The following is a 98,264-nucleotide window of genomic DNA, read 5'->3' on the forward strand; positions in this document are numbered from 1 at the left end:
GGGGGGGGGGGGGGGGCGGGGGGGGGCGCCCCGCCGGGGGGGGGCGGGGGGGGGCGGGGGGGGGGGCGCCCGGGCGGGGGGGGGGTGGGGGGGGGGGGGGGGGGGGGGGGGGGGGGGCGACCCGCCTCCCGGACGTCCGGTACAGTCTTCACCGGCGCCGCGAGGTGCCACCCATGGGGTATGGGGTAATTGGCAGCCCGACGGTTTCTGGTTCCGTTAGTCTAGGTTCGAGTCCTGGTACCCCAGCGAGGAAGCCTGGTTCCTCTCGCAGTACAGCAGCACCCAGCACGGCCCCGTCGTCTAGCGGCCCAGGACGCCGCCCTCTCACGGCGGTAGCGAGGGTTCGAATCCCTTCGGGGCTACGCGACCGAGAGCCCCCGACCACCAGGTCGGGGGCTCTCGCCGTTCCCGGGACCCCCTGCGACGCCCCGGCGGCGGCATGGCAAAATGGCTCCCGCACACGGCCCCGTCGTCTAGCGGCCTAGGACGCCGCCCTCTCACGGCGGTAGCGAGGGTTCGAATCCCTTCGGGGCTACGCGACCGAGAGCCCCCGACCACCAGGTCGGGGGCTCTCGTCGTCAGCGGGACGGCACGGGGAGGTGGGCGCGCGGTGATCCGCACCAGCCGTCGTCTGGCCGACGGTCGGGAGATCCTCTACTTCGACGACGACCGGCACCCCGTCGTGCGGAACGCCGTCGATCGCCGCGACCTGCCGGCCGTGGTGCCCGGCTCGGAGCTCCGGTTCGACCCGCTGCTGGCCGAGTGGGTCGTCGTCGCCGCCCACCGGCAGACCCGCACCCACCTCCCCCCGTCCGACCAGTGCCCGCTGTGCCCCTCCCGGCCGGGGCGGCCGACCGAGGTCCCCGAGGGCGACTACCAGGTGGTCGTCCTCGAGAACCGGTTCGCGTCGCTGGCGACCGACGTCGCGCGGGACGTCGCCCCCGCGGTGGAGGGCCAGCCGCTCGCGGAGCTGCGGCCGGGGTCCGGCCGCTGCGAGGTCGTCTGCTTCACCAGCGAGCACGACCGCGACTTCGCCGGGCTGGGCGCCGAGCGCGCGCGGCTGGTGGTCGACGTGTGGGCCGAGCGCACCGCGGAGCTCGCGGCGCTGCCGGGCGTGGCGCAGGTGTTCTGCTTCGAGAACCACGGCGAGGAGATCGGGGTGACCCTCGCCCACCCGCACGGCCAGATCTACGCCTATCCGTTCGTCCCGCCGCGCGTGGCGAAGGTCCTGACCACCGTGCGCCGCCACCGGGAGGCGACCGGGGGCGACCTCTTCGCCGAGGTGGTCACCGCCGAGCGGGCCGGGCCGCGGGTCGTCACGGCCAACGAGGACTGGACGGCGTTCGTGCCGGCGGCGGCACGGTGGCCGTACGAGGTCCAGCTGTTCCCCACCCGCAAGGTGCCCGGCCTGCCCGCGCTCACCGGCGCCGAGCGGAACGCCTTCGTCGAGGTGTACCTGGACGTGCTGGGCCGGTTCGCGCACCGTTTCGACACCCCGATGCCCTACATCGCCTCCTGGAACCAGGCGCCGGTCGCCGACGGCCGCGACGACTGGTGGCTGCACCTGCAGCTGTTCTCGCTGCGCCGCGCCCCCGGCAAGCTGAAGTACCTGGCCGGCTCGGAGTCGGGGATGGGCGCCTTCGTCACCGACACCACCCCCGAGGACGTCGCCGAGCAGCTGCGCGCGGTGCGGTGGTGACGCCGGACGATGCCGCCGCCGAACGGGCGGCCACCGGCTTCGCCGAGCGCTTCGGCCGGGCGCCCGAGGGCGTCTGGGCGGCGCCGGGCCGGGTCAACGTCATCGGTGAGCACACCGACTACAACGGCGGCTTCGTGCTGCCCGTGGCGCTGCCGCACACCACCCGCGCGGCGATGGCGCGGCGGGACGACGGGCTGCTGGTGCTCGCCTCCGCGCAGCACCCCGGGGCGGACGCCGAGGTCGCCGTCGCCGCGCTCCGGCCCGGCCGGCCCGGTGGCTGGGCGGCCTACCCCGGCCGGCCCGGTGGCTGGGCGGCCTACCCCGCCGGGGTCGTGCACGCGCTGGCCGGCCGGGTGCCGGGCGGGCTGAGCGTCCTCGTGGACGGCGACGTGCCCTCCGGCGCGGGGCTGTCCTCGTCGGCGGCGCTGTGCTGCTCGGTGGCGCTGGGCGTCCGCGACCTGCTCGGCCTCGACCTGGACGCCGACGCGCTGATCGACGTCGCCCGCCGGGCCGAGAACGACTTCGCCGGCGCGCCGACCGGGGTGCTCGACCAGTCGGCGTCGGTGCTCTGCACGGCCGGGCACGCGCTCTTCCTCGATACCCGCGACGGCACGCGGGAGCAGGTGCCGCTCGACCTCGCCGCCGCGGGCCTCGCCTTGCTGGTGGTCGGCACCGGCACCACGCACGACCACGCCGAGAGCGGCTACGCCGACCGGCGCCGCGAGTGCGAGGAGACCGCCCGGCGGCTCGGGATCGCGCTGCTGCGCGAGGTCGACGACGTCGCCGCGCTCGCCCCGCTGGCCGACGGGACCGCCGAGGGCGACCGGCTGCTCCGGCGGGCCCGGCACGTGGTCACCGAGGACGCCCGCGTGCTCGAGGTGGTGACCGCGCTGCGCGCCGACGCCGACCCGCGGGTGATCGGGCCGCTGCTCACCGCGGGCCACGCGTCGCTGCGCGACGACTTCGAGGTCTCCGTGCCGCTGGTCGACGCCTGCGTCGACGCCGCGCTGGCCGGCGGCGCCCACGGGGCCCGCATGGTCGGCGGTGGCTTCGGCGGCAGCGTCGTCGCCCTGGTCGACAGCGGCGGCGTCGACGCCGTCACCGCCGCCGTGACCGAGCGCTTCGCCCGCGAGCGGCACCCCGCGCCGCGCACCTTCGTCGTCGTCCCCTCCGCCGGCGCCCGCCGGCTGGCCTGAGACGCCGCGGCACCCCGAGCAGAGGACACCCGTGGATCCACGGAAGCAGCAGGGCGCGTTCGACGTCGGCACCGTCGTCGCCGAGCTGGTCGGCCTCCTCGGCGTCGTCCTGGTGGTCGTGGGCGTGCTCGACGCCGCCGCCGAGGCCCCGGCGGGGACCGACGGGCCGGACCTCGACCTCTGGGCGGGCCTGGCCCTGGTCGCCGTCGCGCTGGCCGTCGCGGGGTGGACGCGGCGGCGCCGGCGGTGACGTGGCCCCGCCGGCCGGCGACGACGGCGCGCGACGGAGGCTCAGCGGGCGGCGCGGGAGATCGCCGCTGAGGCGTCGAGCACCGCGCCGATGACCTCCGCGCTGGGGCGGCGCCCGAGGCGCTCCACCGGGCCGGAGATCGAGACGGCGCCGAGGACCGTGCCGCTCCCGTCGCGGACCGGTGCGGAGAGCGACGCCACCCCGGGCTCCCGCTCGGCGACGCTGTGCGCCCAGCCGCGCCGGCGGACGTCGAGCAGCGTGCGCGCGGTGAAGCTGGCCTGCGGCAGCAGGCGGGTGACCTCCTCGGCCGGGGTGAACGCCAGGAGGGCGTGCGCGGCCGACCCCGCGGTCATGGGCAGCCGGGCGCCGACCGGCACGGTGTCGCGCAGGCCGCTGGTGCGCTCGGCCGCCGCCACGCAGACGCGGGTGGCGCCGTCGCGCACGTAGAACTGCGCGCTCTCGCCGGTGACGTCGCGCAGGGTGACCAGGTGGCGGGACGCGATCTCGCCGACGTCGGCGGTGCCGCGGCCGAGCTCGGCGAGCGCCGGCCCGGGCGCCCAGCTGCCCGAGTCGGTGCGGCGGACGAGCCGGTGCCCCTCCAGGGCGACCGCGAGCCGGTGGGCCGTGGCCCGGGGCAGGCCGGTGCGCGCGACGAGCTCGGCGAGCGTCGCCGGCTCCTGCGCCACGGCGTGCAGGATCGACACCGCTTTGTCCAGAACCGCGACGGGGTTAGGCTGTCCCACACAGCAATACTCGCATCCCGCAGAGTGAGACAGCTACTCCGGGAGCGACCAGTCACCCGAAGGGGACGAGACCGTGCCGAAGACCCTGGCCGAGAAGGTCTACGACGCCCATGTCGTGCGCAGCACCGCGGGCGAGCCCGACCTGCTCTACATCGATCTGCACCTGGTCCACGAGGTGACCAGCCCGCAGGCCTTCGACGGTCTCCGCGCCGCGGGGCGCACGGTCCGCCGTCCGGATCTCACCATGGCGACCGAGGACCACAACGTCCCGACGCTGGACATCCTCAGCCCCATCGCCGACCCGGTGAGCCGGGCGCAGGTCGACGCGCTGCGCCGGAACGCCGCCGAGTTCGGCATCCGGCTGGCCCCGATGGGCGACCGCGACCAGGGCATCGTGCACGTGATCGGCCCGCAGCTGGGCCTGACGCAGCCGGGCACGACCATCGTGTGCGGTGACAGCCACACCTCCACCCACGGGGCCTTCGGGGCGCTGGCGTTCGGCATCGGCACCAGCGAGGTCGAGCACGTGCTCGCGACGCAGACCCTGCCGCAGTACCGCCCGAAGCAGATGTCGGTCACCGTCGAGGGGGAGCTCGCTCCGGGGGTGTCGGCCAAGGACGTCATCCTGGCCGTCATCGCCCAGATCGGCACCAACGGTGCCGCCGGGCACGTCATCGAGTACCGCGGCAGCGCCATCGAGGCGCTGTCGATGGAGGCCCGGATGACCATCTGCAACATGTCGATCGAGGCCGGTGCCAAGGCGGGGTTGATCGCGCCCGACCAGACCACCTTCGACTTCCTGAAGGGCCGCCCGCACGCCCCGCAGGGCGCGGACTGGGACGCCGCCGTCGAGCACTGGCGCACGCTGCGCACCGACGACGGCGCGGTGTTCGACCGCGAGGTGACGCTGGACGCCTCGACGCTGACGCCGTTCGTCACCTGGGGCACCAACCCCGGCCAGGGCCTGCCGATCGACGGCGTGGTGCCCGACCCGGCCCAGTTCGACGACGACGGCGAGCGGCGGGCCGCCGAGCAGGCGCTGGCCTACATGGGGCTGACCCCGGGCACCCCGCTGCGCGAGATCAAGGTCGACACCGTCTTCCTCGGCTCCTGCACCAACGGCCGGATCGAGGACCTGCGCACCGCCGCGACCTTCCTCGAGGGCAAGAAGATCGACGCGGACACCCGCATGCTGGTCGTCCCCGGCTCGGTCGGTGTGAAGCTGCAGGCGGAGGCCGAGGGCCTGGACAAGGTCTTCGTGGAGGCCGGCGCCGAGTGGCGGGGCGCCGGGTGCTCGATGTGCCTGGGCATGAACCCCGACCAGCTCAAGCCCGGCGAGCGGTCGGCCTCGACGAGCAACCGCAACTTCCAGGGCCGTCAGGGCAAGGGCGGGCGCACTCACCTGGTCTCGCCGTCGGTCGCTGCCGCCACGGCGCTCACCGGCCGCCTCACCGCCCCCGCCGACCTGATCGGAGCCTGAGCCATGGACGCCTTCACCACTCACACCGGTACCGCCGCGCCGCTGCGCCGCAGCGCCGTCGACACCGACCAGATCATCCCGGCCGAGTACCTCAAGCGGATCACCCGCACCGGTTTCGAGGACGGGCTGTTCATCGCCTGGCGGACCAACGAGCCGGACTTCGTGCTCAACAAGCCCGAGTACGCCGACGCCTCGATCCTGGTGGCCGGCCCCGACTTCGGCACCGGCTCCTCCCGTGAGCACGCCAACTGGGCGCTGCTCGACGGCGGTTTCCGCGTCGTCATCAGCTCCCGGTTCGCCGACATCTTCCGCAACAACTCGACCAAGTCCGGGCTGCTGACCGTCGTGCTGCCGCAGGCCGATGTCGAGGCGCTGTGGACCGCGATCGAGGCCGACCCGGCGACGCCGGTGACGGTCGACCTGCAGGCCAAGCAGGTGACCTACGGCGACGTGGCGGTGCCGTTCGAGATCGACGACTACACCCGGTGGCGGCTGCTCGAGGGGCTCGACGACGTCGGCCTCACCGAGCGGCACCTCGACGACGTCGAGGCCTACGAGGCGGCGCGCCCGGCCTGGCTCCCGGCGGCGCTGCCCGCGCGCTGAGGCAGCGGGGCGTCCGGGTCGGGCCCGAAGTCGCGGTAGTAGTCGGCGACCAGCGCGCCCGGCCGGCCGCCGAGGGCCCAGACGCTGCCCTTGGCGGCCGGCGGGAGCAGGCCGCGGACGCCGTGGCCGTGCACCCCGAGGGCCTGCAGCACCGAGGGGATCACCCCGCCCTGGCTGCACAGCACCGTCGCCCCCGGGCGCTCCAGGAGCTCCGCCACGAGCGCCATCCCCGCCTGCGGGTCGTCGGCGAAGTTCTCCTCGCCCATCCGGGGTGACGGGCGCACGTCCACGGCCAGCCGCTCGGCCAGCGGCTCCACCGTCTGCGTGCAGCGCACCTTCGGGGTGCTGAGCACGTCGTCCGGGGCGAACCACGCCAGCGCGTCGGCCAACTGCTCGGCCTGCCGCCGGCCCTTGTCGTCCAGCGGCCGCAGCTCATCCGGGCCGTCGAACTCCTGCTTGCTGCCGGCCCTGCCGTGGCGGACCAGCAGCAGGCCGACCTCGCGCGGCACGTCGGTGCGGGCGGCGTCGGTGATCACCAGCCGGTCGTGCTCGTGGGTGACCAGTGCGCTCGCGTCGTCGGGGGAGAGCCAGCGGAGCTCGTCCACCTCGTCGTTGGCGGCGAAGGCCCCCCCCACGCAGCGCATGAGCCAGTAGTCCACGTGCTTGGGGACGCCGTCGACCGCGTACTGCGTCGTCGGCCCGCGGCGTCCGGCGACTATGCGGAGCCCGGTCTCCTCGACCACCTCGCGGCACGCGGCGGCCAGGGCGTGCTCCCCGGCGTCGAGCTTCCCCTTCGGCAGCGACCAGTCGTCGTAGCGGGGCCGGTGGACCACGGCGATCTCGATGCCGTCGTCCCCGGCCGGCCGCCACACCACGCCGCCGGCGGCCGCGATCGGCCGCGGCTCAGCCGGCGAGCTCATGGATCCGGTGCATCAGCTCAGCCTGGTAGTCCCGGCCCTCCAGCCGGTCCCACTGCCCGTCGCTGCGCAGCTCCCAGGAGCGCACACCGGGGGCCATGGCCGGGCTGAGGGACTCCTCCAGCTGGGCGCGGGCCGATTCGTCGCAGACCCGCAGCAGCACCTCCACCCGGCGGTCGAGGTTGCGGTGCATGAGGTCCGCGCTGCCGATCCACCACTCCGGCTCCCCACCGTTGAGGAAGGAGATCACCCGGGAGTGCTCGAGGAACCGGCCGACGATCGAGCGCACCCGGATCGTCTCCGACAGACCGGGGACGCCGGGCCGCAGGGCGCAGATGCCACGCACGAACAGCTCCACCGGCACCCCGGCCTGCGACGCCTCGTAGAGCGCGTCGATGATGCGCTCGTCCACGATCGAGTTCGCCTTGATCCGGATGCCGGAGGCGCGCCCCTCGCCGGCGTGCCGGGCCTCGCGGCGGATCTTCTCGACCAGGCCGTTGCGGATGCTGTGCGGCGCCACCATGAGCGTGCGGTAGTTGGTCTGCCGCGAGTACCCGGTGAGCACGTTGAACAGGTCGGTGAGGTCCGCGCCGACCCGGGGATCGGCGGTGAGGATGCCCAGGTCCTCGTAGATCCGCGCCGTCTTCGGGTTGTAGTTGCCGGTGCCGATGTGGCAGTACCGCCGGATCACGCCCTGCTCGCGGCGGACCACCAGCGCCGTCTTGCAGTGGGTCTTCAGGCCCACCAGCCCGTAGACGACGTGGCAGCCGGCCCGCTCCAGCGAGCGGGCCCAGCTGATGTTGGCCTCCTCGTCGAACCGGGCCTTGATCTCGACGAGGACCACGACCTGCTTGCCGGCCTCGGCGGCGTCGATCAGCGCGTTGACGATCGGGGAGTCGCCGGAGGTGCGGTACAGCGTCTGCTTGATGGCCAGCACGTCCGGGTCGGCGGCGGCCTGCTCGATGAACCGCTGCACGCTCGTGGCGAACGAGTGGTACGGGTGGTGGACCAGCACGTCGCCCTCGCGGAGGGTGGCGAAGACGCTCTTGGGCGTCTCCCCCTCGGACAGCCGCGGATGGGTGGCCGGCACGAACGGCTCGTCCTTGAGCTCCGGCCGGTCCAGGTCGTAGAGCGCCATGAGCGAGGCGAGGTCGAGCAGCCCGGGCACGTGGACGACGTCGGCGGGGGAGACCTCGAGCTCGGAGATGAGCACGTCGAGGATCCGCGGATCCATCGGCTCGGCGACCTCCAGGCGCACCGCGGGCCCGAACCGGCGCCGGGCGAGCTCCCGCTCCAGCGCCTGCAGCAGGTCCTCGTCGCGGTCCTCCTCGACCTCCACGTCGGCGTTGCGGGTGACGCGGAAGAAGTGGTGGTCGAGCACGTCGAGGCCCGGGAAGAGCTGGGGCAGGTGCGCGGCGATGAGGTCCTCGAGCGGCAGGAAGACCACCGTGTCGTCCCGCGTGGCGACCGGCACGAACCGCGGCACGTTGTTGGGCACCTTGAGCCGGGCGAAGCGGGGCGCGTTGGTGTCCGGGTCGTGCACCGAGACCGCGAGGTTCAGCGACAGGCCGCTGATGTAGGGGAACGGGTGCGCCGGGTCGACGGCGAGCGGGGTGAGCACCGGGAACACCTGGTCGCGGAAGTAGTCCCGGAGCCGGCGCATCGCCTCGTCCTCCAGGTCCTCCCAGTGGACGATCCGGATGCCGGTCTCCTCCAGCCGCGGCAGCACGTCCTTGTTGAAGACGTCGGAGTGCCGCTGCACCAGCTCCCGCGTGCGGGCGGTCACCCGCTCCAGCTGCTCGCGGATGGTCAGCCCGTCGGGGGAGCGGACGGTGAGCCCGGTGCTCTGCCGGCGCTTCAGCCCGGCGATGCGCACCATGTAGAACTCGTCGAGGTTGCTGGCGAAGATGGCGAGGAACTTGACGCGCTCCAGCAGCGGGAGCGAGTCGTCCTCCGCGAGCTCGAGCACGCGGGAGTTGAAGTCGAGCCAGGACAGCTCTCTGTTCAGGTACCGGTCGGCGGGCAGGGCAGTGGTCCGGGGCGCGCTCTCGGAAGGCACGGGCTCATCGTGCCGTACCCAGCCGGTCGGTGAGACCCGGTGACCTCCGGAGCAGCTCCGTCGTGCGCGGGCCGGCCCCGAGGGCGAGGGCCGCGCGGAGGTCGTCCGCGGTGTCGACGTCGCGCAGCAGACCGGGCCAGGAGCCACGCAGGAGCACCGCGCCGTCCACCCGGTGGGCGTCGGCCGAGCCGCGGCCGAACCGGGGGCGCAGCGGCACCCCGACGGCGGTCAGCAGGGTGGTGCCGGTGCCCTGCGCGTCGGCGACGAAGCAGCGCGGCGCCGCCTCCGCCGCGGTCAGCGCGGCGGCCAGCTCGGCGGGCCGCAGGGCGGGCAGGTCGGAGGAGAGCGCGGCCACCCGCTCGCCGCCGGCGCGCCGGGCCCCGTGCTCGAGCGCCGGGTTCAGCCCCCGGTCCGGTTCGTCGGGCACGGTGCCGGCCCCCAGGCCGCGCACCAACTCGGCGGCCTCCGGCTCGTCGGTGACGACGACGACCGACCCCACCCGGGGGCAGTCCAGGGCCGCCGCCACCGTGTCGGCCAGGAGCGCCAGGACCAGCGCTCCGTGGTCGCCGCCGGGCTCGTCGGTGAGCGGCCGCAGCCGGGTCTTGGCCACGGCGAGCCGCTTTGCCGGGACCACGACCGACCAGCTGGACACGGCCACAATGTGAGCACACGGCACCCGCGCGGGCCGGAGGCCGGGACCCGGTGGGCCGCGGGCGAGGGCGCGGGTCGATCATGGGCTGGCTCACACGGAGGGAGGCGCGGCGGTGACGGACGAGACGTCCTCGCGCGGAGCGGGCGCCGGCGGGTCGACCGCGGTCGGGGCCCACCGGGGCGGCTGGCCGGGCAGGTGGGCGACCCGGGGCCGCATCCCGCCGGCCCTGTGGCTGTGCATCGTGGTGATCTACCCGGTCGTGTCCGTGCTGTTCCGGCTGCGCTACCGGCACGCTGACCGCATCCCGGCGCGCGGGCCGGTGCTGCTGGTCGTCAACCACGTGTCCGTGCTGGATCCGCTCGCCTGCGCGCGCCTGGTCTTCGACGTCGGCCGGATCCCGCACTTCCTGGCCAAGGAGGCGGTGTTCAAGGGGCCGGCCGGCATGATCCTGCGGGCGGCCGGTCAGATCCCGGTGACCCGGTACTCCAGCGCCGCGCGCGGATCGCTGGACGCCGCCCATGCCGACCTGCAGGCGGGCAACCTCGTCGTGGTCTACCCCGAGGGGTCGGTCACCCGCGATCCGGACTGGTGGCCCATGCAGGCCCGCACGGGGGCGGCGCACCTGGCGCTGACCAGTGACGCCGTCGTCGTCCCGGTGGCGCAGTGGGGGCCGCAGCGGGTGCACGACTACCACTCGAAGAAGCTGCACCTGCGGCTCCGCACGCCCGCCGACTACCTCGTCGGCGAGCCGATCGACCTCGCCGCCCTCCGGGCCGAGGTGCGCGCGGGCCGTCCGTTGACCGCCGACCTGCTCCGGGAGACGACCGATCTGATGATGTCGAGGGTGCGCGACCAGCTGGCCGAGCTGCGGGGCGAGCGCCCCCCGCTCACCGTCCACCCGGGCCCGGGGGGCCGGCGTCCCGAGGGCCGCACGGGGAGCGCGGCATGACCCGCGCGGCGGTGCTCGGCGCCGGCTCCTGGGGCACGACGTTTGCCAAGGTGCTCGCCGACGCCGGTTGCGAGGTCGTGCTGCACGCGCGGCGCCCGGAGCTGGCCAAGGCCATCACCGACGACCGGGAGAACGCCGACTACCTCCCGGGGGTGCGGCTGCCGGAGCTGCTGCGGGCCACCGCCGACCCGGCCGAGGCGTTGCTCGACGCCGACGTCGTGGTGCTGGCCGTGCCCTCGCAGTCGCTGCGGGGCAACCTCGGGGCCTGGCGGGAGCTGCTGCCGCCGGACGCGACCCTGCTGTCGCTGATGAAGGGCATCGAGCTCGGCAGCACCAAGCGCATGAGCGAGGTCATCTGCGAGATCACCGGGGCCGGCCAGGGGCGGGTGGCCGCGCTCTCCGGCCCCAACCTGGCCCGGGAGATCGCCGAGGAGCAGCCCGCCGCCACGGTGATCGCCTGCTCCGACCCCGACCGGGCGGCGGTGCTCCAGGCGGCGTGCCACACCCCCTACTTCCGGCCGTACACCAACCCCGACGTGGTCGGCTGCGAGCTCGGCGGGGCCGTGAAGAACGTCATCGCCCTGGCCTGCGGCATCGCCGAGGGGCTGGGCTTCGGGGACAACACCCGCGCCTCGCTGATCACCCGCGGCCTCGCCGAGACCGCCCGCCTGGGGCTGTCGCTGGGCGCCGAGCTGACCACGTTCGCCGGCCTGGCCGGGCTGGGCGACCTGGTGGCCACCTGCAGCTCGCCGCTGTCGCGCAACCGCACCTTCGGCGAGAAGCTCGGCCGCGGCATGAGCGTCGAGGAGGTGCAGCAGAGCACCCGGCAGACCGCCGAGGGCGTGAAGAGCTGCCGCTCGGTGCTCGACCTCGCCCGGGCGCACGGGATCGACGTGCCGATCACCGAGGCGGTCGTGCGGGTGTGCCACGAGGGGGCGTCGCCCGGCCGGATCGTGCGGGAGATCATGTCGCGGGAGGCGAAGCCGGAGTGAGCGGACGGGGTGCAGTGAGCGGGGAGGGCGGCTACGGGGACGGCACCCGGTCGGTGCGCGCGGGGGAGGACCCGGCCGTGCCGGGCGCACCGCTGCGCCCCTCGCCGGTGTTCGCCGCGCCCTTCCACCTCGGGGACCTCCCGCCCCGGGCGGGCGGGGTCGACGCCTACGCGCGCACCGAGCACCCCACGTTCCGGCACTTCGAGGACGCCGTCGGCGAGCTCGACGGCGGGCGCTGCCTGTCCTTCGCCACCGGCATGGCGGCGCTGACCGCCGCCGTCCTGGCGTGCGCCCGCAGCGGCGACCGGATCGTCCTGCCCTCGGACGGCTACTACACGACCCGGCTGCTCGCGGCCGAGGAACTGGCACGCTTCGGCATCGAGGTGCAGTACGTGCCGACGCCGGAGATCGGCCGGGTCGCCGCCGACGGCGGCCTCGCCGGCGCCCGGATGGTGCTGCTGGAGACCCCGAGCAACCCGCAGCTCGACGTCTGCGACATCGCCGCCGTCGCCGGGGCCGCGCACGCGGCCGGTACGCTGGTCGCGGTCGACAACACCACCGCCACGCCGCTGGGCCAGCGGCCCCTGGCGCTCGGCGCCGACCTCACCGTCGGCAGCGACACCAAGGCGCTCACCGGGCACAGCGACGTGCTGCTCGGGCACGTGACCGTCACCGACGACGACCTGTACGCGGCGGTCAAGGGCTTCCGCGACCGGACCGGCAGCACGCCGGGGCCGTTCGAGGCGTGGCTGGGCCACCGCTCGATGAGCACGCTGGACCTGCGGCTGGCCCGCCAGGCGGTGAACGCGGCGGCCGTCGCCGACCTGCTGGCCGGGCACCCCGCCGTCACGAACCTCCGCTGGCCCTGGCGCGCCGGTGATCCGTCGTTCGCCCTGGCCGCGCGCCAGATGCTGCGGCCCAACGGCGTGGTGTCCGCGGAGCTGCCCGACGAGGCCGCCGTCTCCCGGTTGCTCGGGGCCAGCCGGCTCTGGGCGGCGGCGACCAGCTTCGGCGGCGTGCACAGCACAATCGACCGGCGGGCGCAGTGGGGCGGGGACGCCGTGCCCGGGGGCTTCGTCCGGCTGTCCTGCGGCATCGAGGACACCGCGGACCTGGTCGCGGACCTATCCCGCGCGCTCGACGCCCTCGGCTGACGCCGGCCGGCGGCGGGAGCCGGCCACCGTGAGCCAGATGCTCACGCCGAAGTAGTAGGCGAGGTACACCACGCTCAGCGCGACGAGCAGCGGGTTCGGGTCGGGGTACTGGACGATCAGCACCGCGCACGCGGCCAGCCAGAACGTCGCGAGCCCCAGGTTCACGCCGCGCAGCAGCTTGGTGCGCGACGGGTAGACGTACTTCACCGGCACGAAGACCAGCACGGTGAGGACGGCGAGCGCGACGCCGACCCCGGTGGGGCCGACGTCGAGGATGATCGCGTAGAAGGCCACCACGTTCCAGTAGCTGGGGAAGCCGAGGAAGTAGTGGTCCTCGGTCTTCGCGTCCACCCGGCAGAACTGGTAGCACGAGGCGAGCAGCGGCAACGCGGCCAGGACCCAGCCGAGGGCGCCGCCGGGCAACCGGTCGGTCGTCCAGAGCAGCACGATCGGGGCGAAGACGTAGGTCAGGTAGTCGACGATGTCGTCCATCCGGGCGCCGTCGAACCAGGGGATCGTCTGCTTGACCCGGGCCTTGCGGGCGAGCATCCCGTCGGTGCCGTCGATGAACAGCGTCGCGAGGATCAGCCACAGGGCGGTCTCGACGGCGCCGTCGAAGGCCGCGAGGACGATGAGCAGGCCGAGCACCGAGCCGCTGGCGGTGTACAGGTGCACCGCCGCGCCGGCCAGCCGCAGCCGGCGGGAGTGCCCGGGCCCGTCGGTGGTGCGCGCCGTCCCGGGTGCGGTCTGGTGGGCTGGGTCGTCGTGCACGGCGACGAGGCTGCCACACCGCGGTGCGACCGGCGGCACGGCGCGTGGGCCACGTCGCGGCGGGGCCGGGAAACGGGCCTCGGTTAGGGTCCCCGCAATGAGCGGACAGCCGGGCAAGGTGCGTGTGGCGGTCGTCTTCGGAGGGCGCAGCGAGGAGCACGCGATCTCCTGCGTCTCGGCCGGCAGCGTGATGGCCGCGCTCGACCCCGACCGGTACGAGGTGGTGCCGGTCGGCATCGCGCGGGACGGCCGCTGGGTGCTGCCCGGCCCCGACCAGCGGCTCACGATCACCGACGGCGCGCTGCCCGAGGTCACCGGCGGCACGGCGGTCTCGCTGGTCGGCGACCCGGAGGCCCGCGGGCTGGCCGTCCTCGGGGCCGGCGACGGCATCGGGCGCGCGCTCACCGAGGTCGACGTGGTCTTCCCGGTGCTGCACGGGACCTTCGGCGAGGACGGCACGGTGCAGGGCCTGCTGGAGATGACCGGGCTGCCCTACGTCGGTTCCGGGGTCTTCGCCAGCGCCGCGTCCATGGACAAGGAGTTCACCAAGAAGCTCCTCGCCGCCGCGGGGCTGCCGCAGGGCGACCACGTCGTCCTGCGCGACGAGCACGGCGCCGTGTGCGCCGACCCCGCCGTCCTGGACGACGCGGCGCGCGAGCGGCTCGGTCTGCCGGTCTTCGTGAAGCCGGCCCGGGCCGGGTCCAGCATCGGCATCACCAAGGTCACCGACTGGGCGCAGTTCCCGGCCGCCGTCGCCGCGGCCGCCGCGGTCGACCCGAAGGTGATCGTGGAGGCCGCCGTCCCCGGCCGGGAGATCGAGTGCGGGGTGCTCGCCGCCCGCGGCACCGGGCTGCCCGAGGCCAGCCTGCCGGCCGAGATCCGGCTGCGGCCCGGCGTCGACTGGTACGACTTCGCGGCCAAGTACCTCGACGACGCCGCCGAGTTCGACATCCCGGCCGACCTCGACCCGGAGCGGGTCGCCGCCGTGCAGGACGCCGCCCGCCGGGCCTACCTGGCGCTGGACTGCCGGGGGCTGGCCCGCGTGGACTTCTTCCTCGGCACCGGTCCCGACGGCGCGGACCGGCTGGTCATCAACGAGGTCAACACGATGCCCGGGTTCACGCCGATCTCGATGTTCGCCCGCATGTGGGCGGCCACCGGGGTGGACTTCGCCGAGCTGGTGGACCGCCTGGTCAGCGGGGCGCTGGCCGGCGGCGCGCGGCCGGGCCGGTGACCCCGGGGCGGTCGGCCCCCGGCGGCGGGGCCGGCGCCCTCTCCCGGCTCGCCCTCCTGGTGGCCGTGGCGCTGCTTGCCGGGTGCGGGCGGGCGGTCGACGGCGTCGCGACGGCCGTACCGCCCACCGACCGTCCCGCCTCGGCGGCGGAGCTCGAGCAGCTGGTCGTCCGGGAGGTCCCCTCCGGGCTGCCGCGGCTGCCCGACCACGAGGTCGAGCCGCCGGCCGGGGCGAAGCGGCTGGAGGACGTCGCCGCCTACGCGCCCGATCCGGAGCGCGAGCTGGCGGTGCTGGAGGACTACGGCTACCGGTTCGGTTGGGAGCGCTTCTGGGGGCGGGAGTCCGGGCCGATCACCGGGGTGTTCGTCGACCAGTTCCGGCAACGCGCCGGCGCCGGCGCCTACGCCGAGGACCTGGCCCGCAACGACGCCGAGCTGTACGGCGGGATGCTGAGCGTGGATCCGCCCGAGCTGCCCGCCAACTGCCGGCTGCTCACCGTGGACACGCCCGTGCCGGAGGCCGGGCTGGTCGACCCCGCCGCCTTCGCGTGGTGCTGGCACGGCGTCTTCAGCGTGTCGGTGACGGCGGTGGCCGCGACGCCGGACGACGCGGTGCGGGAGGTCGGCGCCGTCCTCGCGGAGCAGCTGGCGCTCCTGCCGCCCGCGTGAGCGCTCCTGCGGGCTCAGGGGCCCGGCGTGGGCTCCCGGTACGGGAGCGCCTCGGCGAGCGGGACGGTGAGGGCGGTGACGGGGGCGCTGTCGACGTCGGCGGGCAGGCGTACCTCGACGTAGACCGGCCGGTCGACCGCCGTCCACACGGTGGTGCCGGGCCGGCTGGTGTCGACGTGCCACTGCACGCCGTTGATCTGGATGGCCGAGGCGCCGACGGTCCAGCCGGCGGGCCGGTCGACACCGCAGGTGAGCACCACGGGCGGCTCGCCCCAGGCGTAGACGAACGGGCTCTCGGACTGCACGCGGCGGGACGGCTGCCCGGCCAGCTCGAGCGGGAGGTTGCCCATGAGATCGGTGCAGGAGGCCTCGGCCTCCGGGGTGACCGGTGGGGTGGCCAGTTCCAGGACGGGGAGGTCCTCCGGGCGGACGGGGGCCGCGCCCTCGATGTCGGCGGGGGGCTCCGAGCCGGCCGAGGGGGTGCCGGCGCCCCGGTCGCCGAGCACGTTGACCAGGACGACGAGGACGATGACCACCGGGAGCGTGATCGCCGTGACCAGGATCGCGGCCCGGCGCAGCGGATCCACGGGGCGACCGCTCAGATGTTGACGACCGGGCAGGTCAGCGTCCGGGTGATGCCGTCGACCGACTGCACGCGGGCGACCACGAGGCGGCCCAGCTCGTCGACGGTGTCGGCCTCGGCGCGGACGATGACGTCGTACGGACCGGTGACGTCCTCGGCCTTGGTGACGCCGCTGATCTCGCTGATGGTCGAGGCGACCTGGGCGGCCTTTCCGACTTCGGTCTGGATGAGGATGTAGGCGTGGACCACGGGAGATCCTTCCTCCGGCAACAGTGCCGAGACGTCGTCCCCGCCGGGTGGCGGACTGGTCGGCAACCTACCGCAGTGACAGGAGTGCACCGATGAGTCGACCCCGCCCGCTGGTCCCGCGCGGCGATCCGGCCGACACCGTGCGGGTGGTCGGGGAGTTCGGCGTGATCGCCCGCGTGCTGGCCCGGTCCGGCACCGCGGTGGCCGCCGACGTCGGGCCCGGGGACGACGCGGCCCTGGTGCGCACGCCCGACCAGCGGGTCGTCGTCACCACCGACGTCCTGGTGGAGGGACGTCACTTCCGGCGGAACTGGTCGTCGGCCGAGGACGTGGGGCACAAGGCGGCCGCCGCCAACCTGGCCGACGTCGCGGCGATGGGCGCCCGGACGACCGCGCTGGTCGTCGGGCTCGCCTGCCCGGCGGACACGCCCACCAGCTGGCTGGAGGGGGTCGCGACGGGGCTCGCCGACGAGTGCGCCCCCCAGGGCGCCGCCGTCGTCGGCGGCGACACCGTGGCCGCCGCGCCGGACAGCGCCGCCGTCGTCCTGTCGGTCACCGCCCTCGGTGACCTGGGGGGGCGGGCCCCGGTGCTGCGCTCCGGCGCCCGGCCCGGCCACGTGGTGGCGCTCGCCGGCCGCCTCGGCTGGTCGGCGGCCGGCCTGGCGGTGCTGCGCCGCGGCTTCACCAGCCCGCTGGCCGTCGTGAACGCGCACCGCCGGCCTACCCCGCCCTACGCGGCCGGACCGGCGGCGGCGGAGGCTGGCGCCACCGCGATGTGCGACGTGAGCGATGGCCTGGTGGCCGACGCCGGGCACCTCGCGGAGGCCAGCGGCGTGGTGGTCGACCTGGACCGCGCCGCGCTGGTGCGGGCCTGCCTGGAGCCGGTCGGCCCGCTGCAGCAGGTGGGGTCGGCGCTGGGGGTGGACCCGCTGGCGTGGGTGCTCGGCGGCGGGGAGGACCACGCGCTGCTGGCGACGTTCCCGCGCAAGGTGCCGCTGCCGGAGGGGTGGACGGCGATCGGGGTGGTGCGGCAGGGGAAGCCGGGCCCGGGGGTCCGGGTGGACGGCGAGGCCGCGGCGGACGTGCTGCTGTCGGTGGGAGCGGAGAGCGCGGGGCATGTCCACTTCGGCTGAGCGGGTGCTGCGGGACGGGTCGGTCGCCCGCCTGCGTCCGGTGCCCTACGACGACCCGCTGGCGCAGGAGCTCGTCGAGGCGGTCCAGCAGGAGTACGTGGTGCGCTACGGCGGCCGGGACGCGGCCGCCGTCGACCCGGCGGAGTTCCTGCCGCCGGCCGGGCTCTTCCTCGTCGCGGAGGTGGCCGGGGCGGCCGCGGGCTGCGGTGCCTGGCGGGTCTACCCGCCGGGGGGCGTGGAGATCAAGCGGGTGTACGTGGCGCCGGCGTTCCGCCGGCGCGGGCTCGCGCAGGTGCTCATGGCGGAGCTGGAGTCCACCGCGGCGCTGGCCGGCCACCGGTCGGTGGTGCTGAACACCGGGCAGAAGCAGCCGGAGGCGGTCGCGCTCTACCGGGAGCTCGGGTACGTCCCCGTTCCCGGGTACGGGGTCTACGCCTGCGCGCCCGACGCGGTGTTCCTCGGCAAGGACCTGTCCGCCCTGGTCGACGAGGAGGAGACGACGTGGGCGTCGTGACGATCTCGGCCCCGTACGGTGCCGCGGGCGCGGAGGTGGCCCCGGCGGTCGCCGAGCGGCTGGGCCTCCCGTTCCACGACCGGGCCATCCCGGCGCAGGTGGCCGGCCGGCTCGGCGTCCCGGTGGAGGAGGCCGAGGCCAACGACGAGACCGTGGTCCGCGGGCTGTGGCGGCTGGTGGCCTCGCTGGGGACCATGCCCGACCCGGTGGGCGCGGTGGTGCCGGGATCACCGCTGCCCGACGCCCGGGCCTACCGGGAGCAGACCGAGCGCGTCCTGGCCGAGATCGCGGCGGGCGGCGGTGGGGTGGTGCTCGGCCGGGCCGGGGCGATGGTGCTGCGGGACCGGACGGACGCCCTGCACGTCCGCTTGGACGGTCCGCCGGACCGGCGGCTGGCCGCCGCGGTGGCGCGGTCGGGCCGGCCCCGCGACGAGGTGGCGCGCGAGATGGCGGCGAACGACCGGGCCCGGGAGGCGTACGTGCGGCACTTCTACCGCTGCGACCCCGCCGCGGCCGGCAACTACCACGTGGTCGTGGACACCACCGCCCTGCCGCTGGACACGGTCGTGGACATCGTGGTGACCGCGGCGAGGGGACGCGGGCTCGGCCGGTGACGCCCGCGCCGCGGCCTGCGCCGGCGTCCGGGCACACGAAGAACCCCGGAGGTCGCTGTGACCTCCGGGGTTCTTCCGGTGCTCGGGTGAGGGCTGTGCCCTCGGTTCAGCCGCGGGCGACCTTGCCGGCGCGAATGCACGAGGTGCACGCGTTGATCCGGCGACGGTTACCGGGGGCGATCAGCGCCCGCACGGACTGGATGTTCGGGTTCCAACGGCGCGGCGTGCGGCGGTGCGAGTGCGACACCGACATACCGAAACCGGGCCCCTTGCCACACACATCGCACACGGCAGCCACGGTGGATCACTCCCAGAAAGAATCGTTCACAGACGGCGGGGCAAGGCAGCACCCGCATCAAGACCGTCCAACACTCTAACCGCTCCTCGGCCCGGACGTCGCGGCGCCCTCCGGGCGGCGTCCCCGGGAGGTGGCGGCGCGCGCGACGGGCGGCCCTGTCGGTACGGGTGGGTAGCCTCCACCCGTGCTGCCGGCGCTGGATGACGCCGCGGTCGGTCAGTGGTGCCGGGCCGCGGTCGAGGCGCTGTCCGACTTCCGGGGCCGGCTCGACGACCTGAACGTCTTCCCCGTGCCGGACGGCGACACCGGCACCAACCTCCTGCACACCGCCGAGGGCGCCCGCGCCGCGCTCGACTCGGCCGGGAACGGCGAGTCCGCGTGGGCCGTCGTGGCCCGGGGCGCCGTCCTCGCCGCCCGCGGCAACTCCGGCACGATCCTGGCCCAGCTCCTGCGCGGGCTGGCCGACCAGCTGGCCGACCAGCCCGCCGCCGACGGGCCCGCCTTCGCCGGTGCGCTGCGGAAGGCCGCCGAGAGCGCCTACACCGCCGTCGCCGACCCGGAGGAGGGCACCTTCCTCACCGTCGCCCGGGCGAGCGGGGAGGCCGCGGTCGCGGCGGTCGACGCGGGCCGCACCGAGCTGGCCGCCGTCGTGCAGGCCGCCGCCGACGGCGCCCACGTCGCCCTGGAGCGCACCCCCGGTCAGCTGGCCGTCCTCCGCGAGGCCGGCGTCGTCGACGCCGGTGGCGCCGGGCTGTCCCTGGTCCTCGACGCCCTCGTGCGCACCGTCACCGGCGTCCAGCCGGTCCGCCCGGCCCTGGACGCGCCCGACCGGCACCGCCGCCGGCACGGTTCCGAGCACGCCCCGCACCAGCCGCCGCCCGGCCCCGGCAGCGAGGTCCAGTACCTGCTGGCCGACGCCGACGAGACCTCCGTCGCCCGGCTGCACGAGCGGCTGGCGGAGCTGGGCGACAGCCTCGTCGTCGTCGGCGTCGACACCCCGACCGGCCGCGAGTGGAACGTGCACGTCCACGTCTCCGACGTCGGCGCCGCCATCGAGGCCGGCATCGAGGCCGGCCGCCCGCACCGCATCTCGGTCACCCCGCTCGCGCCGGTGCCCCCGGCCGCGCCGGTGCCCGGCCGCCGCTCGGTGGTCGCGGCCGTGCACAGCGAGGGCCTCGCCGAGCTCTTCCGGGCGGAGGGGGTCGGCGTCGTCGTCTGCGACGCCGACGGCGTGACCGAGGACGACCTGTTCGACGAGATCGTCGCCTCCGGCGGGGAGGAGGTCGTCGTCCTCCCGAACGACGCCGGGCTGCTGCCGGTCGCCTCCCGTGCGGCCACCCGGGCGCGCGAGGCCGGCGGCCGCGAGATCGGCGTGGTCCCCACCCGCTCGCCGGTGCAGGGGCTGGCCGCCGTGGCCGTCGCCGACCGCGAGCGGCGCTTCGGCGACGACGTCATCGCCATGGCCGAGGCCGCCGCGGCCACCCGCTGGGCCGAGCTGACCGTCGCCGACCAGGAGGCGCTCACCTCCGCCGGCCGCTGCCGCCCCGGCGACGTGCTCGGCTCCGCGGAGGGCGACGTCGTCGTCATCGGGGCGGAGCTCGACGCCGTCGCCTGCGACCTGCTGGACCGGCTGCTCTCCGCCGGCGGGGAGATGGCCACCCTGGTCGTCGGCCCCGACGAGGCGCTCGGCGACGTCGTGTGCCGCCACCTGTCGACGGCCCACCCCACCATCGAGGTGGTCCGCTACGGCGGCGGCCCGAGCTCGATCCCGCTGCAGATCGGGGTGGAGTGACCGTGGCGGTGACGCTGGAGACGCCGCTGGCGAAGGTGCTCGGCCCGAAGACCGCCACCGGCATGGCCGAGCAGCTGGGCCTGCACACGGTCCGCCACCTGCTGCGCCACTACCCCCGCCGCTACGCCAGGCGCGGGGAGATGGCCCGGCTGGACGACCTGCAGCCGGGCGACCGGGTCACGGTGCTGGCCCAGGTGAGGACCGTGAGCACCCGGCCGATGCGGCAGCGCCGCGGCATGATCACCGAGGTAACCGTCGGCGACGGCGCCAGCACGATGAAGCTCGTCTTCTTCAGCCACAAGCACGCCCGCCTGGCCCCGGGGGTCTGGGGCATGTTCGCCGGGACCGTCGGCACCTACCAGGGCAAGCTGCAGTTCACCCACCCCGACATGCAGTTGCTCAGCGGCGACGATGACGATGACGACTGGGCGCGCGAGCTGGTGCCCATCTACCCGGCCAGCAAGGACGTCTCGAGCTGGGTCATCCAGAAGTCGGTGAAGCTGCTGCTGGGCGGCGCCGGCAACCTCGCCGACCTCGTCACCGATCCGCTGCCCGAGGAGATCCGCACCCGGCACGGCCTGCTCTCCCTGCCCGCCGCCCTGCTCGACATCCACCGGCCCACCAGCAGCCAGGACGTCGAGCGGGCCGAGCGCCGGCTGAAGTGGGACGAGGCGCTCACCCTCCAGCTCACGCTGGCCGCCCGCCGCCGGGCCGCCGCGCTCGAGCCCGGCACCGCCCGCCCCCGGCGGGCCGGCGGCCTGCTCGACGCCGTCGACGCCGCCCTGCCCTTCGACCTCACCGACGGCCAGCGCGCCGTGGGGGAGGAGCTGGCCGCCGAGCTGAACCGGGACCAGCCGATGCACCGGCTGCTGCAGGGCGAGGTCGGCTCGGGGAAGACCGTCGTCGCGCTGCGGGCCATGGCACAGGTCGTCGACGCCGGGGGGCAGGCCGCGCTGCTGGCCCCCACCGAGGTGCTCGCCGCCCAGCACGCCCGCGGCATCCGTGCGCTGCTCGGTCCGCTGGGCCGCGCCGGCGAGCTCGACGGCGACCCCGCCGGCACCCGGGTCACCCTCCTCACCGGCTCGCTCAAGGCCGGCCCCCGCCGCCAGGCCCGCGCCGAGGTGGCCGAGGGCCGGGCGGGCATCGTCATCGGCACGCACGCCCTGCTGCAGGAGGGCGTGGACTTCGCCGACCTGGGCCTGGTCGTCGTCGACGAGCAGCACCGCTTCGGCGTGGAGCAGCGCGACGCGCTGCGGGCCAAGGGCAGCCGGCCCCCGCACGTGCTGGTCATGACCGCCACCCCGATCCCGCGCACCGTGGCGATGACCGTCTACGGCGACCTGGAGATCTCCACCCTCCGGCAGCTGCCCAGCGGCCGCGGGGGCGTCGCCAGCTCCGTCGTCCCGGTCGTCGAGAAGCCCGGCTGGATCGACCGGGCCTGGGAGCGGCTGCGCGAGGAGGTCGCCGCCGGCCGGCAGGCCTACGTGGTCTGCCCGCGCATCGGCGACGTCACCGGCCCCGACGACGAGCCCGAGGACGCCGACGGCGCACCCGCCGACGAGGGGGGCCGCAGCGACCGCCGGCCCCCGCTGGCCGTGCTGGACGTCGCCGAGGCGCTGCGCAGCGGGCCGCTGGCCGGGCTGCGGCTCGACGTCCTGCACGGCCGGATGACGCCCGAGGAGAAGGACGGCGTCATGCGGGCCTTCGCCGCCGGCGAGACCGACGTGCTGGTCGCCACCACCGTCGTCGAGGTGGGGGTCGACGTCCCCAACGCCACGGTGATGGTGGTCATGGACGCCGACCGGTTCGGCGTCAGCCAGCTGCACCAGCTGCGCGGCCGTGTGGCCCGGGGCAGCCACGCCGGCCTCTGCCTGCTGGTCACCGACGCCCCGTCGTCGTCGCCGACCGGGCAGCGGCTGGCGGCCGTCGCCTCCACGTCCGACGGCTTCGAGCTGGCCCGGTTGGACCTGGAGACCCGCCGCGAGGGCGACGTCCTCGGCGCGGCGCAGTCCGGCCGGCGGTCGGGCATCAAGCTGCTCTCCCTGCTGGAGGACGAGGAGCTGATCGCCGAGGCGCGGACCGAGGCCACCGCGCTGCTGGCCACCGAGCGCGGGCTCGCCGACCACCCCGGCCTCGCCGCCGAGGTCGCCGCCCTGGCCAGCGACGAGCGGGCCGAGTGGCTGGAGAAGGCGTGACCGGGCCGGCGGTGCGGGTGTGACACGGCTCATCGCCGGACTGGCCGGCGGACGCCGGCTCCAGGTCCCCCCGGCCGGGGTCCGGCCGACCGGCGACAAGGCCCGCGGCGCGCTGTTCAACTCGCTCGGCTCGCTGGTCGACCTCGACGGCGCCGCGGTGCTCGACCTGTACGCCGGGTCGGGCGCGCTCGGCCTGGAGGCGCTCTCCCGCGGGGCCGCGACCGCGGTGTTCGTGGAGTCCGGCGCGAAGGTGCTGCCCGTGCTGCGCGCGAACCTCGCCGCCGTGGGCCTCCCGGGCGGCCGGGTCGTCGCCGGCTCGGTGCCCGCCGTGGTGGCCGGCCGGGCCCCGCAGGCGTTCGACGTCGTGCTCGCCGATCCGCCCTACGCCGTCCCCGCCGAGGAGGTGCACGGCGTGCTGCGGGCCCTCGTCGCGGGGGAGTGGCTGGCCCCCGGCGGCGTCGTCGTGGTCGAGCGGTCCAGCCGCGAACGGGGGTGGGAATGGCCGACACCCCTGGAAGGTCTGCGCGAACGGCGGTACGGCGAGGCCGTGCTCCGGTACGGTCGGCATCCGTGAGACGCGCCGTCTGCCCAGGTTCCTTCGACCCGGTCACCAACGGGCACGTCGACGTCATCTCCCGGGCCGCCGGGCTGTACGACGAGCTGGTCGTCGCCGTGCTGGTCAACCCGGGCAAGGCCGGGCTCTTTCCCGTCGAGGAGCGCATGGAGCTCCTGCGGGAGTCCGTGGCCGATCTCCCCAACGTGACCGTCGACAGCTTCCAGGGGCTGCTGGTCGACTACTGCCGGGACCACGACATCCCGGTGATCGTCAAGGGCCTGCGCGCGGTCAGCGACTTCGAGTACGAGCTGCAGATGGCGCAGATGAACCGCGAGCTGGCCGCCGTCGAGACCCTGTTCGTGCCCACCGCCCCGCAGGTCGGCCATCTGTCCTCCAGCCTGGTCAAGCAGATCGCCGGCTTCGGGGGGGACGTCTCCCGGCTGGTGCCCAAGGCGGTCCACGACCGGCTGGCCGAGCACGCGCGGCGGGGCGACAGGTGACCCGGCCGCCGCGCAGCGGGCCACCCCGCGGCGCCACGACCGAGGTCGTGTACCGGCTGTACGAGACCGTCGACGAGCTGACGACGGTCATCGAGAACGCCCGCAGCGTGCCGATGTCCAGCTCCTGCATGGTGCCGCGCGACCACGTGCTGGACCTGCTCGACGACCTGCGGGAGTCGCTGCCCGAGGACGTGCAGGCCGCCGGCGCCATCGTCGAGCAGCGCACCGAGATCCTGCAGCAGGCCCAGGCCGAGGCCGAGCGGCTCACCGGCCGCACCCGCGCCGACAGCGAGCAGCTGCTCACCCAGGCCCGCCGCCAGCGCGACGAGATCGTCGGCACCGCCCGGCGGCAGCGCGACGAGCTGCTCGCCGCGGCCCAGGCCGACGCCGAGCAGATCCTGCTGGAGGCCGAGGCCGAGGCCGAGGCGTTGATCGACGAGGGCCGGCAGCACCGCGCGGCGCTGATCGCCGAGGGGCAGGCCGAGCACGAGCGGCTGATCACCGAGACCGAGGTCTACCGCACCGCCGTCGCCCGCGCCGACGAGCTCGGTGAGCAGTCGCACGCCGAGGCCGCCCAGATGCGGGCCGAGGTCGACGAGTACGTCGACACCCGGCTGGCCGAGTTCGGCGGGACGCTGGAGCGGATGCTGCGCTCGGTGGACAAGGCGCGCACGACCCTGCGGGAGCCCTGAGACCTTCCGCACGGTCGGTGCCCCCGGGGATCGGGTAGTCTCGATCCCTGGTCCGACTCCCGTGGTCTCCGCCCGGGCCGGCCACCCTCCCCGCTCCCGACCGCGAGTACTGACATGCCTGCTGCTTCGCCGAACCGCTCCGGCGCCGCTCCTCACGAGGACCGGCGTCCCTCCGCCAACCCATGGAAGGTCGACCTCCGGGAGCTGGGCCGGCGGGCGGGGTCCATGCAGGAGCTGGACCGCACCGCGCCGGCCCCCGGCGACTGGCGGGTCGAGCTGCTCGGCGTGCCCGAGGCCGCCGACGTCCACCTGCACCTGCGGCTGGAGTCGGTCATGGAGGGCGTGCTGGTCACCGGCGAGTTCTCGGTCCCGGTCGCCGGCTCCTGCGCGCGCTGCCTCGAGCCGATCGAGGACGTGCTCCGCCTCGACGTCCAGGAGCTGTACGCCTACTCGGGCAGCACCACCGAGGCGACGAGCGAGGAGGACGAGGTCCGCCGGATCGAGGGCGACTTCCTCGACCTGGAGCCGCTCGCCCGCGACGTCGTCGTCCTGAGCCTCCCGCTGGCGCCGGTCTGCACCGAGGACTGCGCCGGCCTGTGCGTCGACTGCGGTCAGCGCCTGGACGACCTCCCCGCCGATCACTCGCACGAGGTCGTCGACGCCCGCTGGGCGGGCCTCGCGGCGAAGTTCGGCACCACTGCTTCCTCGCCGGGCACCCCCGGCGGATCCACCACCCCAGAGGAGAACTGATCGTGGCCGTTCCGAAGCGGAAGATGTCGCGCGCCAACACCCGCATGCGCCGGTCGCAGTGGAAGGCCACCGCGCCGACCCTGTCGCCGTGCCCGAACCGTGCCTGCGGCGAGCTCAAGCCCCCGCACCAGGCGTGCCCGACCTGCGGCCAGTACGACGGTCGCCAGGTCCTCTCGGTCTGATCCACCGGACGTGACCGCCGTGGGGACGACGGCCGCCGAGCACCCCTCCGAGGGTGCCGCCGACGGCCGTTCCCCGGTGGCCGCCCCCGGTGGCGAGGAGCACGCGGAGCGGGCCGCCGCCTGGCTGACCGACGCCCTGGGCGTCGAGCTGCCCGACGGGCTGCTGTCCCTGGTGCTCACCCACCGGTCGTTCGCGTACGAGAACGGCGGCCTGCCGACCAACGAGCGCCTGGAGTTCCTGGGCGACTCGGTGCTCGGCCTGGTCGTCACCGACGAGCTCTACCGCAGCCAGCCGGACCTCCCCGAGGGGCAGCTGGCCAAGCTGCGTGCCTCGGTGGTCAACATGACCTCGCTGGCCAAGGTCGCCCGCCGGCTCGGCGACGGCGGGCTCGGCCCGCACCTGCTGCTCGGCCGCGGCGAGGAGACCACCGGCGGCCGGGAGAAGGACTCGATCCTCGCCGACGCCCTCGAGGCGCTCATCGGTGCGATCCACCTCGGCTGCGGGCTGGAGACGGCCTCGGCGGTCGTGCACCGGTTGTTCGACCCGCTGCTGGTCGAGTCGGCCACCCGGGGCGCCGGCCTGGACTGGAAGACCAGCCTCCAGGAGCTCGGCGCCGCCCAGGGCCTCGGGGCACCCCTCTACCGGGTGGACGACGAGGGCCCCGACCACGCCAAGACGTTCAGCGCCGCCGTCCTGCTCGCCGGCATCGTCCGGGGCACCGGCACCGGCCGGACCAAGAAGGCCGCCGAGCAGGAGGCCGCCGAGGCCGCCTGGCGCGCCCTCTCGGAGGAGTAGGCCCCGTGCCGGAGCTGCCCGAGGTCGAGGTGGTGCGCCGGGGCCTGGAGCAGTGGGTCGCCGGCCGGACCGTGGCGACCGTCGAGGTGCACCACCCCCGGGCCGTCCGGCGGCACCTCGAGGGCGCCGACCACTTCGTGCAGGCGGTCACCGGGCGCACCTTCACCGCCGCCCACCGGCGCGGCAAGTACCTCTGGCTGCCGCTCGAGGAGCCGGACGGCACCCCCTCGGGCCGGGCGATGGTCGGTCACCTGGGCATGAGCGGGCAGCTGCTGGTCGAGAAGCGCTCGGCGCCCGACGAGGCCCACCTGCGTGCGCGGTTCACCTTCACCGACGGCGGGCGCGAGCTGCGCTTCGTCGACCAGCGCACCTTCGGCGGGCTGGCCGTCGAGGAGGCGGACGGCGACGGGGTGCCCGGCCGGTTGGCGCACATCGCCATCGACCCGCTCGACCCGTCCTTCGACGTCGACGGGTTCACCGCCGCGCTGCGCCGGCGCCGCACCGAGGTGAAGCGGGCCCTGCTGGACCAGACGCTGATCGGCGGGGTCGGCAACATCTACGCCGACGAGGCGCTGTGGCGGGCCCGGCTGCACGGCGCCCGGCCCACCGACAAGCTCACCCGCCCGCAGGTCGCCGCGCTGCTGGAAGGCGTCCGCGACGTGCTCGGGGAGTCGCTGGCCCAGGGCGGCACGTCGTTCGACTCGCTCTACGTCGACGTCAACGGGCAGAGCGGTTACTTCTCCCGCCACCTGGCCGTCTACGGGCAGCAGGACCGGCCCTGCCCGCGGTGCGGCACGGCCGTCGTCCGGGAGTCCTTCATGAACCGCTCCAGCTACAGCTGCCCGGCCTGCCAGCCCCGTCCGCGGTCCCGGCGGAAGGCCTGAACCCGTCACCCGGACGTGACGAAGACGACATCACCCGGACACGGTCGCACCGTGCGGCCGCCGTTGACCTGCGGATCGGCTGGTGTCACCCTGGGGGAACCCAGCCCGCGCCGACCGTTCACCGGGGCGCCGGTCACCCCCTCTCGCTTCGAAAGGCCGTCACAGCCATGGCCAAGGCCCTGTTCGGTTCGGTCGTCACCCCCGCGGAACTCCGAGTAGCCGACGAGAACGCCGTCCTGCGCGCCAAGGTCCGCCGGCTGGAGCTCGAGCTCGCCGAGCTGCGCGCCCAGCGGGACGCCGCCATCGCCCACGAGCTGCTCTCCCTGGCCGGCGACAGCGCCGAGCCCGCGCTCGCCTGAGGCACGGCGCCCGGCCGCGTCCCACCCGCACCACCGGCCCCGCCGCTCCCCTGACCACGCGGTTCCGGGGCTAGAGTCCTCTTCCCGTGCACCTGTCGAGCCTCACGCTGAAGGGCTTCAAGTCCTTCGCGTCCGCCACCACGCTGCGGCTCGAGCCCGGGATCACCGCCGTCGTCGGCCCCAACGGGTCGGGCAAGTCCAACGTCGTCGACGCCATCTCGTGGGTCCTCGGCGAGCAGGGCGCGAAGAGCCTGCGCGGCGGCAAGATGGAGGACGTCATCTTCGCCGGCACCGCCGGCCGCCCCGCCCTCGGCCGCGCCGAGGTCACCCTCACCATCGACAACTCCGACGGCGCGCTGCCGATCGAGTACACCGAGGTGTCGATCACCCGCCGCATGTACCGCTCCGGCGAGAGCGAGTACGAGATCAACGGCGACAAGGTCCGGCTGCTCGACGTCCAGGAGCTGCTGAGCGACTCCGGCATCGGCCGCGAGATGCACGTCATCGTCGGTCAGGGCCAGCTCGACGCCGTCCTCTCCGGGCGCCCGGAGGACCGGCGTGCCTTCGTCGAGGAGGCCGCCGGCGTCCTCAAGCACCGCAAGCGCAAGGAGAAGGCGCTCCGCAAGCTCGACGGGATGCAGGCCAACCTCGACCGGCTGGCCGACCTCACCGCGGAGCTGCGCCGCCAGCTCAAGCCGCTGGGCCGGCAGGCCGAGGTGGCCCGCCGCGCGGCCGGCGTGCAGGCCGACCTCCGCGACGCGCGCCTCCGGCTGCTCGCCGACGACCTCGTGCAGCTGCGCGACGCCCTCGACCGGGACATCGCCGACGAGACGGCGGCCCGCGAGCGCCGGGCCGTGGTCGAGCGCGACCTCGCCGTCGTCGCCCGGCGCGAGTCGCAGCTGGAGAGCGAGCTCGCCGCCGGGGCGCCACGGCTGCAGGCGGCCTCGGACACCTGGTACCGGCTCTCCGCCCTCGGGGAGCGCTTCCGCAGCGTCTCCCAGCTGGCCGCCGAGCGGCACCGGCACCTCTCCGCCGCCGCTCCGGCGGCGGCGACCGGCCGCGATCCCGAGCACCTCGAGGCGGAGGCCGACCGGGTCGCCACGACCGAGGCCGAGCTCGCCGCCGGGCTCGCCGCCGAGCGGGAACGGCTGGCCCGGGTGGTGGCCGGCCGCGCCGACCTCGAGCGGTCGCTGGCCGAGGCGGAGAAGGCCTGGGTCGCGGCGGCCCGCGCCCTCGCCGACCGCCGGGAGAGCCTCGCCCGGCTGTCCGGCGAGGTCGCCGCCGCGCGCTCGCGGGTGGGTGCCGGCCAGGCCGAGATCGACCGGCTGACCCTCGCCGCCGCCGAGGCGGCCGACCGCGCGGAGGTCGCTGCCGAGCGGCTGGCCGACCGCCGGGGCCAGGTCGCCGACCAGGAGGACAGCGACGTCGCGCTGGTCGCGGCGCACGAGGACGCGGTCGCCGCGCACACCGCGGCCGCCCGCCGGGTGACCGAGCTCGCCGAGGCCGAGCGGGCCGCCGAGCGCGACCGCGCCTCGTGGCAGGCCCGCCGGGACGCCCTCGCCCTCGGGCTCACCCCGCCCGACGGCGCCGCCGCGGTGCTCGGCGCCGGGTTGGCCGGCGTGGTGGGACCGCTGCCCGAGCAGCTGACGGTGGCCCCCGGCGACGAGGTCGCCGTCGCCGCCGCGCTCGGGGGCATGGCCGACGCCGTCGTCGTCTCCGGCGTGGCCGAGGCCGCCGCCGCGCTGGCCCACCTGACCGGCACCGGTGGCGGGCGCGCCGGGCTGCTCGTCACCGGGGGGCTGCCCCCGGTTCCGCGCGACGGCTGGCCGGAGCTCCCGGACGGCGCCCGCTGGGCCCTGGACGCGGTGCAGGCCCCCGGACCGCTGCAGCCCGCCCTCGCCCGCGCCCTGGAGCGGGTCGCCCTGGTGCCCGACCTGGACGCCGCCGTCCGGCTGGTGCGCACCCATCCCCGGGTCCGCGCCGTCACCGCGACCGGCGACCTCCTCGGCGCCGACTGGGCCCTGGGCGGGCAGACCGACGCGCCGTCGAACCTGGAGCTGCGCGCGCGGGTCGACGAGGCCGGCGCCGAGCTGACCGCCGCCACCGCGCACGCCGCCGAGCTCGCCGACCAGCTGGCCGGGGCGCGGCGCACCGCGCAGGACCGGTCCGCCGACGTCGAGACCGCGCTCGCCGCGCGGCAGGCCGCCGACCGCAGCCGCTCCGCCGAGGCAGCCGCCCTGGCCGAGCTGGGCGCGGCCGCCCGGTCCGCCGCCGCCGAGGCCGAGCGGCACGCGGCCGCCCGGGTGCGCGCGGAGGAGTCGCTGGAGCGGGCGACGACGGCGCTGTCCACGCTGGAGGCCCGGCTCGCCGAGGCCCAGGCCGCTCCGGTGGCGGACGAGCCGCCGACCGAGGACCGGGACCGGTTGCGGGCCGAGGTGGCCGCGGCCCGGCAGGCCGAGACCGAGGCGCGGCTGGCCGTGCGCACCGCCGAGGAGCGGGCGCGCGCGCTGCAGGGCCGCGCCGAGTCGCTGCGCCGCCAGGCCCGGCAGGAGCGGGCGGCACGGGAGCGGGCCGCCGCGGCGCGGGTCGCCCGGGAGCGCGGGGCGGCGGTGGCGGCCGCGGTGCGCGCCGACGCCGAGGCCGCGCTGGTGGCGCTGGGCTCCTCGTTGACCAGGGCCGCGGCCGAGCGGGACGCGCTGGCGTCCTCCCGGAGCTCCTCCGAGGCCGAGCTGCTGGAGGTGCGCGGCCGGGTGCGGACGGCCACCGCGGAGCTGGACCGGCTCACCGACGAGGTGCACCGCGACGAGGTGGCCCGCACCGAGCAGCGGTACCGCATCGAGTCGCTGGAGACCCGCGCCGCCGAGGAGTTCGGCGTCGACCTGCCGACGCTGGTGGGGGAGTACGGCCCGGCGACGCCGGTGCCCCCGGCGCCCCAGCTCGTCGCCGAGGCCGAGGCCGCCGGGCAGCCGGTGCCCGAGCCGCGGCCCTACGACCGGGCGGTGCAGGAGCGGCGGGTCGCCCGCGCCGAGCGCGACCTCGCCACCCTCGGCAAGGTGAACCCGCTGGCCCTGGAGGAGTTCGCCGCGCTCGAGGAGCGGCACACCTTCCTCGCCACCCAGCTGGAGGACCTCAAGAACACCCGACGGGACCTGCTCACCGTCGTCCGCGAGGTCGACGGGCGCATCCACGACGTCTTCGCCGCGGCGTTCGCCGACGTCGCCCGGGAGTTCGAGCAGGTCTTCGCCACGCTGTTCCCCGGGGGCTCCGGCCGGCTGCTGCTCACCGACCCGGAGAACATGCTCACCACCGGCGTGGAGGTGGAGGCGCGCCCGCCCGGCAAGAAGGTCAAGCGGCTGTCGCTGCTGTCCGGCGGTGAGCGCTCGCTGACCGCGGTCGCGCTGCTCGTGGCGATCTTCCGCGCCCGCCCGTCGCCGTTCTACGTCCTCGACGAGGTGGAGGCGGCGCTCGACGACGTCAACCTCGGCCGGTTGCTGGTGCTCGTGGAGCAGCTGCGGTCCACCTCGCAGCTGATCATCATCACCCACCAGAAGCGGACGATGGAGATCGCCGACGCCCTCTACGGCGTGAGCATGCGCGGCGACGGCATCACCGGCGTCATCAGCCAGCGGCTCCGCGAGGCCGAATCCGCCTGACCCGCCTAGACGCCGCTGCGGACCTCCAGGTCGACGACGACCGGGAGGTGGTCCGAGGCGCCCTCGGCGTCGAGCACGTAGGCGCCGGCAACCGCGACCCCGGAGGAGACCCACACCTGGTCGATCCGCCGGTGCGGGGACCGCGCGGGATGGGTCTTGCCGGCGTCGGCCTGCCAGAACCGCCAGCCCGCCTGGTCGTCGCGGGCCCGCGCCAGCCGCCAGGCGTCGGTGAACCGCTGCCGCAGCACGTCGAGCTCCGGGGCGTCGGGCTCGGTGTTGAAGTCGCCGACCAGGACGCCGGTCTCCATCGACTCGGTGTGCAGCCCGGCCAGGGTGGCGACCTGCGCGGCCCGCTCGTCGGCCGACCGGGTGGTCAGGTGGGTCGCGGTGATCCACAGCGCGCCGCCGTCGAGCTCCACCATCGTCCGCAGCGCGCTGCGGGGCTCGCCGCGGCCGGGCAGCGGGTGCACGTCGCTGATCAGGATCGGCAGCCGGGACAGCAGCGCGTTGCCGTACTGCCGGGGCGGCTGGTCGCCGGGCCGCTCCTCGTCGATCGCCGGCCCCCACGCCAGCTGCATGTCCAGCGCCCGGGAGAGCAGCAGCGCCTGGTCGACGTCCTCGCTCCGGGCGCCGTAGTGGCGGTCCACCTCCTGCAGGCAGATGACGTCGGCGTCCACCGAGGCCAGCAGCGTGGCCAGCCGGGGCAGGTCGTGCCGGGCGTCCGCGCCCACACCGTGGTGGGTGTTGAAGGTGACCAGCCGCACCGGGATCGGGGGCTGGTCGGGACCGGGGGCCGGCTTCCCCCCGTGCGCACCAGTCATGCGTCCCAGCCTGTCACCCGTCGGACAGCGGCTCGTCGAGCACCTGCCGCAGGTGCTCGTCGCCCCGCTCCGACACCGACAGCAGGAACCGGGCCTCCCGGCCGCTGAGCACCAGCTCACCGATCTGGTTGCCGAAGTAGGGCCCGGCCTTCTTGTCCCACTCCAGGCCGGTGGGCTCGGCCTTGACCAGCCGCGCCAGGCGTTCGGTCCACCGGCGCGCCGCCCGGCTCCAGCCGATCTTGAAGCCGACGCGGATGGGATGCGGCGCCTGGTTGTGCAGCGGGGAGACGGTGAGCTGGTGCACCCGCGACCGGAGTCCCCCGGGACGCACCAGTTCGGCGGCGTAGGCGTGGTGGACGTCGCCGGAGAGCACCAGCGCCGTGGCGGGAGCCCGGCCGTGCTCGCCCCGGGCGACCGCGGTCAGCGCCGCGCCCAGCCGCTCGAAGGAGTGCCCGAAGGCCGACCAGTGCTCCAGGTCGGCGGCCTGCCGGATCGCCTCGGCGATCCGGCCGCGCCAGCGGCCGTGGTGCCGCACGTTGAGCGTCTCGTTCCACCGCTCCAGGTAGTGGATCGCGTGCGGCAGCAGCCAGGGCAGCGAGGTGCCGACGACCAGGTGCTCCACGCCCTCGTCCACGGCGCGGCGCATCGCCGCCTCCACCCAGGCGAACTCGTCCTCGTCGAGCATCCGGCGGTGCTGCTCCTCCAGCACCCGGCCGGCCCGGCTGTCGACCATGATCAGCCGGACGTCGCCCCAGTGCCGCACGAAGCTCCACCGGATCGTCGCCGGTTCCGCGTCGGCCAGCTCGGCCATCTCGCGCAGCAGGGGCTCGGCGTCCCGGGTCGGGTCGTCGGCGCTGATGCCCTGGACCGCCTGCCAGGTCTTGTTCTCCGCCAGCTCCTGCGGGCTGAGGTTGCCCAGGTGCTGGTAGATCCAGTAGCTGATCAGGCCGCCGGTGATCCGCCCGCGCCACCAGGGCTCCTGCGAGGCCGTGGCCCGCCAGGCCGCCGAGGTGTTCCAGTCGTCGATCATCTCGTGGTCGTCGAAGATCATCGACGACGGGATCGTCGACAGCAGCCACCGCACCTGGGGGTCCTGCCAGGACTCGTAGTAGAGCCGGGTGTACTCCTCGAAGTCCGCGACCTGGTCGTCCATGGCCCGGCGCTCGGCGCTGCGGTCGCGCCGGCGGTGCAGCAGCGACTTCGTGTGCGTGCTCAGTTCGTCGGCGTACACCTGATCGCCGAGGAGGACCAGCGCGTCGGGCCACCGGTCCTCCGGCAGGGCCGCCACCTGCTTGGCGTAGAGGTCCAGGGCGTCCGGGGGGATGCCCTCGGACGCCTCGACGGTGTGCGGGCTGGCGTAGCGGCAGGAGCCGAAGGCCAGCCGGAACGCACCGGGGCCACCCGGCGTCCGGATCCGGCTCGCCGGGAACGCCGACTCCTCGGGCGGCCACACCCGGACGTCGTCGAGCCGGACCTCGTACGGCGTGGTGCTACCGGGCTCGAGGTCCTCCACGACGACCAGCGCGTAGTGGTGGCCGCTGACGCAGAACGTGCGTGCGCTGCGGCCGAGCACGTCGACGGTGCACGGCCGGTCGGTCTCGACCCACACCGTGGCGGAGACCGGGTCGACGTGCCGCAGCAGGGGGCCGAGCAGGAGCTCGGGGGACGACCGGTCGGGGACGGACATGCCCACAGCCTGGCCCATGAACCTGTATCCCGCCGCAGTGTCCGCTGGAAGGCCGTCTGCGCGGGCTGGGAGACTCGGCCCATGGAATTCGTGCTGATCGCGATCGCGATCCTGGTCGTCGCACTGATCCTCGGCGTCAGCCTCCTCGTCGGCCGCGGCCGGCGGACCACGCGCCTCGACGACGACGCCGTCAGCGGCACGACCCTCACCCGGCCGCGACCGCCGGCGCCACCGGTCGACCAGCCGCGGCCGACCGGCGCCACGGCCTCCGGGTTGGGCCTCCCGACCGCCGACCAGCCCGACGCGGTCGTGCCCGATGCGCCGCCGGCCGTCGAGCTGCCCCCGGCCGAGCCCGAGCCGGGGCTGGTCTTCGACACCCCGCTGCCCTCGGCCGGCCGGCTGGTGCGGCTGCGCTCGCGGCTGGCCCGCTCGCAGTCCTCGCTGGGCCGCGGCCTGCTCACCGTCCTGGCCCGCGAGAAGCTGACCGAGGACGACTGGGAGGAGGTCGAGGAGACCCTGCTCGCCGCCGACGTCGGCGTCGCCGCCACCACCCAGATCGTGGAGCGACTGCGCACCCAGTCGATGGTGCTGGCGACCGCGTCCGGTGCGGACCTGCGCGAGCTGCTGGTGCGCGAGCTGACGGCCGTGCTCGGCCCGGACCTCGACCGCTCGCTGGGCACCGCCCGCTCCGAGGGACGCCCCGGCGTGGTGCTGGTCGTCGGGGTGAACGGCGCCGGCAAGACCACCACCGTCGGCAAGCTCGCCCGCGTGCTGGTCGGTGACGGCAAGAGCGTCCTGCTCGGCGCCGCCGACACCTTCCGCGCCGCGGCCGCCGACCAGCTGGAGACCTGGGGCGAGCGGGTGGGCGTGCTGACCGTCCGCGGCCGGGAGGGCGGCGACCCCGCCGCCGTCGCGTTCGAGGCGGTGCGCACCGGCGTCGAGGCGGAGGTCGACACCGTCGTCGTCGACACCGCCGGGCGGCTGCACACCAAGTCCGGGCTGATGGACGAGCTGGGCAAGGTCAAGCGCGTCGTGGAGAAGCAGGCGCCGGTCACCGAGGTGCTCCTGGTGCTGGACGCGACCACGGGGCAGAACGGCGTCGTCCAGGCGCGGGTGTTCACCGAGGCGGTGACCGTCACCGGCGTGGTGCTGACCAAGCTCGACGGCACCGCCAAGGGCGGCATCGTGGTCCGCGTCCAGCAGGAGCTGGGCATCCCGGTCAAGCTCATCGGGCTGGGGGAGGGCCCTGACGACCTGGCGCCCTTCGAGCCGAGGGCGTTCGCCGAGGGGCTCGTCGGGGAGGTGTGAGCTCAGCCGGCCGGCGAGAAGCCGTAGGGCAGCTCCAGCCGGTGGGCGGCCAGCAGCGGGGCGTCGGTGAGCAGCTCGGGCGTCGGCCCGTCGGCGACCACGGTGCCGCCGTCGAGGATCACCGACCGCGGGCACAGCTGGGCGGCGTAGGGGAGGTCGTGGGTGACCATCAGCAGGGTGACCGGGAGGTCGGCCAGCACCTCCGCGAGCTCCCGGCGGCCGGCCGGGTCCAGGTTCGAGGACGGCTCGTCGAGGACGACGATCTCCGGCTGCATGGCCAGCACCGTGGCGACCGCGACGCGGCGGCGCTGCCCGAAGGAGAGGTGGTGCGGAGGGCGGTCCGCGGCGTCGGCCATGCGGACCTGCTCCAGCGCCGCGGCCACGCGGGCGGCGACCTCCGGCTCGGGCAGGCCGAGGTTGCGCGGGCCGAAGGCGACGTCCTCGCCGACGGTCGGCATGAACAGCTGGTCGTCGGGATCCTGGAACACCACGCCGACACGGCGGCGGATCTCCTGCAAGGAGCGCTTCTCCACCGGCAGCCCGGCGACGGTCACCCGTCCGCGGCCGGCCCGGAGGATGCCGTTGAGGTGCAGCACCAGCGTCGTCTTGCCCGCGCCGTTGGGGCCCAGCAGCGCGACCCGCTCGCCGCGCTCCACGCGCAGGTCCACGCCGAACAGCGCCTGGTGCCCGTCCGGGTAGGCGAAGGCGAGGTCCTCGACCAGGAGGGACGGCGGGGGCGCGGTCACCCCAGCAGCATCCCCGCCAGCAGCACCGCCGCCGCCACCAGGGGCAGGCTGAGGGCGACCGCCCACTCCCGCGCGCCCAGCGGGACCACCGGGCCGGTGGGCATGCTGCCGCGGTAGCCGCGGCTGAGCATCGCCAGGTGCACCCGCTCGCCGCGCTCGTAGGACCGGACGAACAGGGCGCCGGCGGTGGCGCCGAGCACCCGCAGGCCGCGCAGGCCGCCGCCGGTGAAGCCGCGGGACTCCCGGGCCACCCGCATCCGGTGCAGCTCGCCGCCCACGACGTCGGCGTAGCGGATCATGAACATCAGGATCTGCACGAGCACCTGCGGCAGCCGCAGCCGCTCGAGGCCGCGCAGCAGCGCGCGCGGCTCCGTCGTCGCCGCGAGGACGGTGGCGGCCAGGATCGACAGCGTCGCCTTGGCCAGCAGCCCGCCGCTGGCGGCCAGGCCGGTCCGGGAGAGGGACAGCCCGAGCACCTCGACCTGCGGCCCCCCGGCCACGAACGGCAGCAGGACGGCGAAGGCGACGAAGGGCACCTCCACGACCAGGCCCCGCACCAGCCGGCCCGGACCGACGCCGGCCACGGCCGCGACGGTGAGCACGGCGAGCAGGTAGCCGGCGTAGGCGGCCGGTGCCCACGGGGCGTGCACCGGGGTGGCGACGACGACCACGGCGAAGGACAGCACCGACACCAGCTTGGCGTGCGGCGCCAGCCGGTGGACCGCGGTGCTGCCCGGGAGGTAGCGGGCCGTCAGCGTGCCCCCGTGCGCCGCCCCCACGTCAGGTGCGGTCGGCGGGGGTGCCGCGCCGGCGGAGGACGAGGGTCAGCCCGCCGGCCAGGGCGAGGGTGATCACCACGCCGATGACGCCCGCGGCCCCCGCGGAGAGGCGGCTCTCCTCGCCGTCGACCAGGTAGTCGGCCAGCGGGGAGCCGGCGGTCGCGCTGTCGGCCGCGCTGTGCGCGAACCCGGCCTGCTCGGCGGCGTGCTCCAGCCCGTCGGGGGAGGAGCTGGCGTACCAGCTCAGCACCCCCGCGACGAGCAGCGCGGCGACGACGCCGGCGATCCAGAGGGTGCGTCCGCGGCGGGTCACCGGGCCACCTCGGCGACCGTGGTGGGCCGGCCGGCCAGCACGGTCGCCGTCCGCAGCCGGGCCGCGCCGTGCACCAGATCGGGGCGCACCGCCAGAACGGCGCCGACGACGGCGACGGTGATGGCCGCCTCGCCCAGGCCGATGAGCAGGTGCACGCCGGTCATGGCCGCGGCGACCGTGCCGAGCGGGACGTCCACCGTGCTGCCGACGGCGAACAGGCCCACGAACGCCAGCGCCGCCACCGGCACGGAGAGGAAGGCCGCGACTCCGGTGGCGGCCAGCACCCCGGCGCGGGTCCGGGGGAACACCGCCGCCAGGGCGCGGAAGACCCCGTAGCCGACGACGACGGCGACCAGCGCCAGCAGCGTCACGTTGGTGCCCAGGGCGGTGAGACCGCCGTCCGCGAACAGCACGGCCTGCACGAGCAGCACGACGGTCATGCAGAGGATCGCCGTCCACGGGCCGACGAGCACCGCGGTCAGCACGCCGCCGATCAGGTGGCCGCTGGTGCCGGCCGCGACCGGGAAGTTGACCATCTGGGCGGCGAAGACGAAGGCCGCGGTGAGCCCGGCCAGCGGCGCGGTGCGGTCGTCGAGCTCGGCGCGCGACCGGCGGAGGGCCAGGGCCACCGTGCCGGCGGCCAGCGCGCCGGTGGCCACGGAGGTGGGGACGTCGAGGAAGCCATCGGGGACGTGCACGTCACCGACCTTATTGCACACAGTTTGCAACTAGCGACCCGCCGGCGTCCGCCCGGGGCCCGATCCGGGCGCCGCAACATGCCCGCAACGCAGCGGCCGGACACGCGCTGCGGAGTTCACGACCCGGAAACGCGATGCCGACGTCGCCGGAAACAACGGCCCGGCACGGTGAACGCCGCATCGCCCCTCCCCGCACCGACGGCGGGGTGCCACCGATACGGCCGCCCGGCCGACGACCCGACACAGGAGGTTGCCGTGCTCGACACCGGCAATACCGCCTGGATCCTCATCAGTGCGTCGCTCGTGCTGCTGATGACCCCAGGCCTGGCACTGTTCTACGGCGGCATGGTCCGCGCGAAGAGCGTCCTCAACATGATGATGATGAGCTTCGGGGCCCTGGCGCTGATCAGCGTGCTCTGGGTGCTCTGGGGCTACTCGATGGCCTTCGGGGACGACATCGGTGGGGGCCTCCTCGGCAGCCCCTTCGAGTTCTTCGGGCTCGCCGGCCTGATGGAGGACACCGACGCGGCGCTCCCGAGCATGGCCTTCGTCGGCTTCCAGTCCGCCTTCGCCATCCTCACCGTGGCGCTGATCTCCGGTGCGATCGCCGACCGTGCCAAGTTCGGTGCGTGGATGGTCTTCGCCGGCATCTGGGCGACCGTCGTCTACTTCCCGGTGGCGCACTGGGTCTTCGCCTTCGACGGCGACGACGTGGTCGGCGGCTGGATCGCCAACGACCTGGCCGCGATCGACTTCGCCGGCGGCACCGCGGTGCACATCAACGCCGGTGCGGCGGGCCTGGCCCTCGCGCTGGTGCTGGGCAAGCGGCGCGGCTTCGGCCGTGAGGCGATGCGCCCGCACAACCTGCCGCTGGTCATGATCGGCGCCGGGCTGCTGTGGTTCGGCTGGTTCGGCTTCAACGCCGGCTCCGCGCTGGCCGCCGACAACACCGCCTCGGTGGTCTGGGTGAACACGCTGGTGGCCACCGCCGCGGCGATCCTGGGCTGGCTCGTGGTGGAGAAGCTCCGCGACGGTCACTCGACGTCGCTCGGTGCAGCCTCCGGTGTCGTCGCCGGTCTGGTGGCCATCACGCCGGCCTGCTCGGCGGTCTCGCCGATCGGCGCGATCGTCATCGGCGTGATCGCCGGCGCCCTGTGCGCCCTCGCCGTGGGCCTGAAGTACAAGCTGGGCTACGACGACTCGCTCGACGTCGTCGGCGTCCACCTGGTCGGCGGCCTGTGGGGCACCATCGCCATCGGCTTCCTCGCCGATCCGGACGCCCCCGCGGGAGTGGAGAGCCTGTTCTTCGGCGGCAGCGTCGACCAGCTCTGGCGCCAGGTCGTGGGGGCGGTGGCCGTCCTGGCCTTCTCCTTCGTCCTTACGCTGGTCATCGGGTTCCTTATCCAGAAGACGATGGGCTTCCGCCTCACCGAGGACGACGAGGTCACCGGCATCGACACCGTCGTGCACGCCGAGTCGGGCTACGACCTCGCCTCCCTGGGCAGCAGCGGTTCCACCGCTCCGCTGGCCGGCCAGGCACGTGCCGAGGCCCGCAACAACGAGAGGACGCCGGCATGAAGCTGGTCACCGCGATCGTCAAGCCGTTCAAGCTCGACGACGTCAAGAACGCACTCGAGCTGATCGGCGTCGCCGGGCTCACCGTCAGCGAGGTCCAGGGCTTCGGCCGCCAGCGGGGGCACACCGAGGTCTACCGCGGGGCGGAGTACCAGGTCGACTTCGTGCCGAAGGTCCGCATCGAGGTGGTCGTCAGCGAGCTCGACGCCGCCCGCGTCGTGGACGCCGTCGTCGAGTCCGCCTCGACCGGCCAGATCGGTGACGGGAAGGTGTGGGTCACCACGATCGACGAGATCGTCCGGGTCCGCACCGGGGAGCGCGGCGACGACGCGCTCTGACCCGGGCTGACCGGAGCACTCCGCGCGTAGCGCACCCGTCGGCCGGGGTGGTGGGGTGGGTGGGAGCCCACCGCACCGCCCCGGCCGACGCCTTTCACCAGGGCCGTACCGAGGGGGAGTCGTGCTGGACACGGAGGCGTTGCCGGGGCTCGGCCGCACGGAGCGGGTCGAGGCCCTGGAGGGGTGGCTGACCGGGCTGCTGGACGACGCCGTCGCCGGCACCCCGCCGCCGCGGTCGCGCCGCGGGGGGCCGCCGCCCCGGTCGGGCACCGACGGGCTGGCCCTGGTCGCCGTCGGCAGCCTCGGCCGCCGGGAGCTCCCGCCGCACGGCGACCTCGACCTGGTGCTGGTGCACGACGACCGGCCGGAGATCGCCGCCGTCGCCGACGCCCTCTGGTACCCGGTCTGGGACGCCGGCCTGCGCCTGGACCACTCGGTCCGGTCGGTGGCGGAGGCGGTCACCGTCGCCTCCACCGACGCCAAGGCCGGGCTCGGCCTGCTCGACGCCCGGCTGGTGGCCGGGGACGCCGAGCTGGCCGCCCGGCTGCGGACGGCGACCCTGGCCAGCTGGCGGCAGCACGCCTCCCGGCTGATGCCCCAGCTGCGCGACCTGCGCCGCGAGCGGGCCCGCCGGCTGGGGGAGCTGGCCTTCCTGCTCGAGCCCGACCTCAAGGAGGCCTACGGCGGGCTGCGCGAGGGCCAGGTGCTCCGGGCGGCCGCCGCCGCCCAGCTCGTCGACGAGCCCACCGCGGAGGCCGAGCAGGCGTACGCGTTCCTGCTGGACGTGCGCGACGAGCTGCGCCGCCGGTCCGGCCGGGCCTCGGACGTCCTGGTGCGCCAGGAGCAGCGCGCGATCGCCGCGAGCCTGGGGCTGGCCGACGAGGACGTCCTGCTGCGTGAGGTCAGCCTGGCCGGACGGCGGCTGGCCTTCGTCGCCGACGAGACGTGGCGGCGGGTGGAGGCCGCGCTGGTCCGCCGGCCGCGCGGCCGGTACCGCCGGGTGCGCCGCGAGCCGCTGGCCGAGGGCGTCGTCCGGCAGGGCGACGAGGTCGTGCTCGCCCGCGACGCCCGCCCGGCCGCCGACCCCGGGCTCGTGCTCCGGGCCGCGGCCGCCGCGGCCCGCGCGGACCTGCTGCTGTCCCCGTACACCCTCAAGGTGCTCGCGGTGCACAGCCCGCCGCTGCCCGAGCCGTGGCCCCCGGAGGCGCGCTGGTCGTTCCTGCGGGTCCTGGCCAGCGGCCGATCGGCGGTCCCGGTGCTGGAGCAGCTGGACCAGGAGGGGTTGCTGTCGCGGCTGCTGCCCGAGTGGGACCGGGTCCGGTCGCTGCCGCAGCGGCACCCGTGGCACCGGTTCACCGTCGACCGCCACCTGATCGAGGCCGCGGCCGCGGCGAGCGAGCTGACCCGCGACGTCGACCGGCCCGACCTGCTGCTGGTCGCGGCCCTGCTGCACGACATCGGGAAGGGCTGGCCGGGCGACCACAGCGTGGTCGGTGAGCCGATCGCCGCCGGGATCGGCGCCCGCATGGGCTTCTCCGCGCCCGACGTCGCCATGCTCGGCACGCTGGTGCGCCACCACCTGCTGCTGCCCGCGACGGCGACCCGGCGCGACATCGACGACCCCGCGACCATCGAACGCGTGGCGGCCACCATCGGGCACGACGCCACGGTGCTGCAGCTGCTGCACGCCCTGGCGCAGGCCGACGGCGCGGCCACCAGCGCGTCGGCGTGGTCGCCGTGGAAGGCGCACCTGGTCGCGGCGCTGGTCGCCCGGGTGCAGGGCGAGCTCGGCGGACCGCAGCTGGCCGAGCCGGACCCGGTGCTGCACCCCACCTCGGCGCAGGTCACCGCGCCGGCGCCGGACATCCCCGGGGTCACCCGGGCGGTGACCGTGGGGATCGAGGAGGTGGCCGACGGGCAGCAGGTGACCATCGGCGCCCCCGACCGGCCGGGGCTGCTCAGCACCTGCGCCGGGGTGCTCGCGCTCAACCAACTCGACGTGCGCGCGGCGAAGATGACGGTGGCCGACGGCTACGGCACCGGGGTGTTCGCGGTGCGGCCCCGGTTCGGCCGCGCGCCGGTGCCGGAGATCCTGGCCGACGGCGTCCGCGCGGCGCTGGAGGGGACGCTGTCGCTGCCCGAGCGGCTGCGCCAGCGGGAGGCCGACTACCGGGAGGAGACGCGGTCGGCCCCGCCCCGCATCTCCTGGCACAACCACGAGGTGAGCGGCCGGGCGACCGGGATCGTCGAGGTGCGGGCGGGGGACCGGGCGGGGCTGCTGTACCGGCTCACCGCGGCGATCGCGGGGGAGGGGCTGGACGTCACCTCGGCCCGCATCGAGACCCTCGGCGGCGACGCGGTCGACTGCTTCTACGTCGCCAACTCCTCCGGCTCGCCGGTGGGCCCGGAGCAGCGGGAGCGGGTGGACGCGGCCCTGGTGGCCGCCACGCGCGGCCCCGCGCTGGCGGTGGGTCCCGACACGCCGTCCTGAGGTCCGCGGTTCTGTCGGTGGTGCGTGCGACCGTCGGGAGCGGATCGGGACGGACCGGTCCCACCTGCCGAGAGGAGCGCGCCGTGGACAGCCGCCAGTGGCCCTGCCCGTCCTGCGGGGACGACCGGGACTTCGTGCAGCCGCCGTGCGTCGACGGCCACACCGAGGACGGCGGCGAGTGCCCGGAGTGGGCCTGCGCCGACTGCGGCGCCGCGCTGGTCAGCGGGGACGCGGCCGTGACGCCCCTCGACGCGCGGGTAGCCCGCGCGGCCTGACCGCCTCCGGCCGTCCCTCGATACGCTGGGTCCCAGGTGGCGCGGCGAGCCCGCGCCCGTGACTGCTGAGGACGTGCTGTGTTCGAGACCCTTTCCGACCGCCTCGACAAGGTCTTCACCGGCCTGCGGGGCAAGGGTCGGCTCTCCGACGCCGACATCGACGCGACCGCGCGCGAGATCCGCATCGCGCTGCTGGAGGCCGACGTCGCGCTGCCGGCGGTGCGGGCCTTCATCTCCGCGGTCAAGGAGCGCGCCCGCGGCGCGGAGGTCTCCCAGGCGCTGAACCCGGCGCAGCAGGTCATCAAGATCGTCAACGAGGAGCTCGTCCAGATCCTCGGTGGCGAGACCCGCCGCATCCGGCTGGCCAAGCAGTCGCCGACGGTGATCATGCTGGCCGGTCTGCAGGGTGCCGGTAAGACCACGCTCGCGGGCAAGCTCGGCCGCTGGCTGAAGTCGCAGGGGCACACCCCGCTGCTCGTGGCCGCCGACCTGCAGCGCCCGAACGCGGTCAACCAGCTGTCGATCGTGGCCGGTCAGGCCGGGGTCGACGTCTACGCCCCCGAGCCGGGCAACGGCGTCGGCGACCCGGTGCAGGTGGCCCGCGACTCGATCGAGCACGCCCGCCGCACGATGCACGACGTCGTCGTCGTCGACACCGCCGGCCGGCTGGGCATCGACGCCGAGCTGATGCAGCAGGCCGCGGACATCCGCGACGTCGTCCGGCCCGACGAGACGCTGTTCGTCGTCGACGCGATGATCGGTCAGGACGCGGTCACGACCGCCCAGGCGTTCCAGGAGGGCGTCGGCTTCACCGGCGTCGTCCTCACCAAGCTCGACGGCGACGCCCGCGGTGGTGCCGCGCTGTCGGTCCGGTACGTGACCGGCCAGCCGATCATGTTCGCCTCGACCGGCGAGAAGCTCACCGACTTCGACGTCTTCCACCCCGAGCGGATGGCCTCGCGCATCCTCGGGATGGGCGACGTGCTGACCCTCATCGAGCAGGCCGAGCAGGCCTTCGACGCCGACCAGGCGGAGAAGATGGCCGGCAAGCTCACCTCACGGGAGGGGTTCACCCTCGAGGACTTCCTCGAGCAGATGATGGCCATCCGCAAGATGGGGCCGATCGCGAACCTGCTCGGCATGCTCCCCGGCGCGGGCCAGATGAAGGAACAGCTGGCGCAGGTGAACGACCGGGATCTCGACCGCACCGCGGCGATCATCCGGTCGATGACCCCGCAGGAGCGGGTCGACTCGAAGATCATCAACGCCTCGCGGCGGGTGCGCATCGCCAACGGTTCCGGGGTGACGGTCACCGAGGTGAACGCGCTGCTGGAGCGGTTCGCCCAGGCGCAGAAGATGATGGGCCAGATGGCCGGCAGCATGGGCCTGCCCGGCATGGGCCCCATGTCGAAGAAGGCCCGCGGCCGGCAGATGCAGGCGCAGTCGAAGAAGGGCAAGGGGAAGAAGGGCAAGGGCAAGGGTGGCCCGGCCCGGCGGCCGGTGGGCGCGCCCGGCCTCCCGCCCGGCGCCGGCTTCCCGGGCGGCCCGAACCCCTTCGGCGGCGCCGGGATGCCGGGCCTGCCCCCGGGGCAGGGGCTGCCCGACCTCACCAAGCTGAACTTCGACCAGTTCAAGGACGAGCGGCCCGGCCGGTGAGCGCGCTGCCCCCGCTCCACCTGTCCGGTGTGGTGCTGCCCGAGGCGGAGCACCGCGACGTCTGGGTGCGCGACGGCCGGTTCACCTTCGAACCGGTGCCGGGCGCGGAGACGGTCAGCCGGGGCGGCTGGCTGCTCCCCGGGCTGGTCGACGCGCACTGCCACGTGGGCATCGCCCGCGGCGGTGGGCACGTCGAGGACATCGCCTCCGCGCGCACCCAGGCGCTCACCGAGCGGGACGCCGGGGTGCTGGCCCTGCGGGACTGCGGTTCACCGGTCGACACCCGCGAGCTGGACGACGACCCCGAGCTGCCGACGATCATCCGGGCCGGGCGGCACATCGCCCGCACCCGCCGGTACATCCCCGGGCTCGGTGTCGAGATCGAGCCGGAGGACCTCGTCGAGCAGACCCGGATCCAGGCCCGTCGCGGCGACGGCTGGGTGAAGCTGGTCGGCGACTGGATCGACCGCTCGGTCGGCGACCTGGCGCCCGAGTGGCCGGCCGACGTGCTCGCGGCCGCCATCGCGGCCGCGCACGAGGAGGGGGCGCGCGTCACCGCGCACACCTTCGGCACCGACGCGCTGCCGGGCCTGATCGAGGCCGGCATCGACTGCATCGAGCACGGCACCGGGCTGACCGAGGACCTGATCGGCGAGATGGCCCGCCGGGGCACCGCCGTCGTCCCGACGCTGGTGAACGTGGAGAACTTCCCGGGCTTCGCGGCCGCGGGGGAGAAGAAGTTCCCGACGTACGCCAGCACGATGCGGCGGCTGTACGCGAACTCCGGTGCGGTCGTGCGGGCGGCCTACGAGGCGGGGGTGCCGGTGTTCGCCGGCACCGACGCCGGCGGCGGCATCGACCACGGGGTGATCGCCGACGAGATCCGCGCGCTGTGCCGGGCCGGGATACCCGCCGAGGCGGCGCTGGCCGCGGGCTCCTGGCGAGCCCGCGAGTGGCTGGGGCTGCGCGGGATCGAGGAGGGGGCGACGGCCGACGTCGTCGTCTACGAGACCGATCCACGCGCCGACCTCGACTCGTTGCAGCGACCGCAACGAACGATCCTCCGCGGCCGCCTCGTCAGTTGATGCAGCCGGTGTCGGCGGCGGTGCGGGCCTCCTCGCCCTCCTCCGCTGCCGCCGGCGGCTGGGGGTCGGTGGCCTCGCCGATGCCGTTGAAGTCCGCGCCGAGGACGAGCTGCACGGTGCCCGGCGTCGCGTCGTCGACCGCGGTGGTGACGGCGCCGGGGACGGCGGCGGCGACCGAGGCGGCGAGGGCCTCGTCGCCCGCGGCGTGCCGGATCTCGGTCTGCCCGTAGTCGGCGGAGTCCGCGTTGCCCGTGGACACCACCGTGAAGCCGTCCGCTTCCAGGTCCGCCTGGGCCTCCGCGGCCAGCCCGCTCGTCCCGGAGCCGTTGAAGACGGCCACGGAGACCTCGGAGGGGTCGGCCGCCGTGGGTGGGGCGGCGTCCTCCGGTGCGGCTTCCTCGGGCGCGGCCGACAGCTCCGCGAAGAACCGGCGCAGGGTGTCGGTGTCCTCGAGCCGGACGATGGAGGCGCTGCCCTCCCGGTCGATCCCGAGATTCGGCACGGTCTGGAACTCGATGCTGCCCGTGGTGACCGACTGCATCTGCTCGGCGAGCTGGAGCAGGTCCAGGTCCTCGTCCACGGTGAGCGACTCCGCGGCGGCCTGGACCAGCTCGCGCTGCTTGGCCAGGTCGAGCAGCACGTCCTCGGAGAGCATCTTGCGCAGCACGCCGGCGATGAAGACCTGCTGGCGGACGATCCGGTCGAAGTCGCCCCCGGGCAGCCCGTGCCGCTGGCGGACGAACTTCAGCGCGTCGGCGCCGCTGATCGTCTGCGGGCCGGCCGGGAAGAACGCGCCGGACCACTCGCGGTCGTCGACGGCCTCGCACAGGTTCACCTCGACGCCGCCCACGACCGAGCTGAGCTCGAAGAAGCCGAGCAGGTCGACCTCGGCGTAGTGGTCGATGTGCAGCCCGGTGAGCCGGCTGATGGTCCGGACCAGCAGCTGGGCCCCGGCGGCCTGGCGGGCGGCCTCGTCGCCGCCCTCGGCGTCGGCGTAGCCGTAGGCGTAGGCGGCGTTGAGCTTGTCCGGGCCGTAGCCGGGGATCTCGACCCACGAGTCGCGCGGGAAGGAGACGAACGACGCCCGGGACCCGTCGGCGGGCACGTGCACCAGGATCATCGTGTCGGTGTTGACCCCGGAGTCGGTGCCGGCGTTGAACTCCGCCAGCTGCTCGTCGGTCAGGCTGCTGCGGCTGTCGTTGCCGACCAGCAGCAGGTTCATCGCCTCACCGGCGTCCCCGCTGTCCTCGTTGCCGTCGGCGGGGATGGCGTCGGTCCGGTTCACCGTCGCGTCGGCCACCTGGCCGAGGTACCAGCCCCAGCCCGAGCCGGCGAGCAGCAGCACCGACAGGACGCCGGCGACGAGCCGGCTCGCGACCACGAGGCGTCGGCGGCGGTCCCGCGGTCGCGGCCCGGCGGCGGTCGCACCGGCGCGGGGGCGGGGCGGAACGCCGGCCCGCGGGTCGAGGCGCGGGGGGAGCGGTCGGCTTCGGCCCTGCTGGTCGCGGTCTCGGCCCACGGTTCCTCGCTTCCGGGGTCGGCCCCGCGGCGGGGATGTCGACGCGGCTCGGACCTCCCGCATCCTAGCCGCGCCGCGCCCGCCCGCAGGGCCGGTGGCGCAGCGGTCCGCTCCTTCCCCGGGGGTGGCCGTCGTGCTCCACGGCGGGCCGGGCGGACGTGTCGGGAAACCGGTTCCGCCCGCCTGGGAGACTCCTCGGCGTGCTGTTGCGGATGTCCTCCCTGTTCCTGCGGACCCTTCGGGAAGACCCGGCCGACGCCGAGGTCCCGAGCCACCGCCTGCTCGTGCGCGCCGGCTACATCCGGCGGGCCGCTCCCGGCGGGTTCAGCTGGTTGCCGCTGGGCTTCCGCGTCTTCCGCAACGTCGAGCGCATCGTCCGCGAGGAGATGGACGCGATGGGCGCGCAGGAGGTGCACTTCCCCTCGCTGCTGCCCAAGGAGCCCTACGAGGCCACCGGCCGCTGGACCGAGTACGGCGACAACCTGTTCCGGCTCACGGACCGCCGCGGCGTCGACCACCTGCTCGGGCCCACGCACGAGGAGATGTTCACGCTCCTGGTGAAGGACCTGTACTCGTCGTACAAGGACCTGCCGCTGTCGCTCTACCAGATCCAGACCAAGTTCCGGGACGAGGCGCGTCCTCGTGCCGGGCTGCTGCGCGGCCGCGAGTTCACGATGAAGGACAGCTACTCCTTCGACGTCGACGACGCCGGCCTGGACAGGTCCTACGCCGCGCACCGCGACGCCTACATCCGCATCTTCGACCGGCTCGGCCTCGAGTACGCCATCGTCTCGGCGATGTCCGGCGCCATGGGTGGGTCGAGGAGCGAGGAGTTCCTGCACCCGACGGCGATCGGCGAGGACACCTTCGTCCGCTCGCCCGGCGGCTACGCGGCCAACGTCGAGGCGGTCACCACCGTCGTCCCCGACGAGATCCCGCTCGAGGGGCTGCCGGAGGCGCACGTCGAGGACACCCCCGACACCCCGACCATCGAGACGCTGGTCGCCGTCGCCCAGGAGATGTTCCCCGAGGCCGGCTACACCGCCGCCTCGACGCTGAAGAACGTCGTCGTCACCCTGGTGCACCCCGACGGCACCCGCGAGCCGCTGGTCATCGGCATCCCCGGCAACCGCGACGTCGACGCGAAGCGCCTGGAGGCGCAGGTCGCGCCGGCCGAGGTCGAGCCGTTCACCGAGTTCGACGAGCACCCGGCGCTGGTCAAGGGCTACATCGGCCCGCAGGTGCTCGGCAGCGAGAGCGAGTCGAAGATCCGGTACCTGGTCGACCCGCGCGTGGTCAGCGGCACCCGCTGGATCACCGGGGCCAACGCGCCGGGCAAGCACGTGTTCGACCTCGTCGCCGGCCGGGACTTCGCCTGGGACGGCGTCATCGAAGCCGCCGAGGTCCTCGCCGGCGACCCCGCGCCCGACGGCTCCGGACCGTTGGAGCTCGCCCGCGGCGTGGAGATGGGACACATCTTCCAGCTGGGCCGCAAGTACGCCGAGGCGCTGGACCTCAAGGTGCTCGACGAGAGCGGCAAGCTGGTCACCGTCACGATGGGCTCCTACGGCATCGGCGTCTCCCGCGCGGTGGCCGCGATCGCCGAGTCCACCCACGACGAGCTCGGCCTGGTCTGGCCCCGCGAGGTCGCCCCGGCCGACGTGCACGTCGTCGCCACCGGCAAGGACCCGGCGATCTTCGCGGCCGCCGAGACGCTGGCCGCGGAGCTGGTCGACGCCGGGCTGACCGTGCTCTACGACGACCGGCCGAAGGTGAGCCCGGGGGTGAAGTTCAAGGACGCCGAGCTGCTGGGCATGCCGACGATCGTCACCGTCGGCCGCGGCCTCGCCCAAGGCGTCCTGGAGCTGCGCGACCGGGCCACGGGCGAGCGCGAGGAGATCCCGGTCGACGGCGCGGGGGCCCGCGTGGTCGCCGCCGTCCGCGGCTGACCGGTGGGCCACGATCAGGTGACCTGATCCTGGCGCGTCCTCCCTCGTGGTCTGCGGTGGGGGAAGACGCTCCGCGGTGGGGGCGGACGACGTCCGGCGGGCTGCTCGCGGCGGGCGCGCTCACCCGGGCGGACCCGGCTGACTGCCTGCCCCGTCCGCGCGTCTGGCATCATGGAGTGTCGAACACGGCGGCAGCGGCCCTCTCACCACTGACGTCCGTGTCCCTGGCTCCGCCCCGGCGTACCCCCACACGTCGCTCCGGCGAGCAACCGAAACGCGTTCGAGGAGTACACCACCCACCGTGGCCACCAAGATCAAGCTCATGCGCCTGGGCAAGATGCGCGCGCCGTACTACCGCATCGTCGTCGCCGACGCCCGCACCAAGCGGGACGGCCGCTCGATCGAGACGATCGGCAAGTACCACCCGAAGGAGGAGCCGTCCTTCATCGAGGTCGACAGCGAGCGCGCGCAGTACTGGCTGGGTGTCGGCGCCCAGCCGACCGAGGCCGTCGCCGCCATCTTCCGGGTCACCGGTGACTGGCAGAAGTTCAAGGGCGAGGCCGCGCCGCCGCCCATGAAGGTCGCCGAGCCCAAGCCGGACAAGAAGGCCCTCTACGAGGCCGCCGTCCGCTCCGGCATGGACGAGCCGACCACGGACGCGACGACCGCCAAGAAGAAGGCGGCGCCGAAGAAGGCCGCCGAGGCTCCCGCCACCGAGGCCCCCGCCGCCGAGGCCCCCGCGGCCGACGCTGCTCCGGCCGAGACGCCGGCCGGGTAAGACGTGCTCGAAGAGGCGCTCGAGCACCTGGTCAAGGGCATCGTCGACAACCCCGACGACGTCACCGTCGACCTGCTCACCAACCGTCGCGGCAAGACCCTCGAGATCCGGGTGCACCCGGACGACCTCGGCAAGGTCATCGGCCGGGGCGGGCGCACCGCCAAGGCGCTGCGCCAGGTCATGACCGGCGTCGGCGGGCGGGGCCTCCGGGTCGACGTCGTCGACACCGACGGGCGCTGAGCACGAGCTCTTCGGGCACCAGCACGTGACACCGCAGAACGAACCCACCGACACCGTGGTGGTCGGCCGCATCGGCCGGCCCCACGGTGTCCGTGGTCTGGCCACCGTCGAGGTCCGCACCGACGACCCCGACCTCCGCTTCGCCCCCGGCGCGGTGCTGGCCACCGACCCGCCCGAGCGCGGCCCGCTGACCGTCGTCGACAAGCGGTGGCACAGCGGCACGCTGCTGCTGCAGCTCGCCGACGCCTCGGGCGCGGTCTACGACGTCCGCGAGGCCGTGGACGAGCTGCGCAACACCCTCCTGGTCGTCCCGATCGCGGAGCTGCCGGAGATCGAGGAACCCGACTCCTACTACGACCACCAGCTGGTCGGCCTGGCCGCCCGGCTGCCCGACGACTCGGTCCTCGGCGAGGTGACGGCGGTCCGCCACGAGGCGCAGGACCTGCTCGTCGTGCGGCGCGCGGAGGGCGGGGAGGCGCTGATCCCGTTCGTCTCCGCGATCGTGCCGACCGTCGACGTCGCCGGCGGTTTCCTGGTGGTGGACCCGCCCGAGGGGCTGCTCGACCTGTGAGCGGCGCTGTGACCGGCCGGCGCCGCCGGGCGGGAGCGAACCGGCGGGGATGCGCGTGACCTTCCGCATCGACGTCGTCACGATCTTCCCGGAGTACCTGGCGCCGCTGCGCCAGTCGCTGCTCGGCAAGGCCATCGAGCGCGGCCTGATCAGCGTCGGCGTGCACGACCTGCGCCAGTGGACCGACGACGTGCACCGCACCGTCGACGACGCCCCCTACGGCGGCGGCCCCGGCATGGTGATGAAGCCCGAGCCGTGGGGCCGCGCGCTGGACGCCGTCCGCCCACCCGGCACCCGGCTCGTCGTGCCGACCCCGGCCGGCCGGCCGTTCACCCAGCGGATGGCCGCCGAGTGGGCCACCGAGCCCGGGCTGGTCTTCGCCTGCGGCCGCTACGAGGGCATCGACCAGCGGGTCGCCGACTGGGCGGCCGACGCCGGGCCGGTCTCCGAGGTGTCGATCGGCGACTACGTGCTCGCCGGCGGGGAGTCCGCGGTGCTGGTGATGACCGAGGCCGTCACCCGGCTGATCCCCGGCGTCGTGGGCAACCGCGAGTCCGTCGAGTTCGACTCGCACGCCGACGGCCTGCTCGAGGGCCCCTCCTACACCCGGCCGGCCACGTGGCGGGGCCACGAGGTGCCCGGCGTGCTGCTCTCCGGCGACCACGCCGGCATCGCCCGCTGGCGGCGCGGGGAGTCGCTGCGCCGCACCGCGGCCCGCCGCCCCGACCTGCTCGCCGCGCTGCCCGACGACGCGCTCACCGACGCGGAGCGGGCGGCCCTCGCCGGTGAGTGAGCTCCGGACGGACGGGCGAGCGATCGTCCGGACGACGGCGCGCGTCGTCGTCCTCGACCCCGCCGGCCGGGTGCTGCTGATGGGCGCCCGGCTGCCCGACCCGTCGCTGCCGCCCGGCGAGGTGCTGTTCTGGTACACGCCCGGCGGGGGAGTGGAGGACGGCGAGACGCTGCGCGCGGCCGCCGTCCGCGAGCTCGCCGAGGAGATCGGGCTGCACGTCGGGACGGCCGCGCTGGAGGGGCCGGTCTGGCTGCGCCGGTACGTCGGGCCCTTCGGCGGCCAGGTGTACGACACCCGCGAGACGTACTTCGTGCTCCGCGACGTCGTCCACGACGTGGTGCCCGGGGCGCTCACCGAGCTGGAGCTGCTGGCCGACGAGCCGCACCGCTGGTGGTCGCCGGAGGAGCTCGCCACGAGTGCCGTGGACCTCGTGCCGGGGGATCTGCCCAGCCTGCTCGCCGAGCTGTCCGGCGGCCGGTGGACGGGGCCCCCGCGCGTCATCGCCTGAGGATGTGGCACAGTAGAGAGTCGCTGCTGACCGACGGCCGGGCTGTCGGGAGCTCCGCACCGGAGCCGCAGCACCCCGGAACGGACAGCCGGGGCGTTCCGCTGTCCGAACCGAGAACGAGCCACCTGAGACTGAGGACTGCCGAGATGAACACCCTGGACGCACTCGACGCCGACTCGCTGCGCGACGACATCCCCTCGTTCCGCCCGGGTGACACCGTCAAGGTGCACGTCCGCGTCATCGAGGGCAACCGCTCCCGCATCCAGGTCTTCCAGGGCGTCGTCATCCGCCGCCAGGGCGGTGGCATCCGCGAGACCTTCACCGTCCGCAAGGTCAGCTTCGGCGTCGGCGTGGAGCGCACCTTCCCGGTGCACACCCCGGTCGTCGAGAAGATCGAGGTGCTCACCCGCGGTGACGTGCGTCGCGCCAAGCTGTACTACCTCCGTGAGCTGCGCGGCAAGGCCGCCAAGATCAAGGAGAAGCGCGAGACGGTCGCGCGCTGACCTCTCCGCGAGGACACGCCTGACAGCCGGCCCGACCGGCTGGATCTCGGCGGGTCCCCTGCGCCGTACGCTGCTCCTGATGAGCAGCGACCGGCCCGGGGGGCCCGCCGACGTCGTTCCGGGGGAGCCGGACCCCGACGAGACGCCCGCGGGTGGCACCGGGGCGACGCCGTCGGCCGGCGGCCGCCGCGCCCGCCGGCCGGACGCGAAGAAGGGCTCGCTGCTGCGCGAGCTGCCGGCCCTGCTGCTGATCGCCTTCGTGCTGGCGCTGATCGTCAAGACCTTCTTCGTGCAGGCCTTCTTCATCCCGTCCGGATCGATGGAGCAGACGCTGCACGGCTGCACCGGCTGCACCGGTGACCGGGTGCTGGTGAACAAGGTGCCCTACTGGTTCGGTGAGCCCGAGCCCGGCGACATCGTCGTCTTCCGCGGGCCGGACACCTGGACGGCGGAGATCTCGGTCGAGGAGCCGGACAACTGGTTCAACGGGGCGCTGCTGTGGCTCGGCCGGGCGATCGGCGTCGCGCCGCCCAGCGAGGACGACTTCGTCAAGCGGGTGATCGCCACCGAGGGCCAGACGGTGCAGTGCTGCGACACCGAGGGCCGGGTCACCGTGGACGGCGAACCGCTCGAGGAGCCCTACATCTTCGAGGACACCCCGATCGAGAGCCGCGCCTTCGGCCCGGTGACCGTGCCCGACGGGCGGCTGTGGGTCATGGGCGACCACCGCTCGGCGTCGGCGGACTCGCGGTCGCACGTGGGCGACGAGTACGCCGGCACCATCGCCGTCGACGACGTCATCGGCAAGGCGGCGGTCATCGTCTGGCCGCTGGGCCGGTTCGGCCTGCTCGGCTCACCCGACATCCAGGGCACCGAGGCCGCGGCGGCGGTCCCGGCGATGCCCGCCGACGGTGGGGCGAGCCCGGTGGGCGCCGTCGCCGTCCTGCCGTACGCGGTGGGCCTGGCGGGCGCGGTGCCGGTGACGGCGTGGCGACGCCGGTCGAGGGCCGGGCGCACCGAACGGTAAATGGCGCGCCGTTTCCGGTGTGACTCACCACAACTGCAGATCCGTTTTCCGGCCCATCCCGGAAATGCGACTGGAAATGTGTTCAAGCAACCGTTTCACCCTTCCGATGGGGACAGGGCACCGTCCCGGAAGTGAAACGGAGTCTGTTGTGTCTGCACCTGTGGCGAGCACCGCCCGCGGCGTCACCCGCGTGCTCCTCCTCGCCGACGCGCCCGTCCTGCGCCGGGGGCTGGTCAGCATGATCAACGAGACCGCCGGCATGCAGTCGGTGGGCACCCCCGGCGAACTGCGCCGCGCGCTCACGCTGGTCGAGACCGCCCGCCCCGACGCCGTCGTGGTGGAGCTGGGCTCCGGCCGGGCCGCGACCCTCAACGCCTGCCGCGACCTGCGCCGCCGGTTCCCGCGCGTCGCGATCGTCGCCCTGGCCACCTCCGAGGACCCCGCCGTGGTCAACGAGGCCCTCGCCGCCGGCATCCGCGGCTACCTGATGGTCAACACCTCGCCGACGCTGCTCGGCTGGGCGATCCTGGCCGCCCGCGCGGGCCGCGTCGTCGTCGACCCGCAGATCCGCCGGGTGGAACCGTCCGCGCTGCCCGCGGCCAAGCCGTTCGCCCCGGAGGTGCCGCTGACCCGGCGCGAGCAGGACGTGCTCGACGAGCTCCTGCAGGGCCAGTCGAACCGGCAGATCGGCCGCAACCTGTTCATCAGCGAGGACACCGTGAAGTCCCACGTGAAGGCCATCCTGCGCAAGCTGGGGGCCCGCGACCGGGCGCACGCCGTCTCCCTGGTGCTCTCCTCGCGCACCCCGGGCTGCACCTGCGGCGCGCACGCGCTGCGGGACGCCGAGCCCGACGTGACCGCCGACGTCTGACCCACCGCACCTCCTCGGCTCCGACGGGCCGGCCCCTCGCGGGGGGGCCGGCCCGCGGTGCGTCCGGGGGCCGGTCGCGGTGTCGGCGCGCCGTCGTACTGTCGTGCCGCGATGGCTGCTCGTCCTCCCTCCACCCGCGCCGCTGCGGCGGTCCGTGCCCGCCGCACGGTTGCCGACGACCGGCCCGACGCGCTCTGGGACATGGAGCGCGCGCTGCGCCGGCGGGGCTTCGAGGCGATCGCCGGCGCCGACGAGGCGGGCCGGGGGGCCTGCGCCGGTCCGCTGGTCGCCGCCGCCTGCGTCCTGCCGTCCGGACGGCGGGGACGGGTGCCCGGACTGGCCGACTCGAAGCTGCTCACCGCCGCCACCCGCGAGCGGGTGTACGCCGAGATCGTCGACCGCGCGGTGGCCTGGTCGGTCGTCGTCCTCCCGGTCGAGGACCTCGACGCGCGGGGCATGCACGTCACCAACATCGAGGCGCTGCGCCGCGCCGTCTCGATGCTCGACCCCGGCCCGGACTACGTGCTGACCGACGGTTTCCCCGTGCCGGGGCTCGCCCGGCCGGGGCTGGCCGTCTGGAAGGGCGACCGGGTGGCCGCCTGCGTCGCCGCCGCGTCCGTGCTGGCCAAGGTGACCCGGGACCGGATCATGCTCGACCTGCACGCGCGCTGGCCGGAGTACGACTTCGCCGGCCACAAGGGCTACATCACCGAGGTGCACACCGCCGCGCTGGAGCGGCACGGACCGTGCCCGGAGCACCGGATGCGGTACGTCAACGTGGCCCGCGCGCGCGACGCGCACGCCGCTCGGACGGCCCACCTGACCGGTTCGGACGGCATGGTCGATGATGGGGCCATGCGTCCTGTGTCCCGAGCCCTGATGAGCACCGAGGACCGATGAGCACCGAAGACCTCGAGAAGTACGAGACCGAGATGGAGCTGCAGCTCTATCGCGAGTACCGGGACATCGTCCGGCAGTTCACCTACGTGGTGGAGACCGAGCGCCGGTTCTACCTGGCCAACTCCGTGGACCTTCAGGTTCGGGAGGCCGGCGGCGAGGTCTACTTCGAGCTGAAGCTCTCCGACGCCTGGGTGTGGGACATGTACCGCCCCGCCCGGTTCGTGCGGAACGTGCGGGTTCTGACGTTCAAGGACGTCAACGTCGAGGAGCTCGACAAGCCGGACCTCGAGCTGCCGGACGGCCCGCGCCTGCCGTAGCCCGGCGGCGTCCACAGGCCCCGGCGCCCTCCACAGATGGGCGCCGGCCCTGGGACGGCCCGCGGCGGCGCGGCACGGTCGGGGAGTGCCTCCTCCTGCTGACCTCGGTGCCCGCGGCGAGCGGATCGCCGTCGCCTACCTGACCGACTCCGGGTTGCGCGTCCTCGACCGCAACTGGCGCTGCCGGGAGGGCGAGCTCGACGTCGTCGCCCGCGACCGGGACGCCCTCGTCTTCTGCGAGGTGAAGACCCGGCGGGGCACCGGCTACGGCCATCCCGTCGAGGCGGTGACGCCGGCCAAGCAGCGCCGGCTCCGGGTGCTGGCGCAGCGCTGGCTGGCGGCGCACGACGAGCACGCACCGGAGGTCCGGTTCGACGTCGTCGGCGTCCTCGTGCGGCCCGGGCGCCCGGCCCTGGTGACGCACCTCCCGGCGGCGTTCTCGTGACGCTGGCACGCACCTGGTCGGTCGGGCTCGCCGGGGTCCAGGGGGCGATGGTGGAGGTGGAGGTCGACATCGCCGCGGGGCTGCCCGGGGTGGTCCTCGTCGGCCTGCCCGACGCGGTGGTGCGGCAGTCGGTGGACCGGGTGCGGGCGGCGGTGGTCAACGCCGGCGGCGAGTTCCCGGCCCGGCGGATCACCATCGGGCTCTCCCCGGCCTCGATGCCGAAGCAGGGGAGCGGCTTCGACCTCGCCCTGGCCGCGGCGGTGCTCGCGGCCGGGGGCGCGGTGCGCCGCCGGGCGGTCGACCGGCTGGTGCTGCTCGGCGAGCTCGGGCTGGACGGATCGGTGCGGGCGATCCGCGGCGTGCTGCCCGCCGTGCTCGCCGCCGCGCGGGCGGGGCACCGCCAGGTGGTCGTACCGGCGGCCAACGCGGCCGAGGCGGCGCTGGTCGAGCGGATCGAGGTGCTCGCGGTGGAGAGCCTCGCGCAGCTGGTCGGGCACCTGCGCGGGGAGACGGTGCTGCGGCCGCACGAGCGGGGGCCGCTGCCCGCGCAGCCGCCGGTGCCCGACCTGGGCGACGTCGTCGGCCAGGCCGCCGGGCGGCGTGCGGTCGAGGTCGCCGCGGCCGGGGGGCACCACCTCTTCCTCAGCGGGCCGCCGGGCGCGGGGAAGACGATGCTCGCCGAGCGGCTGCCCGGACTGCTGCCCGAGCTCGACGAGCAGGCGGCGCTGGAGGTCACCGCCATCCACTCGATCGCCGGCACCCTGCCGCCGGAGGCCCCGCTGGTCACCCGGCCCACCTTCGAGGCGCCGCACCACTCGGCGACGATGGCCGCGCTCATCGGCGGCGGCTCGGGCCAGATCCGCCCCGGCGCGCTGTACCGCGCCCACCGCGGCGTGCTGTTCGTGGACGAGGCACCGGAGTTCCCGCGGGCGGTCCTCGACACCCTCCGCCAGCCGCTGGAACGGGGGCAGGTGACCATCCACCGGGCGGCCGGCTCCGCGACCTTTCCCTGCCGGGCGCAGCTGGTCCTGGCAGCGAACCCCTGCCCATGCGCGAGCGCCGCCGGCGACACCGCGTGCACCTGCAGCCCGCTGGAGCGGCGGCGCTACCAGTCGCGGCTGTCCGGGCCGCTGCTCGACCGCGTCGACCTCCGGGTGGAGCTGCCGCCGGTCACCCGGGCGGCATGGCTCGACGGGCTGGGCGCACCTGAGGCGACCGCCGTGGTCGCCGAGCGGGTCCGCCGGGCGCGGGCGGCGGCGGGGGAGCGGCTGGCCGGCACCGGCCTGGGGCTCAACAGCCAGGTGCCCGGCCGGATGCTGCGCGAGCGGTTCGCCGTGCCCCGGCCGGCGTTGCGGCTGGCCGAGCGCGCCCTGGAACGGGGCTCGCTGTCGGTGCGCGGCTTCGACCGGGTGGTCCGCGTCGCGTGGACGCTCGCCGACCTGGCCGGTCGGACCGTGCCCGGCCCCGACGAGGTGGCCGAGGCCCTCGGCATGCGGCTGCAGCGGAGTGCGGCGTGAACCTGGACGAGGACCTCGAGGAGGCAGCCGGCACCGCCGCCGTCCCGGGGACGGCGCAACCCGGGGTGCGGCGCGCGCGGGCGTGGCTGAGCCGGGCGGTCGAGCCGGGGACGATCGACCTCTGGCGCTACGTCGAGGACGTGGGGCCGGTCGACGCCGTGCGACGCCTGCGGGCCGGCACCGCGCCCGAGCGGATCCGGTCGCTGGTGGGCGCCCGGGCGCACGAGGACGCCACGCTGGCCGACCTGCGGCGCGCCGAACGCTGCGCGGCCCGCTTCGTGGTCCCGGAGGACGACGAGTGGCCCGCGTACCCGCTGCACGCGCTCACCGTGGCCGTGGCCGGGGAGCCCGTCGAACCGCGGCACCAGTCCGACCGGACGCGGGCACCGGTGCCACCGATGGGCCTGTGGGTGCGCGGCCCGGCCCGGCTCGACGTGGTGACCGACCGCTCGGTGGCGGTCGTCGGCTCCCGCGCCTCCTCGGCATACGGCGAGCACGTCGCCGCCGAGCTCGGCCACCAACTGGGTGAGCGCGGCTGGACCGTCGTCTCGGGCGGCGCGTACGGGATCGACGCCGCCGCCCACCGTGGTGCGCTGGCCGCCGGGGTGCCGACGGTCGCGGTGCTGGCCTGCGGTGTCGACCGGGTCTACCCCGCGGCGCACGGGGCGCTCTTCGCCCGGATCGCCGAGTCCGGCCTGCTGGTGAGCGAGTGGCCGCCCGGCTGCGCGCCGCTGCGGCACCGGTTCCTCGTCCGCAACCGGCTGATCGCGGGGCTCACCCGGGGCACGGTGGTCGTCGAGGCGGCGGCCCGGTCGGGGGCGCAGGCGACGGCCACCCGCGCCCGGACGCTCAGCCGGCCGGTGATGGTGGTGCCGGGGCCCGTCACCTCCGCGCTCTCGGTGGGCTGCCACGAGCTGCTCCGGGACGAGGAGGCCGGCGCGATACTCGTCACCTCGGCGGCGCACGTCGTCGAGGCGGTCGGCGGCATCGGCACCGACCTGGCGCCGCCTGTTGAGCGGCCGGCGTCCCCGCGGGACGGGCTCTCCGACCTCGCGGCCCGGGTGCTGGACGCCTGCCCGGTACGCATCGGGGTCAGCCCCGAGCGGCTGGCGAGCATCGCCGGCTGCGACGTCCTGGAGGTGCTGAAGGTGCTCCCGTCGCTGGAGCTGGCCGACCTCGTCCAGTGGACCGGCACCGGCTGGCGGCTGGCCCCGCCGCCGAAGCCCCCCGGCGCGGCGGCTTGACCGGCGCCGGGCGCCGACGGACGGTGCCCCCGTGGCCACTCCCAGCACCGCAGAGGTCCGCGCCGGGCTGCCCCCGGCGCTGGCCGAGGCGCTGGCCGGCTACGAGGAGCACCTGAGCGCGCAGCGCGACCTGTCGGAGAACACCGTCCGGAGCTACGTCGGTGACGTCGCCCGGCTGCTGGACCACCTCGCCCGGCGCAGCGGGACGCAGCCGCACGACCTCGACCTCGCCACCCTGCGGAGCTGGCTCGCGCAGGGCCGCACCCGCGGGCACAGCCGCTCGACCACCGCGCGGCACGCCTCGGCCGCCCGGTCGTTCACCGCCTGGCTGCGCCGGGCCGCGCTCATCGCCGAGGACGTCGGTCAGCGGCTGGTCAGCCCCAAGGCGCACCGGACCCTGCCCGACGTGCTGGCGGCCGACCAGGCCCGGGCGCTGGTCGAGACCGCCGCCGGGGACGACGAGCCGGTCCGGCTGCGCGACGCCGTCGTGCTGGAGCTGCTCTACGCCAGCGGGATCCGGGTGAGCGAGCTCGTCGGGCTGGACGTCGACGACGTCGACCGCGGCCGCCGGCTGCTCCGGGTGCTGGGCAAGGGCCGCAAGGAGCGCAGCGTGCCCTACGGGGTGCCGGCCGAGCGCGCGCTGGACGCCTGGCTCGCCCGCGGCCGTCCGGCGCTCGCCACGCCCGACTCCGGGCCGGCGCTGCTGCTGGGGTTGCGCGGCCGGCGGCTGGACGCCCGGGAGGCCCGCCGCACGGTGCACGCCGCGACCGCCGGCGTCCCGGGGGCGCCGGACATCGGCCCGCACGGGCTGCGGCACTCCGCCGCCACGCACGTGCTGGAGGGCGGCGCGGACCTTCGCTCCGTCCAGGAGCTGCTGGGCCACGCTAGCCTCGCGACGACGCAGATCTACACGCACGTGACGGTCGACCGGCTCCGTGCTGTCCACGCCCAGGCGCACCCCCGTGCCTGAGCTCGGCGGCCGGGTCGCGGAGCGGACGACGGCAGTCATGACCACGCGGGACCACGGACGGTGCCCGCGCAGCACGACCGAGGAGCGCGACCGTGTCTGAGGCAACCATCCGCCGCATCGACGAGTCCGGAGAGGACGCCGATGCCCTGCTGCACGACCTGTGGGCGCGGTACGTCGACGGCCGGGACTCCGCGCTCCGGGACCGGTTGATCCTGCACTACGCGCCGCTGGTCAAGTACGTCGCCGGCCGGGTCGGCAGCGGCCTGCCCGCCCACGTCGAGCAGGCCGACCTCATCTCCTACGGCACCTTCGGGCTCATCGACGCGATCACCCGCTTCGAGCCGACCCGCGAGGTGAAGTTCGAGAGCTACGCGATGTCCCGGATCCGCGGCGCCATCATCGACGAGCTCCGCAACACCGACTGGATCCCGCGGTCGGTGCGCGTCAAGGCCCGCCAGTTCGAGCGCACCGTCGCAGAGCTGGAGAGCAAGCTGCACCGGACGCCGTCGGACGAGGAGGTCGCCGACGCCATGGACATGGACGTCGAGGACATCCGGAAGTTCCTCGGCCAGCTGTCCCTGGTCAACGTCGTCGCGCTCGACGAGCTGCTCACCGACGACGACGGCGGCTCGCCGCGCCTGGGTGACACCCTGCGGGACCCCGGCGCGCTGGACCCGCAGGCGATGGCCGAGCACGGCGAGGCCCGGCAACTGCTCGCCCGCGCCGTGGAGCAGCTGCCCGAGCGGGAGAAGGTCGTCGTCTCCCTCTACTACTTCGAGGGGCTCACGCTCGCCGACATCGGCCGCGTCCTCGGCGTCACCGAGAGCCGGATCTGCCAGCTGCACACCAAGGCCGTCCTGCACCTGCGCACCAAGCTCGCCGACATCGCGTGATGGCGGCCGCGGGAGCATGACCGGCCCGCCCCGGGTGGGGTCGGGTCGGGTCGGGTAACACCGGCCTCGACGCCCGGCTGAACCGAGAGCTGAGCGCCCACAACAGGGCCGCCTCCGGGGCGAGGACCAGCTCTGGCTGACGGTGCAGCCGATCGACGAGGACGGCGAGCTCATCGGCGGGCTCAGCGGCTGGAACCGGGGCACCTGCGTGGGCGTCGCCATGCTCGGGATCCGCGAGAGCGCCCGCCGGGACGGCCTCGGCAGCCGGCTGCTCCGCACCGCCGAGGAGGCGGCCGTGCAGCGCGGCTGCCGGCAGGTGGTGCTGTTGTCGTCCACCTCCCAGGCGCCCGGTTTCTACCGGCGGCAGGGCTACGCGGAGACCGGCCGCCGCACCCAGAGCCTGCCCAACATCGGGCAGGCCGACGTGCACTTCGTCAATCACCTGGCCTGAGCGCAGCCGCCGCCTCGTGCCGGTCGGCCTCCGTCGGCGGATAGCGTCGTGCCGGTGGACGACGTGCTCGCCGTGCTCGCAGACCGGCACGGCCTCGAGGACCGGGCGGGCACGTCCCCCGATGGACTTCCGGAGCGGTACCTCTACTCGGCTGACATGGGCTACCGGTACGGATTCGGTCGCTGGTGGGGTAACCCTGAGGTCTCGACCACGGACGTGTGGGTCCTCCTCAACCCCGCGACAGGTGACACCGAGCGGCGCCGCCGTCCGACGCTGGAACGGTGCATCGCCCGCAGCGGCGCCGTCGGCCGGAGCGGTCTCGTGGTCGTGAACCTCTTCGCCCTGCGGCACACGGATCCGCAGGTCCTGCGGCGGGCAGCGGACCCGGTCGGGCCGGCGAACGACGACGCTCTGCGGCTCTTCACGGCCGCGGCCCCGAGGACCATTGCCGCCTGGGGTGCGGGAGGAGCTCTCCATGCCAGGTCACGCGCTGTCGCGCCCCTCCTGGACCAGCCGCTCTGCCTGGGTACGACGGCTGGGGGTGAGCCGCGGCACCCGCTGTACGTGTCCTCGGACGCCGGACTCCGTCCCTGGGCCCCACCCGGGGGTCCCGGGCATTGAACGGCAGCAGGCGGAGCCGGGGCGGCCGGAGCAGCGCGAGCGGGTCCAGGTAGTCCTCGCCCCGGCGCAGCCCCCAGTGCAGGCACGCCGCGGCCGGGCAGCCCTCGTGCCCGGTCGCCAGCACCCCGATCGGCGAGCCGCGTGCCACCGCCTGACCCGCGCCGACGGCCGGGTCGACCGGCTCGTACGTCGTCCGCAGGCCGCCGGCGTGGTCGATGCTCACCACCGGCCGCCCGGCCACCATCCCGGCGAAGACGACGACGCCGTCGCCCGCCGACCGCACCGCCGAGCCGGGCGTGCCGAGGAGGTCGACGCCCCGGTGCCCCGGCCCGTACCGGTGCGGGGGTGGCTCGAACGGCCGGCCCACCACCGGCTCCCCGGGCAGCGGCGGGGTCCAGGCGGCGGGGCCGCCCGGGGAGGCGATCGGAGGCGCCGGTCCGGCGGTCGCTCCGGCCGGCGCCAGCACGGCGACGGCGACCAGCGCGAGCACGACCGCGAGCGAGGACCTCATGCGGCGACCCTGAAAGGGGGAGGGCCCGCGACGGCAGGCGCGGACCGGATCTGTGGAGGGGCCCGGGAACTGGGGAAAAGGCCCGGCAGGCGTCGCGTATGCTGTCCGGTGCGGCCCGTCCGACGGGTCGACTTCGCGCGTCCTTCTCCCGCCGATCGGCGGGGCAGTCGCCACCTCGGTCCCGGCCCAGCCGGGGGAGTGGTGCCGCAGGACGCCAGGGCGGGCGCCAACCGGAGCCCGCGACAACCGGAATCAGCGCGGCCCTGCGGCCGCGCGCAGACGCAGAGAGGCTGCGATATGGCAGTCGTCAGCATGAAGCAGCTGCTCGACAGCGGCGTGCACTTCGGGCACCAGACCCGTCGCTGGAACCCGAAGATGAAGCGCTTCATCTTCACCGAGCGCAACGGCATCTACATCATCGACCTGCAGCAGACGCTCGGGTACATCGACAACGCCTACGAGTTCGTCAAGCAGACGGTCGCCCACGGCGGCTCGATCCTGTTCGTCGGCACCAAGCGCCAGGCGCAGGAAGTCGTCGCCGAGCAGGCCACCCGCGTAGGCATGCCCTACGTCAACCAGCGCTGGCTGGGCGGCATGCTCACCAACTTCCAGACCGTCTTCAAGCGGCTGGAGCGGCTCAAGGAGCTCGAGGACCTCGAGCAGACCGGCGCCCTGGTCAGCCTCTCCAAGAAGGAGCAGCTGGTCCTCAGCCGCGAGAAGGCCAAGCTCGAGCGCAGCCTCGGCGGTATCCGCGACATGAAGAAGGTGCCCAGCGCCATCTGGATCGTGGACACCAAGAAGGAGCACATCGCCGTCGGCGAGGCGCGCAAGCTCAAGATCCCGGTCGTCGCGATCCTCGACACCAACTGCGACCCGGACGAGGTCGACTACAAGATCCCGGGCAACGACGACGCGATCCGCAGCATCGCGGTGCTGACCCGGGTCATCGCCGACGCGGTCGCCGAGGGCCTGATGGCCCGCTCGGCCGCCCAGGCCAACGCCGGTCGCGAGGACGGCGGCGAGCCGGCCGTGGCCGCCGGCGAGCCGCTGGCCGACTGGGAGCGCGAGCTGCTGACCGGCGGCACCGCCGACGAGCAGGCCGCCGCCACCCCGCCGGCCGAGCCGGCCGCCGCGACCCCGCTGCCCGAGACCCCGGCCGAGCCGGCCGACGTCACCGTCGGCCAGGTCGCCCCGGTCGAGGACGTCCCCGCCACCACCGGTGGCAAGGAGAACAACGCCGTCTGACGGTCCGGCGCCGTCCCTGCCGCACGAGCGGCAGGGACGGCGCCGCCGCGGCTCCCCGCATCTTCGACACACCAGAGGAAGTGACATGGCTGAGTTCACCGCAGCCGACGTCAAGCGTCTCCGCGACGCCACCGGCGCCGGGATGATGGACTGCAAGAAGGCCCTGACCGAGGCCGACGGCGACTACGACAAGGCCGTCGAGTTCCTGCGGGTCAAGGGCGCCAAGGACGTCGGCAAGCGCCTGGAGCGCTCCACCACCAACGGTGCCGTCGTCAGCAAGGACGGCGCGCTGCTGGAGCTCGACTGCGAGACCGACTTCGTCGCCAAGAACGCCGACTTCGTCGCGCTCGCCGAGCGCCTGCTCGCGATCGGCCTGGAGCACAAGCCGGCCGACGCCGAGGGCCTGCTGAACACCGAGGTCGACGGCCAGACCGTCGCCGCGCTGGTCGAGGGCGAGTCCGCCCGGATCGGCGAGAAGCTGGTGCTCAGCCGCTTCGCCGCCTTCGAGGGCAGCACCGCCACCTACCTGCACAAGCGGGCCACCGACCTGCCCCCGGCCATCGGTGTCGCCGTGCAGTACTCCGGTGGCTCCGAGGAGGCTGCCCGCAGCCTGGCGATGCACATCGCCGCCGCGCGGCCGCGCTACCTCACCCGCGAGGAGGTCCCGGCCGAGGCGGTCGAGACCGAGCGCCGCGTGGCCGAGCAGACCGCCAAGGAGGAGGGCAAGCCCGAGCAGGCGATCACCAAGATCGTCGAGGGTCGGGTCAACGCCTACTACAAGGACTTCGTCCTGCTCGAGCAGCCGTCGATCACCGAGCCCAAGCGCACGGTCAAGCAGATCGTCGACGAGGCGGGTCTGACCGTCGAGCGCTTCGCGCGCTTCGAGGTCGGCCAGGCCTGAGCCGCACCCGGTACCGATGACCGGCCCCGTTCCCCTCGTGGGACGGGGCCGGTCGTCTGTCCGCCGCCCGTCCGCGACCCGCGCTCGGCAGGAGCGGGGCACCGGGATGCGGCAGGATCACACTCCACCGACAGCACCCATCGACACCAAGCCAGGGATGAATCGTTGACCGACACCACCGCGCCGCTGTCCGCCCCCACCGCCTTCCAGCCGGCCGACGGGAGCGGCTACCAACGCGTGCTGCTCAAGCTCTCCGGTGAGTCCTTCGGCGGCGGCAAGGTCGGGGTCGACGCCGACGTCGTCCGGGGCATCGCGGAGCAGCTCGCCGAGGTCGTCTCGCGGGGTACGCAGATCGCCGTCGTCATGGGTGGCGGCAACTTCTTCCGCGGCGCGGAGCTCTCCCAGGCCGGCATGGACCGCACCAAGGCCGACTACATGGGCATGCTCGGCACGGTCATGAACTGCCTGGCCCTGCAGGACTTCTGCGAGAAGGCTGGCCTGGAGACGCGGGTCCAGTCGGCCATCACCATGGGTCAGGTCGCCGAGCCCTACATCCCGCGCAAGGCGATCCGGCACCTGGAGAAGGGCCGGCTGGTCATCTTCGGCGCCGGCGCCGGGATGCCCTACTTCTCCACCGACACCGTCGCCGCGCAGCGCGCCCTGGAGATCGAGTGCCAGGTGCTGCTCATGGGCAAGAACGGTGTCGACGGCGTCTACGACGACGACCCGCGCACCAACCCCGACGCCGTCATGTACGACGACCTCGACTACGCCACCGTGCTGGCCAAGCAGCTCAAGGTGGCCGACGCGACGGCGATCAGCCTCTGCATGGACAACCAGATGCCGATCGTCGTGTTCGACCTGCTGCGCGACGGCAACATCGCCCGTGCAACCGCAGGTGAGAGGATCGGCACGCTGATCAGTCAGCCGGCCTGACCGGCCGGCCGCCGGCGCAACCACGAGGACGACGGCCCGACGAGCTCCCCACCGCGGGGAGCCGGCCGCAGGAGGGACTACCCGTGATCGACGACACCCTGCTCGACGCCGAGGAGCGGATGGACAAGGCCCTCTCGGTGGCGCGCGAGGACCTGGGCTCGGTCCGCACCGGACGGGCCGCGCCCTCGATGTTCAACAAGATCGTCGTGGACTACTACGGCGCCTACACGCCGGTGCCGCAGATGGCCTCCATCACCGTGCCCGAGGCGCGGATGGCGGTCATCAAGCCCTACGACATGAGTCAGATGGGCGCCATCGAGAAGGCGATCCGCGACAGCGACCTCGGCGTCAACCCGACCAACGACGGCCAGCTCCTGCGCGTGGTCTTCCCCCAGCTGACCGAGGAGCGCCGCCGCGACCTGGTGAAGCAGGCGCGCGCCAAGGGCGAGGACGCCAAGGTCGCCATCCGCAACATCCGCCGGCGGGCCAAGGAGGAGCTCGACCGCATCGTCAAGGACGGCGAGGCGGGCGAGGACGACGTGCGCCGCGCGGAGAAGGAGCTCGACGACCTCACCGCCAAGCACACCCAGGGCATCGACGACGCGGTGAAGACCAAGGAGAGCGAGCTGCTCGAGGTCTGACCTCGTCGCGGCCACACGCCCATGACGCCTCCCTCCGCCGACCGTCCGCGCTCGCTGCGCGCGGGTACCGAGCCGTCGTCACGGCGCGGTGCCCGGACGCCGGGCGCGGACCGGCGGGACGACGACACCGGTCCGGTGCCGCGTGCGACGTCGCGACCGCTCCCTCCGCTCCCTCCGCGCCCGCTGGTGCCGGTTCGCGACGACGCGGGGCCCCCGCCGTCGGCGGACGACGTCCCCACGGCGACGGCGATGCCGCTGCCCGAGAAGCTCGCGCAGCTGCCCACCACGGAGCAGCCGGTGAGCCGCGCCGGGCGGAACCTGCAGGCGGCCATCGGCGTCGGTCTCGGGCTGGTCGGCCTGGTCCTGGCGTCGCTGTTCCTGTGGCGGCCGGCCTTCCTCGGCCTGCTGGTCGCCGCGATCCTCGTGGCGGTCGTGGAGCTGACGCGGGCGCTGGGCAGGGGCGGGTACTCCGCCCCGCTCGTGCCGCTGCTCGTCGGTGCCTTCGCCATGGAGGCCCTCGCCTGGAGCCGCGGCCCCACGGGGCTGCTCACCGGCTTCCTGCTCACCGCGGTGGCCGTGCTGCTCTGGCGGCTCGCCGGAGGACCGGTCGGCTACCGCCGGGACGCCGCCGCAGGGGTCCTCGTCGCGCTCTACGTCCCGCTGCTGGCCGGTTTCGCGGTCCTGCTCCTGGTGCCCGAGGACGGCGCGCTGCGGGTGCTCGCGTTCATCGCGACGGTGGTGGCCAGCGACGTCGGGGGCTACGCCGCCGGCGTGCTGTTCGGCAAGCACCCGATGGCGCCCTCGATCAGCCCCAAGAAGTCCTGGGAGGGCATGGCCGGCTCCGTGCTCGCCTGCATGGCCATGGCCACCCCGATCCTGGTGTTCGGGCTGGACGCGCCCTGGTGGGGCGGGCTGGTCTTCGGCGCCGCGCTCGCGGTCTCCGCCACGGTGGGCGACCTCGCCGAGTCGCTGATCAAGCGCGACCTCGGCATCAAGGACATGGGTGACCTGCTGCCCGGTCACGGCGGGATCATGGACCGGCTGGACTCGCTGCTGCCGTCGGCGGCCGCGGCGTACCTGCTGCTGACCCTGCTCGCGCCGGTCTGAGTCACACCGGGCGGTCCACCGCCCAGGTGGTGCCGACCTGCTCGAACCCGTGGCGGGCGTACCAGTGCCGCGGCCAGTCGCCCCCCGCGGCCTCGAGCACCACCAGGTCGCAGCCGGCGTCGGCGGCCAACTCGAGGGTCCGGGTCAGCACCACGCCGGCGTGACCGCGCCCGCGGGCGGCCGGATCGGTGAGCACCGACTCCACCGCCGCGGTGGCGCCGTCGACCCGCAGCTGGCCGGCGGCCACGACCCGGCCCTCCTCCCGGACGGCGACGTCGGTGACGGCGACGACCCGGTCGTTGAGCTCCTCCCGCGCGATCAGCTGGGCCACCACCGCGTCGAGCCGGCTCCCCAGCGAGGCCAGCCCCGCCCGCCAGGAGCGCTCCCACAGGTCGTGCACCTCGCGCTGGTCGACCACCTCCGCCCGGGCACCGGACCCGGGCACCGGTAGATCGGTGCGGCGGGCCATGAGCACCAGCTCCTCGGCGTTCCAGCCGCGGCCGGTCAGCGCGGCGGCGACCGGCGCCGCGCCCGGCCAGGCCAGCAGCGCCGCGAGGTGCGGCCATCCCGCGTTGCCGCCCACCTCCTCGGCCGCCGCCTCGACGGTCGCGGCGTCCACCGGCTCGGCGACGATCAGCCGGTTGTTGTCCCGGGAGTGCGGGACGTCGGGGTCGAGCACCGCCACGCCGCCGGGCACGTCGCCCACGCCCACGGCCCGCCGGACGGGGACCGAGGTGTAGAACGCCAGCGCCCGGGCGAGGGCGTCCCCGGGGGCAGGGAGTACGGGCACCGCCGGCGGGCGGTAGGGCACGACGGCGACGACCGCGCCGGTCGGCAACGGGCCGTACAGGTGCGGGAACAACGCGCCGGCCGGGTCGTCGGGGTGCCCGGGCTCGAACCGCACCGGGTCGGGCAGCCGGGACGGGTCGACGACGAGCAGCGCGAGATCGCGGCGGCCGGGGAACAGCCGGCCCGCGGGCAGGTGCACCTGCGCCGGCGTCGAGAGGTGCACGAAGCCGGCCGCGTCCGGCCGGATGCCGCCGGCGGCCAGGGCGGCCCGCCAGGCGGTCGGCTCGATCAGGTGGAGGAGGACGTCGGGCTGCACCTCTGCGATCCTGCCCGGATGGCAGCCGAGGATCTCGACCGGATCGCCCGTGGGTACCGCTCGTTCGCGGCCGAGGCCCGGTCGTCGTCCCCGCGCTACGCCGAGCTCGCCGCGCACGCCGCCGGCTCCCCGACCGTGCTCGCGTTCCTCGCCGGGCTGCCCACCGGCAAGCGGCAGCCCAACCTGCTCTTCGCGGCGCTGCAGTTCCTCGGCGGCGCGCCGGCCGACGGCGCGGAGCTGGACCGCCGCGTCGCCGACGACGCCGAGCGGCTGCGGGCCACCGTGCTGGCCCGCGCCACCCAGACCAACGAGCCGGCGCGGTGTGGGGCGTTGCTGCCGGTCCTCGGGCTGCTCGACGCCCCGCTGACGCTGGTCGAGGTGGGCGCCTCCGCCGGTCTGTGCCTCTACCCCGACCGGTACGGCTACGACTACGACGGCGTCCGGGTGGGGCCGGAGGACGCGCTGCGGATCGTCGTCACCACCTCCGGCGGGGTGCCCGTGCCCCGGGCGCTGCCGCGGGTGGTCGCCCGCATCGGCATCGACCTGAACCCGCTGGACCCGGGCGACACCGACGACCGGGCCTGGCTGCGCGCGCTGGTCTGGCCCGGTCCGGCGGCCGAGGAGCGGCTGCGCCGGCTGGACGCGGCGGCGGAGGTGGCCGCGCGGGAGCCGGCCACGATGCTCCGCGGTGACCTCCTCGACCGGCTGCCCGACGCCCTGGAGTTCGTACGGGCGGGGAGCACCGTCGTCGTCCTGCACACGGCGGTGCTGCCCTACCTGACCGAGCAGGCGCGGGCCCGGTTCGCCGACACGGTGAGCGGCCTGCCGGTGCGGTGGCTGGCGCAGGAGCCGGCCGGCATGGTCCCCGGCACCGGGCAGCGGCCGGTCGACGGCTGGGGTGCCGAGTTCGTGGTCTCCCTCGACGGCCGGCCCCTCGCCCGCTCGGCGCCGCACGGTGGGCGGCTGGAGTGGCTGGGTGCCGGGCTGGGAGCATCCGGGGCGTGACCGACGACGTCCTCCCCGGCCCGACCGACTGGGGGACGACGGTCGGCGTCGGGCCCTGGGAGGGGCCGTGGCCGGAGGACCCGCGTTACGACCCGCAGCTGCTGGCCGAGGGCGACCGGCGCAACGTCGTCGACCGGTACCGCTACTGGACGGTGGCGGCGATCGTCGCCGACCTGGACGCCCGCCGGCACCCGTTCCACGTCGCGATCGAGAACTTCGGCCACGACCTCAACATCGGGACGGTGGTGCGCACGGCCAACGCCTTCCTCGCCGCGGAGGTGCACGTGGTCGGCCGGCGGCGCTGGAACCGGCGCGGGGCGATGGTCACCGACCGCTACCAGCACCTGCGGCACCACGCCGACGTCGGCGGCCTGCTGGCGCACGCGGCCCGGCAGGGGCTCGCCGTCGTCGCCGTCGACAACGGGCCCGGCGCGGTGCCGATCGAGACGGCCGAGCTGCCGGAGCGGTGCGTGCTGCTGTTCGGCCAGGAGGGCCCCGGGCTGACGCCGGAGGCCCGTGCGGGGGCGGAGCTCACCGTGTCGATCGCCCAGTTCGGCTCGACCCGGTCGATCAACGCCGGCGTGGCCGCCGGGATCGCGATGCACGCCTGGATCCGGCAGCACGCCGGCCCGCGCGCGAGCCCCTAGTCGCCGGTCAGCGGCGGGTCGGGGTCGATGCCGCGCGCGTGCAGCGCCGCCTCGACCGCCTCGCAGACCGTCCGGACGACGGCCACCCGCGCCCACCGCTTGTCGTCGGCGGGGATCACGTGCCACGGCGCGGTGGGGATGTCGGTGCGCTCGAGCATCTCCTCGACCGCAGCCTCGTACTCGCCGCGCTTCTCCCGGTTGCGCCAGTCCTCGTCGGTGAGCTTCCACGCCTTGTACGGGTTCGTGCGGCGGGACTCGAAGCGGCGCAGCTGCTCCTCGGGGGAGACGTGCATCCAGAACTTCACCAGCACCGTGCCCTCGGCGGCCAACGTCGTCTCCAGGTCGACGATCTCCTGGTACGCCCGCCGCCACGCCTCTTCCTCGGCATAACCCTCCACCCGCTCGACCAGCACCCGGCCATACCAGGAGCGGTCGAGCACGGCCATGCCGCCCCAGCCGGGCAGCACCGGCCAGAAGCGCCACAGGAAGTGGTGCCGCTTCTCGTCGCTGGTGGGTGCGGCGAACTGCGCCACCCGCACGTGCCGGGGATCGAGCTCGCCCACCAGCCGCTGGATCGCGCCGCCCTTGCCGGAGGCGTCCCAGCCCTCGAACAGGGCCAGCAGCGGCGGGCCGAGCTCGCCCGGCCCGATCTGCCCGCCGAGCAGCAGGCGCAGGTGGACCAGCCGCTCCTGCGCAGCGGCCAGCTGCTTCTTGGCCTCCTTCTTGTCCAGGCGGAGGCTCAGGTCGACGTCGTCCAGCCGGCTCATGACCGGTCACCCTGCCAGGGATCCGGCCCGCTCGCGTGAGTTCGGTCTCCGGACCGCGACCGAGGGCCGGGAGAGGTGGGACCATGGGTGGCGATATGACTGCCCTGCCCCTGGTCTTCGACGCCCCCCGCCGTGGCAAGCCGCCGCGCCACCTCGCCGACCTCACCCGTGAGGAGGCCCGCGCGGCGGTCGCCGAGCTGGGCCAGCCGGCGTTCCGCGCCGACCAGCTGGCCCGGCACTACTACCGCGGGGTCACCGACCCGGCGCAGATGACCGACATCCCGGCCGCCGCCCGCGAGCCGCTCCGCGAGGCGCTGCTGCCCGGGCTGCTCACCCCCGTGCGGCACCAGACCGCCGACGGCGGGCGGACCCGCAAGACGCTGTGGCGGCTGCACGACGGCGCGCTCGTGGAGAGCGTGCTGATGCGCTACCCCGACCGCGCCACTGTCTGCATCTCCAGCCAGGCCGGTTGCGGCATGGCCTGCCCGTTCTGCGCCACCGGCCAGGCCGGGCTGACCCGGAACCTCTCCGCCGCCGAGATCATCGGCCAGGCGGTGGCCGCCGCCGCGGCGATGGCGAACGGTGACGTCGCCGGCGGCCCGGGCCGGCTGTCGAACGTCGTGTTCATGGGCATGGGGGAGCCGCTGGCCAACTACGCCCGCGTGCGCAAGACCCTCGACGCCCTGCTCGGCACCGCCCCCTACGGGCTGGGCCTCTCGCAGCGGTCGGTGACGGTCTCCACGGTCGGCCTGGTGCCCGCCATCCGGCGGCTCACCGAGGAGGGGCGCAACGTGACCCTCGCGGTCAGCCTGCACGCCCCCGACGACGAGCTGCGCGACACCCTCGTGCCGATCAACACCCGCTGGAAGGTCGGCGAGGTCGTCGACGCCGCCGACGCCTACGCGCAGCGCACCGGGCGCCGCTACTCGGTGGAGTACGCGCTGATCCGGGACGTCAACGACCAGCCGTTCCGGGCCGACCTGCTCGGTCGCCTGCTGGCCGGGAAGCTCGCGCACGTGAACCTCATCCCGCTGAACCCGACGCCGGGCAGCCCCTGGGACGCCAGCCCGCTGCCCGCGCAGCGGGAGTTCGTCGCCCGCCTGCGGGCCGCCGGGGTGGCGACGACGGTGCGCGACACCCGCGGCCAGGACATCGACGGCGCCTGCGGCCAGCTCGCCGCGGCCGACCGGGTCGACGGCGTGCCCGCGGTGGCGCTGCCCACCCCCAGCGTGGAGGAGCCCGTTCCGCTGGGTGCCGAGGGAGACCGGTGACCTCACCCGCTCCGGAGGCGGAGGCGCACGAGCACAGTCACGCCGACGTCTCGGGCGGGTGGCTGCGCGCGGCGGTGTTCGGCGCGATGGACGGCCTGGTCACGAACACCGCGCTGGTCGCCGGCGTCGGCGGCGGCGGGGCCGCGCCGCGGACCATCGTGCTGGCCGGTACGGCGAGCCTGGTCGCCGGCGCGATCTCCATGGCGCTCGGCGAGTACACCTCGGTGAAGACGGCGAACGAGCAGCTCGACCTGGAGGTCGAGAAGGAGCGCCGCGAGCTCGAGCGCAACCCCGAGGGCGAGCTCGCCGAGCTCACCGAGATGCTGCGGGTGCGGGGCGTGGAGGACCGGCTGGCCCGCCAGGTCGCCGTGCAGCTGTCCCGTGACCCGCAGACGGCGCTGCGGCTGCACGTCGTCGCGGAGCTCGGGCTGAGCCCGGAGGACAAGCCGTCGCCGATGACGGCAGCGGTCTCCTCCTTCTGCACGTTCGGAGTCGGCGCGCTGCTGCCGCTGCTGCCCTACCTGCTCGGCTTCTCCGTGCTGTGGGCCGCGCTGCTGTGCGGAGGTCTCGGGCTGCTGGCGGCCGGGGTGCTGTCCTCGCGGTTCACCCCGCGCCCGTGGTGGTACGCGGGTCTGCGGCAGCTCCTCTTCGGCGCGGCCGCCGCCGGGATCACCTACCTGATCGGCGCGGCGATCGGCGTCTCGATCACCTGAGCCGGCGAGCCCGGGAACGGCGAGGCCCCGCCACCCCGGTACGGGGAGCGGGGCCTCGGTGCATCCGGTGCTCAGCGGCGCCAGGCGGTCTTCTTCCGGCGGAGGTCCCAGACGAGGATCAGTGCCATCACCCCGGCGAACCCGAGCAGCCACAGGTCCTCGACCCGGCCCTCGTGGTTGCCGACCATGTACAGCAGGATGATCGCCACGGTGATCCAGCCACCGATCTGGCCCCACTTGCCGGTCTCGCCGTGCCAGCCCCAGTCCTCGGGCTGCTCGTGCTCGACGGGGTGCGCGCCCACGCGGGCGACGCCTTCCTCACGTCCGGGCTGGTTGACCCGCTGGGTCGACGGGGAGTGGGATGCCTCGGTCACCCGCCCATTCTGGCAGGAGCCGATGCCGGGCACCGGGTGAGGTGGTCGGCGGGTCGTCAGTCGTCGCACGCGAGGCCGGCCCCGGCGCCTCCGCCCGCGCTCGGGCCGGCGGGGCAGGGCATTGGCAGGATGGCGGTATGAGCGAGCCGCGCGAGGTCACCGTCCTGGGCTCCACCGGGTCGATCGGCCGGCAGGCGCTGGAGGTGGCCGCGCAGAACCCCGACCGGCTGCGCATCACCGGCCTGGCCGCCGGCGGCGGGGACGTGGCGCTGCTCGCCGAGCAGGCGTTGAGCCTGGGCGTCCGCACCGTCGCCGTCGCCAAGGCCACCGCGGCGCAGGACCTGCAGCTGGCCTTCTACGCGGTGGCGTCCCAGCGCGGCTGGGCGACGGGGGAGTTCGCGCTGCCGGAGATCCTCGCCGGGCCGCGCGCCGCCGAGGAGCTGGCCGCCCGGCCCGCCGACGTCGTCCTGAACGGGATCACCGGCTCGATCGGGCTGGGTCCCACCCTCTCGGCGCTGCGGGCCGGCCGCACGGTGGCGCTGGCGAACAAGGAGTCGCTGGTCGCCGGCGGGGAGCTGGTGCTCGCCGCCGCGGCGCCCGGCCAGCTGGTGCCCGTGGACTCCGAGCACTCGGCGCTGGCCCAGTGCCTGCGCGGTGGGTCGCGCGAGGAGGTCGCCCGGCTGGTGCTCACCGCCAGCGGCGGGCCTTTCCGTGGCCGCCCGGCCGCGGAGCTGGCCGAGGTCACCGTCGAGCAAACGCTGGCGCACCCGACCTGGGCCATGGGGCCGATGGTGACGATCAACTCGGCGACCCTGGTCAACAAGGGGCTGGAGCTGATCGAGGCGCATCTGCTCTTCGGCGTGCCCTACGCCGACATCGACGTCGTCGTGCACCCGCAGTCGATCGTGCACTCCATGGTCACCTTCGCCGACGGCGCGACGATCGCGCAGGCCAGCCCGCCGGACATGCGGCTGCCGATCGCGCTCGGCCTGGCCTGGCCCGACCGGCTGCCGCACGTGCAGCCGGCGCTGGACTGGTCGACGGCGAGCACCTGGGAGTTCCTGCCGCTGGACTCCGACGCGTTCCCCGCCGTCCGGCTGGCCCGGTCCGCCGGGGAGGCGGGCGGCGTGGTGCCGGCCATGTACAACGCCGCCAACGAGGAGGCGGTCGCCGCCTTCACGGCGGGTCGGCTGTCGTTCCCAGGGATCGTCCAGCTCGTCGCGCGTACGCTCGACGCCGCGCCGGACCTCGGCGCCCCCACCTGCGTCGACGACGTGCTGGCGGCGGAGAAGTGGGCCCGGGAGCACGCCCGGGGCGTCATCGCCGGAGGCTGAGCTGAGCGGGATCCTGCTGACGGTCCTGGGGTTCGTCCTGTTCGCCCTCGGGCTGATGTTCTCCATCGCCTTCCACGAGGCGGGCCACTTCTGGTGGGCGCGGAAGTTCGGCATGCGCGTGCCGCAGTTCATGGTCGGCTTCGGTCCGACCCTGTTCTCCCGGCGCCGCGGCGAGACTGAGTACGGCATCAAGGCCATCCCGCTCGGCGGCTACATCCGCATCGTCGGCATGATCCCGCCGGTCGAGGAGGGCGAGAGCAAGCGCGCCACCCGCATGCGCAGCTTCATCGCCGAGGTGCGCGGGCAGGCGCTCAACGACGTGCGTCCCAGCGACGGCGACCGGGTGTTCTACAAGAAGCCCTGGTGGCAGCGGGTCATCGTCATGTTCGCCGGCCCCTTCAACAACCTGGTGCTGGCCGTCGTCTTCTTCGCCATCACGCTGACCGCGGTCGGCACCAACGTGATCACCACCCAGATCGACCAGGTGCCGGCCTGCGTGCTGCCCGCGGGGGCGGAGACCGCGGAAGCGCCGGACCCGTGCGCGATCCCCATCGTCGCGTCCGGGCCGGAGGCCGGAACGGTCTGCGAGGAGGGGACGGCGAACTGCACCCTGCCGGTGACCAGCCCCGCCGCCGAGGCCGGGTTGCGTCCCGGCGACACGATCGTGGCCATCGACGGTCAGCAGGTCGACCCGATGGGCTACGACAGCTGGGACGCCGTCAGCGAGGCGATCCGCAGCCACCCGGGCCAGGAGCTGGCGCTCACCGTCGAGCGGGACGGCCAGCGGCGCGAGCTGTCGGTCACCCCGATCCCCAACACCGTCTACGCCGAGGCCGGCAGCGACGAGACCACCACGGCCGGCTACCTCGGCATCGCCCCCGTCTTCGGGTTCGCCCGGCAGGACGTCGGCGCGCTGCCGGGCTACTACGGCATGGTCGTCTCCCGCTCGGTGGAGCGGCTGATCGAGATCCCCCAGCGGGTTCCGCAGCTGTTCCGCGCGGCGTTCCTGGGGGAGGAGCGCGACCGCAACGGCCCGATCGGCGTCGTCGGCGTGGGCCGGATCTCCGGAGAGGCGTTCGCGCTGCCGCAGCTGTCGGGCATGGAGAAGCTGAGCTTCTTCCTGAGCCTGCTCGCCGGGATGAACCTGGTGCTGTTCCTGTTCAACCTGGTGCCGATCTACCCGCTCGACGGCGGGCACGTCGCCGGGGCGCTGTACGAGAAGGCGCGGTCCGTCGTCGCGCGGCTGCGCGGAAGGCCGGACCCGGGCCCCTTCGACATCGCCCGGCTGATGCCGGTCGCCTACGCCGTCGCCGGGCTCTTCCTGGGGCTGTCGCTGCTGCTGCTGGTCGCCGACATCGTCAACCCGGTCCGGCTGTCCGGCTGAGCGGCGCCGCCGTGACGCGGTGCCGGGCTTTCCGGACGCGTACGTCACAGCGGCGCCACCAGCATCGACCGCACGGCGGGGGATACTGGGCGGCATGGCGATCCCCGTCGGCCTCGGCATGCCCGCTGCGCCCCCGCCCGTCCTCGCGCCCCGGCGCAAGACCCGTCAGCTGGACGTGGGCGGTGTCGGCGTCGGCAGCGACTCCCCGGTCAGCGTCCAGTCGATGTGCACGACCAAGACCGCGGACATCAACGCCACGCTGCAGCAGATCGCCGAGCTGACGGCGTCGGGCTGCCAGATCGTGCGCGTGGCCGTCCCCGACACCGACGACGCCGAGGCGCTGCCGATCATCGCGAAGAAGTCGCAGATCCCGGTCATCGCCGACATCCACTTCCAGCCGCGCTACGTCTTCGCCGCGATCGACGCCGGCTGTGCCGCCGTCCGCGTGAACCCGGGCAACATCAAGAAGTTCGACGACAAGGTCGGGGAGATCGCCAGGGCGGCCAAGGACGCCGGCACCCCCATCCGGATCGGGGTCAACGCCGGGTCGCTGGACAAGCGGCTGCTGGCCAAGTACGGCAAGGCGACGCCGGAGGCGCTGGTCGAGTCGGCGCTGTGGGAGTGCTCGCTGTTCGAGGAGCACGACTTCCGCGACATCAAGATCTCGGTCAAGCACAACGACCCGGTGGTCATGGTCCGCGCCTACGAGCTGCTCGCCGCGCAGTGCGACTACCCGCTGCACCTCGGCGTGACCGAGGCCGGCCCGTCGTTCCAGGGCACGATCAAGTCCGCCGTCGCGTTCGGCGCGCTGCTGTCCCAGGGCATCGGCGACACCATCCGCGTCTCCCTCTCGGCCCCGCCGGCCGAGGAGGTCAAGGTCGGCAACCAGATCCTGGAGTCGCTGAACCTGCGCCAGCGCGGCCTGGAGATCGTCAGCTGCCCGTCCTGCGGGCGGGCGCAGGTCGACGTCTACACGCTCGCCAACGAGGTCACCGCCGGCCTGGAGGGCATGGAGGTGCCGCTGCGGGTCGCCGTCATGGGCTGCGTCGTCAACGGCCCCGGTGAGGCGCGCGAGGCCGACCTCGGCGTGGCGTCCGGCAACGGCAAGGGCCAGATCTTCGTCAAGGGCGAGGTCATCAAGACCGTGCCGGAGTCGCAGATCGTCGAGACCCTCATCGAGGAGGCCCTGCGCATCGCCGGCGAGCACGTCGACGCCGGTGAGCCCTCCGGGCCGCCGGTCGTCACCGTCAGCTGACCCGTGCTCCGTACGCCTGTGGCCCGCGTCCTCGACGAGGCCGACGAGCCGGCCGTGCAGCGCTTGCTGGCGACCGATCCGGTCGCCGCCTGCGTCATCGCCGGACGGGTCGAGGTGTCGGGGACGGCGCCGCTCGCCCTGGGTGCCCCGCTCTGGGGCATCGGCACCGGCGGGGAGCTCGACGCGGTCTGCCTGGCCGGCGCCAACCTCATCCCGTTCGCCCGGCCGGGCGCCGAGCGCGCCGCCGCCGTCGCCTTCGCCGAGCGGGCCCGCCGGGCCGGCCGCCGCTGCTCCACGATCGTGGGTCCGTCGGCCGCCGTCGGGCCGATGTGGGAGCTGCTCGCCCCGGTGTGGGGGCCGGCCCGCGACCACCGGCCCCGGCAGCCGCTGATGGCGATCGACGGCCCGCCGGCCGTTCCCCCGGAGCCGCGGGTGCGTCCGGTGCGCCCCGACCAGCTGGACGTCCTGCTGCCGGCCGCGGTCGCGATGTTCACCGAGGAGGTCGGGGTCAGCCCCCTCCGGACCGACGGGGGCGCCGGCTACCGCGCACGGGTCGACGAGCTCGTGCGGTCCGGTCAGTCGCTGGCGTGGATCGAGGACGGCAGGGTCCTGTTCAAGGCCGAGATCGGCGCGGTGTGCCGCGGCGCGTGCCAGGTCCAGGGCGTCTGGGTCGCACCCGTGCTGCGCGGGCAGGGCATCGGCACCGCCTGCACCGCCACCGTGGTCGAGTACGCCCGCGCCGTCATCGCCCCCGTGGTCAGCCTCTACGTCAACGACTTCAACGTCCGGGCCCGGGCCGCGTACCGGCGGGTTGGGTTCCGCGAGGTCGGCGAGTACGCCAGCGTGCTGTTCTGAGCTCGTCGGTCCGGTCTGTCAACCTGTGACCGTGTCGACAGGACGACGTCTCGCTCCCGCCACCGCCCTGCTCGTGCTGACCGTCCCGGTGCTGGCCGGCTGCTCGGGCAGCAGCGAGGACGACGTGCGCGCGGCCGCGGCGGCCTTCCTCGACGACTGGGCCGCCGGGGACACCGCTGCCGCCGCCGGCGCGACCACCGATCCCGGCACCGCCACCGCCCTGCTGGAACGGACGGCCGGCGACCTGCCCGGCGCCGGCCTGACCGCGGAGGTCGGCTCGGTGACCGTCGACGACGGCGCCGCCACCGTCGGCTGGACCGCCACCTGGGACCTCGACGCCGCCCCCGACTGGACCTACGACGGCACGCTGCGGCTGCGGGAGGGCGAGGACGACGACTGGACGGTCGTCGCCGAGCCGGCGATGGTCCACCCGGAGCTGGGGGAGGGACAGCACCTCAAGCTGGGCCGCAGCCTCCCCGAGCGCGCGCCCATCACCGACGCGGCGGGCGCGCCGCTGTTCACCCCCACCGAGGTGGTGAACGTCGGGGTGGACCCGGCACAGGTCACCGACCTGCCGGCGCTGGCGGCCGCGCTCGGCGCCGCCACCGGCATCGCCCCGGAGGAGATCACCGCCGACGTGCAGGCCGCGCCCGCCGGCCAGTTCGTCCCGGTGATCACGCTGCGCCGGCCCGACTTCGAGGCGATCCGCGGCCAGGTCTACGACCTGCCCGGTGCCGTGTTCCCCACCGAGACCCGGCTGCTCGCGCCGACCGCCCGCTTCGCCTCGGCCCTGCTCGGCCGGGTGGGGCCGGCGACCGCCGAGGTCATCGAGGAGACCGCCGACGAGGGGGAGCCCCGGTACACCGCCGGCGACCAGCTCGGGCTGTCCGGCCTGCAGCGGGCGTACCAGGACCAGCTCACCGGGACGCCCGGCTTCACCGTCTCGGTGGTCAGCACCGACGAGGCCACCGGGGATGACGGCCGCGAGATCGCGTCGGTCGCCCCCGTCGCCGGGCAGCCGGTGCAGACCCCGCTGGTCCCCGCCGTCCAGAACGCCGCGGACACCGCCGTGGCGGGGGAGTCCCGGCCCACCCACCTGGTGGCCGTCCGCCCCGGCACCGGGGAGATCCTGGCCGTCGCCTCCAACGAGGTGGCCGATGCCGGCAACGCCCTGCGCGGGCAGTTCCCCCCGGGGTCGAGCATGAAGACGGTGACGGCCACGGCGCTGCTGGCCGCCGGGACGCTCGCGCCGTCGACCCCGGTGCCCTGCCCCGCCACCACGACCGTCGAGGGCCGCGAGTTCGAGAACCAGGACCAGTTCGACCTCGGCACGGTGCCCTTCACCGAGGCCTTCGCGCAGTCGTGCAACACCACCTTCATCCAGCAGGGCCTGGCGCTCCCCGACGCCGCGCTGGCCGACGCGGCGGCCGCGTACGGCGTCGGCACGGACTGGGACCTGCCGGTCGACGTCTTCGGCGGCAGCGTCCCGCGCGACAGCACCGGGACGGCCAAGGCGGCCGATGCCATCGGGCAGGGACAGGTGCTCATGAGTCCCGCGCAGCTGGCGCTCGTCGCCGCGGGCATCGCCGGGGGGACCCCGGTCGCCCCGGTGGAGGTCGTGGGCGCCGAGGCGGCGGGCCCGGTGCCGGCCGGGCCGCCGGCGGAGGTGCTCGACGGACTGCGGCCGATGATGCGGCAGGTCGTGCTGTCGGGGACCGCGCAGGCGCTCGCCGACCGCGGTGAGGTCTACGGCAAGACGGGGACCGCGGAGTACGGCACCAGCACGCCGCCGGACTCGCACGGCTGGTTCATGGGTTACCGGATCGGCGGACCCGCGGGGGACATCGCCTTCGCCGTGCTCGTCGAGGGCGGCGGGTCCAGCAGCGCCGCGGTGACGGTGACCGACGCCTTCCTCGGTGCGCTGGGCTGAGCCGCCCGGGCGCTACTCCTCGGGGAGCCCGGGGAACGGCCTGGTGACCGGGGTCAGGCCGGCTGCGCCGCGCCAGGCGACCGCCCGCACTTCCGCCGCCCCCAGCACCTCCATCGCCAGCGCGCGGCCGGGCCGCTCCACGGCCCGGTCGAGGACCCGCACCCACGCCGACGACACGCCCTCCTCGAGGACGGCGGCGAGCGCCGCGGCGTCGACGGCCGACAGCACCGGGAAGGGCAGCGCGTAGCCCGCCTGCGGCTGCGCCGGTTCGGCGCCGCGCTCGCCGAGCAGCGCGACCAGCCGGTCCCGGACGTCGCGGTGCGCGTTCTCGGCGGCGGCCGCGGCCGGCCGCTCGCCCGGGTCCAGAGCGGCCCCGACCACGCCGTACCCCCAGACCGCCGCGTGCTCGGCGGCCAGTGCGGTGTCGAGTGCGGCGTTCTCGGCCGCGGTGTCGGTCGTCTCGTCGTCAGCCATGGCCGGTCTCCGTCATGCCAGTCGTGCGTCGTGGCCGCGCAGCCCCGCGGCGATGGAGCCCAGCAGGGCCGCCCGCCCGCCGGACTGGCCGAGCGCGGCGGTGGCGTGGGAGGTGGCGGCGGCGGCGACCTGCGCCCGCAGCCATGCCTGTCCCTCACCGGGCGGTGGGGTGGTCGGCGGCGCGGTGGCCGAGGAGCTGCTGCCGGGGGCGGCGTCACGCAGCCGGCCGAGCTGCGCCTCGGCCTGGGTCGCCAGCTCCCCGACGGCCGCGGCCAGCGCGGGGTCGGCCTCGAACGCCATCTCGTAGGCCCGGACGAGCGCCTCCTGCACCGCGACCTGCGCCGCGAGCTCGTCGGCCTGCGCGCTGGTCACGGTGTCCCGCTCGTCGACCGGCGGCGAGGAGGTGCACCCGGCGGCCGCGACGGCGAGGCCCGCGGCGGAGACCGCCAGCAGCGTCCGGCGGGAGAACGCCCGCGGCGCGGGAAGAGGACTGGGAGGCATCGGCGTCATCCTCTCAGCCGGGGCCGTCGGCAGCCGGTCGCGTGGTCGGCCGGGCGTGCCGGGGCGCCCGGAGGCCACCGCGCACCCACCGCCCCGTCCGTCCCGGCAGGCCGGGAACGGCGGCCGGCCTTCCCGCTGGCCCCGCGCCGGGCCGGAGCCCCCCGGCGGGCGGTAGCCTGGGCACTTCCCCTCGACACCGGCCCGGCCAGCGACCCCCAGGTCCGCGGCGCCGGGCGACGGGGGCGTGCGCACGGCATCGTGCGGCCGACCGAGCCTGAGGAGGCAAGCGTGTCCGCCTCTCGCGGATCCCAGCGGAGCGACCCGGCCACCGACCGGCTGGCCGGGTGGATCGAGCCGGTCGTCACCGCGGCCGGGTACGACCTCGAGGACCTCGTGGTCACCCCCGCCGGCCGGCGCAGCGTCGTCCGCGTGGTCGTGGACCGGGACCAGGGCGTCACCTTGGACGACATCGCCGAGGTCAGCCGCGCCGTCTCCGAGGTGCTCGACAGCAACGACGACGGGATGGGGCGCACGCCCTACGTGCTCGAGGTGACCAGCCCGGGGGTCGACCGGCCGCTGACCGAGCACCGCCACTGGCACCGGAACACCGGCCGGCTGGTGGCCGTGGCCGTCGGTCCGGCCGGGGCCACCGAGCAGGTCACCGGCCGGATCACCGCGGTCGACGACCGGGGCGTGACGCTGGCCGTGGAGGCGAAGGGCAAGCCCGGGGCGAAGAAGCGCCCGCCACAGCCGCGCGTGGTGCCGTGGGCGGAGCTGGGCGCGGGGCGCGTGCAGGTGGAGTTCGGCCGTCCCGACGCCGACGGCGCGCACGACGACATCGCGCACGACGACATCGCGCACGACCACACGGACGACATCGCGCAGGACGACGCCGCCGAGTTCGAGAGCCTGGACCAGGCCGAGCCCGCGGACGACGACGGAGGAGACAAGTGAACATCGACGTCACCGCGCTCAAGGCGGTGGAGCGGGAGAAGGGCATCCCGGTCGACACGGTGATCGAGGCGCTCGAGACCGCCCTGGTGACCGCCTACCGGCACGCCGACGGAGCGGCCAAGCACGTGCGCGTGCACGTGGACCGCAAGAGCGGCGAGGTCGCCGTCCTCGCCCAGGAGCTGGGCCCGGACGGCGAGGTCGTCCGCGAGTGGGACGACACCCCCACGGACTTCGGCCGGATCGCCGCCAGCACCGCCAAGCAGGTCATCGTGCAACGGCTGCGCGACGCCGAGCACGAGCAGACCTTCGGCGAGTACGCCGGCAAGGAAGGCGACATCGTCAGCGGCATCGTGCAGGCCGACCAGCGGCGCAACGCCAGCGGCATCGTGATGATCGACATCGGCAAGGTCGAGGCCGTGCTCCCGTCCGCCGAGCAGGTGCCGGGGGAGACCTACACCCACGGCAACCGGATCAAGGCCTACGTGGTCGCGGTCTCCCGCACCTTCCGTGGCCCCCAGGTCACGGTGTCGCGGACCCATCCGAACCTGGTCCGCAAGCTGTTCGCGCTCGAGGTCCCGGAGATCGCCGACGGCAGCGTCGAGATCGTCGCCGTCGCCCGCGAGGCGGGCCACCGCACGAAGATCGCCGTCCGCACCTCGGTGCCCGGGCTGAACGCGAAGGGCTCCTGCATCGGGCCGATGGGGCAGCGGGTGCGGAACGTGATGAGCGAGCTGCACGGCGAGAAGATCGACATCGTCGACTGGTCGCAGGACCCGGCGGACTTCGTCGCCTCGGCCTTGAGCCCGGCCCGGGTGAACAGCGCCCGGCTCGTCGACCCCCAGGCGAAGGCGGTGCGCGTCGTCGTCCCCGACTACCAGCTGTCGCTGGCCATCGGCAAGGAGGGGCAGAACGCCCGCCTGGCCGCCCGGCTGACCGGCTGCCGGATCGACATCCGCAGCGACGCCCAGGCCGACGACGCCGACGCGTCCCCCTCCCCGGGGGTGGGCCGCCCGCCGCTGCGGTCCGGCCTGCCACCTGCACCGGGCGGGGGGCGTGGTGGAGCCGCCGGGGCCCGGTCGCAGGCTCCCGGGGGCGGTTCCCGCTCGGCTCCGCGCCGCGCGGAACAACGCGGACCGGCCACGCGCTAGAGTTGCGGATGGCCGAGACGTCGATTCCGGTCCGCACCTGTGTGGGGTGCCGGAAGCGGGCGTCGGTCAACGACCTGCTGCGCGTCGTCGTCGTGGCCGGGGACCTGGTCCCCGATCCACGACGGCGGCTCCCCGGTCGCGGTGCCTCGCTGCACCCGACCGCGGAGTGCCTGCGTGCGGCGGAGCGACGCCGGGCCTTCCCGCGGGCGCTGCGCACCAGCGCCCCGGTGGAGGTCGGTCCGCTCCGGGCCCACGTCCTGGGTGCCTCCTCGGAGGCCACCGGGATCGGGCCGGGAGAGGGCGGGAGCAGTACCCAGTCGGACCGGCACCAGGCCGGTCCGCACGTCGACAGGACACCGTCGGATGACTCAGCCGTGAAGTTCTCACGATGACCATGCGCCACTAACGACGAGGTCGAGCGGGCAAGCCGCCGGCCTCACCAAGAGGAGACCCGTGCCAGGCAAAGCCCGCGTACACGAACTCGCCAAGGAGTTCGGTGTCGACAGCAAGACCGTGCTCGCCACGCTCAAGGAGCAGGGCGAGTTCGTGAAGTCCGCGTCCTCGACCGTCGAGGCCCCCGTGGCCCGGCGGCTCCGCGAGGCGCTCGGCGCCGCCACCGGTGGCGGCAACGGCGGGGCCGCCCCGCGCCCGAGCGCACCCGCGCCCAAGCCGGCCGCACCCGCGGCTCCGGCCGCGACCCCCGCGCCGCAGGCTCCGGCCGCTCCGCAGGCGCCGGCGGCGTCCGCACCGGCGCGTCCGGCCACTCCCGGTCCCCGCCCGGGTCCGCGTCCCGCGGCGCCCGCTCCGCAGCCGCCGGCCCAGGCTCCGGCACCCCAGGCCCCGGCGCCCCAGGCTCCGGCCGCGCAGGCCCCGGCTCCGGCGGCTCCGCCGCAGCAGCCATCGGCTCCGCGTCCCGGCGCACCCCGTCCGGCCGCGGCCGGCGGTGCCACGCCCGGCGGTCCGCGTCCCGGCCCCCGGCCGGCCCCGCGTCCGGGCAACAACCCCTTCAGCAGCGCACCTCGTCCGGCCCCCGCGGCCGGTGGCCCGCGTCCCGGCCCGGCGGCCGGCGGTCCCCGTCCGACGCCCGGTGCCGGCGGTCCCCGCCCGGCGCCCGGTGCCGGCGGCCCCCGCCCGGCTGGTCCCGGTGGCCCGCGCCCCGGCCCCGGTGCCGGCGGCCCGCGCCCCGGCCCCGGTGCCGGCGGCCCGCGGCCCGCGGCCGGTCCGGGTGGTCCGCGCCCCAATCCCGGCATGATGCCGCAGCGCCCGTCGCCCGGCATGATGCCGGCGCGGCCGGCCGGCGGCGGCCGTCCCGGCGCGCCCGGTGGCCGTGGCCGCCCGGGTGGTCCCGGTGGCGGCGGCGGTTTCCGTCCCGGTGGCGGCGGCGGTGCCCCGGGTGCCGGCGCGCCCGCCGGCGGTGGCTTCCGTGGTGGCGGCGGTGGCCGTGGCCGCGGTCGCGGTGGCTCGGGTGCCGGTACGGCCGGTGCCTTCGGGCGTCCGGGTGGCCGGGGTCCGGTCCGCGGCCGCAAGAGCAAGAAGCAGCGGCGTCAGGAGTTCGACTCCATGGCGGCGCCCAGCATGGGCGGCGTCAGCCTGCCGCGCGGCAACGGGCAGACCGTCCGGCTGCCCCGCGGCGCCTCGCTGACCGACCTGGCCGAGCGCATCAACGCCCAGCCCGCCGCGCTGGTCACCGCCCTGTTCCACCTGGGCGAGATGGTCACCGCGACGCAGTCGGTCAACGACGAGACGCTGCAGCTGCTCGGCGCCGAGATCGGCTGGGTCATCCAGGTCGTCAGCCCCGAGGACGAGGACCGCGAGCTGCTCGAGACCTTCGACCTCACCTTCGGTGACGAGGAGGGCGACGAGGAGGACTGGTCCGAGCGTCCGCCGGTGGTGACCGTCATGGGTCACGTCGACCACGGAAAGACCAAGCTGCTCGACGCCCTGCGGCACAGCAACGTGGTCTCGAAGGAGGCCGGTGGCATCACGCAGCACATCGGCGCCTACCAGATCGTCACCGAGCTCGAGGGCAACGAGCGGCCGGTCACCTTCATCGACACCCCGGGTCACGAGTCGTTCACCGCGATGCGTGCCCGTGGTGCCAAGGTCACCGACATCGTCGTCCTCGTGGTCGCGGCCGACGACGGCGTCATGCCGCAGACGGTGGAGGCGCTCAACCACGCCCAGGCCGCCGAGGTCCCGATCGTGGTCGCGGTGAACAAGGTGGACAAGGAGGGGGCGAACCCCGCCAAGATCCGCCAGCAGCTCACCGAGTACGGCCTGGTCGCCGAGGAGTACGGCGGCGAGACGATGTTCGTCGACGTCTCGGCGATCACCCGGCAGGGTCTCGACGACCTGCTCACGGCGATCCTGCTGACCGCCGACGCCTCGCTGGACCTGCGCGCCAACACCGAGCAGGACCCGCAGGGTGTGGTCATCGAGGGCAAGCTGGACAAGGGCCGGGGCCCGGTCGCCACGGTGCTCGTCCAGCGCGGCACGCTGCGCCAGGGCGACTCGATCGTGGCCGGCGACGCCTACGGTCGCGTCCGGTCGCTGCTCGACGAGCACGGCAACAAGCTGAAGGAGGCCCTGCCGGCCCGCCCCGTGCAGGTCGTGGGTCTCACCTCGGTGCCGCGTGCCGGTGACACCTTCCTCGTCGTCGACGAGGACCGCGTCGCCCGGCAGATCGCCGACCGCCGCCAGGCCCGCATCCGCAACGCGCAGAACGCCTCGATGCGCAAGCGGATCAGCCTGGAGGACCTCGACGCGGCGCTCAAGGAGAACCGTCAGCTCAACCTGATCATCAAGGGCGACAACTCGGGCACCGTCGAGGCGCTCGAAGAGGCGCTGATGAAGATCGAGGTCGACGACGAGATCTCGCTGCGGGTCATCCACCGCGGCGTCGGTGGCATCACCAAGAGCGACATCGACCTCGCGCTGGCCGACGACGTCATCGTCCTGGGCTTCAACGTCCGGGCCGAGGGCCAGGCCACCGAGCTCGCCAACCGCGAGGGGGTGGACGTCCGGTACTACACGGTCATCTACCAGGCGATCGACGAGATCGAGGCCGCGCTCAAGGGCATGCTCAAGCCCGTCTACGAGGAGGTCCAGCTCGGCACGGCGGAGGTCCGCGAGGTCTTCCGGGTGCCGAAGATCGGCAACGTCGCCGGTTCGCTGGTCCGCAGCGGCACGATCGTGCGCAACGCCAAGGCGCGCCTGATGCGTGACGGTGCCGTGGTCGCGGACAACCTGACGGTGGAGTCCCTCCGCCGCTTCAAGGACGACGCGACCGAGGTCCGCGAGGGCTACGAGTGCGGTATCGGCCTGGGGTCGTACAACGACATCAAGGTCGACGACGTGATCGAGACCTTCGAGATGCGCGAGAAGCCGCGCGACTGAGTGGTCCGCAGCTGAGCGGGCACCCGCGGCCGGGGAACCATGCCCGGCCGCGGGGGCCCGCCGCAGGACCGGAGGGGAGTGAGCACCGGTGTTCACCGGCTCGCTGACCGCCGACCTGCTGCTGGGCGACGTGCACTCGCTCAAGGGCAAGCGCGCCGTGGTCCGGCCGATCGTGGCCGAGCTGCGGCGCCGCTTCGCTGTCGCCGCCGCGGAGGTGGGGGACCAGGATCTGCACCGCCGCGTGCAGGTCGGCGTCGCCACCGTGGCGGGGGAGGCGGCCCAGGTCACCGACGTCCTGGACGCCTGCGAGCGGTTGCTGGCCGAGCGGCCGGAGGTGACGCTGCTGTCGACCCACCGGCAGTTGCTCAGCGACACCGATCAATGACCTCGTCCCCGGGACGGGGCCGCCCCTGTACGCCCGGTGCCCCGCTCGCGGGGCACCCCTCGAGGAGGTCCTCCGATGGCCGACCCGGCCCGCGCACGCAAGCTCGCCGTGCGCATCCGACAGATCGTCTCCGCGGCGATCGAGTCCCAGATCAAGGACCCCCGCCTGGGCATGGTGACCGTCACCGATGCCCGGGTGACCAGTGACCTCCGCGAGGCCACGGTGTTCTACACCGTCTACGGCGACGAGACGCAGATCGCCGACTCGGCCAAGGCGCTCACCAGCGCGACCGGGGTGCTGCGGTCCACCGTGGGCCGGCAGACCGGCATCAAGTTCGTCCCCACGCTGACCTTCGTCGCCGACATCGTCCCCGACACCGCGCGGGAGCTCGAGGAGGCCCTCGAGCGGGCCCGGCACGCCGATGCGGAGCTGGCCCGCGCCCGGGAGGGCGCCAGCTACGCCGGCGAGGCGGACCCCTACCGGAAGCCGGCGGAGGACGACGACCTCGACGAGGACGACGAGTTCGGCGCCGGGGATCCGGACGGCTCCGGAGCTGCCGATGACCAGGGCGAGGACGCCGCCGTCGAGACCAGGAGCGCGCTGTGACCGAGAACGACCCGGATCCGTACGAGCCCGACGAGGGCCAGGGCACGTCCGTCCTCGGCGGCAAGCCGGTGCCCGCCACCGGTGACCCCACCGACGGCGGCAAGCGCGGCGAGATCGGCGAGGTGCCGAGCATCGCCGAGGACGAGCCCGACGACGGCGGTCCCGGCTACCCGGTGGGCGGCGGGGACATCCGGGAGCGGCAGGGCGGCCGGGTGGCCGACCCCGACCCCGGCGCGTGACCCCCGCGACCCCCGCGGGCGGCACCGTCGAGGATCTCGCGGCGGCCGCCCGCTCGGCGGCCGCGGTGCTGGCCGACGCGGCGCACGCACGGGCCACCGTGGTGCTCTCCGGCCACGTCCAGCCCGACGCCGACGCCCTCGGCAGCACCTTGGCGCTCGCCGAGGGGCTGCGCCGGCGCGGTGCGCGGGTGCTGGCCACGTTCCCGGGGCCGTTCACCCTCCCGGCCTCGCTGGGCTGGATCCCCGGAGCGGAGGGGCTGGTGCCGTCGGGCTCCGTCCCGTCGTCGCCGGACGTCTTCGTCAGCCTGGACGCGGCGTCCCCGGGGCGGCTCGGTGAGCTCGCCCCCTTGCTGGAGCGGGCCCGGACGTCGGTGGTCGTCGACCACCACGCGAGCAACCCCGGCTTCGGCCGCGTGCGGCTGGTCGACCCCGCGGCGCCGGCGACGGTCACGCTGGTGGCCGACCTCCTCGACGGCCTCGGCGTGACCCTGGACGCCCAGCTGGCGACCTGCCTGTACGCCGGCCTGGCCGCCGACACGGGGTCCTTCCGGTTCGGCAGCACCCGGCCCGAGACGCACGAGCTCGCGGCACGGCTGCTCAGCACCGGCATCGACCACGCGGCGATCAGCCGCCGCCTCTTCGACACCGCGCCCTTCGGCTGGCTGGGGCTGCTCTCCGTCGTCGCCGGCCGCGCGGTCCTGGAGGCCGGGGTCGGCGCCGGGCTGGTCTGGACCTGGTCGAGCACCGCCGAGGCGGCCGAGCACGGCCTGCCCGGCGAGCAGCTCGAGGCGCTCGTCGACGTCGTCCGTTCGGCCCAGGAGGCCGACGTGGCGTGCGTGCTCAAGGGTCAGGACGACGGGTCGTGGTCGGTCTCCCTGCGCTCGCGCGGGGCCACCGACGTGGCCCGCGTGGCCATGGCGCTCGGTGGCGGTGGGCACCGCGCCGCCGCCGGCTACACCTCGACGCTGGACCGCGAGGGGACGATGGCGGCGCTCCGGGACCACCTCACCGCACGCTGACCGGGGGCGGACATGGACATCGCCGCCCCGACCGAGCGCCGCCCGTCGGTCCTCTCGCTCGCGCTGCCGGCGCTGGTCGTGCTGGCGGCCGAGCCGCTGTACCTGCTGGTCGACACGGCCGTCGTCGGCAACCTCGGCACCGTCGCGCTCGGCGGGCTGGCCGTCGGCGGGGGACTGCTGGCCTGGGCGGCGGCGCTGCTGAACTTCCTCGCCTACGGCACGACCGCGCGGGCCGCCCGCCGGTCCGGCGCCGGGGACCGTGCCGGGGCGGTGGCCGAGGGCGTGCAGGCGACCTGGCTCGCCGTCGTCCTCGGGCTGCTGGTCCTCCTGCTGTTCCAGCTGCTCGCCGGCCCGCTCACCCGCGTCCTGGCCGGCGGTGCGGGGCCGGTGGCCGAGGCGGGCGAGGACTGGCTGCGGATCGCGTCCCTGGGCGCGCCGCTGCTGCTGGTGTCGCTGGCCGGGAACGGGTGGCTGCGCGGGGTGCAGGAGCTGCGCCGCCCGGTGCGCTACGTCGTCGCGGGCAGCCTGCTGAGCCTCGTGCTGTGCCCGGTGCTGGTGCATCCGGCCGGCCTCGGGCTGGTCGGCTCCGCCGTGGCGAACGTCGCCGGGCAGGCGCTGACCGCGGCGCTGTTCGTGCGGGCGCTGCTCCGGGAGGGCACCGCCTGGCGCGCCCACCCCCGCGCCCTCGCCCGGCAGCTGGTCATCGGCCGGGACCTGCTGCTCCGCGCGGCGGTCCTGCAGCTGTCCTTCCTCGTCGCCGCGGGCGTCACCGCCCGGACCGGGGCCGCCGCGCTCGGGGCCCACCAGATCGCCCTGCAGCTGTTCTTCTTCCTCGCGCTGGTGCTCGACGCGTACGCGATCGCCGCCCAGACGCTCGTCGGCCACGCGCTGGGGGGCGGGCGCCCCGACGACGCCCGTGCGACCGCCCGACGGGTGGCGGTCTGGGGGCTGGCCACCGGGTGCCTCGTGGCCGCCGTCCTGCTGGCGCTCCGCGACGTGCTGCCACCGCTGTTCACCGACGATCCGGCCGTGCTGGCCCAGGCCGCCGTCGTCTGGTGGTTCCTCGCCGGCTTCCAGCCGCTGGCGGGGGTGGTGTTCGCCCTGGACGGCGTGCTGATGGGCGCCGGCGACGTCGGCTACCTGCGGACGGTCACCATCGGCGCCGCGCTCGCCGGGTTCCTGCCGCTGTCCCTGCTGGCCGGCCCGCTCGACCTCGGCCTGGCCGGGGTCTGGACCGGGCTCACCCTGTTCATCGGCCTGCGGCTGGTCGCCGTCCTCGTCCGGGTGGCGGGTGACCGCTGGCTCGCGGCGCCTGCGACGGTAGACGGGTGAGCCCCAAGCGCCCCGACGCCGATGTCCCGCCCGGTCTGCTGCTGGTCGACAAGCCCGGTGGCCTGACCTCGCACGACGTCGTCGCCCGTGCCCGGCGCGCGCTGTCGGTGCGCAAGGTGGGGCACGCCGGCACGCTCGACCCGATGGCGACCGGCCTGCTGGTCCTCGGCGTCGGCGCGGCGACCCGGCTGCTGGGCCACGTCGGCGGTCACGACAAGACCTACGAGGCCACGATCCGGCTCGGTCAGGCGACGGTCACCGACGATTGCGAGGGGGAGGTGCTGAGCAGCACGTCGGCCGCCCACCTCGACGACGACGCCGTCCGGTCGGCGCTGGCCGCGCAGACCGGCCCGCTGCAGCAGGTGCCCTCGGCGGTCAGCGCGGTGAAGGTCGACGGGCGCCGCTCCTACGACCGGGTGCGGGCGGGGGAGACGGTGGAGCTCGCGCCGCGCTCGGTGACGGTGCACCGGCTGGACGTGCACCGGATCGCCCGACCGTCTCCGAAGCTGGTCGACGTCGAGGTCACCGTCGACTGCACCGCCGGCACCTACATCCGGGCCATCGCCCGCGACGCCGGTGCCGCCCTGGGCGTCGGGGGGCACCTCACCGCCCTCCGCCGGACCGTGTCCGGGCCGTTCACGGTGGCGCAGGCCGGCGTCGTGGAGGACGCCGCGGCCTCGCTCGTCGCCGGCGGCGGACCAGGGTTCCTGGGGCTCACCGCGGCGGCCCGTCTCGTCTTCCCCGCCCGCGAGCTCACCGCCGAGGAGGCGCGGGCCCTCGGCTACGGCCAGCGCATCCCGGCGACCGGGGCCGCGGGGCTGCACGCCGCCGTCGACCCCGACGGCCGGCTCGCCGCGCTCGTCGAGGACGCCGGCCGCACGGCACGGGTCGCGGTCGGCTTCCCGCCCGGCTGACCGTGCCCGGCGGGTCACACCTGCGGTTGACCGCCCCGCGGCACGGGAAGGTGAGGGCCATGAGCGTCGTCAAGATCAACGCGATCACCGTGCCGAAGGACAAGCAGGAGCGCTTCGAGGAGCGCTTCCGCGGGCGCGCCGGAGCCGTCGAGAGCACCCCCGGCTTCGAGTGGTTCGAGCTGCTGCGCCCGGTGGAGGGCACCGACCAGTACCTGGTGTACACCCGGTGGAGCAGCCCGGAGGCCTACGAGGCCTGGCAGTCCAGCCAGGACTTCGACCGCGCGCACGACGGCGGGGGCGACACCCTTGCCCCGGCCGCTGCGCACTCGGCCCATCTGTGGACCTACGAGGTGCTCGAGTACGCCGGCCCGAAGGCCAACCAGGAGAACCAGGTCTGACCGGGGTTACTGTGACGGCGCCGGTTCCGCACGCCGCGGGGCCGGTGCCGCCCCAGCGCGCCGCTGGACCGGCGCCACGTCGCAGCACGCCCAGGTAGGAGCCATGACCGACACGCTCTCCGACAGCCGAACCACGTCCCGGACGTTCGTGGATGTGCCGGTGGTCGTGGAGGACGTGGCACGCCGCTCCGCCGCCGAGCGCGAGGCGCTGCTGGCCGACCCCGGGTTCGGCCGCTACTTCACCGACGCGATGTTCGTGGCGCGCTACGAGGCCGGCCGTGGCTGGTACGACGCTCGGCTCACCCGGTACGCCCCGCTCCAGCTGGACCCGGGGGCCGCCGCGCTGCACTACGCGCAGTCGATCTTCGAGGGGCTCAAGGCCTACGCCCAGCCCGACGGCAGCGTCGCCACCTTCCGCCCCGAGGCCAACGCCGCCCGCTTCGTGCGCAGCGCCGAGCGGCTGGCCATGCCGCCGGTGCCCGAGGAGGCCTTTCTTGCCGGGGTCGACGCCCTGGTCGACGCCGACCGCGAGTGGGTGCCGACCGGCGCCGACCAGACGCTGTACCTGCGGCCCTACCAGCTCGCGGTGGAGTCGTTCCTCGGCGTCCGCCCGGCGCACGAGTACCTGTTCCTGATCATCGCCAGCCCGGCCGGGGCGTACTTCCCGCGCGGGGTCCAGCCGGTGTCGGTCTACGTCTCCGAGGACTACGTCCGGGCGGCGCCGGGCGGCACCGGCGACGTGAAGTGCGCCGGCAACTACGCCGCCAGCCTGCTGCCGCAGCAGCAGGCCAGCGCGCTGGGCTGCGACCAGGTCGTCTACCTCGACGCCGTGGAGCGGACGTACATCGAGGAGCTGGGCGGGATGAACCTGTTCTTCGTCGTCGGCTCCGGCGACGACGCCGAGCTGGTCACCCCGGAGCTGTCCGGCACCCTGCTGCCGGGCATCACCCGCGACTCGCTGATCACCCTCGCGCGCGACGCCGGGCACCGGGTGACCGAGCGCAAGGTGAGCCTCGAGGAGTGGCGCAGCGGCGTCGCCGACGGCTCCATCACCGAGACCTTCGCCTGCGGCACCGCCGCCGTCATCACGCCCGTCGGCGAGGTGAAGGCCCGCACCGGCGACTTCACCGTCGGCGACGGCACCCCCGGCCCACTCACCATGCGGCTGCGCGAGACACTGCTCGACATCCAGCACGGGCGGGTGGCCGACACCCACGGCTGGCTGCACCGGGTCTCCTGACCGGGCCGGGAGCGGGTCGCGTGCTGCGCTGGCGGGGGCTGGAGGCCACCCCGGGTGACCTCGGCCGCACCGTGGTCACCGTCGGGATGTACGACGGCGTGCACCGAGGGCACCAGAAGCTGATCGGGGCCGCCGTGGCGCGGGCCCGGGCGATGCGTCGTCCGTGCCTGCTGCTGACCTTCGACCCGCATCCGGCGGAGGTGGTCCGCCCGGGCTCGCACCCGGCGATCCTCACCTCCCTCGACCGCAAGGCCGAGCTGGTCGCCGAGCTGGGCGTGGACGCCATGTGCGTGCTGCCCTTCACCGCCGAGTTCATGAAGCTCCCGCCGGAGACGTTCACCCACACGGTGCTCGTCGAGCGGCTGCACGCGGCGCAGGTGGTGGTGGGGGAGAACTTCACCTACGGCCACCGCGCCTCCGGCACCGTCCCGACCCTGACGGCGGAGGGCCGCCGGTTCGGCTTCGCGGTGGAGGGCGTCCCGCTGGCGCAGGACTCGTCGGAGGACGGCGAGGTGACCATCTCGTCCACCTACATCCGTGCCTGCGTCGCGGCGGGGGACATGGTCCCGGCGGCCCGCGCGCTCGGCCGGCCGCACCGGGTCGACGGCGTCGTCGTCCGCGGCGACCGCCGAGGCCGGGACCTCGGCTACCCGACGGCCAACGTGGAGACCCCGGCCTACACCGCCATCCCCGCCGACGGCGTCTACGCCGGGCACCTGGTCACCCGCGACCCGCGCAGCGGCGCCAGCCGGGAGCGGTTCCCGGCCGCCATCTCGGTGGGGACCAACCCCACCTTCCAGGGCAGCCGGCGCACGGTGGAGGCCTACGTCCTCGACTACGACGGCGACCTCTACGGGGAGCACGTCGGCGTGGAGTTCGCCCGCCGGCTGCGGCCGATGGCCGCCTTCGCCGACGTCGACGGCCTGCTCGCCGCCATGGCCCAGGACGTCGCCGACACCCGCGAGGTGCTGGGCCTGCCGACCTGACCCGGCGGTGGACGGCGTAGAGTGACCCCCGGCCGTGCATGCACGGCTGTGTGAAGCCTGCCCTCGTGAGTCAGACCGGGGGCCACACGACATCCGCCCAGGAGGCGAACCATGGCGCTCGACAGCGTGACGAAGCAGCAGATCATGACCGACTACGCGACGGTCGAGAAGGACACCGGTTCGCCCGAGGTGCAGGTCGCCATGCTGACCCGCCGGATCAGCGACCTGACCGAGCACCTGAAGATGCACAAGCACGACCACCACAGCCGGCGCGGCCTGCTCCTGCTGGTCGGCCGGCGCCGCCGGCTGCTGAACTACCTGGCGAAGACCGACATCAACCGGTACCGCTCGCTGATCGAGCGGCTCGGCCTGCGCCGCTAGCACGTCGAGGGGACCGTCCCGGTTCTATCCGGGACGGTCCCCTCTCTCGTACGGCACCCGCCGTCCGAGTCAGAGGCTCTCCGCCCGACCGCCCCGCGAAGGGCCGGTCCTCGGTAGTGGCCCCCGGGACGCATCGCTTCCTCCCCGCGGGGGAACAGCACCGCCCGAGGGCTTCGATCGAAGACCGGTCGCCCCCGGAACGCAGGTCGGCGCGAGGCGCCGCAAGAGGAACGTCGCGGTATGCGACGAAGAGAGAAGGACAGATGTCCGCACCCACCACGCAGGGCAGCATCGCTGCCGAGTTCGACCCCGAGGACGGGGTCACCACCGCCACCGCGGTGATCGACAACGGCAGCTTCGGCAGCCGTTCGGTCACCTTCGAGACCGGCCGGCTCGCCCGCCAGGCCGCCGGCTCCGTCGTCGTCACCATGGGCGACACCATGCTGCTGTCGGCCACCACGGCCGGCCGCCAGCCCAAGGAGCACTTCGACTTCTTCCCGCTGACGGTCGACGTCGAGGAGCGGATGTACGCCGCCGGGCGCATCCCCGGCTCGTTCTTCCGCCGCGAGGGCCGGCCGTCGGAGGACGCGATCCTCACCTGCCGGTTGATCGACCGGCCGCTGCGCCCGACCTTCGCCAAGGGCCTGCGCAACGAGGTCCAGGTCGTCATCACCGTCATGTCGCTGGACCCCGAGCACCTCTACGACGTGCTGGCGATCAACGGCGCCTCGGCGTCCACCCAGCTGTCCGGCCTGCCGTTCTCCGGCCCCGTCGGCGGCACCCGGGTCGCGCTGATCAACGGCCAGTGGGTCGGCTTCCCGACGCAGACCGAGCTCGAGGACGCCGTCTTCGACATGGTGGTGGCCGGCCGGGTGCTGCCCGACGGCGATGTCGCGATCATGATGGTCGAGGCCGAGGCCACCGAGAAGACGATCGCGCTGGTCGCCGGCGGTGCCCCCGCACCGACCGAGGAGATCGTGGCCCAGGGCCTCGAGGCCGCGAAGCCCTTCATCAAGGCGCTGTGCGAGGCGCAGGCCGCCGTCGCGGAGAAGGCCGCCAAGCCGGTCGCCGAGTTCCCCCGCTTCCTGGACTACCAGGACGACGTCTACGCCGCCGTCGAGGCGCAGGTCGGCGACAAGCTCGCGCAGGCCCAGCAGATCGCCGGCAAGCAGGAGCGCGAGGACGCCACCGACGCCCTCAAGGACGAGGTCAAGGCCGCGCTGGCCGGCCAGTTCGAGGGTCGCGAGAAGGAGATCTCCGGCGCCTTCCGCGCGCTGACCAAGAAGGTCGTCCGCCAGCGCATCCTGCGCGACAAGGTCCGCATCGACGGCCGGGGGCTGACCGACATCCGGCCGCTGTCGGCGGAGGTCGAGGTCATCCCGCGGGTGCACGGCTCGGCGCTGTTCGAGCGCGGCGAGACGCAGATCCTGGGCGTCACCACGCTGAACATGCTCCGGATGGAGCAGCAGCTGGACACGCTCTCGCCGGTGAGTCGCAAGCGCTACATGCACAACTACAACTTCCCGCCGTACTCCACGGGTGAGACCGGCCGCGTGGGCTCGCCCAAGCGCCGCGAGATCGGCCACGGCGCGCTCGCCGAGCGGGCGCTCCTGCCGGTGCTGCCCGACCGCGAGGAGTTCCCCTACGCGATCCGGCAGGTGTCCGAGGCCCTGGGCTCCAACGGCTCGACGTCGATGGGCTCGGTCTGCGCCTCGACGCTCGCCCTGCTCAACGCCGGTGTGCCGCTGCGCGCCCCGGTCGCCGGCATCGCCATGGGTCTGGTCTCCGACGAGGTCGACGGCAAGACCGAGTACGTCGCGCTGACCGACATCCTCGGCGCCGAGGACGCCTTCGGTGACATGGACTTCAAGGTCGCCGGCACCAAGGACTTCGTCACGGCCCTCCAGCTGGACACGAAGCTCGACGGCATCCCCTCCGACGTCCTCGCCGGTGCGCTGACCCAGGCCCGCGCGGCCCGGCTGCACATCCTCGACGTCATGGGCGAGGCCATCGACGGCCCTGACGAGATGAGCCCGTTCGCGCCGCGGGTCACCACGGTGCGCATCCCGGTCGACAAGATCGGCGCGGTCATCGGCCCCAAGGGTCAGATGATCAACGCGATCCAGGACGAGACCGGCGCGGACATCACCATCGAGGACGACGGCACGATCTACGTCGGTGCGTCCGACGGCCCCTCGGCCCAGGCCGCGGTGGACCGGATCAACGCCATCGCCAACCCGCAGATGCCCAAGGTCGGCGAGCGCTTCCTCGGCACGGTCGTCAAGACCACGCCGTTCGGCGCCTTCGTCTCCCTGCTCCCGGGCAAGGACGGGCTGGTGCACATCAGCAAGCTCGGTGCCGGCAAGCGCATCGGCAAGGTCGAGGACGTCGCGAACGTCGGCGACAAGATGCAGGTCGAGATCACCGACATCGACGCCCGCGGCAAGATCAGCCTCGCGCCGGTCGCCGCCGAGGGTGCCGACACGCCCGCCGAGGCTCCGGCCGAGGCCGCTCCTGCAGGTGAGTGACCACGACTGATCTGATCCGGGCCGGGGCGGGTGCTGATGCACCCGCCCCGGTTCCCGTAGGGACGACCGCGCTGCTCGACCTCGACGAGGTCGGCGGGCGGGTGGAACGCACCGAGCTCCCAGGGGGCCTGCGGGTGCTCACCGAGACGATGCCGGGCGTGCTGTCGGCGACCCTCGGCATCTGGGTGGGCGTGGGCTCGCGGGACGAGACGCCGGCCGTCGCCGGCTCGTCGCACTTCCTGGAGCACCTGCTGTTCAAGGGGACGACGTCGCGCGGCGCGCTGGAGATCGCGACGGCCATGGACGCGGTCGGCGGTGAGATGAACGCGTTCACCGCCAAGGAGCACACCTGCTACTACGCGAACGTGCTCGCCAGCGACCTGCCGCTCGCGGTCACGCTGCTCGCCGACCTGGTCACCGACGCGACGAACACCGCGGCGGACCTGGAGTCGGAGCGGACGGTGGTGCTCGAGGAGATCGCCATGCGCGACGACGAGCCCTCCGATGCCGTGCACGACCTGTTCGCCGAGACGCTCTACGGCGACACCTCGCTCGGCCGCTCGGTCCTGGGCACGATCGAGTCGATCGAGGGGCTCACCCGGGACGACGTCGACGGCTGGTACCGCTCGCGGTACGCGGTGCCCTCGATCGTCGTGACGGCGGCCGGGCGGGTGGACCACCAGCAGGTGCTCGAGCTGGTGACCGCAGCCTTCGGGGACCGGCTCTCCGGCGCCGGCCGCCCGGCCCCGCTGCGCACGGGCGACGTCGACCTGGTGCGGCCGGCCCGGTCCGCCGGGCTCATCTCCCGCCGGACCGAGCAGACGCACCTGCTGCTCGGCACGCCGGCGATGGGCCGGCAGGACGAGCGCCGCTACGTGGCCGCCGTCCTCGACGCCGCCGTCGGTGGGGGCATGAGCTCGCGGCTGTTCCAGGAGATCCGCGAGAAGCGCGGGCTGGTGTACAGCGTGGGCTCGGCGATGACGCACTACGCCGGGGCCGGAGCGTTCTCCGTCTACGCCGGCTGCTCGAAGAAGCGGGTGCCCGAGGTGCTGCGGCTGATCCGCGAGGAGCTGGGCCGGGTCGCGTCCGACGGGCTCACCGCCGAGGAGGTCGCCCGCGCCCGCGGTCAGTTGAAGGGCGGTCTGGTCCTCGGGCTGGAGGACACCGGGTCCCGGATGAGCCGGCTGGGCAAGAGCGAGCTCTCCTACGGGGAGTACGTGCCGGTGCGGGACGTGCTCGCCCGCATCGAGGACGTCGACGAGGGACAGGTCCGGTCGGTGGCCGCCGAGCTGTTCGGCCAGGAGACCTGCCTGGCCGTCGTGGGCCCCTACCGCGAGTCCGACCTCGACCGGCTCTGAGCACGAGGTGCCCGCCGTCGGAGGTGCGCTCGCCCGCGCCGCGTTCGCCGTCGCCCTCGTGCTGTCGCTGGTGGTGCTGTTCGCTCCCGGGTCGGACGTGCCGTCGGCCCCGCCGGGGGTGGACAAGGTCGTCCACCTGCTCGTGTTCGCCGGCCTGGCCCTCACGGGCCGGTGGGCGGGCGCGCCGCGGACACCGCTCGCGGTGGGGCTGGTCCTGTACGCCGTGGGCAGCGAGCTGATCCAGGGGCTGGCCCCGCTGGGACGCTCGGCTTCGGTGGCCGACGGCGCCGCCGACCTGGCGGGGGTCACGGTCGGGCTGCTGCTCTGGGGCTGGCGCACCCGCCGGGCACGCTGAACCGCGGGGCTGCCTTGCGTCGTGGCCGTCGGCCGGGAAATCTGACCGGGTGACCACGAGCGCCTCCGACCTGCAGCCCGGCTCCTCCGACCGCGCGTCCTCGCTGATCCCCGTGGGGGTGCTCGGCGCCCGCGGTCGGATGGGCACCGAGGTGGTCAAGGCGGTGAACGACGCCGAGGACCTGGAGCTCGTGGCCATGGTCGACGACGGCGACTGGCTGTTCAACGTGGCCGACGCCGGCGCCCAGGTGGTCGTCGACTTCACCCGGCCGGACGTGGTCATGGACAACATCCGGTTCTGCATCGACAACAACATCCACTGCGTGGTGGGCACCACCGGGTTCGACGAGGCCCGCCTGGCCACGGTGGCCGAGTGGCTCGAGCCGAAGCCCGAGCTCGGCGTGGTCATCGCCCCCAACTTCGGCATCGGCGCGATCCTGCTCATGCGCTTCGCCCAGGAGGCGGCCCGCTTCTTCCCGTCGGTGGAGGTGGTGGAGCTGCACCACCCGAACAAGGTGGACGCACCGTCGGGGACGGCGGTGCGCACGGCCCGCCTGGTGGCGGCCGCCCGTCGCGCGGCCGGGCTCCCGCCGGCTCCCGACGCGACCTCCGACGAGCTGCCCGGCGCCCGCGGTGCCGACGTGGAGGGCGTGCGCGTGCACGCCGTGCGCCTCACCGGCCTGGTCGCGCACCAGGAGGTGCTGCTGGGCGCGGCGGGGGAGACGCTGACCCTGCGGCACGACTCCTACGACCGCGCCTCGTTCATGCCCGGCGTCCTGCTGGCGGTCCGGGAGATCGGCCGGCGCCCGGGGCTGACGGTGGGGATCGAGAGCTTCCTGGGCCTCTGACGCTCCGGCTGCGCGCCGCCACGGGTCCGCGGTGGCCGGGCCGGCTGACCCCGCCCGGCCCGTGGATGACGGGTGGGTGTCGGGGGTGTGGCGGGGGCGTGTCGGGGGTCACGGGGGGTGGGTTTGACCGGGCTGGGAGGGGCGTGTAACTTTCTCTTTGCGCCGAGCGGCCCGGAAGGGCCGCCGGACCAGCCCCCGGTAGACGGGCTGCTGGAA

Annotated in this window: 100 protein-coding genes, 3 tRNA genes and 3 pseudogenes; 85 read left to right on the forward strand and 21 right to left on the reverse strand. The window is 74.9% G+C overall.

Going from position 1 to position 98,264, the window contains the following annotated elements:
* Nucleotides 1–174 precede the first annotated feature (174 nt).
* The 6 genes from ACI790_RS17670 (at nucleotide 175) to ACI790_RS17695 (ending at nucleotide 3,145) form a co-directional block, all read left to right on the forward strand.
* A tRNA-Gln gene (locus tag ACI790_RS17670) sits at nucleotides 175–246 on the forward strand.
* 43 nt (nucleotides 247–289) lie between these two features.
* Nucleotides 290–362, forward strand: a tRNA-Glu gene (locus ACI790_RS17675).
* A 100-nt stretch (nucleotides 363–462) separates the two neighbouring features.
* Nucleotides 463–535, forward strand: a tRNA-Glu gene (locus ACI790_RS17680).
* Between the two features lie 75 nt (nucleotides 536–610).
* Nucleotides 611–1,699, forward strand: coding sequence for a galactose-1-phosphate uridylyltransferase (gene galT / locus ACI790_RS17685; protein ID WP_456571100.1), 1,089 nt, complete (start codon nucleotides 611–613; stop codon nucleotides 1,697–1,699).
* On the forward strand, nucleotides 1,696–2,895 hold the full coding sequence (galK, locus tag ACI790_RS17690; protein ID WP_456571101.1) for a galactokinase: 1,200 nt from the start codon (nucleotides 1,696–1,698) through the stop codon (nucleotides 2,893–2,895). The genes galT and galK overlap by 4 nt, the downstream gene beginning before the upstream one ends.
* Before the next feature lie 31 nt (nucleotides 2,896–2,926).
* Nucleotides 2,927–3,145: a hypothetical protein gene (locus ACI790_RS17695; protein WP_456571102.1), complete on the forward strand. Its 219-nt coding sequence runs from the start codon at nucleotides 2,927–2,929 to the stop codon at nucleotides 3,143–3,145.
* Nucleotides 3,146–3,186: 41 nt separating this feature from the next.
* Here the strand turns inward: ACI790_RS17695 and ACI790_RS17700 are convergent, their stop codons facing one another.
* Entirely contained in the window at nucleotides 3,187–3,849 is a 663-nt protein-coding gene (locus ACI790_RS17700; RefSeq protein ID WP_456571103.1) for an IclR family transcriptional regulator, read from the reverse strand.
* Nucleotides 3,850–3,961: 112 nt separating this feature from the next.
* Between ACI790_RS17700 and leuC the strand changes: the two genes are divergently transcribed.
* Both leuC and leuD read left to right on the forward strand, forming a co-directional pair.
* Complete coding sequence (leuC, locus tag ACI790_RS17705; RefSeq protein ID WP_456571104.1) at nucleotides 3,962–5,368, forward strand: 3-isopropylmalate dehydratase large subunit; 1,407 nt, start codon at nucleotides 3,962–3,964, stop codon at nucleotides 5,366–5,368.
* A 3-nt stretch (nucleotides 5,369–5,371) separates the two neighbouring features.
* Nucleotides 5,372–5,971, forward strand: coding sequence for a 3-isopropylmalate dehydratase small subunit (leuD, locus tag ACI790_RS17710; RefSeq protein WP_456571105.1), 600 nt, complete (start codon nucleotides 5,372–5,374; stop codon nucleotides 5,969–5,971).
* Here leuD and ACI790_RS17715 read toward each other — a convergent pair.
* The 3 genes from ACI790_RS17715 to cofC are packed head-to-tail and all read right to left on the reverse strand — an operon-like array spanning nucleotide 5,920 to nucleotide 9,599.
* On the reverse strand, nucleotides 5,920–6,891 hold the full coding sequence (locus tag ACI790_RS17715) for an NUDIX hydrolase (protein ID WP_456571106.1): 972 nt from the start codon (nucleotides 6,889–6,891) through the stop codon (nucleotides 5,920–5,922). The two genes, leuD and ACI790_RS17715, sit on opposite strands and share 52 nt — an antisense overlap.
* On the reverse strand, nucleotides 6,875–8,947 hold the full coding sequence (locus tag ACI790_RS17720; RefSeq protein ID WP_456571107.1) for an RNA degradosome polyphosphate kinase: 2,073 nt from the start codon (nucleotides 8,945–8,947) through the stop codon (nucleotides 6,875–6,877). Before ACI790_RS17720 ends, ACI790_RS17715 begins: the two co-directional genes overlap by 17 nt.
* A gap of 4 nt (nucleotides 8,948–8,951) precedes the next feature.
* Nucleotides 8,952–9,599 carry a 2-phospho-L-lactate guanylyltransferase gene (gene cofC, locus ACI790_RS17725; protein ID WP_456571108.1) on the reverse strand — a complete coding sequence of 216 codons (648 nt, stop codon included), beginning with the start codon at nucleotides 9,597–9,599 and terminating at the stop codon, nucleotides 8,952–8,954.
* Between the two features lie 112 nt (nucleotides 9,600–9,711).
* Between cofC and ACI790_RS17730 the strand changes: the two genes are divergently transcribed.
* From ACI790_RS17730 to ACI790_RS17740, 3 genes are read left to right on the forward strand one after another with little or no spacing between them, the layout of a single operon-like run.
* Entirely contained in the window at nucleotides 9,712–10,548 is an 837-nt protein-coding gene (locus ACI790_RS17730; protein ID WP_456571109.1) for a lysophospholipid acyltransferase family protein, read from the forward strand.
* Entirely contained in the window at nucleotides 10,545–11,540 is a 996-nt protein-coding gene (locus ACI790_RS17735) for an NAD(P)H-dependent glycerol-3-phosphate dehydrogenase (RefSeq protein WP_456571110.1), read from the forward strand. The genes ACI790_RS17730 and ACI790_RS17735 overlap by 4 nt, the downstream gene beginning before the upstream one ends.
* A 14-nt stretch (nucleotides 11,541–11,554) precedes the next feature.
* The gene (locus ACI790_RS17740; RefSeq protein ID WP_456571111.1) at nucleotides 11,555–12,694 is read left to right on the forward strand and encodes a cystathionine gamma-lyase; all 1,140 of its coding nucleotides are present in this window, start codon (nucleotides 11,555–11,557) and stop codon (nucleotides 12,692–12,694) included.
* Here ACI790_RS17740 and ACI790_RS17745 read toward each other — a convergent pair.
* A complete protein-coding gene (locus ACI790_RS17745) occupies nucleotides 12,665–13,465 on the reverse strand; it encodes a CDP-alcohol phosphatidyltransferase family protein (RefSeq protein ID WP_456571112.1) in 801 nt (266 codons plus the stop codon). The genes ACI790_RS17740 and ACI790_RS17745 overlap by 30 nt on opposite strands.
* A 97-nt stretch (nucleotides 13,466–13,562) precedes the next feature.
* Between ACI790_RS17745 and ACI790_RS17750 the strand changes: the two genes are divergently transcribed.
* Both ACI790_RS17750 and ACI790_RS17755 read left to right on the forward strand, forming a co-directional pair.
* Complete coding sequence (locus ACI790_RS17750; RefSeq protein ID WP_456571113.1) at nucleotides 13,563–14,699, forward strand: D-alanine--D-alanine ligase family protein; 1,137 nt, start codon at nucleotides 13,563–13,565, stop codon at nucleotides 14,697–14,699.
* The gene (locus ACI790_RS17755; RefSeq protein WP_456571114.1) at nucleotides 14,696–15,367 is read left to right on the forward strand and encodes a hypothetical protein; all 672 of its coding nucleotides are present in this window, start codon (nucleotides 14,696–14,698) and stop codon (nucleotides 15,365–15,367) included. The genes ACI790_RS17750 and ACI790_RS17755 overlap by 4 nt, the downstream gene beginning before the upstream one ends.
* A 14-nt stretch (nucleotides 15,368–15,381) precedes the next feature.
* Here ACI790_RS17755 and ACI790_RS17760 read toward each other — a convergent pair whose 3' ends face one another.
* Together ACI790_RS17760 and ACI790_RS17765 are read right to left on the reverse strand one after the other, a co-directional pair.
* Nucleotides 15,382–15,954, reverse strand: a complete 573-nt coding sequence (locus ACI790_RS17760) for a DUF3515 domain-containing protein (RefSeq protein WP_456571115.1) — start codon at nucleotides 15,952–15,954, stop codon at nucleotides 15,382–15,384.
* Nucleotides 15,955–15,965: 11 nt separating this feature from the next.
* Nucleotides 15,966–16,199, reverse strand: a complete 234-nt coding sequence (locus ACI790_RS17765) for an Lrp/AsnC ligand binding domain-containing protein (RefSeq protein ID WP_224500414.1) — start codon at nucleotides 16,197–16,199, stop codon at nucleotides 15,966–15,968.
* Between the two features lie 92 nt (nucleotides 16,200–16,291).
* On the opposite strand from ACI790_RS17765, the gene ACI790_RS17770 reads away from it, so the two are divergent.
* Genes ACI790_RS17770 through ACI790_RS17780 form a run of 3 tightly spaced genes read left to right on the forward strand, consistent with a single transcriptional unit; the run spans nucleotide 16,292 to nucleotide 18,460 of the window.
* Entirely contained in the window at nucleotides 16,292–17,332 is a 1,041-nt protein-coding gene (locus ACI790_RS17770; protein WP_456571116.1) for a thiamine-phosphate kinase, read from the forward strand.
* A complete protein-coding gene (locus ACI790_RS17775) occupies nucleotides 17,316–17,846 on the forward strand; it encodes a GNAT family N-acetyltransferase (protein ID WP_456571117.1) in 531 nt (176 codons plus the stop codon). The genes ACI790_RS17770 and ACI790_RS17775 overlap by 17 nt, the downstream gene beginning before the upstream one ends.
* Entirely contained in the window at nucleotides 17,834–18,460 is a 627-nt protein-coding gene (locus ACI790_RS17780; RefSeq protein WP_456571118.1) for a cytidylate kinase-like family protein, read from the forward strand. The genes ACI790_RS17775 and ACI790_RS17780 overlap by 13 nt, the downstream gene beginning before the upstream one ends.
* Nucleotides 18,461–18,566: 106 nt before the next feature.
* Here the strand turns inward: ACI790_RS17780 and rpmB are convergent, their stop codons facing one another.
* Nucleotides 18,567–18,758 carry a 50S ribosomal protein L28 gene (rpmB, locus tag ACI790_RS17785; protein WP_284492696.1) on the reverse strand — a complete coding sequence of 64 codons (192 nt, stop codon included), beginning with the start codon at nucleotides 18,756–18,758 and terminating at the stop codon, nucleotides 18,567–18,569.
* Nucleotides 18,759–18,942: 184 nt separating this feature from the next.
* On the opposite strand from rpmB, the gene ACI790_RS17790 reads away from it, so the two are divergent.
* From ACI790_RS17790 to smc, 11 genes are all read left to right on the forward strand, one after another.
* Nucleotides 18,943–20,550: a DAK2 domain-containing protein gene (locus tag ACI790_RS17790; protein WP_456571119.1), complete on the forward strand. Its 1,608-nt coding sequence runs from the start codon at nucleotides 18,943–18,945 to the stop codon at nucleotides 20,548–20,550.
* 2 nt (nucleotides 20,551–20,552) lie between these two features.
* Complete coding sequence (gene recG, locus ACI790_RS17795) at nucleotides 20,553–22,745, forward strand: ATP-dependent DNA helicase RecG (RefSeq protein ID WP_456571120.1); 2,193 nt, start codon at nucleotides 20,553–20,555, stop codon at nucleotides 22,743–22,745.
* A gap of 19 nt (nucleotides 22,746–22,764) precedes the next feature.
* Nucleotides 22,765–23,319 carry a 16S rRNA (guanine(966)-N(2))-methyltransferase RsmD gene (gene rsmD / locus ACI790_RS17800; protein ID WP_456571121.1) on the forward strand — a complete coding sequence of 185 codons (555 nt, stop codon included), beginning with the start codon at nucleotides 22,765–22,767 and terminating at the stop codon, nucleotides 23,317–23,319.
* Nucleotides 23,316–23,801, forward strand: a complete 486-nt coding sequence (gene coaD / locus ACI790_RS17805; protein WP_456571122.1) for a pantetheine-phosphate adenylyltransferase — start codon at nucleotides 23,316–23,318, stop codon at nucleotides 23,799–23,801. The genes rsmD and coaD overlap by 4 nt, the downstream gene beginning before the upstream one ends.
* Complete coding sequence (locus ACI790_RS17810) at nucleotides 23,798–24,493, forward strand: hypothetical protein (protein WP_456571123.1); 696 nt, start codon at nucleotides 23,798–23,800, stop codon at nucleotides 24,491–24,493. The genes coaD and ACI790_RS17810 overlap by 4 nt, the downstream gene beginning before the upstream one ends.
* A gap of 114 nt (nucleotides 24,494–24,607) precedes the next feature.
* Nucleotides 24,608–25,243 carry a YceD family protein gene (locus ACI790_RS17815; RefSeq protein WP_456571124.1) on the forward strand — a complete coding sequence of 212 codons (636 nt, stop codon included), beginning with the start codon at nucleotides 24,608–24,610 and terminating at the stop codon, nucleotides 25,241–25,243.
* 2 nt (nucleotides 25,244–25,245) lie between these two features.
* Nucleotides 25,246–25,425, forward strand: coding sequence for a 50S ribosomal protein L32 (gene rpmF, locus ACI790_RS17820; RefSeq protein ID WP_014377519.1), 180 nt, complete (start codon nucleotides 25,246–25,248; stop codon nucleotides 25,423–25,425).
* Between the two features lie 10 nt (nucleotides 25,426–25,435).
* Nucleotides 25,436–26,221, forward strand: coding sequence for a ribonuclease III (gene rnc, locus ACI790_RS17825; RefSeq protein WP_456571125.1), 786 nt, complete (start codon nucleotides 25,436–25,438; stop codon nucleotides 26,219–26,221).
* A gap of 5 nt (nucleotides 26,222–26,226) precedes the next feature.
* On the forward strand, nucleotides 26,227–27,105 hold the full coding sequence (mutM, locus tag ACI790_RS17830) for a bifunctional DNA-formamidopyrimidine glycosylase/DNA-(apurinic or apyrimidinic site) lyase (protein ID WP_456571126.1): 879 nt from the start codon (nucleotides 26,227–26,229) through the stop codon (nucleotides 27,103–27,105).
* Nucleotides 27,106–27,272: 167 nt separating this feature from the next.
* Nucleotides 27,273–27,464, forward strand: coding sequence for a hypothetical protein (locus tag ACI790_RS17835; protein WP_456571127.1), 192 nt, complete (start codon nucleotides 27,273–27,275; stop codon nucleotides 27,462–27,464).
* Between the two features lie 86 nt (nucleotides 27,465–27,550).
* Nucleotides 27,551–31,117 (forward strand): chromosome segregation protein SMC, encoded by a 3,567-nt coding sequence (gene smc, locus ACI790_RS17840; protein WP_456571128.1) that lies wholly within the window; start codon nucleotides 27,551–27,553, stop codon nucleotides 31,115–31,117.
* 5 nt (nucleotides 31,118–31,122) lie between these two features.
* Here smc and ACI790_RS17845 read toward each other — a convergent pair whose 3' ends face one another.
* Nucleotides 31,123–31,938: an endonuclease/exonuclease/phosphatase family protein gene (locus ACI790_RS17845; RefSeq protein ID WP_456571129.1), complete on the reverse strand. Its 816-nt coding sequence runs from the start codon at nucleotides 31,936–31,938 to the stop codon at nucleotides 31,123–31,125.
* A gap of 13 nt (nucleotides 31,939–31,951) precedes the next feature.
* Entirely contained in the window at nucleotides 31,952–33,625 is a 1,674-nt protein-coding gene (locus tag ACI790_RS17850) for an alkaline phosphatase D family protein (protein ID WP_456571130.1), read from the reverse strand.
* Between the two features lie 81 nt (nucleotides 33,626–33,706).
* Here ACI790_RS17850 and ftsY point away from each other — a divergent pair, with 81 nt between their 5' ends.
* Nucleotides 33,707–34,933 (forward strand): signal recognition particle-docking protein FtsY, encoded by a 1,227-nt coding sequence (ftsY, locus tag ACI790_RS17855; protein ID WP_456571131.1) that lies wholly within the window; start codon nucleotides 33,707–33,709, stop codon nucleotides 34,931–34,933.
* 2 nt (nucleotides 34,934–34,935) lie between these two features.
* Here the strand turns inward: ftsY and ACI790_RS17860 are convergent, their stop codons facing one another.
* Genes ACI790_RS17860 through ACI790_RS17875 form a run of 4 tightly spaced genes read right to left on the reverse strand, consistent with a single transcriptional unit; the run spans nucleotide 34,936 to nucleotide 37,469 of the window.
* Nucleotides 34,936–35,679 carry an energy-coupling factor ABC transporter ATP-binding protein gene (locus tag ACI790_RS17860; protein WP_456571132.1) on the reverse strand — a complete coding sequence of 248 codons (744 nt, stop codon included), beginning with the start codon at nucleotides 35,677–35,679 and terminating at the stop codon, nucleotides 34,936–34,938.
* Complete coding sequence (gene cbiQ / locus ACI790_RS17865; protein WP_456571133.1) at nucleotides 35,676–36,458, reverse strand: cobalt ECF transporter T component CbiQ; 783 nt, start codon at nucleotides 36,456–36,458, stop codon at nucleotides 35,676–35,678. Before cbiQ ends, ACI790_RS17860 begins: the two co-directional genes overlap by 4 nt.
* 1 nt (nucleotide 36,459) lies before the next feature.
* On the reverse strand, nucleotides 36,460–36,771 hold the full coding sequence (locus ACI790_RS17870; protein WP_456571134.1) for a PDGLE domain-containing protein: 312 nt from the start codon (nucleotides 36,769–36,771) through the stop codon (nucleotides 36,460–36,462).
* Complete coding sequence (locus ACI790_RS17875) at nucleotides 36,768–37,469, reverse strand: energy-coupling factor ABC transporter permease (RefSeq protein ID WP_456571135.1); 702 nt, start codon at nucleotides 37,467–37,469, stop codon at nucleotides 36,768–36,770. The genes ACI790_RS17870 and ACI790_RS17875 overlap by 4 nt, the downstream gene beginning before the upstream one ends.
* A 255-nt stretch (nucleotides 37,470–37,724) precedes the next feature.
* On the opposite strand from ACI790_RS17875, the gene ACI790_RS17880 reads away from it, so the two are divergent.
* The 6 genes from ACI790_RS17880 (at nucleotide 37,725) to ACI790_RS17905 (ending at nucleotide 44,889) form a co-directional block, all read left to right on the forward strand.
* Nucleotides 37,725–39,047, forward strand: a complete 1,323-nt coding sequence (locus tag ACI790_RS17880; protein WP_456571136.1) for an ammonium transporter — start codon at nucleotides 37,725–37,727, stop codon at nucleotides 39,045–39,047.
* Nucleotides 39,044–39,382 carry a P-II family nitrogen regulator gene (locus ACI790_RS17885; protein WP_456571137.1) on the forward strand — a complete coding sequence of 113 codons (339 nt, stop codon included), beginning with the start codon at nucleotides 39,044–39,046 and terminating at the stop codon, nucleotides 39,380–39,382. The genes ACI790_RS17880 and ACI790_RS17885 overlap by 4 nt, the downstream gene beginning before the upstream one ends.
* A gap of 121 nt (nucleotides 39,383–39,503) precedes the next feature.
* Nucleotides 39,504–41,873: a [protein-PII] uridylyltransferase gene (locus ACI790_RS17890; protein WP_456571138.1), complete on the forward strand. Its 2,370-nt coding sequence runs from the start codon at nucleotides 39,504–39,506 to the stop codon at nucleotides 41,871–41,873.
* An 83-nt stretch (nucleotides 41,874–41,956) separates the two neighbouring features.
* Entirely contained in the window at nucleotides 41,957–42,148 is a 192-nt protein-coding gene (locus ACI790_RS17895) for a hypothetical protein (protein WP_456571139.1), read from the forward strand.
* Nucleotides 42,149–42,226: 78 nt separating this feature from the next.
* Entirely contained in the window at nucleotides 42,227–43,804 is a 1,578-nt protein-coding gene (ffh, locus tag ACI790_RS17900) for a signal recognition particle protein (protein ID WP_456571140.1), read from the forward strand.
* Nucleotides 43,801–44,889 carry an amidohydrolase family protein gene (locus tag ACI790_RS17905; RefSeq protein WP_456571141.1) on the forward strand — a complete coding sequence of 363 codons (1,089 nt, stop codon included), beginning with the start codon at nucleotides 43,801–43,803 and terminating at the stop codon, nucleotides 44,887–44,889. Before ffh ends, ACI790_RS17905 begins: the two co-directional genes overlap by 4 nt.
* Here ACI790_RS17905 and ACI790_RS17910 read toward each other — a convergent pair.
* On the reverse strand, nucleotides 44,882–46,270 hold the full coding sequence (locus ACI790_RS17910; protein ID WP_456571142.1) for an LCP family protein: 1,389 nt from the start codon (nucleotides 46,268–46,270) through the stop codon (nucleotides 44,882–44,884). The two genes, ACI790_RS17905 and ACI790_RS17910, sit on opposite strands and share 8 nt — an antisense overlap.
* A gap of 338 nt (nucleotides 46,271–46,608) precedes the next feature.
* Here ACI790_RS17910 and ACI790_RS17915 point away from each other — a divergent pair, with 338 nt between their 5' ends.
* The 18 genes and pseudogenes from ACI790_RS17915 (at nucleotide 46,609) to ACI790_RS18000 (ending at nucleotide 61,006) form a co-directional block, all read left to right on the forward strand.
* A complete protein-coding gene (locus ACI790_RS17915) occupies nucleotides 46,609–48,357 on the forward strand; it encodes a proline--tRNA ligase (protein WP_456571143.1) in 1,749 nt (582 codons plus the stop codon).
* A gap of 301 nt (nucleotides 48,358–48,658) precedes the next feature.
* Nucleotides 48,659–49,135 carry a 30S ribosomal protein S16 gene (rpsP, locus tag ACI790_RS17920; protein ID WP_456571144.1) on the forward strand — a complete coding sequence of 159 codons (477 nt, stop codon included), beginning with the start codon at nucleotides 48,659–48,661 and terminating at the stop codon, nucleotides 49,133–49,135.
* 3 nt (nucleotides 49,136–49,138) lie between these two features.
* Nucleotides 49,139–49,375 (forward strand): RNA-binding protein, encoded by a 237-nt coding sequence (locus ACI790_RS17925; RefSeq protein WP_113799223.1) that lies wholly within the window; start codon nucleotides 49,139–49,141, stop codon nucleotides 49,373–49,375.
* Nucleotides 49,376–49,400: 25 nt separating this feature from the next.
* Nucleotides 49,401–49,946, forward strand: coding sequence for a ribosome maturation factor RimM (gene rimM, locus ACI790_RS17930; protein ID WP_456571145.1), 546 nt, complete (start codon nucleotides 49,401–49,403; stop codon nucleotides 49,944–49,946).
* Nucleotides 49,947–49,995: 49 nt separating this feature from the next.
* Nucleotides 49,996–50,739, forward strand: coding sequence for a tRNA (guanosine(37)-N1)-methyltransferase TrmD (trmD, locus tag ACI790_RS17935; RefSeq protein ID WP_456571146.1), 744 nt, complete (start codon nucleotides 49,996–49,998; stop codon nucleotides 50,737–50,739).
* Nucleotides 50,732–51,247 carry an NUDIX hydrolase gene (locus tag ACI790_RS17940; RefSeq protein WP_456571147.1) on the forward strand — a complete coding sequence of 172 codons (516 nt, stop codon included), beginning with the start codon at nucleotides 50,732–50,734 and terminating at the stop codon, nucleotides 51,245–51,247. The genes trmD and ACI790_RS17940 overlap by 8 nt, the downstream gene beginning before the upstream one ends.
* A gap of 146 nt (nucleotides 51,248–51,393) precedes the next feature.
* Nucleotides 51,394–51,750 (forward strand): 50S ribosomal protein L19, encoded by a 357-nt coding sequence (gene rplS / locus ACI790_RS17945; protein WP_091933693.1) that lies wholly within the window; start codon nucleotides 51,394–51,396, stop codon nucleotides 51,748–51,750.
* Between the two features lie 79 nt (nucleotides 51,751–51,829).
* Nucleotides 51,830–52,777 (forward strand): signal peptidase I, encoded by a 948-nt coding sequence (gene lepB, locus ACI790_RS17950; RefSeq protein ID WP_456571148.1) that lies wholly within the window; start codon nucleotides 51,830–51,832, stop codon nucleotides 52,775–52,777.
* A gap of 148 nt (nucleotides 52,778–52,925) precedes the next feature.
* The gene (locus ACI790_RS17955; RefSeq protein WP_456571149.1) at nucleotides 52,926–53,648 is read left to right on the forward strand and encodes a LuxR C-terminal-related transcriptional regulator; all 723 of its coding nucleotides are present in this window, start codon (nucleotides 52,926–52,928) and stop codon (nucleotides 53,646–53,648) included.
* Between the two features lie 111 nt (nucleotides 53,649–53,759).
* On the forward strand, nucleotides 53,760–54,548 hold the full coding sequence (locus ACI790_RS17960; protein WP_456571150.1) for a ribonuclease HII: 789 nt from the start codon (nucleotides 53,760–53,762) through the stop codon (nucleotides 54,546–54,548).
* The gene (locus ACI790_RS17965; RefSeq protein WP_135146486.1) at nucleotides 54,545–54,865 is read left to right on the forward strand and encodes a DUF2469 domain-containing protein; all 321 of its coding nucleotides are present in this window, start codon (nucleotides 54,545–54,547) and stop codon (nucleotides 54,863–54,865) included. Before ACI790_RS17960 ends, ACI790_RS17965 begins: the two co-directional genes overlap by 4 nt.
* Nucleotides 54,866–54,950: 85 nt before the next feature.
* Entirely contained in the window at nucleotides 54,951–55,310 is a 360-nt protein-coding gene (locus ACI790_RS17970; RefSeq protein ID WP_456571151.1) for a YraN family protein, read from the forward strand.
* A complete protein-coding gene (locus ACI790_RS17975) occupies nucleotides 55,307–56,827 on the forward strand; it encodes a YifB family Mg chelatase-like AAA ATPase (RefSeq protein WP_456571152.1) in 1,521 nt (506 codons plus the stop codon). The genes ACI790_RS17970 and ACI790_RS17975 overlap by 4 nt, the downstream gene beginning before the upstream one ends.
* Entirely contained in the window at nucleotides 56,824–58,071 is a 1,248-nt protein-coding gene (gene dprA, locus ACI790_RS17980) for a DNA-processing protein DprA (RefSeq protein WP_456571153.1), read from the forward strand. The genes ACI790_RS17975 and dprA overlap by 4 nt, the downstream gene beginning before the upstream one ends.
* 31 nt (nucleotides 58,072–58,102) lie before the next feature.
* Nucleotides 58,103–59,041 carry a tyrosine recombinase XerC gene (locus ACI790_RS17985; RefSeq protein ID WP_456571154.1) on the forward strand — a complete coding sequence of 313 codons (939 nt, stop codon included), beginning with the start codon at nucleotides 58,103–58,105 and terminating at the stop codon, nucleotides 59,039–59,041.
* A 92-nt stretch (nucleotides 59,042–59,133) separates the two neighbouring features.
* On the forward strand, nucleotides 59,134–59,934 hold the full coding sequence (whiG, locus tag ACI790_RS17990) for an RNA polymerase sigma factor WhiG (protein ID WP_456571155.1): 801 nt from the start codon (nucleotides 59,134–59,136) through the stop codon (nucleotides 59,932–59,934).
* A gap of 112 nt (nucleotides 59,935–60,046) precedes the next feature.
* Nucleotides 60,047–60,385 (forward strand): annotated as a pseudogene (locus tag ACI790_RS17995) (GNAT family N-acetyltransferase); the annotation flags it as partial.
* Between the two features lie 156 nt (nucleotides 60,386–60,541).
* Nucleotides 60,542–61,006: a DUF1643 domain-containing protein gene (locus ACI790_RS18000; RefSeq protein WP_456571191.1), complete on the forward strand. Its 465-nt coding sequence runs from the start codon at nucleotides 60,542–60,544 to the stop codon at nucleotides 61,004–61,006.
* 52 nt (nucleotides 61,007–61,058) lie between these two features.
* Here the strand turns inward: ACI790_RS18000 and ACI790_RS18005 are convergent.
* A pseudogene (locus ACI790_RS18005) lies at nucleotides 61,059–61,517 on the reverse strand (murein hydrolase activator EnvC family protein); the annotation flags it as partial.
* A 297-nt stretch (nucleotides 61,518–61,814) separates the two neighbouring features.
* Here ACI790_RS18005 and rpsB point away from each other — a divergent pair.
* The 5 genes from rpsB (at nucleotide 61,815) to ACI790_RS18030 (ending at nucleotide 66,347) form a co-directional block, all read left to right on the forward strand.
* Complete coding sequence (gene rpsB, locus ACI790_RS18010; protein ID WP_456571156.1) at nucleotides 61,815–62,762, forward strand: 30S ribosomal protein S2; 948 nt, start codon at nucleotides 61,815–61,817, stop codon at nucleotides 62,760–62,762.
* A gap of 85 nt (nucleotides 62,763–62,847) precedes the next feature.
* On the forward strand, nucleotides 62,848–63,663 hold the full coding sequence (gene tsf / locus ACI790_RS18015) for a translation elongation factor Ts (RefSeq protein WP_456571157.1): 816 nt from the start codon (nucleotides 62,848–62,850) through the stop codon (nucleotides 63,661–63,663).
* A gap of 165 nt (nucleotides 63,664–63,828) precedes the next feature.
* Nucleotides 63,829–64,599 (forward strand): UMP kinase, encoded by a 771-nt coding sequence (gene pyrH / locus ACI790_RS18020; RefSeq protein WP_456571158.1) that lies wholly within the window; start codon nucleotides 63,829–63,831, stop codon nucleotides 64,597–64,599.
* A gap of 83 nt (nucleotides 64,600–64,682) precedes the next feature.
* On the forward strand, nucleotides 64,683–65,240 hold the full coding sequence (gene frr, locus ACI790_RS18025) for a ribosome recycling factor (protein ID WP_456571159.1): 558 nt from the start codon (nucleotides 64,683–64,685) through the stop codon (nucleotides 65,238–65,240).
* A 21-nt stretch (nucleotides 65,241–65,261) separates the two neighbouring features.
* Nucleotides 65,262–66,347 (forward strand): phosphatidate cytidylyltransferase, encoded by a 1,086-nt coding sequence (locus tag ACI790_RS18030; RefSeq protein WP_456571160.1) that lies wholly within the window; start codon nucleotides 65,262–65,264, stop codon nucleotides 66,345–66,347.
* Nucleotide 66,348: 1 nt separating this feature from the next.
* Here ACI790_RS18030 and ACI790_RS18035 read toward each other — a convergent pair whose 3' ends face one another.
* Complete coding sequence (locus ACI790_RS18035; protein ID WP_456571161.1) at nucleotides 66,349–67,452, reverse strand: GNAT family N-acetyltransferase; 1,104 nt, start codon at nucleotides 67,450–67,452, stop codon at nucleotides 66,349–66,351.
* 18 nt (nucleotides 67,453–67,470) lie between these two features.
* On the opposite strand from ACI790_RS18035, the gene ACI790_RS18040 reads away from it, so the two are divergent.
* A complete protein-coding gene (locus tag ACI790_RS18040; RefSeq protein ID WP_456571162.1) occupies nucleotides 67,471–68,457 on the forward strand; it encodes a DUF2332 domain-containing protein in 987 nt (328 codons plus the stop codon).
* On the forward strand, nucleotides 68,454–69,104 hold the full coding sequence (locus tag ACI790_RS18045; protein ID WP_456571163.1) for a TrmH family RNA methyltransferase: 651 nt from the start codon (nucleotides 68,454–68,456) through the stop codon (nucleotides 69,102–69,104). Before ACI790_RS18040 ends, ACI790_RS18045 begins: the two co-directional genes overlap by 4 nt.
* On the opposite strand, the gene ACI790_RS18050 is transcribed toward ACI790_RS18045, so the two are convergent.
* A complete protein-coding gene (locus tag ACI790_RS18050; protein WP_456571164.1) occupies nucleotides 69,101–69,871 on the reverse strand; it encodes a polyphosphate kinase 2 family protein in 771 nt (256 codons plus the stop codon). The two genes, ACI790_RS18045 and ACI790_RS18050, sit on opposite strands and share 4 nt — an antisense overlap.
* Nucleotides 69,872–69,966: 95 nt before the next feature.
* Between ACI790_RS18050 and rlmN the strand changes: the two genes are divergently transcribed.
* Together rlmN and ACI790_RS18060 are read left to right on the forward strand one after the other, a co-directional pair.
* Entirely contained in the window at nucleotides 69,967–71,142 is a 1,176-nt protein-coding gene (gene rlmN / locus ACI790_RS18055; RefSeq protein WP_456571165.1) for a 23S rRNA (adenine(2503)-C(2))-methyltransferase RlmN, read from the forward strand.
* The gene (locus tag ACI790_RS18060) at nucleotides 71,139–71,855 is read left to right on the forward strand and encodes a VIT1/CCC1 transporter family protein (protein WP_456571166.1); all 717 of its coding nucleotides are present in this window, start codon (nucleotides 71,139–71,141) and stop codon (nucleotides 71,853–71,855) included. Before rlmN ends, ACI790_RS18060 begins: the two co-directional genes overlap by 4 nt.
* A gap of 71 nt (nucleotides 71,856–71,926) precedes the next feature.
* Here the strand turns inward: ACI790_RS18060 and ACI790_RS18065 are convergent, their stop codons facing one another.
* Nucleotides 71,927–72,229, reverse strand: coding sequence for a DUF2631 domain-containing protein (locus tag ACI790_RS18065; protein ID WP_456571167.1), 303 nt, complete (start codon nucleotides 72,227–72,229; stop codon nucleotides 71,927–71,929).
* A gap of 137 nt (nucleotides 72,230–72,366) precedes the next feature.
* Here ACI790_RS18065 and dxr point away from each other — a divergent pair, with 137 nt between their 5' ends.
* The 5 genes from dxr (at nucleotide 72,367) to ACI790_RS18090 (ending at nucleotide 78,987) form a co-directional block, all read left to right on the forward strand.
* On the forward strand, nucleotides 72,367–73,563 hold the full coding sequence (gene dxr, locus ACI790_RS18070) for a 1-deoxy-D-xylulose-5-phosphate reductoisomerase (RefSeq protein ID WP_456571168.1): 1,197 nt from the start codon (nucleotides 72,367–72,369) through the stop codon (nucleotides 73,561–73,563).
* 37 nt (nucleotides 73,564–73,600) lie between these two features.
* Nucleotides 73,601–74,947, forward strand: a complete 1,347-nt coding sequence (locus ACI790_RS18075) for a M50 family metallopeptidase (protein ID WP_456571192.1) — start codon at nucleotides 73,601–73,603, stop codon at nucleotides 74,945–74,947.
* A gap of 94 nt (nucleotides 74,948–75,041) precedes the next feature.
* Nucleotides 75,042–76,202, forward strand: coding sequence for a flavodoxin-dependent (E)-4-hydroxy-3-methylbut-2-enyl-diphosphate synthase (ispG, locus tag ACI790_RS18080; protein ID WP_456571169.1), 1,161 nt, complete (start codon nucleotides 75,042–75,044; stop codon nucleotides 76,200–76,202).
* A 3-nt stretch (nucleotides 76,203–76,205) separates the two neighbouring features.
* Nucleotides 76,206–77,057 (forward strand): GNAT family N-acetyltransferase, encoded by an 852-nt coding sequence (locus ACI790_RS18085; RefSeq protein ID WP_456571170.1) that lies wholly within the window; start codon nucleotides 76,206–76,208, stop codon nucleotides 77,055–77,057.
* 31 nt (nucleotides 77,058–77,088) lie between these two features.
* Entirely contained in the window at nucleotides 77,089–78,987 is a 1,899-nt protein-coding gene (locus tag ACI790_RS18090; RefSeq protein ID WP_456571171.1) for a penicillin-binding transpeptidase domain-containing protein, read from the forward strand.
* Between the two features lie 12 nt (nucleotides 78,988–78,999).
* On the opposite strand, the gene ACI790_RS18095 is transcribed toward ACI790_RS18090, so the two are convergent.
* Complete coding sequence (locus ACI790_RS18095) at nucleotides 79,000–79,461, reverse strand: ferritin-like domain-containing protein (RefSeq protein ID WP_456571172.1); 462 nt, start codon at nucleotides 79,459–79,461, stop codon at nucleotides 79,000–79,002.
* A 12-nt stretch (nucleotides 79,462–79,473) separates the two neighbouring features.
* Nucleotides 79,474–79,962, reverse strand: coding sequence for a hypothetical protein (locus ACI790_RS18100; protein WP_456571173.1), 489 nt, complete (start codon nucleotides 79,960–79,962; stop codon nucleotides 79,474–79,476).
* Between the two features lie 288 nt (nucleotides 79,963–80,250).
* On the opposite strand from ACI790_RS18100, the gene rimP reads away from it, so the two are divergent.
* The 19 genes and pseudogenes from rimP to dapB all read left to right on the forward strand — a co-directional run bounded on the left by rimP (nucleotide 80,251) and on the right by dapB (nucleotide 98,048).
* A complete protein-coding gene (gene rimP, locus ACI790_RS18105) occupies nucleotides 80,251–80,916 on the forward strand; it encodes a ribosome maturation factor RimP (RefSeq protein WP_456571174.1) in 666 nt (221 codons plus the stop codon).
* The gene (gene nusA, locus ACI790_RS18110) at nucleotides 80,913–82,064 is read left to right on the forward strand and encodes a transcription termination factor NusA (RefSeq protein WP_456571175.1); all 1,152 of its coding nucleotides are present in this window, start codon (nucleotides 80,913–80,915) and stop codon (nucleotides 82,062–82,064) included. The genes rimP and nusA overlap by 4 nt, the downstream gene beginning before the upstream one ends.
* Nucleotides 82,065–82,072: 8 nt before the next feature.
* Entirely contained in the window at nucleotides 82,073–82,456 is a 384-nt protein-coding gene (locus ACI790_RS18115; protein WP_456571176.1) for a YlxR family protein, read from the forward strand.
* 61 nt (nucleotides 82,457–82,517) lie between these two features.
* Nucleotides 82,518–82,661, forward strand: a pseudogene (locus tag ACI790_RS18120) (translation initiation factor IF-2 N-terminal domain-containing protein); the annotation flags it as partial.
* 963 nt (nucleotides 82,662–83,624) lie between these two features.
* Nucleotides 83,625–85,460: a translation initiation factor IF-2 gene (gene infB / locus ACI790_RS18125; RefSeq protein ID WP_456571193.1), complete on the forward strand. Its 1,836-nt coding sequence runs from the start codon at nucleotides 83,625–83,627 to the stop codon at nucleotides 85,458–85,460.
* A gap of 88 nt (nucleotides 85,461–85,548) precedes the next feature.
* A complete protein-coding gene (locus ACI790_RS18130; protein ID WP_456571177.1) occupies nucleotides 85,549–85,845 on the forward strand; it encodes a DUF503 domain-containing protein in 297 nt (98 codons plus the stop codon).
* 75 nt (nucleotides 85,846–85,920) lie between these two features.
* The gene (rbfA, locus tag ACI790_RS18135) at nucleotides 85,921–86,451 is read left to right on the forward strand and encodes a 30S ribosome-binding factor RbfA (RefSeq protein ID WP_456571178.1); all 531 of its coding nucleotides are present in this window, start codon (nucleotides 85,921–85,923) and stop codon (nucleotides 86,449–86,451) included.
* Nucleotides 86,448–86,690, forward strand: coding sequence for a hypothetical protein (locus ACI790_RS18140; protein ID WP_456571179.1), 243 nt, complete (start codon nucleotides 86,448–86,450; stop codon nucleotides 86,688–86,690). Before rbfA ends, ACI790_RS18140 begins: the two co-directional genes overlap by 4 nt.
* Nucleotides 86,687–87,709, forward strand: coding sequence for a DHH family phosphoesterase (locus ACI790_RS18145; RefSeq protein ID WP_456571180.1), 1,023 nt, complete (start codon nucleotides 86,687–86,689; stop codon nucleotides 87,707–87,709). Before ACI790_RS18140 ends, ACI790_RS18145 begins: the two co-directional genes overlap by 4 nt.
* A 12-nt stretch (nucleotides 87,710–87,721) precedes the next feature.
* Complete coding sequence (locus ACI790_RS18150; protein ID WP_456571181.1) at nucleotides 87,722–89,041, forward strand: MATE family efflux transporter; 1,320 nt, start codon at nucleotides 87,722–87,724, stop codon at nucleotides 89,039–89,041.
* Nucleotides 89,038–89,955 carry a tRNA pseudouridine(55) synthase TruB gene (truB, locus tag ACI790_RS18155; protein WP_456571182.1) on the forward strand — a complete coding sequence of 306 codons (918 nt, stop codon included), beginning with the start codon at nucleotides 89,038–89,040 and terminating at the stop codon, nucleotides 89,953–89,955. The genes ACI790_RS18150 and truB overlap by 4 nt, the downstream gene beginning before the upstream one ends.
* A gap of 59 nt (nucleotides 89,956–90,014) precedes the next feature.
* Nucleotides 90,015–90,353 carry an antibiotic biosynthesis monooxygenase family protein gene (locus ACI790_RS18160; protein WP_456571183.1) on the forward strand — a complete coding sequence of 113 codons (339 nt, stop codon included), beginning with the start codon at nucleotides 90,015–90,017 and terminating at the stop codon, nucleotides 90,351–90,353.
* Between the two features lie 103 nt (nucleotides 90,354–90,456).
* Nucleotides 90,457–91,593, forward strand: coding sequence for a branched-chain amino acid aminotransferase (locus ACI790_RS18165; RefSeq protein WP_456571184.1), 1,137 nt, complete (start codon nucleotides 90,457–90,459; stop codon nucleotides 91,591–91,593).
* Nucleotides 91,594–91,613: 20 nt separating this feature from the next.
* Nucleotides 91,614–92,579, forward strand: a complete 966-nt coding sequence (locus ACI790_RS18170) for a bifunctional riboflavin kinase/FAD synthetase (RefSeq protein WP_456571185.1) — start codon at nucleotides 91,614–91,616, stop codon at nucleotides 92,577–92,579.
* A 111-nt stretch (nucleotides 92,580–92,690) separates the two neighbouring features.
* The gene (gene rpsO, locus ACI790_RS18175) at nucleotides 92,691–92,960 is read left to right on the forward strand and encodes a 30S ribosomal protein S15 (protein WP_456571186.1); all 270 of its coding nucleotides are present in this window, start codon (nucleotides 92,691–92,693) and stop codon (nucleotides 92,958–92,960) included.
* A 263-nt stretch (nucleotides 92,961–93,223) separates the two neighbouring features.
* A complete protein-coding gene (locus tag ACI790_RS18180; protein WP_456571187.1) occupies nucleotides 93,224–95,488 on the forward strand; it encodes a polyribonucleotide nucleotidyltransferase in 2,265 nt (754 codons plus the stop codon).
* On the forward strand, nucleotides 95,485–96,846 hold the full coding sequence (locus ACI790_RS18185; protein WP_456571188.1) for a M16 family metallopeptidase: 1,362 nt from the start codon (nucleotides 95,485–95,487) through the stop codon (nucleotides 96,844–96,846). The genes ACI790_RS18180 and ACI790_RS18185 overlap by 4 nt, the downstream gene beginning before the upstream one ends.
* A gap of 7 nt (nucleotides 96,847–96,853) precedes the next feature.
* Nucleotides 96,854–97,201, forward strand: coding sequence for a VanZ family protein (locus ACI790_RS18190; protein WP_456571189.1), 348 nt, complete (start codon nucleotides 96,854–96,856; stop codon nucleotides 97,199–97,201).
* Between the two features lie 49 nt (nucleotides 97,202–97,250).
* The gene (dapB, locus tag ACI790_RS18195) at nucleotides 97,251–98,048 is read left to right on the forward strand and encodes a 4-hydroxy-tetrahydrodipicolinate reductase (protein ID WP_456571190.1); all 798 of its coding nucleotides are present in this window, start codon (nucleotides 97,251–97,253) and stop codon (nucleotides 98,046–98,048) included.
* The last annotated feature ends 216 nt before the right edge of the window (nucleotides 98,049–98,264 follow it).

It is taken from the genome of Blastococcus sp. SYSU DS0539, from assembly GCF_054050855.1.

Bases quoted from the DNA above. Each gene is read 5' to 3' on its own strand.
- ftsY (WP_456571131.1), top strand. From the start codon at position 33,707: ATGGAATTCGTGCTGATCGCGATCGCGATCCTGGTCGTCGCACTGATC.
- ACI790_RS17815 (WP_456571124.1), top strand. From the start codon at position 24,608: ATGCCTGCTGCTTCGCCGAACCGCTCCGGCGCCGCTCCTCACGAGGAC.
- ispG (WP_456571169.1), top strand. From the start codon at position 75,042: ATGGCGATCCCCGTCGGCCTCGGCATGCCCGCTGCGCCCCCGCCCGTC.
- ACI790_RS17770 (WP_456571116.1), top strand. From the start codon at position 16,292: ATGAGTCGACCCCGCCCGCTGGTCCCGCGCGGCGATCCGGCCGACACC.
- ACI790_RS18000 (WP_456571191.1), top strand. From the start codon at position 60,542: ATGGGCTACCGGTACGGATTCGGTCGCTGGTGGGGTAACCCTGAGGTC.
- ACI790_RS17845 (WP_456571129.1), bottom strand. From the start codon at position 31,938: ATGACTGGTGCGCACGGGGGGAAGCCGGCCCCCGGTCCCGACCAGCCC.
- ACI790_RS18160 (WP_456571183.1), top strand. From the start codon at position 90,015: ATGAGCGTCGTCAAGATCAACGCGATCACCGTGCCGAAGGACAAGCAG.
- ACI790_RS18030 (WP_456571160.1), top strand. From the start codon at position 65,262: ATGACGCCTCCCTCCGCCGACCGTCCGCGCTCGCTGCGCGCGGGTACC.
- ACI790_RS18180 (WP_456571187.1), top strand. From the start codon at position 93,224: ATGTCCGCACCCACCACGCAGGGCAGCATCGCTGCCGAGTTCGACCCC.
- lepB (WP_456571148.1), top strand. From the start codon at position 51,830: ATGAGCAGCGACCGGCCCGGGGGGCCCGCCGACGTCGTTCCGGGGGAG.
- ACI790_RS17775 (WP_456571117.1), top strand. From the start codon at position 17,316: ATGTCCACTTCGGCTGAGCGGGTGCTGCGGGACGGGTCGGTCGCCCGC.
- leuD (WP_456571105.1), top strand. From the start codon at position 5,372: ATGGACGCCTTCACCACTCACACCGGTACCGCCGCGCCGCTGCGCCGC.
- ACI790_RS17715 (WP_456571106.1), bottom strand. From the start codon at position 6,891: ATGAGCTCGCCGGCTGAGCCGCGGCCGATCGCGGCCGCCGGCGGCGTG.
- rplS (WP_091933693.1), top strand. From the start codon at position 51,394: ATGAACACCCTGGACGCACTCGACGCCGACTCGCTGCGCGACGACATC.
- ACI790_RS17850 (WP_456571130.1), bottom strand. From the start codon at position 33,625: ATGTCCGTCCCCGACCGGTCGTCCCCCGAGCTCCTGCTCGGCCCCCTG.
- ACI790_RS18095 (WP_456571172.1), bottom strand. From the start codon at position 79,461: ATGGCTGACGACGAGACGACCGACACCGCGGCCGAGAACGCCGCACTC.
- rlmN (WP_456571165.1), top strand. From the start codon at position 69,967: ATGACTGCCCTGCCCCTGGTCTTCGACGCCCCCCGCCGTGGCAAGCCG.
- ACI790_RS17960 (WP_456571150.1), top strand. From the start codon at position 53,760: ATGGCTGCTCGTCCTCCCTCCACCCGCGCCGCTGCGGCGGTCCGTGCC.
- ACI790_RS17835 (WP_456571127.1), top strand. From the start codon at position 27,273: ATGGCCAAGGCCCTGTTCGGTTCGGTCGTCACCCCCGCGGAACTCCGA.
- ACI790_RS17750 (WP_456571113.1), top strand. From the start codon at position 13,563: ATGAGCGGACAGCCGGGCAAGGTGCGTGTGGCGGTCGTCTTCGGAGGG.
- ACI790_RS18165 (WP_456571184.1), top strand. From the start codon at position 90,457: ATGACCGACACGCTCTCCGACAGCCGAACCACGTCCCGGACGTTCGTG.
- infB (WP_456571193.1), top strand. From the start codon at position 83,625: ATGGCGGCGCCCAGCATGGGCGGCGTCAGCCTGCCGCGCGGCAACGGG.
- tsf (WP_456571157.1), top strand. From the start codon at position 62,848: ATGGCTGAGTTCACCGCAGCCGACGTCAAGCGTCTCCGCGACGCCACC.
- ACI790_RS18050 (WP_456571164.1), bottom strand. From the start codon at position 69,871: ATGAGCCGGCTGGACGACGTCGACCTGAGCCTCCGCCTGGACAAGAAG.
- dxr (WP_456571168.1), top strand. From the start codon at position 72,367: ATGAGCGAGCCGCGCGAGGTCACCGTCCTGGGCTCCACCGGGTCGATC.
- ACI790_RS17885 (WP_456571137.1), top strand. From the start codon at position 39,044: ATGAAGCTGGTCACCGCGATCGTCAAGCCGTTCAAGCTCGACGACGTC.
- rpsO (WP_456571186.1), top strand. From the start codon at position 92,691: ATGGCGCTCGACAGCGTGACGAAGCAGCAGATCATGACCGACTACGCG.
- rpsB (WP_456571156.1), top strand. From the start codon at position 61,815: ATGGCAGTCGTCAGCATGAAGCAGCTGCTCGACAGCGGCGTGCACTTC.
- ACI790_RS18100 (WP_456571173.1), bottom strand. From the start codon at position 79,962: ATGCCTCCCAGTCCTCTTCCCGCGCCGCGGGCGTTCTCCCGCCGGACG.
- ACI790_RS18150 (WP_456571181.1), top strand. From the start codon at position 87,722: ATGGACATCGCCGCCCCGACCGAGCGCCGCCCGTCGGTCCTCTCGCTC.
- trmD (WP_456571146.1), top strand. From the start codon at position 49,996: ATGCGCGTGACCTTCCGCATCGACGTCGTCACGATCTTCCCGGAGTAC.
- rbfA (WP_456571178.1), top strand. From the start codon at position 85,921: ATGGCCGACCCGGCCCGCGCACGCAAGCTCGCCGTGCGCATCCGACAG.
- ACI790_RS18040 (WP_456571162.1), top strand. From the start codon at position 67,471: ATGGCAGCCGAGGATCTCGACCGGATCGCCCGTGGGTACCGCTCGTTC.
- ACI790_RS17965 (WP_135146486.1), top strand. From the start codon at position 54,545: ATGAGCACCGAAGACCTCGAGAAGTACGAGACCGAGATGGAGCTGCAG.
- ACI790_RS17735 (WP_456571110.1), top strand. From the start codon at position 10,545: ATGACCCGCGCGGCGGTGCTCGGCGCCGGCTCCTGGGGCACGACGTTT.
- ACI790_RS18115 (WP_456571176.1), top strand. From the start codon at position 82,073: ATGGCCGAGACGTCGATTCCGGTCCGCACCTGTGTGGGGTGCCGGAAG.